Raw genomic sequence first — 113,663 nt, 5'->3', positions numbered from 1 at the left:
GCGAAATCCGCTTCGTCGTCGCCCACGCCCTTGGCGCGCACCTTGGCGGCGGCCTCCTCGATCTCCATGGCGATGATCGTCGTGGCCTTGGCCTCCTGCTGCGTGATCGGGCGAAGCAGCGCGCTGCGTCCGGGATAGAAGCGGTCCACCACGTCGCGCATCGCCTCGATCTTCTCGTCGGCATCCTCGACGAGGCGGGCCGTGCCGAAGCACATGGCGGAGCGGTAGTTGGCCGAATGGTTGAAGCCGGAGCGGGCGAGCACGAGGCCATCGAGATGGGCGACCGTCAGGCAGGCGGGCGTGCCGGCCTTCAGGTGGCGCAGCATGCGGCTTGCCGACGAGCCGTGCCAGTAGAGCGTATCCTCCCTGCGCCAGAACAGCGTGGGCGTGGCATAGGGCTGGCCGTCGATGACATAGGCGACGTGACAGAGCATCGCCGCATCGAGAACGGCATGCACGGCGGCGCGGTCATGGCTGGCGCGCTCATGCATGCGCTTGACGCGGCTGCGCGGGGTGACGGGATAGGCGGCGGTATCGACGGTCATGCGGGCTTGCCTTTCGAAAACGATGCCGCCATGGTGCGCCATGGCATTGGATCGAAAAAGCACCAATTCGGAGCGAAAAAAGAAGACCAATTCGCCCGACTGGTCGGCGCTCGTTCCCGTGCTGCCGGCCGCCGGCAAGCGCACGCCCGCGCTCTACCGCGAGCTGCGCCGGCTGATCGAGGCGGGCACCCTGCCCGCCGGCGGCAAGCTGCCGACCTCGCGCGATCTCGCCGCCCGGCTGGGCATTGCGCGCGGCAGCGTGGTCGCGGCCTTCGAGATGCTGATCGCCGAGGGCTATGCGGTTGCCCGCCCCGGCGCCGGCACCTTCGTCGCCGACCGGGTGCCGACGGTCCGGCAGGCCGCCGCGCCCGCGACGATGGAGGGTGCCGCGGTGCGGATGCCGCTGCCCGGCACGCTCGGCGTCGCCATGGCGGATGCGCGCACGCTCTCCCTCTTCCGCACCCTGCTCAACCGCCACCTCGCCCGCCCGGGGCCGGAGCATTTCCACTACGGCGATCCGCGCGGCGGCGAAACGTTGCGGCAGGCGCTTTCCGCCTATCTGCGGCAGGCGCGCGGCGTGCGCTGCACGGCGCAGTCCATCCTCATCACCTCGGGTACGCAGCAGGGCCTCGACCTCGTGGCGCGCGCACTGTTTTCACCGGGCGAACGGGTGATGATCGAGGACCCCTGTTATCCCAGCGCCCGGGCCGCCTTTGCCGGCAACGGGCTTGCCGTGTCGGGCCTGCCTGTGGATGGCGAGGGGGCGGATATCGCCCGGGCCGTGCCGGAGGCCCGCGCCGTCTATGTCACGCCGTCGCACCAGTTTCCGCTCGGCGTGACGATGTCCATGCGCCGGAGGCTCGCGCTCATCGACTGGGCGCGGGAAACCGGCGGCTGGATCATCGAGGACGATTACGACAGCGAGTTCCGCTATGCCGGCCCGCCGCTCGCCGCCATGCAGGGCATGGATGACAGCGGCCGCGTGATCTATCTCGGCACCTTCTCCAAGGTGCTGTTTCCCGGATTGCGCCTCGGCTATGCCGTCCTTCCCGAGCCGCTTCTCGACCGGATCGTCGCGCTCAGGACACGCAGCGATCGCAGTCCGCCGACGCTGGCCGAGGCGGCGCTGACCGACCTCATCCGCGAAGGCCATTTCGCCGCCCATCTGCGCCGCGCCCGGCGGCAGGCGCAGGCGGCGCGCGATGGTTTGCTGGACGGGCTCCGCACGGCACCCAGCCTTACGGTCGCTGTGCCGGACCAGGGCCTGCACCTCGTCGCGGGCCTGCCGGACAGCGTGCCCGATACGGTGGCGGTCGAGATGGCGCGTAAGGCGGGGCTCGGTGTGCGGGCGCTCTCGGCCATGGCGGTCACGCAGCCGCCGCGGCAGGGCCTGGTGATCGGCTTTTCCGGCTTCGCGCCGGAGGTGCTGCACGACGCGGCCTTGCGGTTCGCGGCAGCGCTTGGCCCCCTTTAGGCGACGCGGCGGCGGTCGGCGGCGCGCACCGTCGCCACCCAGGCACGCGCCAGCGCCAGGCCCGTTGCATCGGCGCTCGGCCCGCTTTCGGCGGCCAGTTCCGTGCGCCGCGCATACCAGTCCGGCGCCATGTCGGCGATGAGATCCGGGAAGGTGGCGACCCATTCGTCGACCACCGCGCGGCTCGCTTCGAAATGGAATTGCGTGCCGTAGACCGCCCTGCCGAGCCGGAAGGCCTGGTTCGCCACGGCGTCGCTTCCGGCAAGGCGCGCGGCACCCTTAGGCAGCGTGAAGGTGTCGCTGTGCCATTCGAAGATCGGGAAGGAGGAAGCGGCGGCGGACAGCACAGGGTCGGCCGTGCCTTCCGCGGTCAGCGACACCGTGCACCAGCCGAATTCCGGCGCCGTGCCGATCAGGTTGTCGCCGCCATAGGCGCGGGCCAGAAGCTGGCTGCCGAGGCACACGCCCAGGACCGATTTGTCGGCATCGCCGAAGCGGCGCATCAGGGCGGCAAGCACCGGCAGGTAGGCATGGCCCTCGTCGTCCAGCGCATTCTGCGGGCCGCCCATCACGACGATGGCGTCATGGGCGGTGTCGTCGGCGGGGATGGCGTCGCCGGCATGGGGGCGGCAGATGTCGATCTCGGCGCCCGCCTCTTCAAGCGCGACGCCGATCTGCCCGAGCAAAGTCACCTTGTCATTTTCCACCACCAGAACCCGCATGCGATACTCCCGTCTTTCGATAGGAGGCGACACAACCATGCTCCGCGGGTTCGTTCAAGACCGGCCGGCAGAAAGAGATCGGGGCCGGCGGGCCGGCTCAGGGATAGATGACGCCCTTGCGCAGGATGACATTCGCATAGAGCCGCGGCTCGCCGGTCTGCACCAGCGTATGGGCGGCACGCACGCGATTGTAGAAATCGGCGCCGACGAGCGGCACGACGGTGCGCTGCGGCTCGTGGCGGGCGCAGCATTCGATGATCTCGCTATGCACCGGCTCCAGCCGGTCGCGTTCCTGCCGGTAGGTCGAGCGGAAGATCGCCTCCTCGACGAAATCGTCGATCGGCATGACGGACAGGATGGCGTTGAGCACCGGCACCAGCGGCAGGCCGTCGAGGCGGATGAGCCGGCGGGCATGCTCGACGCCGGGATAGTTGCCGTCGACGATGGCGATCTCGTCGCCGTGGCCCATGGCGCGCAGCGTCGACAGCAGCTCCGGGCTCAGGATGGGGTCGATATTCTTCAGCATTCAGCCAAGCTCCTTGAAGAGAACGTTCTGGTCGGGAAGGTAACGGGAAAACAGCGGCAGGCTCGCCCCGCCGATCGAGCGGGCATGGCTGCCGACGGCGCCTTCCACGATCTCGGGCATGGTGACGCCCTGCAGGTCGAGCCGCGCGACGGCGGCCTTGGTGGCGTCGACGACGCGGGCGCGCACCCAGTCGGGAAAACCGCCGTCGATGATGACGGCGGCAAAGTCGATGACCGAGGCCGAGGCGATGACGGCCTGGGCGAGTGCCGCCGCCACATCGTCGATCCACAGCTGCAGGGGCGCGCCGAAATCCACCCAGCCGTCGGGCGAATACCAGAGCGGCATGGGGTCGATGCCGGCTTCGCGCAGCAGGTTTTCCAGCCGGTAGATGGAGGCGATCTTGAGCAGCTGCACGGTCTCGCCGTCGCGGCCCTGCACGGGCAGCGGGCCGACGGCGCCGGCCGTTCCCGTGCGGCCGGTAAACAGCGCGGAATTGAGCACGACGCCGCCGCCGATGAAGGAGCCGATGAAGAGATAGAGGAAATCGGGATAGTGCGGGCCGCGGCCGAAGACCAGCTCGGCGGCGCAGGCGCTGGTGGCGTCGTTCTGCAAGGTAACGGGATAGGGCACGCGCCTGGCGATCTCGGCCTCGAGATCAACGCCGCGCCATTGGTCCATCTCGGCCTGCGGGGCGCCCACCTCGCTTGCCCAGCTCCACAGCTCGAAGGGTGCGGCGACGCCGAAGCCGGCGATGCGGGCGCGCTCCTGCGGGCTCATCGACGCCTGAAGCTCGGCAAGCCCCTCCTCGACGAAGGACAGCAGCGGCCCGGGCATGGGATAGGGGAAGGTGCAACGCACCTGCCGGCGGATGCCGCCGACGAAATCCATCAGCACGATATCGGCGCTGCGCCGGCCGATCTTCATGCCGAGCGAATAGACCGCTTCCGGGTTGAGCCGCATCGGCACGGAGGGCTGGCCGACCTTGCCGCGCAGGGGCGCGCCGCGGATCAGCAGGCCTTCGGCCTCCAGCGCGCGCATGATGACCGTCACCGTCTGGGCGGACAGGCCGCTGCGCCGCGCGATCTCGGCCTTGGAAAGGCTGCCGTGCCGTCGCACCAGCGACATGACGAGGCGTTCGTTATAGGCGCGCACGCGCACCTGGTTCGCTCCCCCGCTGGGATCGAGGATATCGGCCGGCGCGGCCATCGCCGACGCGGCATCTTTGATCATCGTGTCCTCCCGTGCCGGCCCTGGCGCAAGACGCCCGTTCCGGTCCTCTTATCGGCTGGCGCTCCGCTCTTCCACCGGAAACGTTACAGCCGGGCCTTCGCCCACCATTGAGCGGAGCATGCCACATCGGATTAATAATTCAATTCGATTTATTTATTGACAGGCATTTCTTTTGGTGTTCTCTTGATCGTCGGAAGCCGGTCGGACAGCAGGAACCCTGTCCACCCGCGACCGGATGGCCCCGGGAGAGGGGCGCATCCCGTTTTGTCCTTGGGAGGATTACATGAAGACATCCATCATTTCCGCCGCTATCGGCGCGCTTGCGCTTGGCGTTGCCTTTTCCACGCCGGCCGCCGCCGCAGACACCACCGCCTGCCTGATCACCAAGACCGACACCAATCCCTTCTTCGTCAAGATGAAGGAAGGCGCGACCGCCAAGGCCGCCGAACTCGGCGTGACGCTGAAGTCCTATGCCGGCAAGATCGACGGCGATTCCGAAAGCCAGGTCGCCGCCATCGAGACCTGCATCGCCGATGGCGCCAAGGGCATCCTGATCGCCGCTTCCGACACCAAGGGCATCGTTCCCTCCGTGCAGAAGGCCCGCGACGCCGGCCTGCTCGTCATCGCGCTCGACACCCCGCTCGAGCCGCTCGACAGCGCCGACATGACGTTTGCCACCGACAACCTGCTGGCCGGCGAACTCATCGGCAAGTGGGCCGCCGCCACGCTCGGCGACGGCGCCAAGGATGCCAAGATCGCCTTCCTGAACCTCACCCCGTCGCAGCCGTCGGTCGACGTCCTGCGCAACCAGGGCTTCATGAAGGGCTTCGGCATCGACGTGAAGGACATCAACAAGATCGGCGACGAGGACGATCCGCGCATCGTCGGCAACGACGTGACGAACGGCAACGAGGAAGGCGGCCGCACCGCCATGGAAAACCTTCTCCAGAAGGATCCGACCATCAATGTCGTGCACACCATCAACGAACCGGCCGCTGCCGGCGCCTATGAAGCGCTGAAGGCCGTCGGCCGCGAGAAGGACGTGCTCATCGTTTCCGTCGACGGCGGTTGCCCGGGCGTGCAGAACGTCGCCGACGGCGTGATCGGCGCCACCTCGCAGCAATATCCGCTGATGATGGCGGCCCTTGGCGTCGAGGCCATCAAGAAGTTCGCCGATACCGGCGAGAAGCCGAAGGCCACCGAAGGCAAGGACTTCTTCGACACGGGCGTGACGCTCGTCACCGACAAGCCGGCCGCCGGCATCGATTCGATCGATACCAAGGCCGGCAAGGAAAAGTGCTGGGGCTGATGCCTCATGCCGGCCCGGTCTGACCGGGCCGGCCATCCGCCATGGCGGACAGGGTGAACGCACCCTTGTTTTGACAATCGCTAAAAGACGTGGGCACCATCGTCCCCTGCAAGCGGCCGCGCTTTATGATGCGGCTGGCGCAGGAGACCGCCCGAACAAGGCGGCCGGTGCACACGAGCATCTCGACCGATTGTTCACGCACCCAATCAAGCCGGCACTGCCGCGACGGTCGGCATCGGAAGGGGAGGAAAAGGATCATGAGTGAGACAACGACGGCGACGCAACCCGCTCAGGGGTCGCAGCCTTCGCAGGAATTCGAGAAGGTGCTGTCCGGCAGCGCAACGCAGGTCGCGTCCTTCGATACGAACGACAAGACGGCCGTGCAGAAATTCCAGCACTTCCTGCACGGCAATCCCTCTGCCGTGCCGCTGATCGTGCTCGTGCTTTCGGTTGCCGTCTTCGGCATCGTTCTCGGCGGCAAGTTCTTCTCCGCCTTCACGCTGACGCTCATCCTCCAGCAGGTGGCGATCGTCGGCATCGTCGGCGCCGCGCAGACGCTGGTGATCCTGACCGCGGGCATCGACCTATCGGTCGGCGCGATCATGGTGCTCTCCTCCGTCGTGATGGGGCAGTTCACCTTCCGCTACGGCCTGCCGCCCTCGGTGGCGGTGCTCTGCGGCCTCGCCTGCGGTGCGCTGTGCGGCTATATCAACGGCCTGCTCGTCGCACGCATGAAGCTGCCGCCCTTCATCGTGACGCTCGGCATGTGGCAGATCATCCTCGCCTCCAACTTCCTCTATTCCGCCAATGAGACGATCCGCTCGCAGGACCTCGCCGCGCAGGCGCCGCTGCTGCAGTTCTTCGGCAACAATATCCGGCTTGGCGGCGCGGTCTTCACCTACGGCGTCATCGCCATGGTGCTGCTCGTGGCGCTGCTGTGGTACGTGCTGAACCAGACGGCCTGGGGCCGCCATGTCTATGCCGTGGGCGACGACCCGGATGCGGCGGAACTGGCCGGCGTCAACGTCAAGCGCATGCTCGTCTCCGTCTATACACTCTCCGGCCTCATCTGCGCGCTCGCCGGCTGGGCCCTCATCGGGCGTATCGGCTCGGTCTCGCCGACCGCCGGCCAGTTCGCCAACATCGAATCGATCACCGCCGTGGTGATCGGCGGGCTCTCGCTCTTCGGCGGGCGCGGCTCCATCCTCGGCATGATCTTCGGCGCGCTGATCGTCGGCGTGTTCTCGCTCGGCCTTCGCCTGATCGGCACGGACCCGCAATGGACCTACCTCCTGATCGGCGTCCTCATCATCTCGGCAGTGGCAATCGACCAGTGGATCAGAAAGGTAGCAGGCTGATGGCTCTCGAACCCATTCTCACCGCACGCGGTCTCGTGAAGCGCTACGGCCGCGTCACCGCCCTCGACCATGCCGATTTCGACCTCTATCCCGGCGAGATCCTCGCCGTGATCGGCGACAACGGCGCGGGCAAGTCCTCGATGATCAAGGCGATCTCTGGCGCCATCTCCCCCGACGAGGGCGAGATCCGGCTGGAGGGCAAGCCGATCAACTTCCGTTCGCCGATCGAGGCCCAGAAGGCCGGGATCGAGACCGTGTACCAGAACCTCGCGCTTTCGCCGGCGCTGTCGATTGCCGACAACATGTTCCTTGGCCGCGAGATCCGCAAACCCGGCGTCATGGGCAGCGTGTTCCGCAAGCTCGACCGCGGCGCGATGGAGAAATTCGCCCGCGACAAGCTCTCGGAACTCGGCCTGATGACCATCCAGAACATCAACCAGGCGGTCGAGACGCTTTCGGGCGGCCAGCGCCAGGGCGTGGCTGTGGCGCGGGCCGCCGCCTTCGGCTCGAAGGTCATCATCCTCGACGAACCGACGGCCGCACTCGGCGTCAAGGAAAGCCGGCGCGTGCTGGAACTCATCCTCGACGTGCGCCGCCGCGGCATTCCCATCGTGCTCATCTCGCACAACATGCCGCATGTCTTCGAGGTCGCGGACCGCATCCACATCCACCGCCTCGGCCGGCGATTGACCGTCATCAATCCGAAGGATTACACCATGTCCGACGCCGTCGCCTTCATGACGGGCGCCAAGGTGCCGACGGAGGCCATTGCGGCATGATATCGCCTGCCACGATCGTGGATGCCATCCAGCGGCGCGCGGGGGACGCGCGCCGCTTTCTCGTCGGGCTGGCGGGTCCCCCGGCGGCCGGCAAGTCGACGCTCGCCGAGGCGCTGAGGGCGGGGCTCCTTGCGCGCGGCGAGAGCGCCGAAATCCTGCCGATGGACGGCTTCCACCTGGATAACGGCATCCTGGCCGAACGGGGCCTGCTGCCGCGCAAGGGCATTGCCGAGACCTTCGACGGCCGCGGTTTCATCGATATCGTGCACGCACTGAAGCGCGCCGAGGACGAGGTTCTCGTGCCGGTCTTCGACCGCTCGCGCGAGCTTGCCATCAATGCCGCGCGCGCCATTCCGAAAGAAACCCGTTTCATTCTGGCCGAGGGCAACTATCTGCTGTTCAAGGATGCGCCCTGGGACCGGCTCGACGGCGTCTTCGACTTCACGATCTTCGTCGGCCCGCCCTATGCCGTGCTGGAAGAACGCCTGCGCCGCCGCTGGATGAGCTATGACCTGCCCGAGGACCAGATCGGCTGGAAACTCTACGGCAACGACCTGCCGAACGGAAAGCGCATCCTCGAACACTCCCGCCCCGCCGACCTGCATATCGACCTGTTCTGAGGAATTGTCGTCCGACCCTTCGAGTGCTATCGCAACGCCAAAGACGGGAGAGACGCCGATGACCACTGAACTCACCATCCGCCGGCCGGACGACTGGCACCTGCATCTGCGCGACGGCGCCATGCTGGAGGGCGTGATCGGCGACACCAGCCGCCACTTCGCCCGCGCGATCATCATGCCGAACCTCGTGCCGCCCGTCGTCACCACCGCCGATGCGGCCGCCTATCGCGACCGCATCCTGGCAGCCCTTCCCGCGGGCGACCGGTTCGAGCCGCTGATGACGCTCTACCTCACCGAGCACACCGACCCCGACGACGTGGAAGAAGGCTTCAAGAGCGGCCTGATCCGTGCGGTCAAACTTTATCCGGCCGGCGCCACCACCAACTCGCATGGCGGCGTGCGCGACATGGACAAGGCGATGCCGGTGCTGGAGCGCATGGCGAAGATCGGGCTGACGCTCTGCGTGCACGGCGAAGTCACGACGCCCGAGGTCGATATCTTCGATCGCGAGGCCGTCTTCATCGAAACGGTGCTCGACCCGCTGCGCAACCGCCTGCCGGACCTGCGCGTGACGATGGAGCACGTCACCACGAAGAACGGCATCGACTACATCAAGGCTGCCAAGGCCAACCTCGCGGGCTCGATCACCACGCATCACCTGATCATCAACCGCAACGCCATTCTGGTCGGCGGGATCAAGCCGCATTATTACTGCCTGCCCGTCGCCAAGCGCGAGGAGCATCGCCTCGCATTGCGCGCCGCCGCGACCTCCGGCGACAGGCGTTTCTTCCTCGGCACCGATTCGGCGCCGCATGTCGATCCGCTGAAGGAATGCGCCTGCGGCTGCGCGGGCATCTACACCTCGATCAACACGATGAGCTGCCTCGCCCATGTCTTCGAAGAGGACGGCGCGCTGGACAAGCTGGAGGCCTTCGCCTCGCTGAACGGCCCGGCCTGGTACGGCCTGCCGGCAAACGCGGAGACGATCCGCCTCGTCAGGCGCCCGGAGCCGGTCGCCTTCCCGGCGAAGATCGAGACGGGCGCGGGACCGGTGACGGTGTTCGACCCGATGTTCCCGCTCTACTGGGACGTGGCGTGATCTTTCGCCTCAGATGAAGGGGCGCGGTCCGCGCTGCAACCCTTCCCAGCCGGCGAGCGCCTGAAGCCCGTCGGCATCGAGGATCTCGCAGCCCCGGTCATGCCAGCGCATCAGCTGGCGGTCGGAGAGCTTGCGCAACGTCTTGTTGGTATGGACGAGCGACAGGCCCAGCGTATCGGCGACATGCTGCTGCGTGATGGGAATGACCAGCCGCCCGCCGTTCAGCCCGGCGGTATGGGCGCGCTGCTGGATGAAGGAGAGCAGGTAGGCGGTGCGCTCCAGCGCCGTGCGCCGGCCGATCGACAGCAGATGCTCGTCGAGGATGCGTTCCTCCAGCGCGGCGATCCAGGTCAGGTCGTAGCCGAGCGAGGGATGACGCTCGAAGAGGCGTTCCAGCTTGGAGCGCTCGAAGACGCAGAGCGTAACCGGCGTCAGCGCCTCCACCGAATGGTCCATCTCGCCCATGAGGCTGCCCTGCAGGCCGACGAGATCGCCCGGCATGACATAGTTCATGATCTGGCGGCGGCCGTCCGGCAGGAGCTTGTAGCGAAAGGCCCAGCCCGACAGCACGGTGAAAAGGTGGGCGCTGTGCATGCCCTCGACGAGGATGGTCGAGCTGCGGTCGACCGACAATTCGCCAGTCTTGAACTGTGCGACGAAATCCAGTTCGCGGGGCGTGAAATCGCGGAAGGTCTCGAGCCCGCGGAGCGGACAGTGCTGGCACGGCGTCTGCCACCGGGTTTGCTGCCTGGCCGTGGTTCCGCTCGCCATATTGCCCCCTTTATCGACCGGACTGGCCTCGAAACGGGGCAGGCGCGAACTTGTTCCATCGCACCGGCACTATGTCTTTTTTAAATGACACATCGGTGCCGCCGCCCCACATTCCGCCTCCCAAACCGCCCCTCCCGGCGGATTCGCATGGACGAGGAGTATCGCGCCATGGACCAGTCGTTCCCCCATATCGTGATCGCCGAGCACGAGTTTCTCATCGCCCTGGACGCCGAATATCTCATCCGCTCGGCCATCGATTGTCGCACCACCCTCGTGCGGCCCGAGCAGCTCGGCCAGTGGAACACATCAGCACTTGCGGATGTGGATCTGTGCCTGATCGACGTTCCGCTCGACATGTCCGGCATCGCGCCGGCAATCCAGCGGCTTGTCGACGCCGGCGTTCCCTTGCTGCTGACGACGGTGAGCGAGGCGCACCAGAGAGGCGTCGCCGGCTTCGAGACGCTGCCCGTCGCCACCAAGCCCTTCGAGGCCGACACGCTGTTGGCCATGGTCAAGGCGCAGCTGCACCGCGGGGCGCAGCCGGCCGAGGATGTCGATCAGAACTGACGGCCGAGCTTGGCATCCACCGAGTGGCTGTTGGACCCGCGAACCGCGAAGAAGAGGAAGATCAGCGTCCAGAGGACGGACTTCTCCGCGCCCATCAGGCCCTCGGCCTTCACAAACCAGTGGAAGTAGACGGTCACGGCCAGTACGATCATGGAGGCGAAGGCCGCCGGGCGCGTGAAGAGGCCGATGGCAACCAGGATGCCGCCGAAGAATTCGGTGGCGGCCAGCAGCGGCGACCAGAAGACGCCCGGATAGAAGCCCAGGCTTTCCACCATGCCGACGGCGCCGAAGGGGTTCATGATCTTGCCGTAGCCGTGCGTGACGAGCAGCAGGCCGGCAGCGACGCGCAGGATCGTCTCGGCGCTTTCATGCAGTGCGGCATAAAGGCCGCCAAGCTTGGGGATGATGAGACGCGGGCGGGCAGGTGAAACGTCGGTCATGCGGGGCTCCGTTGGAAATGTTGCAGTGCACGTCCTCTCGACCATGAATTCGGCTGCGACAAGATGTCCGTCGACAAAACATGATGAATTCGGTTGACATTTCCGTGAGGGCCGCAAGCGCCATCGCCTTGACGCCGGCATGCCTGTTATAGCTTGCCGACTTACAAAGGAGGCAGCCATGTCCGACGCGAAGCCGCGTGTTTCCATTCTCTACTGCACCCAGTGCAACTGGCTGCTGCGCGCCGGCTGGATGGCGCAGGAGCTGCTGTCGACCTTTTCCGATTCGCTCGGCGAAGTGGCACTCATTCCCGGCACCGGCGGCAATTTCGAGATCCGCGTGAACGAGACCGTGGTCTGGGAGCGCAAGCGCGACGGCGGCTTTCCCGGGCCGAAGGAACTGAAGCAGCGGGTGCGCGATATCATCGAGCCCGAGCGCGATCTCGGCCATACCGACCGGGTGTCCGCTCCGGACGCCTGAAACGAAAACGGCGGGCCTGAAGCCCGCCGTCCTTCGTTCGCCTGGCCGCCTTAACGGTAGGGCGAATAGCAGACCCGGTAGATGCCGTTACCGGCATGGTAGCGGTTGGTGTAGGGGTCATAGGTGCGATAGCGGTTGAGGCACCAGCGCACATGCGCATTGCGTCCGCCGCCGTAATAACGCGGGCGCTCGTAGCGCGGGCGATAGTAGCGGCGCTCATAGCCGTAATACGGGCGATAATGGTGACGGCGATGCCAGCGCCGCTCGCAACCATAGCCGACGCAGAACTGCGCTTCGGTGACGTCGTTTGCGGTCTGGAGCTTGAGCGCGGGCACAGCAAGCGGAGCGGCCTGGGCCGTTCCAAGCGGAGCGATTGCCGAGGCGAGACCCATCGCGCAACCGAAAATGATATTTCGAATCTTCGACATGTTGATCCTCACTATCCTTGCGGGATATTTCCCTGTCACGTCCCTGCCTAGCATTACGGCCACGCATTTTGTTTTATTCGTGATCGCGCGGGCATGACGAGATGTATCGCGACGATCGCGATCCGCAAGTGGAGGGGTAAGCAATGAGCCTGAAATTCGGCACCAGCGGCCTGCGGGGCCTTTCCGTCGATCTGGAAGGTCCCGCGACGGCGCTTTATGCCACCGCCTTTGCCCGCCACCTCCTGGGATCCGGGATCGCCAAACCGGGCGACGCAGTCCTCGTCGGGCGGGATTTCCGGGCCTCCAGCCCCGCGGTCTCGGCCATCGCCATCGCAGCGCTGCGCAAGACGGGGCTTGCACCCTGCGACTGCGGCACGCTGCCGACGCCCGCACTCGCCCTCCTCGGCTTGGAGCGCCGCGCGGCGAGCCTCATGGTGACGGGCTCGCACATTCCCGCCGACCGCAACGGCATCAAGTTCTACCGGCCGGACGGCGAGATCGACAAGGCGGACGAAGCCGCGATCAACGCCGCCGCCGAGGCGCTGCGGAAGGAAGGCGCAATCGTCGATGCCGCCCAGGAGGCGGCGCCGGACGCGCATGACGCCGCCATGGCGCTCTACGGCGCGCGCAACCGCGCGCTCCTGCCCGAAGGCAGCCTTGCGGGCCTCAGGATCGGCGTCTACCAGCATTCGACCGTGGCGCGCGACCTCTTCGTTTCGGTGCTGGCGCATCATGGCGCCGATGTCGTGGCGCTCGGCCGCTCCGAGACCTTCATTCCCGTGGATACCGAAGCGGTGTCGGGGGAGACCATCGCCCTTTTGCAGGGCTGGGCGGCGCAGCACGGCCTCGACGCCATCGTCTCCGCCGACGGCGACGGCGACCGGCCGCTTATCACCGACGAGACGGGGACGCCGCTGCGCGGCGATCTCGTCGGCCTGATCGCCAGCCGCTTTCTCGGCGCTACGGTCGTGGCCACGCCGGTCACCTCCAATTCCGGCATCGAGGCCGCAATCGGCGGGCGCGTGCTGCGCACCCGCGTCGGTTCTCCCTTCGTCATTGCCGCGATGAACGAGGCGGTGGCGGCGGGCGCCGACGCCGTCGTCGGTTTCGAGGCCAATGGCGGCACGCTGACGGCGACGCCCTTCACCGTGAACGGCCGCATACTGACGCCGCTGCCCACCCGCGACAGCCTGATGCCGGTGCTTGCCGTGCTGGCGCTGGCACAGAGCCGCCGCCAGCCGCTCTCGGCCGTTGCGGCCGGCTTTTCGCTTCCCGCGGCGGCCAGCGACCGGCTGGAAAACTTTCCCGTGGAAACCAGCGCGGCGCTGATGACGACGCTGCGCAGCGGTGGCGAGGCGCTTGCCGCCTTCCTCGCCCCGATCGGGGTGCCCGCCGGTATCAGCGATATCGACGGGCTGCGGGTGACGCTTGCGGACGCAAGCATCATTCACCTGCGCCCGTCCGGCAATGCGCCGGAAATGCGCTGCTATGTGGAGGCCCGCGACGACGCGGCCGCCGCCCGGCTGCTGCAGGCGGGGCTGGCGCGCATCCGCGACTGGGCCGCGGCCCGCTAGAGGCAGGCACGGCGGCACATGGAAAACAGGCTTTTCGCCAAGCTGTTGCGAAAACTTCAAAAAGCCTGTTGACACCGGAGGGCGGTCCTTCTACATCGCTCTCCGTCGCCCAGATGGCGGAATTGGTAGACGCGCCAGCTTCAGGTGCTGGTACTCGAAAGGGTGTGGAGGTTCGAGTCCTCTTCTGGGCACCAATCCCCTGTTTCAGTTGCCTTGGCGGCAATGGAAACATCAAAAAGGCCCCTGCTTCGCGGGGGCCTTTTGCTTTTGCGGCACGCGCTGCCGGTAGGGCTTGCGGACACTTTGGCGCACCCGTTTCCAGCCATGCAAAATCTTGCGATTGCCCGCTTGCATCGCCGCGTCGTTAGGCACATAAGCCTATAAAATAATCATATGCCTTTTAAAGATCAGGATCATCGTGGAAAAACCCCATGACGATGCCCATAAGTCGGGCATTCTGTTTAAAATCCGGCTTTTCTCTCCGATCCTGGCCGGCGCCACGCTGAAGGAAAGGCTGATCGGCTGCCTCGGCGCGCTTCTGGGCATCTGCGTGACGGGTCTCGTCTGCGGTATGGTGATGGGTAACGGCCCTCATCTGCCTCTGATCGTCGCGCCCATCGGCGCATCCGCCGTGCTGCTTTTTGCCGTTCCCGCCAGCCCGCTGGCCCAGCCCTGGCCGATTATCGGCGGCAACACGATCTCCGCCTTCGCAGGCGTTGCCATCGCCTCGCTCGTTTCCGATCCCGCGCTCGCCATCGGGCTTGCGGTGGCCCTCGCCATTCTCGTGATGTCGCTGACGCGCTCGCTGCACCCGCCGGGTGGCGCCGCCGCGCTGACGGCCGTCATCGGCGGGGCTGCGGTCACCCGCGCCGGCTTCTGGTTTCCGCTCGTTCCGATCGCGCTCAATTCGCTGATCCTCGTCCTCATCGGCATGGCGTTTCACCGGCTGGCGGGGCGGCAATATCCGCACCGGCCGGCCGCGACGCCGATCAACACGCATGGAACGGCAGACCCGCCCGCGGCATTGCGGGCCGGCTTCACCGCCGGCGATATCGACGCGGCAATCGCCCGCCTCGACGAAACGCTCGATGTCAGCCGCGCGGATATCGACGCGCTGCTGCGCGAGGTGGAACGGCAGGCGCTGGCGCGGCGCCACGGCGCGTTGACCGTGGACGACATCATGTCGCGCGACGTGGTGACGGTGCACGCCGACGCCACGCCGGATGAGGCGCGGCGCAAGCTTCTCGACCACGATATCCGCACCCTGCCTGTGCTCGACGGCGAAAACCGGCTTGCCGGCACCGTCGGCCTTCGCGAACTGGCGACGGCTGCGCCCGGGGCGGCGCTTCCCGTGACCAAGGCTGCGACCGCGCGTTCCTCCGACCTAGCGGTTAGCCTTTTGCCGCGCCTGACGGACGGCACGATCCATGCGGTGGTCGTCATCGACGATGCAGAGCGTGTCATCGGCATCGTTTCCCAGACCGATCTTCTCGCCACCCTGGCGAGAAGCCTTTCCCACACCACACGCACCGGCCTGATGGCCGGCCACGGACAGGGTATCTGACCATGCCCGAGCGATGTCACCGGGGCCTGTCCTGACGGACCGGCCCCGCCAAGAACTGTGAATATGAAACGAAGGAGCGTCGCGATGCCGACCGTCGATGAAAAGCTTGAACCGATCCTCGCCCAGGTTCTACAGCGCAACCCGGCCGAACCGGAATTCCACCAGGCGGCGCGCGAAGTGCTGGAGAGCCTGGGGCTCGTCGTGACGAAGCATCCGGACTACCTGAAGGATGCGCTGATCGAGCGCATCTGCGAGCCGGAGCGCCAGATCATCTTTCGCGTGCCGTGGGTGGACGACAAGGGACAGGTGCACATCAACCGCGGCTTCCGCGTGCAGTTCAACTCGGCGCTCGGTCCCTACAAGGGCGGCCTGCGCTTCCACCCCTCCGTCAATCTCGGCATCATCAAGTTCCTCGGCTTCGAGCAGATCTTCAAGAACGCGCTGACGGGCCTGCCGATCGGCGGCGGCAAGGGCGGCTCGGACTTCGATCCCAAGGGCCGCTCTGAAGGCGAGATCATGCGCTTCTGCCAGTCCTTCATGACCGAACTGCACCGCCATCTCGGCGAGCACACGGACGTGCCGGCCGGCGACATCGGCGTGAGCGGCCGCGAGATCGGCTGGATGTTCGGCCAGTACAAGCGCCTCACCAACCGCTTCGAGGCCGGCGTGTTCACCGGCAAGGGCCTGAGCTACGGCGGCTCGCTGGTGCGCAAGGAGGCGACCGGCTACGGCGCGGTCTACTTCACCCGCGCCATGCTCGAAAGCCGCGGCACGGATTTCGAGGGCAAGAAGGTCACGGTCTCCGGCTCCGGCAATGTCGCCGTCTACGCCATGGAACAGGCGATCAAGTATGGCGCGACCGTCGTCGCCTGCTCCGACAGCAGCGGCTATGTGCATGACGCCGAGGGCATTGACCTCGACCTCGTCAAGGACATCAAGGAAGTGCGCCGCGAGCGCATGTCGGACTATGTGCGGGTGAAGAAGTCGGCGCATTTCATTCCGACCGGCAAGGGCTCGATCTGGGACGTCGCCTGCGACGTGGCGCTGCCCTGCGCCACACAGAACGAACTGACCGGCAAGGACGCCAAGACGCTGATCGCCAACGGCGTCATCGCGGTTGCGGAAGGCGCCAACATGCCGTCCACGCCCGAAGCCGTGCGCGCCTTCCAGGAATCGGGCGTGCTGTTCGGCCCGGGCAAGGCGGCCAATGCCGGCGGCGTCGCCACGTCGGCGCTCGAAATGCAGCAGAATGCCAGCCGCGACAGCTGGAGCTTCGAACAGGCCCGCGAGCGCCTCGGCCAGATCATGCAGGGCATTCACGACCGCTGCGCCGAGACGGCGGACGAATATGGCGCCAAGGGCAACTACGTGCTCGGCGCCAATATCGCGGGCTTCATCCGCGTGGCGGAAGCCATGCGCGCGCAGGGCGTGATCTGATCGCTTCGCCTTCAGGCAGCCGACGGCCCGGGACCTTCTCCCGGGCCGTTTTCGTTGGCCGACAGGAAACTGCGTTCTTCCAGCCCGCCAGCGATGAGGCGGAAGGCCGGCCTTTGCTCCGGTGCGGCGTCATCCATCGACGGCTGGAAATGCACGCGGTCCAGCACGAGCCAGTCGCGCCGGCCCTCCGGCCGGGCGAAGGCGATGCTTTCACCTTCGCGAAGCCCCAGCAGCGCAAGGCCGTAGAAGGTGGTGATGGGCAGGAAGGCGCCGCCGGGCACATAAGTGGCGGGAAGGCAGAGCGTGCGGGTATCGGCAAGCCCGCTTGCGCAACGGAAGGTCACGCGCGCATCGATCATCGCAAGCCCGGAGGGCACGGTGCCACATTCCGGCAGGCGGGCGCTGGCAAGCTTGCGGTCGAGCAGCGCCTGCCATTCCCGTGTCAGCGGCGGGCGGCCGCGCGCCATCTTTTCCAGCACATAGGCGTCGCGCGCCACAAGCATTCCCGGTTCGCGTTTCATCGTGTTCTCCATCCGCCCGGAAGGCGGGTTCCAGATATCCATGGTGGAGAGCCCCCTGGCCGCGCACGGCACAGGGGGTCACGATCCTGCGACGAGGCAGCCTCCGATGCGCCCGGATGCGGGAAAAGACAGGAATTTCATGGCCTTCTTCGCGATGCTAAGACGCGTGCGCATCCGGCACGCCGTCATGCACGGCGATGACCGAGAGGCGGCGCGGCTTGCCGTCGCGCGCGGCCCATTCGATGGCGTGGCCGGCCGACATGCCGATGAGCGCGGCACCGACCGATGTCAGCACCGAGATGCGCTTGCGGGCGATATCGGCATCCTTGGGGAAGACGAGCTCGGCCGTCTGCGGCGGCTCGTCGTCGATCTGGAATTCGACGACGGAGCCCATGCGCACGATGCCGGGCGCCATGCGCGCATCGTCGATGACCTTGGCGCGGTCGAGCTCGGTCGCCAGCTGCTCGGCCGAATGCGGATCGCGCTCGGCCAGCATGTCGGCGAGATTGGATAGGCGCGCGTGTTCGGAACGCGCGATGGTGATGGCGGGCAGGCGGGTGCCCTTGGTCTTTGCGGTCATGGAAACCTCACGACACGGTGCTTCGCGGCCCATCGGGCACACGGAAATCTGAAAAACAGGGGAATGATGTCGCGCTTTACCGGTGCGGTGTCTGGACATTCACAGAACCGCAATGCCCCGCGGCCGGGGCGCGACGCGACCGAGCCGAGGGGCTAGTGTCCTGCGAGAGGAAACAATCGTTTCAGGAACCGGGCAATGGAAGGCGTCGTCATCATGCCCATATGATGGGGTGAGCAGGGGCGCAAAGTCAAGTCGAAGGAGGAGGCAATGCCGATCGCAATCAAGCGCGTTTACGACCCGCCGGCCGCGGACGACGGGGAACGCATCCTTGTCGACCGACTCTGGCCGCGTGGCATATCAAAAGAGAAGGCCGCCTTTGCGCTATGGATGAAGGATGTGGCGCCGACGACGGAGCTGCGCCAATGGTTTGACCATCGGCCGGAACGGTGGGAAGGCTTCAAGGCGCGCTATCTGGCTGAACTTGCGGGCAATCCGGCCTTCGATGACCTGCGCGCCCGCGCAGCAGCCGGACCCGTGACGCTGCTATACGGCTCCCGCAACCGGGACTTCAATCACGCCGGCGTGCTTGCAGCATTTCTCGACGCGCAACCACCGGACTGAACTCGTTCGCCCAGCCGGCGAAAGCACGCGATCCTCGCCTGACGGCACTCTTGCAAGGGCCAACATCATGGATGACGACGACAAGCCCACTTCCCTCGCCTCGCCGGCCTGTTTCCTGCACGAGGTCGACCCCGACTATGCCGGCCTGCCCGACCCGGCCGCGCCGCGCGACTGGCCGCAGGTCAACCGCTGGCGCAAGGCCGAGCGGGACCGGCTGATCGCCGCGCGCCTTGCCGTGCCGGCCGAGACACGGGCCGCGTTCGCTGCCTCGATCGCCGAACAGGTGCTGGCGGAGATCGGTGCGGCCGCAGGGCTGGTGATCAGCGGTTACTGGCCGTTTCGCGGCGAACCGGACCTGCGCCCGCTCCTGCAAAGCCTTGCCGGTTCGGGCGCGCGAACCGCGCTGCCCGTGGTGATCGCCAAGGGTCGGCCGCTGGAATTTCGTGCCTGGCAGCAGGGCGATCCGCTCGAGCGGGGCGTGTGGAACATCCCGATCCCCGCCGCGCGTGGACCCGTCATTCCCGATATCGTGCTCGCGCCCGTCGTCGGTTATGACCCGGCCTGCTACCGGCTGGGCTATGGCGGCGGCTTCTTCGACAGGACGCTCGCCGCCCTGCCGCGCAGACCGCGCGTCATCGGCGTCGGCTACAGCGGCGCGCAATGCGCGACGATCCATCCGCAGTCGCACGATATTGCGATGGACGTGATCGTGACGGAAAACGGGGTCGTGCGGCCCTATGCCTCCACCACCCGCGCCTTGACGTAAAGGGCGCGCCCGGCAAACCAGCCATTGACGGCCGCGCCCAGGCCCAGCAGCACGAAGAGCACAGCGCTCCAGGCAAAGCTGCCCGTCCAGCCGCGAATGAGGCCGACGAGGAGCGGGCCGATGGCCGCGAGCAGATAGCCGACGCATTGCGCCATGCCGGACAGATGCGCGGCGACGATGGGTTCGGGCGAGCGCAGCACGATGACGGTGAGCGCCACCGCGATCAGCCCGCCCTGCCCGATGCCCTGCAGCGCCGCCCAGAACCAGACGGACCACAGCGGCGCGAAAAGCAGGCCGATCAGCGCGACGACGGCGACGGCACACAGCGCGACATTGATCAGCCGCTGGTCGCGGCCGCGCACCGCCAGATGCGGCGCCACGAGGCAGGCGACGGCCTGCACCATGACGGAGACCGAGACGACGGCACCGGCCGTCACGCCATCGAGGCCGCGTTCGCGCAGAATCGGCACCAGCCAGCCGAAGACGCAATAGGCGAGTGCGGATTGCAGGCCCATGAACAGCGTGACGTGCCAGGCGAGACGGTCGCGCCACAGGCCTTCGACACGCACGGCCGCGCGGCGGACCTGGCCGCCGCTCATCACCACCTGCGGCAGCCAGAGCAGGCTGACGACGAGGGCCGGCAGCGCCCAGACCGCCAGAGCGGCGGGAAGCGAGCCGCCGAGCGCATGTTCGATGGGCAGCGTCAGCCCGGCGGCGCCGGCCGCACCGGCGCACATGGTCATGGTGTAGAGGCCCGTCATCAGCGCGGCCTTGTCGGGAAAATCGCGCTTGACCAGGCCGGGCAGCAGCACATTGCCGACCGCGATGCAGGCGCCGGCAAGTGCGGTGCCGATAAAGAGCAGCGGAATGGAGGAGAGGCCGCGCATGGCCGTGCCGAGCGCCAGCAGCACGACCACGCCCAGCAGCGTGCGCTCCGTGCCGATGCGCTGCGCAAGACGCGGCGCGAGCGGCGAGAAGAGGCCGAGGCAGACGACGGGCAGCGTCGTCAGCAGGCTGGCCCCGGTGGCCGACAGGCCGAGCACCTCGCGGATTTCCGGCAGGAGCGCCGAAGCGCTGGAAAACAGCGGCCGCAGGTTGAAGGCGATGAGCATGAGGCTCAGGCCGAGCAGGAAGCGCGCCAGCCCGCTTTTCGGCCGGTGCGCGACCGGCGGCGGCACGCTTCCTTCCTCGGCTTCTATCAGTTCGATGGAACCGGGATCGGGGCGCGCGGTCATGACAGCAGCAGCCGGTCGAGGGCGGAAAGCACGGGCGCGGTCAGCGCGCGCACGGCAGCGTCCGCCGCATCAGGGCTGCCGGTCGCAATGGCATCGATGATCGCCATATGGGCTGCCGCATAAGGCTCCGGCAGGTCCGCGCCGAGCGTCGCCGCGATGGTTTCGGCAATCAGCGTGGCGAAGAAATCGTACATGCCGATCAGCACGCCATTGCGCGAGGCCGCGACGACGGCGCGATGGAAGGCGAGGTCGCGCGCGATGAAATCGGCGCCACCAGACGGGCCGCGGGCGGCCAGCAGCACCCGCAGGTTTGCGATATCGGCGGCATCGTGCCTGATCGCGGCCAGGCGAGCCGCCTCCGTATCGAGCGCAAGCCGCGTCTCGAACTGGTCGCGCAGGCCGGCGCGCCGCGCCATGACCAGCGGGCCGGCGGCATCGGCGACGGACAGGACATAGGTGCCCGAGCCCTGCCGCGTTTCGAGATAGCCCTGCGAGACCAGAACACGCACCGCCTCGCGCACCGTGCCGCGGCTGACGGACAGCATGGCGCACAACGTCGCCTCGTTGGGAAGCTTTTCGCCGACCGCCCAGCGACGGGAAAGGATTTCGGCGCGGATCGCCTGCACGGCGGTTTCCGCGAGGGACGTTTTGCTGATCGTCTGCATCATCAACTCATAAAATCATCAGACGACTTTTCGTAGATGGTTTCGATGGTCATGCCAAGTGGCTCTCTTACCGGACATGTTTATGCACGCGACATCCTCCAGCGGCAGCCTGTCGGGCGACATCGCATTGCACCGCCGCTACGAACTGGCGAACCGAATGCGGCTGCGCCGCACTATCCATATGCCTATGCCGAACCGCAATGACGACAGTGCGAGTGCCGTGCCGCGTCTGTCGCGGTCGGCGCTCTCATGGTCGCCGGGGGCAAAGAGGGCGCGATGCTGGCGATTGATGGCGTCGTCCAGGCGCTGTATTTGTCTTGTCGACAACAGGATATTCCCCGATGAGCGACACCCTTTCTGAACGCAAGCGCGGCTCCGGCGCCAGGATGGTCTATGATCTCCTGCGCGATGAAATTCTCGACCTGAAGCTCGCACCGGGCAGCCCGATCGACGAGGTGCAGCTTGCCGAGCGCTTCGGCATGTCGCGCACGCCGATCCGCGAGGCGCTGGTGCGGCTTTCCGGTGAGGGGCTGATCGAGACGCTGCCGAACCGCTCGACCATGGTATCGGCCATCGACTTCCTGAATCTCAGCCCGCTCTTCGACGCGCTGGTGCTGATGTACCGCGTGACGACGCGGCTTGCCGCGCAGAACCACCGCGCGGAGGATCTTCCGGCCCTTCACCGCCTGCATGCCGATTATGCCGCCACTGTCACCGCGCGCGACACGTCCGCGATGATCGCGACCAATGCGGCCTTCCACGCCGCCATCGCGGAGGCGGGCCGCAACCCCTATTTCACTGGCCTGTTCAGCCGCCTGCTCGATGAGTCCCGGCGCATGCTGCACCTCTATTACCGCTCCTACGAGGAGCAGTTCCCGCAACGCTTCGTCGATGAGCACGCCGCCATCATCGCCGCCATCGAGGCGCGTGACCTGGACGCGGCCGACGGGCTGGGCAAGAGCCACGCCGAGGCGATCGTCGCGCAGGTGCAGGCGCTGTTCAGCCGCAACGACAGGCTCGACATCGCGCTTTAGGCGCGCTCGAATCTTTTCTGTCGACAAATAGAATACAAACTGATATATCACGCCGCAGAACGATGATCGGTGGCGTGGACGCGGCCGACATTCCCAAAGCCCCAGAGGAGAACGACATGAAGGCGCAGATTTTTTCCGGCGTGATCCCCGCCCTGATGACGCCCTGCAAGGACGACCGCACGCCGGACTTCGACGCGCTGGTGTGCAAGGGCAAGGAGCTGATCGGCAAGGGTATGTCGGCCGTGGTCTATTGCGGCTCGATGGGTGACTGGCCGCTGCTCACCGACGCCCAGCGCATGGAAGGCGTGGAGCGCCTGGTGAAGGCCGGCATCCCCGTCATCGTCGGCACGGGCGCCGTCAACACCGCCTCGGCCGTGGCGCATGCCGCCCATGCGCAGAAGGTCGGCGCACAGGGCCTGATGGTCATCCCCCGCGTGCTGTCGCGCGGTTCCGTCATCGCCGCGCAGAAGAACCACTTCAAGGCCATCCTGAGTGCCGCGCCGGATCTGCCCGCTGTCATCTACAACAGCCCGTATTACGGCTTTGCCACCCGCGCCGACCTGTTTTTCGCCCTGCGCGAGGAACACAAGAACCTCGTGGGCTTCAAGGAATTCGGAGGCGCGGCCGACATGCGCTATGCGGCCGAGACGATCACCAGCCGTGATGACGACGTGTCGCTGATGATCGGCGTCGATACCTGCGTGTTCCACGGCTTCGTCAATTGCGGCGCCGTCGGCGCGATCACCGGCATCGGCTGCGTGCTGCCCAAGGAAGTGCTGCACCTGTGCAGCCTCGCCCAGGGCGCGGCCAAGGGCGACCCGGACGCGCGCCAGCGTGCGCTGGAGCTGGAATCGGCGCTTGCCGTCCTCTCCTCCTTCGACGAAGGCCCCGACCTCGTGCTCTATTTCAAGCACATGATGGTGCTGAAGGGCGACGCCGAGTACACGCTGCACTTCAACGAGACCGACGCGCTCTCGGAAAGCCAGCGCGGCTATGTCGAAAGCCAGCTGAAATTGTTCGACACCTGGTATGCCGCCTGGAGCCAGCTGCCGGGCGCCGTGCAGAGCTACAAGGTCTGAGACGCGGACCGCATGACCGAAAAGCCCTCCGCGTGGAGGGCTTTTCTTTGTCGGCAATCCCACCTTGGCGTTCCGTTATCCTTCGCCGGGTAACGAAATCGCGGTTTCATCACGCGACGGCGTCCAGTCCCTTGTCCAGCAGACGGTCGAGCTGGTCGATTTCGGCGGCGGTGAGCTTGATGCCATCCGTTTCGGAGGCCTTCCGGGCGGCGAAACGGCGTTGCGACGGCAGGCGGGCGCCACCACCGACAATTGCTTCGAAGAGCTGTTCGGCGCGGGCGAAGGGATCGCCGGGCCGGCCCTTGGCGAAGGCTTCCGGCGACATGGCGATGATGAGCTCGCCGTGAAAGGGCGCGAGCGTCGTCGTGCCGAGATAATCGAGCACTTCCGGGCTGGTGAGGTCCCCGATCATGATGGCGCCGAGAAGCTCGATCATCGTGCCGATGGCCGAACCCTTGTGGCCGCCGAAGGGCAGCATGGCGCCCGCGAGCGCGGCTTCGGGATCGGTCGTCGGATTGCCGTCGGCATCGATCGCCCAGCCTTCGGGCAGCTTTTTGCCGGCGCGCCGGTGCAGCTCGATCTCGCCGCGGGCGGCCACCGATGTCGCGAAGTCGAAGACATAGGGCGGCGCTTCCTTGCGCGGCCAGCCGAAGGCGAAGGGATTGGTGCCGAGCAGCGGCCTGGTGCCACCCGTCGGTGCGACCGTGGCATAGCTCGGGCACATGACGAGCGCGGCAAGCCCCTCCTTGGTCACGGCCTCGACCTCGGGCCAGAGTGCGGAGAAATGCGTGCAGTCGTTGATGACAAGTGCGGCGATGCCGAGCGCGCGGGTGCGCTCGGCAAGCACCGGCAGGCCCAGTTCGAAGGCGGTGTTGGCGAAGCCGCCATCGGCATTGACCTTCACGATGGCCGACCCCTCGTTGGCATCGAGGACCGGCACGGCATCCGGCTTGACCTTGCCGGCCTTGACGGTGCGCAGCGCGCCTTCGATGCGGTAGATGCCGTGCGACTTGCAGGCATCACGTTCGCCGGCCACGATGACACGGGAAAGTGCGCCCGCCTGCCGCTCGTTGAGGCCCGCGCGGCGGAAGATGGCTTCCACGCGGGCATGCAGGGCGGCGATCGTCAGGTGGGTGTCTTGTGTCATCATCATCTCTTCAAGGCTGGCTATTACGACGGGTAAGCGATTGAACATTTGTACCCACAGCGTATAGAACCCCCCGACAAGTTCAATTCGCCCCGCGCGGTTTTGCGACGGCTATCCCCTTCCCGTGAGAAAGGTACCCAAAATGGCTTTCACTCCCAACGGCAAACACCTCGTGGCCGGACAATGGCTCGACGGCAACGGCACCTTCGCCTCCACACCGGCGCATGGCCCCTCCTACGATTTCGCCGTGGGCACGGTCGAGCTGGTGAACCGCGCCGCCGAGGCCGCCGAAGAGGCCTTCCTCAGCTACGGCTATTCCTCGCGTGCCACGCGCGCCGCCTTCCTGCGCGCCATCGCCGACGAGATCGAGGCCCGCGCGGATGCCATCACCGAGATCGGCACGCAGGAAACCGGCCTGCCGGTGGCGCGCCTGCAGGGTGAACGTGGCCGCACGACCGGCCAGCTGCGGCTCTTTGCCGATCATATCGAGAAGGGCGATTATCTCGACCGCCGCTTCGACGCCGCCCTGCCCGATCGCCAGCCGGCGCCGCGCCCCGAGATTCGCCTGATCCAGCGGCCGATCGGCCCGGTGGCGGTGTTCGGCGCCTCGAACTTCCCGCTCGCCTTCTCCACCGCCGGCGGCGACACCGCGGCCGCGCTGGCCGCCGGTTGCCCCGTCGTGGTCAAGGGGCATTCGGCCCATCCCGGCACCGGCGAGATCGTCGCGGAAGCCGTGCTGGCCGCCATCGAGAAGACCGGCGTTCATCCGGGCGTCTTCTCGCTGATCCAGGGCGGCAACCGCCAGGTCGGCGAGGCCGTGGTACAGCACCCGCTCATCAAGGCCGTCGGCTTTACCGGCTCGCTTGCCGGCGGCCGTGCGCTGTTCAACCTGTGCGCCGCCCGCCCCGAGCCGATCCCGTTCTTCGGTGAGCTCGGCTCCGTCAACCCGATGTTCCTGCTGCCCGAGGCGCTCAAGGCGCGGGCGGAAGGGCTCGGCCAGGGCTGGGCGGGCTCGCTCACCATGGGTGCGGGCCAATTCTGCACCAATCCGGGCATCGCCGTCGTCGCCGACGGCGCCGATGCCGACCGCTTCACGGCGGCCGCCGTGGAGGCCCTCTCGAAGGTCGGCGCGCAGACCATGCTGACGGACGGCATCGCCAAAGCCTATCACGACGGCCAGGCGCGTTTCGAAAGCCGCAACACGGTGAAGCCGCTGCTGACCACCGAATCCACCGGCCGTGAGGCGCTGCCGAACCTGTTCGAAATCTCCGGCGAGCATTTCCTGGCCGACCATGCGCTTTCCGAAGAGGTGTTCGGCCCGCTCGGTCTCGTCGTGCGCGTCGGCTCGGTCGACGAGATGGAGACGCTGGCGCGCAAGTTCGAAGGCCAGCTGACGGCGACCATCCAGATGGATGCCGGCGATCTCGACGATGCCAGGCGCCTGCGCCCGATCCTCGAGCGCAAGGCCGGCCGCGTGCTGGTCAACGGCTTCCCGACCGGCGTCGAGGTGGTGGATTCCATGGTGCATGGCGGGCCATATCCGGCATCGACCAATTTCGGCGCGACCAGCGTCGGCACGATGTCGATCCGCCGCTTCCTGCGCCCGGTCTCCTACCAGAACATGCCCGAAGGCCTGCTGCCGGAAGACTTCGCCGGCTAATGGAATGACGACAGGACGCACGGGTCCTCGCGGCCCGTGCGTTACGGCCGGTCAATCGCGGCCGAAGACGTCGCGGGTGTAGACCTTGCCCGCGACATCGCCGAGATCGTCGGCGTGGCGGTTGGCGATGATGATATCGGCGCGCTGCTTGAAGGCCTCCAGGTCACGCACGATCTCGTGGCGAAAGACCGTTTCGCCTGGAAAATCCGGTTCATAGACGATCACGGGAATGCCGCGCGCCGCGAGGCGCTGCATGATGCCCTGGACCGAGGATTCGCGGAAATTGTCCGATCCCGTCTTCATCGCCAGCCGGTAGACGCCGACCACACCGGGGTCGCGGGCGGCGATGTCGTCGGCGAGGAAATCCTTGCGCGTCGCATTGGCATCCACGATGGCGCGGATCAGGTTCTGCGGCACATTGCTGAAGTTGGAAAGCAGCTGGCGCGTATCCTTGGGCAGGCAGTAACCGCCATAGCCGAAGGAGGGATTGTTGTAGTGCTGGCCGATGCGCGGATCGAGCCCGACGCCCTCGATGATCGCGCGCGTATCGATGCCATGCGTCATGGCGTAGGAATCGAGCTCGTTGAAATAGGCCACGCGCATGGCGAGGTAGGTGTTGGCGAAAAGCTTGATCGCCTCGGCCTCGCCCGGGCCGGTAAACAGCACCGGGACATCCTCCCGCACGGCGCCCTGCCGCAGCAGCCCGGCAAACCGGTGCGCCTCCGGCGTATCGGCGCCCACGACGATGCGCGAGGGATGCAGGTTGTCGTAGAGCGCCCTGCCCTCGCGCAGGAATTCCGGTGAAAACAGGATTTTCTCGTCGCCGCGGGCCGCGCGCAGCCACTGTGTATAGCCGACGGGAATGGTCGACTTGATGACGATGGTGGCCTGCGTGTTCACCTGTCGGATATCCTCGATGACGGCCTCGACACTCGTCGTATCGAAATAGTTATAGTCGGGGTCGTAATTGGTGGGCGTTGCGACGACGACGAAATCCGCCTCGGCAAACGCATTCGTCTTGTCCGTGGTGGCGCGCAGGTGGAGCGGTTTCGTCCGCAGGTAATTCTCGATTTCGGCGTCCGCCACCGGCGAGATACCGGCATTCACGCTGTCGACCCGCTCGCCGGTAATGTCATAGGCGACCACGCCATTGTGCTGCGCCAGCAGCACGGCGTTGGAAAGACCGACATAACCGATGCCGGCGACCGCAATATTGACCATGGGCTATCCCGTCGGCGCGACCGTTGAGCAGGCACGCCACCCGAAAAGCGGCGCGTCTGCCATAGCGGGATATAGACGGCGATGATTACAGCCAGATGGCAGATCGCCTCGACACGATGGATCAAAATCGCTTTTCGCGCATTTCCCTCCCATCACGATCCTAAAAGGGAGAGAAAAATGGACTGGAATCGCGTCGAAGGTAACTGGAAGCAGGTCAAGGGCAAGATCAAGGAACAGTGGGGCAAGCTCACCGACGACGATCTTGACGTCATCGATGGCAAGCGCGACCAGCTCGAAGGCAAGATCCAGGAGCGTTACGGCTACGCCAAGGATCAGACCAAGAAGGACATCGACGACTGGTACGGCCGCCAGACCTGGTAATCCCGCTCCGATCATGTTCAGCACATTTGACCGCTCACCCCAAGGGGTGAGCGGTTTTTTGCTGTCGGCGGAGCGGACATCGTTTTGTCCAACACCACCCGCCCGACCGGGCGGATGGCAGGTGCATACGCGTCTCAGTCGAGCAGTTCGGCGGGCACCTTGCCGCCGTTGTCGGCGAGCGCCTTCAACAGCGCCTTGTGGAGCCACATGTTCATTGCGGCCGAGTCGCCCTTGTCGCCGGTGTAGCCGAGTTCATCGGCGAGTTCCTTGCGCTCGGCAAGGCTCGCGTCCATGCCGAGCGCCTTCATCAGATCGACGATCGAGTGGCGCCAATCCAGCTTCTGGCCGTTCTTGGCGACCGCGTCATCGAGAATGGCGGCCACGTCGACATTGCCCGTCTGCACCGATTGCGGCGTCGCAGCAGGCGTGCCCCCAAGCGTGCCGGTGGCATCGTCCTTCAAAGAAGGCGTGGCCGAAACATCCGCGGTCGCCGGTGCCACGCCGGCGCCTCCGATCGTCGTCGTCGATGCGGTTTCGACTGCGGCCGGCTGTGCCGCCTTGCCGAAAAGCTTTTCCTTGATGGAGCTGAAAATTCCCATGGCGGTTCCTTCCGTCTTCGACCTCCTCACGAGGTGTCTGGAAGAAGTATAGCGGCTGTACGTGACGACAAGGCGTCACGTCGCAGGATTTCAGGAGTGGTTTGCGATCAGTCCGCTTTTGAGCGATCATCGGCAGTAAGCAGGCAATGCGTCTGTGCGGAGAACAAATGAACGTTTCATCGCCTTATGCTGCGATTCATCGTGCGCTCGGGACGCCCGCTCCTTGAAGCATCTTCAACGCCCGTCAGAGCGCCAGGTCGAGCAATCCCTCTATCGCTTCGATCGCAATCCCCCTGCCGCCGATCGCTGCCTCTCGCACCTCTATGCGGTTTTCTCCCGGTACCGTCCGAATTGGGGCTGGTGCCGCCAATGTTTTACGCCCGAGGAGGAGGCGCGAACGCGAAATGCGGGCGATCCGCGTCGCGCCACCCTCGAAAGCTTCGCGCAGATCTATTTCGAACATCCGAACTGCTCCGGTGGCCGCGACACGTTCCTGCATTGGCTGCCCCGCGGTCTGGAACTGACATTCCTGAACGCCGAGCAGGATTACCTTCCGATGGAAGGTGCCATGCGACTGGGGCTCTGGCGCTGGCCGAAGGAGGAACAGGATGGCCTGCGCGCCCTGTTCTGCAGCGTCGCGTCGAACTGGTTTGATGGCGGCGATCCCGTGCCATTCGAACCTGTGATGCGCAAGTCGGGCCGGGACATGGACAGCTTTGTGTCCGCACGCATCGTCGAAGCGCTCCTGATGCTCAGGGTCGACCCTTTCGATCTGTTTTCCTGGTTGGCACGAGCGAACTCGACCCGCGCGCGGGCCGTCCTGGTCGATCTCACGATCCACGGGCATCTCGTTGATGAGGCCGCCTACTACGTTCTGGAGGATGCCAACGACGAACCTTTGCTGCGCAACGGTATCCGCGCCTTGGACCGGCTCGCACTGGACGCTCTTGCGCGGGTCATGACCGAAGACCGGCTGATGCGCCTGTGGGCTTGGGCCGACCGGGAAGACCGGGCACTGGCCCGCAAGGTCGAGGATACGGAACCGTTGCGGATGCAACGTGCCTTTCGCTTGACGGCGACGGAACGCCGGAGGGATCGCGCCATCGTCCGGGCCGCTCTCGCCTGAACGAGCCACCCATCCCGCCGGACCTGGAGAGGCGCGCACGACGCAGCTCGCTTCGCACCCGGTCAGCGGGGGCGGCTACGATCGCAGTAAAGAGGGCTATGGACGGGAAATGGCGGACAGAGAGGGATTCGAACCCTCGATAGAGTTTCCCCTATACACGCGTTCCAGGCGTGCGCCTTCAACCACTCGGCCACCTGTCCGTCCGCTCGTCGCCGACGGTCAGTCCGGCGCGGGTCGCTTCGGCCTTTTCAAGCTCTGCGAGACGGCGCGATATATACCGAGGTTTGACGAGGGATCAACCGCTTTCTGACAGATTTTTGAAGGTTCTTCGCCAAAGCCCGAGGGATTGCGCAGGGCCCGTCGCCTTCTTATCTATGGAAGCCGGAGAAGCGGTGCGCAAACCGTGCGCGGAGAAGGTCGATGATACGGTTCATCCTGAAGGCGATCAGCCTGTTTGCCCTCGTGGTTGCCGTCATGGCGGGCACGATCGATGCGATCCAGTCCGTGTCGGCTTCCGAACCCGTGCTGACGCCGCTCGCCGTTGCCTGGAGCACCGCGAGCCCCGATACGATCGCCCTTGTCGCCGATGGCATCATGCGCCATCTCCATCCCTATGTCTGGGATCCGGCGGCGATGTGGGTGCTGTCGCAGCCGGCCTTTGCCGTGCTGCTGGCCGTATCGCTGTTCTTCTGGATCATCGCCTACAGGCGGCCGCCGATTGCCGGCCGCTTCACCGCCTGACACCAACCGCCGCGACGAAAGCGGCCCGGCCAGGAGGCCACCATGTTCAATATCAACATGTTCAGCAAGAAGACCGTCATGCCCGCGCCGGAGGCAGCCCTGCCCGGCCGCGAGAACGCCATTCCCACAGCCGCGACCCATTTCGTCAACGGACGGCCGCTCAAGGGGCCCTATCCCGCGGGCTACAAGACCGTGCTGCTCGGCATGGGCTGCTTCTGGGGCGCGGAGCGCCTGCTCTGGCAGATCCCCGGCGTGTGGGTGACCGCCGTCGGCTATGCCGGCGGTTTCACGCCCAACCCGACCTATCGCGAGACCACGACGGGCCTGACCGGGCACACGGAAGTGGTGCTCGTCGTCTATGATCCTGCCGAAGTCTCGCTCCAGACCCTGCTGAAGGCGTTCTTCGAGGCGCATGATCCCACCCAGGGCATGCGCCAGGGCAACGATGTCGGCACGACCTACCGCTCGGCGATCTATCTCGACGACGAGGCGGATCTCGCCATCGCGCGCCAGGCCCGCGACGCCTACCAGAAGGCGCTCGACGCCGCCGGGCGGCGGGACGGCATCACGACCGAGATCGCCAAGGCGGGCCCGCTCTACTTCGCGGAGGAGGAGCACCAGCAGTATCTCGCCAAGAATCCGGGCGGTTACTGCGGCCTGCGCGGCACCGGGGTGGCCTGCGCCATCGGCTGAGAGCCGCCAGGCAGGACCTCTACGCAGGCCCTCTGCACGCCGCCGCCAACGGGTCGAAACGCCTGTTGGCGGCGGACGATATTTTTACCAACTGAAAAATTTCTGGTGAATTTTTCCAAACGCCGTGCAAGGATGCCGCCAGCCTGACCCAAGGGAAAGGGTCGGTGACTTCGGTGCGCGCTGCGTGAGGCGCAGCCCGGAAGATCCCTATAAGATCAATAGCGAACAGGGCTGCACAATGAAAAAAACCCTTCTCACCCTTCTTGCCACGGCTGCCATGTCGGCGAGCGCGTTTGCCGCAGACATCAAGCCCGCGATCATCTACGATCTCGGCGGCAAGTTCGACAAATCCTTCAACGAAGCAGCCTATAACGGCGCGGAAAAGTTCAAAACCGAGACCGGCATCGAATACCGCGAATTCGAAATCGCCAACGACGCCCAGCGCGAGCAGGCGCTGCGCCGCTTCGCCGGCGACGGCAACAATCCGATCGTGATGGCCGGTTTCTCCTGGGCCGCGCAGCTTGAGAAGGTCGCAGCCGAGTACCCCGACACGAAGTTCGCCATCATCGACATGGTCGTCGACAAGCCGAACGTGCGCTCCGTCGTCTTCAAGGAAGAGGAAGGCTCGTGGCTCGCCGGCATCATGGCGGGCATGGCCTCCAAGTCGAAGACCGTCTCCTTCGTCGGCGGCATGGACATTCCGCTGATCCACAAGTTCGCCTGCGGCTATATCGGCGGCGCCAAGTCGCTCGGCGCCGACTACAACGTGCTCGAAGCCTATACCGGCACGACGCCGGACGCCTGGAACGACCCGGTCAAGGGCGGTGAAATCGCCAAGTCGCAGTTCGACCAGGGCTCCGACGTGGTCTACCACGCCGCCGGCGGCACGGGCGTGGGCGTCCTGCAGGCTGCAGCCGACGCCGGCAAGCTCGGCATCGGCGTGGATTCCAACCAGAACGGCCTGCATCCGGGCAAGGTGCTGACCTCGATGGTCAAGCGCGTGGATGTCGCCGTCTACGACGCCTTCATGTCGGCCAAGGACGACAAGTTCCAGCCCGGCATCAACGTGCTCGGCCTCAAGGAGAACGGCGTCGACGTGGCCCTGGACGACAACAACGCCTCGCTCGTCACCCCGGAAATGAAGGCCGCCATCGACAAGGCGCGCGCCGACATCATCGCCGGCACGGTGAAGGTCCACGACTACATGTCGGACGAGACCTGCCCCTACTAAGGGTAACGGACGGCCCGTTTGCGCCAAACAGACGGGCCGATTCCGTTTCCGGGCATGACCCTTCTCGCGAAAACCGCCTGCGGCGCTGACCGCTCAGTAATGGGGCGGGCGGGTGATGGCCGGGGCCTCGCGCGACCCTTCCTCCAGCATGAGAAATCGCTCCGTCAGGCGGTCGAGCTTCGTCCGGATCTGCTCGACCACACGCCATTGCTCGGCGAGCTGGTCGGAGAGTTCCTCGATCGTATGGGCCTGGTGGGCGACATGCTCTTCCAGGCGGGCGATGCGTGCATCGGCGGTGTCGTCGGAAAGACCGGTCATGGCTGTCCTCTCGGCTTCATGCGGCAGGCACGAGCTATAGCGGGCAGGCCACCGCGCCGCAATCGCACTGGACAAGCGCTGCGGAAGCAACAAGACTGCGACACGGCAGGCCGAACAACGGCCCGCCGGCCTGAAATCCCCGTCAGAGTGGATCGTCAATGAGCGAACTGGCAATCGAACTGAAGGGCATCGACAAGAGCTTCGGCCCCGTCCATGCCAACCGGAACATCAACCTGAAGGTCCGCAAAGGCACCATTCACGGGATCATCGGTGAAAACGGCGCCGGCAAATCCACCCTCATGTCGATCCTTTACGGCTTCTACCAGGCCGACCGCGGCGACATCGTCGTCGACGGCAAGACGATCAAGATCCGTGACCCCAATGCGGCGATCGCCGCCGGCATCGGCATGGTGCACCAGCATTTCATGCTGGTGGAGAACTTCACGGTGCTGGAAAACATCATGCTCGGCGCCGAGGAAAGCCAGATCCTCAATGCCGGCATCACCAAGGCGCGCGCCGAGCTGAAGCGGCTGGAAAAAGAATATGCGCTGGAGGTCGATCCCGACGCGGTGATCGAGGAACTGCCCGTCGGCATCCAGCAGCGCGTGGAGATCCTGAAGGCGCTCTACCGCAAGGCCGATATCCTCATCCTGGACGAGCCGACCGGCGTGCTGACGCCGGCCGAGGCCGATCATCTGTTCCGTATCCTCGGCCAGCTGAAGGACGAGGGAAAGACCGTCCTGCTCATCACCCACAAGCTGCGCGAGATCATGGCGATCACCGACGAGGTGTCCGTCATGCGCCGCGGCGAGATGGTGGCGACGCGCACGACGAAGGAGACCTCCGTGGAAGAATTGGCCGAGCTGATGGTCGGCCGCCGGGTTCTGCTGCGCGTCGAGAAGGGCGAGGCCAAGCCTGCCGACGTCAAGCTTTCGGTGAAGAACCTGACGGTGCGCGACAGCCGCGGCGTGACGATGGTGGACGACGTGTCCTTCGACATCCGCGCGGGCGAGATCGTCGGCATCGCGGGTGTGGCCGGCAACGGCCAGTCCGAACTGTTGGAGGCGATTTCCGGCATCCGCCGCGCGAAGTCGGGCACGGTGCTGCTGAACGGCAGGGAAATCGACGTGACGGGCAATGCCGACCCGGCGGACCTGCGCCGGCGCGGTCTGACCCATGTGCCGGAGGACCGCCATCATGTCGGGCTCGTGCTGAAATTCGAGGAAAGCGAGAACGCCATTCTCGGCTATCATGACGATGCGAAATACCGCAGGGGCATGCTGCTCGATGTCGACGCCATCCGCGCCGATGCCGAAGCGAAGATCGCCGCCTACGATATCCGCCCGCCGAACCCGCGGCTCAAGACCGCCAACTTCTCCGGCGGCAACCAGCAGAAGATCGTGCTGGCGCGCGAGATGGAGCGCAATCCCGATGTGTTGATCATCGGCCAGCCGACGCGCGGCGTGGATGTCGGCGCCATCGAATTCATTCACAAGCGCATCATCGAGATGCGCGACCAGGGCAAGGCCGTGCTGCTCGTCTCCGTCGAACTGGACGAGATCCGCGCGCTGTCGGACCGCATCCTCGTGATGTTTGCCGGCCGGGTGGTGGGCGAGCGCACGCCCGATGCGACCGAGGGTGAACTCGGCCTGCTGATGGCCGGTGTGGAAGGCCGCAAGGAGGCCGCGGAATGAGTGTTCCCTATGCGAAGCTGCCCGGTTGGGCCGAATATGGCCTGATCCCGCTGGTGAACCTCGCCGTCGCCTTCCTGATTTCCGGCCTCGTCGTGCTGATCGTCGGCGAAAGCCCGCTGGAGGCCGCCTATCACATGGTGAACGGCGCCTTCGGCCGCGGCGAATATATCGGTTTCACGCTCTACTACACGACGACCTTCATCTTCACCGGCCTTGCCGTCGCGGTCGCCTTCCACTGCGGGCTGTTCAATATCGGGGGCGAAGGCCAGGCCTATATCGGCGGCATCGGCGTGGTGCTGGCGTGCCTCGCCTTCGACCGCACGCTGCCCTGGTATCTCGTTTTCCCGATCGCCATTGTCGGCGCCGCCTTCTTCGGAGCTCTCTGGGCGATGATCCCGGGCTGGCTGCAGGCCAAGCGCGGCAGCCATATCGTCATCACCACCATCATGTTCAACTTCATCGCCGCGAGCCTGATGAACTACCTGCTCAACCGGGTGTTCAAGCCGATGGGCTCGATGTCGCTGGAGACCCGCACCTTCGATGCCGGCGGACAGCTGCCGAAGCTCGACTGGCTGATGTCGATCTTCGGGCTTTCGGTCGGCTCCGCGCCGTTCAACATCTCCTTCCTGCTTGCCCTTCTCGCCGCCTTCGGCGTGTGGGTGCTGATCTGGCGCACGCGGCTCGGCTACGAGATGCGCACGATGGGCCACAGCCCCGCCGCGGCCCGCTATGCCGGCATCAAGGAGGCGAAGATCATCGTCATCGCCATGATGATCTCGGGCGGCCTTGCCGGCATGATGGCGCTGAACCCGATCATGGGCGAGCAGTTCCGCATGCAGCTGGATTTCGTGCAGGGCGCGGGCTTCGTCGGCATCGCGGTGGCGCTGATGGGCCGCTCGCATCCGGCCGGCATCATTCCCGCAGCCCTGCTGTTCGGCATGCTCTATCAGGGCGGGGCGGAAATCTCCTTCGAGATGCCGTCGATCTCGCGCGACATGATCGTCATCATCCAGGGCCTGGTGATCCTGTTTGCCGGCGCGCTGGAGCATATGTTCCGCCCGGCTATCACCCGCGTCATCCTCGGCCTGTCGCCGAAGACGCGCGACGCCGCCGTGACGAAGGGAGCCTGATCATGGATGTCTTTCAGGTCTTCATCGAACTGGCGCAATCCACCGTGCGCCTCTCCACGCCGCTGATCCTCGCCGCACTCGCCGGCCTCTTCACCGAGCGTGCCGGCATCTTCGACATCGGGCTCGAGGGCAAGATGCTGGGTGCGGCCTTTGCCGCCGGCTGCGTCGCCTATATCAGCCAGTCGGTCTATATGGGCCTGCTTGCCGCCGTGCTCGTCTCGGTTCTGCTCTCGCTGGTGCACGGCTATGCCTCCATCACCCAGCGCGGCAGCCAGATCGTCTCCGGCGTCGCCATCAACTTCGTCGTGGCCGGCTCCACCGTCATCCTCGGTGAGGCATGGTTCAGGCAGGGCGGGCGCACGCCTGCCCTTTCGGCGGACGGCCGCTTCGGCACGGTCACCCTGCCCTTCGCCGATGCCGTGCGCGACGTGCCGATCCTGGGGCCGCTTTATTCCGGCCTGCTCTCCGGCCACTCGCCGCTCACCTATCTCGCCTTCCTGATGGTGCCGGCCAGCTGGTGGATCCTCTACCGCACGCGTTTCGGCCTGCGGCTGCGCGCCGTGGGCGAAAATCCGGGTGCCGTCGATACGGCCGGCATTTCGGTGATCTGGCTGCGCTACCGCGCCGTCATCTGCTGCGGCATCCTGTGCGGTATCGCCGGCGCCTATCTGTCGCTTGCCGCCGGTGCGGGCTTCACCAAGGGCATGACGGCCGGCAAGGGCTATATCGCGCTGGCCGCGCTGATCTTTGCCAAGTGGCGGCCGAAGAACATCCTTTTCGCCTGCCTGCTCTTCGGCTTCCTTGATGCCTTCGCGATCCGCTACCAGGGCTATGCCTTCCCGCTGATCGGCAAGGTGCCGGTACAGCTGATGCAGGCCCTGCCCTATATCCTCACCGTGATCCTGCTTGCAGGCTTCATCGGCAAGGCCATTCCGCCGAAGGCCGGCGGCGTGCCCTATGTGAAGGAGCGCTAGAATGTCCCATGACCTGTTCGAGGCAGCGCGCGCGGCGATGGCCTTCGCGCATGCCCCCTATTCCAAGTTTCCCGTCGGCGCGGCGATCCGCGCCGAGGACGGACGGATCTATGCCGGCGCCAATATCGAGAACCTGTCCTTCCCGCAGGGCTGGTGCGCCGAACCCACCGCCATCAGCCAGATGATCATGGGCGGCGCGAAGAAGATCGTGGAGATGGCTGTGATCGCCGAAAAGCTGCCGCTCTGCCCGCCCTGCGGCGGCTGCCGGCAGAAGATCGCGGAATTCGCCAGCGCGACGACGCCAATCTATCTGTGCGACGAGACCGGCGTGAAGAAGACCATGACCATGGAAGAACTCCTGCCGCACGGCTTCAACACGGACGTGATCGGATGAGCGGCGCGGCGACAGACCTTCTGCTTGCCCGCCTCGGCGGCGTCGCACCGCGCACCGGCATCGTTCTCGGCTCGGGCCTCGGTTCGCTGGTGGATGCCGTAGAGAACGCCATCCGCATTCCCTATGCGGACCTGCCGAGCTTCCCGGTCAGCGCCGTATCCGGCCATGCCGGCGAGATGGTCATCGGTTCTCTCGGCGCCGTGCCCGTCATCATGCTGTCCGGCCGCGTGCACTATTACGAGCGCGGCGATGCCAATGCCATGCGCGCGCCGATCGAGGTGCTGAAGGGGCTCGGCGTCACCGAGCTCATTCTCACCAACGCGGCCGGATCGCTGCGCGAGGACATGCCGCCCGGCTCCGTGATGCGGATTTCCGACCACATCAACTTCTCGGGCACCAACCCTCTCATCGGCCTCGACGGCGACGACAGCTTCGTCGGCATGACCAATGCCTATGACGCCGGCCTCGCCGCCCGCATGGAGGCGGCCGCGCAGACGCTCGATATCCCGCTTTCGAGCGGCGTCTATATGTGGTTCTCCGGCCCGAGCTTCGAGACGCCGGCCGAAATCCGCATGGCGCGCGTGCTGGGCGCGGATGCCGTGGGCATGTCGACCGTGCCGGAAGTGCTGATCGCCCGCCATCTCGGCCTGAAGGTCGCCGCCGCCTCCGTCATCACCAATTTCGGGGCCGGCATGACGGGCAACGAGCTCAGCCATCACGAGACCAAGGACATGGCCCCCGTCGGCGGCAAGCGGCTTGCCGCCATCCTCGCCGAAATGATCGCCGGCGGCGGCTGAGATGCTGCCGCAGGAGACGATCCGCCGCAAGCGCAACGGTGACGCGCTCTCTCAAGAGGAGATCGCCGCCTTCATCGCCGGCGTGACGGATGGCAGCGTCTCCGAGGGGCAGGTCGCGGCGCTCGCCATGGCGGTCTGGTTCAACGGCATGACGCGCGACGAGACGGTCGCGCTGACGCTCGCCATGCGCGATTCGGGCGATGTGCTCGACTGGCCCGGCATCGGCCGGCCGATCGCCGACAAGCATTCGACGGGCGGCGTCGGCGACAATGTCTCGCTGATGCTGGCGCCGATTGCCGCCGCCTGCGGGCTTGCCGTGCCGATGATCTCCGGGCGCGGGCTCGGCCATACCGGCGGCACGCTCGACAAGCTGGAATCGATCCCGGGCTATACGATCATGCCCTCGGCGGAGCGCTTTCGCCGCACGGTGGCGGATGTCGGTTGCGCGATCATCGGCCAGACCGGCGACCTCGCACCCGCCGATAAGCGCGTCTATGCCATCCGCGACGTGACGGCGACGGTCGATTCCGTACCGCTCATCACCGCCTCCATCCTGTCCAAGAAGCTGGCGGCGGGGCTCCAGTCCCTCGTGCTCGACGTGAAGGTCGGCAACGGGGCCTTCATGACTGTTACCGCCGAGGCGGAAAGCCTGGCGCGCTCGCTGGTCGAGGTGGCGAACGGCGCCGGCGTGCGCACCACCGCGCTCATCACCGACATGAACCAGCCGCTGGCGGACGCCGCCGGCAACGCGCTGGAAATCGCCAGCTGCATCGCCTTCCTGAAGGGCGAAAAGGCCGGCACACGGCTCGAGCGCATCGTGCTGGCCTTCGCAGCGGAGATGCTGGTTTCAGCGGGTCTGGAAACGGATGTCGATGCCGCGAGCGCCAAGGCGGCCGGCGTGCTGGCGAGCAGTGCGGCGGCCGAGACCTTCGCCCGCATGGTGCACGCGCTCGGCGGACCCGCCGATCTCCTGGACAGGGCGGACCGGTATCTCGGGGCGGCGCCCGTCACCCGGACGGTGACGGCGCCGCAGGCCGGCTATCTCGCCAGCTGCGACACGCGCGGCGTCGGCCTTGCCGTCATCGCGCTCGGCGGGGGGCGCAGCCGGCCGGATGACGCCATCGATCACCGCGTGGGCTTCGACGGCCTGCTGCCGCTTGGCACGAAAGTGGAGAAGGGCGACACGATCGGTCGCGTTCACGCGGTAAATGATGCGGATGCGGACCGGGCGGCCGAACGGCTGACGGCGCTATACGCGATCAGCCCGGAGGCGCCGGCCCCGGCAGCCGAGATCCTGTCGCGCATCAGCGGGTAAGGTGCAGCTTGCCGCCTTCGACCTTGTAGGACGAGAGGCCCTTGAGGAAGCTCATGCCGATCAGCGTGCCGGACAGTGCCTTGTCGTCGAGCACCATGGCGCCGACATTGTCCATGCGGACCGGGCCGATCTCGATCTTGTCGAGACGGATATAGGCGGCGCGCGCCTTGCCGTTGGCGGTATCCACGGCATAGCGGAAATCGAGATCGGCCCTGTCGATGCCGAGGCGCTGGGCGGTCGAGACATTGATGGCCACCATGCTGGCGCCGGTATCGATCATGCCCTGTTCCTTGCGGCCATTGATGGCGAAGAGGCCGGTGAAATGCCCGCCAGCGTCCGCATCGATCGTGGCGCTGCGGTTGCCGGTATAGCGCGCGGCATCCTGCCCCGGCTGCACGGACGCCGTCTCCACCCTGGCTTCAGCGGTCGGGCTCTGTTTTTCGCCGACATAACGGCTGGCAAGGTCTGGCACGAAGGCCGCGGCGGCAAGAACGCCGCCGACGAGAAGGACGAGGCTTCGAACGAACATGGCCGGTCTCCGGAACAATCTGTCCCGAACTAGCACAGCACCGGCTAACGGACGGCAAAAAGGGGCGCCGGATGGCGCCCCTCTCCACGATCTTCGCTCGACTTGGTAAAGCGGCGGTTAACGGCTACTTCGTGCCATACATGCGGTCGCCGGCATCGCCGAGGCCGGGCACGATGTAACCCTTCTCGTTGAGCTGGCGGTCGATGGACGCCGTATAGACCGGCACGTCGGGGTGATGCGCCCGGAAGCTTTTGATGCCCTCGGGCGCTGCCAGCAGGCAGAGGAAGCGGATATTCGTCGCGCCGCGGCTCTTCAGCGTATCGATGGCGGCGATTGCCGAATTGCCGGTCGCCAGCATCGGGTCGACGACGATGACGAGGCGTTCGTCGATGCTGTCGGGGGCCTTGAAGAAATATTCGACCGCCTCCAGCGTCTCGTGATCGCGGTAGACGCCGATATGGGAGACGCGGGCCGACGGCACCAGCTCCAGCATGCCTTCGAGCAGGCCGTTGCCGGCGCGCAGGATGGACGCGAAGACGAGCTTCTTGCCTTCCAGCACCGGCGCATCGATCTCTTCGAGCGGCGTCTTGATGCGGGCGGTCGTCAGCTCCAGGTCGCGCGTGACCTCATAGCAAAGCAGCGTGGAGATTTCGCGCAGCAGACGGCGGAAACTGCCCGTCGACGTCTCCTCCTTGCGCATGATGGTCAGCTTGTGCTGCACGAGCGGGTGATCGATGACTGTGACGCCGTCCATGGCCAACCTTCCGATAATATCTGAACGCTTCTTTTTCCACGGAACGGCGCGGGGCCGCAAGTGAAGAGAGCGGGCGGCCGGCACCATCCCCAGCCCGCTTGCTTCAAAGCGCCGCCAGAAGCCTCTGCCGCGTCGGCGCGTCGACAAAGGCCGCCTCGATCGCCGTGCGCGTCATGCCGCGGATGTCGGCGTCGCTGAAGCCCATCACGGCAGAGGCCACCTCGTATTCGCGCGCCAGCGACGTGTGGAAGAAGGGCGGATCGTCGGAGTTGAGCGTGACCCGCACGCCGGCCGCGTGCAGTACGCGCAGCGGATGGCTTTCGAAATCCGGGAAAACGCCGAGCGCCACATTGGAGCCCGGGCAGACTTCCAGCACCACGCCCTCGTCGGCCAGCCGGCGCACGAGACCGACATCCTCGATGGCGCGCACGCCGTGGCTGATGCGCGACGGGCGCACATGATCGAGCGCATCGCGCACGCTGAAGGCGCCGGAGAGTTCGCCGGCATGGATCGTGATGCCGAGGCCCGCATCACGGGCGATATCGAAGGCGCGAACAAAATCCGCCACGCGGTGCATGCGCTCCTCGCCGGCGAGGTTGAAGCCCGTTATCAACGGATGGGGACGGCGCGCGGCATATTCCGCAGCCTTCACCACGCGCTCCGGCCCGAAATGCCTGATGCCGACGATGATGAACCGCGTCTCGATGCCGGTTTTCGCTTTTGCCCGCTCGGCACCCTCGGCAAGTCCGGCGATATAGGCGTCCGCGCCGATCCCGACCGCGTCGCCCTGGTCGGGCGAGACGATCAGTTCACTGTAGATGGCGCCGGCCTGCGCGATCTCCGTCAGGTAGGTTTCGGCAAGCAGCGCATAATCCTGCTCCGTGCGGAAGAGGTTGGCGGTCGCGTCGTAGCTTTGCACGAAGCTCGTGAAATCCTGCCAGGCGTAGGCGCCGTCGCGGATGAAGGCGGACGTATCGATGCCGTAGCGCGCGGCCTGCGACAGCGCGAGCGCCGGCGGCGTGGCGCCTTCGATATGGCAGTGCAGTTCCGCCTTGGGCATGGATGTCGTCACAGGAAACTCCGTCCATGCTTGCCGGGCGCAATGCCGAGATGGCGGGCAACGCTTTCGCCGATATCGGCGAAAGTGGACCGGGTCTCGATCAGCCGGGAACGGATGCCGGGCCCGAAGCTCAGGATCGGCACGCGCTCGCGCGTGTGGTCGGTGCCGCGCCAGGTGGGGTCGCAGCCGTGATCGGCCGTCAGGATGACGAGATCGCCCGGCTTCAGCTTGCGATCCACCTCCGGCAGGCGGCGATCGAAGGCCTCCAGCGCCGCCGCATAGCCGGCGACGTCACGGCGATGGCCATAGAGCATGTCGAAATCGACGAAGTTGGTGAAGACGAGATCGCCGTCCTTCGCTTCGTCCATCACGCGCAGCGTCGCGTCGAGCAGCGCCATGTTGCCATCGGCCTTGGTCAGCGTGCCGATGCCCTTATGGGCGAAGATATCGCCGATCTTGCCGACGGCGTGCACCGTGCGGCCGGCCTCCGTCAGCCTGTCGAGCAGGGTCAGTTCCGGCGGCGGCACGGAATAATCGCGACGGTTTCCGGTGCGCCTGAACGTCTCCGGGCTTTCGCCGACGAAGGGACGCGCAATGACCCGACCGATACGTCCGCCCGGCCGCTCGTCGAGGATCGTCCGCACGGTTTCGCAGAAGGCGAGCAGGCGTTCCAACCCGAAGGTCCGCTCGTGCGCGGCGACCTGGAAGACGGAATCCGTGGAGGTGTAGCAGATGGGCTTGCCGGTGCGCATGTGCTCGAGCCCGTCGCGGGCGATGATATCCGTGCCCGATGCGTGGCAATTGCCGAGGATGCCGGGCACCTTCCCCGCCACGCGGATGGCCGCGACCAGGTCCGGTTCGAACGCCTCGCCTTCGGCGGGAAAATAGCCCCAGTCGAAGGTCACGGGCGTGCCGGCGATTTCCCAGTGGCCCGACGGCGTGTCCTTGCCGCTCGAGACCTCGCTGGCGGCGCCGTGATAACCGAAGACGCGTTGCGGCACCTCCATGCCGATCGGAAAACGACCCGTCGCCGCGCGCGCGGCATGCAGCAGACCGAGCGCCGACATGTTGGGAAGCTTCAGCGGACCCTGCCGCAGCCCCTGCCGGTCGGCGGCGCCGGCGGCGCAGAATTCCGCGATATGGCCCAGCGTATCGGCACCGAGATCACCGAACGCGGCCGCATCCGGGCCGCCGCCGATGCCGAAGGAATCGAGAACAAAGAGAAAGGCTCTTGCCATGGTCACCCGCCATCCGTCCGCATTCGGGTGACATGACACGGCGATGACAACAGGTTCAAGCGAAATCCGCGCGGTAAACGGATGTCGTCAGCAATCGGAGCAGGTGATGATCGTCTCGCCCGTACGCTTGCGGAAGTAGCTCGTCTTGCCGAGCGTGATGTTGTTGATATGCGAGCTCAGTCCGGGCGCCATCAGCAGGATCTTGTGCGGCACGGTATATTCCGTGCGAACGATGAAGGCATCCTTTACCGCCACATCCGGCGGCAAAATGACCGTGCTCCCCTTGGTATAGGGCGTTCCGCCATCCTGATCGCGCGACCACGCCACCTTGGCGCTGCCGGCGGCATCGATGGCGATACCCGTGATCATCAGGGTATAACCATCCTGCTTGAACGGCGTGATGACGTTGCTGGTAACATCCTTCATGCTGGCGAGCACCGCCGCCGTCGTGCTCTCGTTGCGGGTCAGGAGATCCGACACGGTGCTGGAGGCACGGCTGACCTTACGCGCCATGGAGATGGCGACGGAAATCTCGAAGGCACCGATATAGGTGATGATCAGCATCGGCGCGACGATCGCGAATTCGATGGCGCCGACGCCCCGGCGATCGGCAATGAAGCGGCGCAGGCGCAAAAGGAGGCCCTTCGCTGGCCGGACATCGTCCTTGCAGGCTCGTGACACATCCCCGGCCATTACGGATAATCCTCGTTCTGGACGACAGCCGTCGCGATCATGAGATAGTTCTGCGAGCCCTTCGCCGACTTGACGTTCGAGAGCAGCGGACGCACGAGATCGGTGATGACGTCCCACCGGTAATAAGCGCGCACGATGTTGATCGACTTCTTGCCGCCCGGCGCGAACGTGAAGGATTTCGTATCGAGGTCGGAATCGACAAGAGGAACAGCCTGCGGGATATCCGTGAATTTATCGAAACCGCGGACATCGATCAGCAGTTTGTCGGGCGTATCGATTTCCTTGGCCGAGCAGGGCATGAGGATGCTGATTTCTTCGCAGAAGAGCTTTCGAAAGTCCCTTACGGGGTAATCGGATTTGATCTCGCCGGTGCGAATCTTGCGCGCCATGTTTTCGGTCGCATTGGCAAGAAGCTGTTCGCCGGTGAACGCCACGAAGGTTTCGAGCGACGCGAAGATCATGACGAAGAACGGAATGGCGAGAATGGCGAACTCGATTGCCGTCGCGCCGTCACGGCGACGATAGAAGCGCTTCAACAGCCCCTTCACAGGCTGTCGGCGGCTGGACACATCCTGATCGAGCGACATTGCGATCCGTTCCCAAATCCCAGATCATGCCAGGATAGAAGGCCGACCGTTTATTTTTCGTGTGTGCGGCGGCGAAGACTTGAACGGTTTCCCGGTTTCGCACGCCGGCGCGACAACGATCGTCAGTTGCCGGAGGCCTTGTCGCGGGAAGCATGCTCCTCGCAGTTCGGCGTGCAGGAGAGGACGGAGCGCTCCGTCTGTCGGAAGACCCGCACCGTGTTGCCCTCATCGATGGACACGAGGATGCGCTCGTCGACGATGGCGTTGCCATCGGCATCCAGCAGAACGAGATTGGTGGTGCCGAAGCTGCGGCCCGTGATGACGATCGTCTTGGCGTCGGCCACGGTGGCGTCCGCCACTTCGGCATTGCCGATGATGACCTTGCTGACCGGCCGGTCGAGCCGGAGCACGCGGGCATGATCCATATAGACGCGCATCAACTGCTCCTGGGCCATGGCGGAGGCGCCGGCCGAAAGCAGGAGAGAAGCGGCCGTCACGAGCTTTGCAGCGTGAACGGCGAAGGTGCGGTGGCGTCCCATAAACAGTCATCCCGAAGACAAGGCAGGGATAGCATCGCCGCGAATGGTAAATGAAGATTTAAGCGCCAGGCACGCTACACGCCACGCAACTTTAGCGTTTCCGGCATTTCCGTGCTTTTTCCGGCCATCAGGAGGCGAAAAGCACAATGAATGGGGAATCAACCATTCTTTGACCATAATTCCAGCGGGGCGGCGTCAAGGAAATATTAACGCACTTCCTTAAGCCGATGGAAATGGCGGACCTGTAGGTTGCAGACATCCGAACAACGGAAACAGTTGGCGGACGTGCTGAACCAACATCGTGGAGCTAGGAGAATACCATGACCAAGATTTTCGCTCGCCTTATGAAGGACGAATCGGGCGCCACCGCCATCGAATACGGCCTGATCGCTGCCCTGATTTCCGTTGCTCTCATCACCGGCGCCACCGCGCTCGGCGGCTCTCTGAACAACCAGTTCCAGAACCTGTCGACCTACCTGGATGTAGACGCAAAGTAATCAATCAAGCGGCACCGGTTTGATAAGAATACTGAGACCGCCTCGTTCATGGGGCGGTTTCGCTTTTTTTACCAATAAATTGCTAGACTACTCTTCTTTAGAGGAAAATGTCGTGGCCCAAGCTATCATCTTCGTGGTTTTCCCGCTTTGCCTTGCGGTTGCGGCCTGTTCCGACTTTTTGACGATGCTCATTCCCAATCGAGTGTCTGCCATTCTTCTCGCGTCGTTCTTCATCGTGGCCCCGCTTGCCGGGTTGGGCCTGACGGACATCGCGACGCATCTTGCGGCTGGTGCCATCGTCTTTTCGGTATGCTTTGCGCTCTTCGCCTTCAATGTGATGGGCGGGGGTGACGCGAAGCTTCTGACAGCGAGCGCGGTGTGGTTCGGCCTGACCTTCTCGCTGTTCGAGTTCCTGGTCTATGTCTCGTTCCTCGGCGGCGTGCTGACGCTGGCGATCCTGTCGGTGCGTGCACACACCAATTCCATCCTGGCCAGCGGTCTTCCCGTGCCGGATTCGCTCGTCACGGCCAAGAAAGTGCCCTACGGCATCGCCATCGGCATTGCGGCCTTCATGGCCTACCCCTCCTCGCCGCTCATGCTCGCCGCCCTCGGCAACTAAAGGTCGCAACACCGTTAACCGGTTGTTAACTATAAGCGTAAGGCGACTATTAACCATAATTATACCTTTCCCGGGCAATGTCGGCGGATAGAAGTGTCCGCAGCTCAGGGAAACCACATGAAACCGGCGCGAATCATCATTCTGGCAGTGGCCGTCGTGTCGGCCGGCGTCGCAGGTTTTCTTGCGCTGCAGGTCGCGCGCAAGGGTGGTGTGTCGGTTGTCGAGACCCAGACGGTCCTGGAGCGCGAGCCGACCGTCAAGGTCCTGGTCGCGACCGAAAGCCTGCCCGTCGGCACGCGCCTCAATGCGAACTCCGTCGCCTGGGCCGACTGGCCGAAAGGTTCCGTCGTCGAGGGCTTCATCACCGAGCAGAGCCGGCCGGACGCGATCCAGACGCTGGATGGCGCCATCGCCCGCATGCCGATCTTCAACGGCGAGCCGGTTCGCCAGGAAAAAATCGTCGATTCCTCCAGCCGCATCATGTCTTCCCTGCTGCCCGCGGGCAAACGCGCGGTCGCAACCGAGATCACGGTGGCAACCGGCGCCGGCGGCTTCATCCTGCCGAACGACCGCGTCGACGTCATCATGGTGCGCAAGAGCACCACCGGCAACTTCCTGACGGAGAACGTGCTGTCCAACGTGCGCGTGCTGGCCATCGACCAGCAGATCCAGGAAAACCCGGACGGGTCCAAGACCGTGCTGGGCACCACCGCCACACTCGAACTCACGCCGGACCAGGCGAAGGTGATGAGCGTCGCCCAGCAGATGGCCGAGCGGCTGTCGCTTGCGCTGCGCAGCGTCGCCGATGCCCAGGAGCCCGATACGGGCGCGGCGGACTATCTGCTCAGCGGCGCCGATGGCGTGCCGCAGGTGCAGGTGATCAAGACCGGCAAGATCGTCGACGGCAATGCGTCCGAAGCGCAGTAAATGATCAGGAGCTGACCCGTGTTCGCACTCTCAAAGACTTTTCGGGCTTCTGTCGCCGGCGGACTGACATTCTGCCTGGCCTTTTCGGGCCTGCCTGCCGCCCTGCTGACGGGGCAGGTCATCGCCACGGCCGAGGCGGCCAGCGCGTCGATCATCCGCATCCAGAATGCCGGCCCGGGCGCGCGCAAGACGATCAGTCTCGGCCTCAACAAGGCGGTCGTCATCGACCTGCCTTCCGACGCGCATGACATTCTCGTCGCCGACCCGGTGAAGGCGGATGCCGTGACGCGCACGTCGCGCCGCATCTATCTCTTCGGCAAGGAAGTCGGCCAGACCAACATCTTCGTCTTCGGACCCGGCGGCGAGGAAATCGTCAGCATCGACCTCAATGTCGAGCGCGATGTCTCCAGCCTTCAGGCGAACCTTCGACGCTTCATCCCGGATTCCGACATCCAGGTCGAGATCATCTCGGACAATATCGTCCTGAGCGGCAGCGTGCGCACGCCGCAGGATGCCACGCAGGCCGTCAACCTCGCGCAGATCTTCCTCAAGGGCGGTGAGGCGACGACGCGAACGGTCGTGTCGCAGGGCAACAACGGCGATGCCGCGATCTTCGGCGAAGGCCGCCAGGCTTCGCAGGTCGTCAACATGCTCCAGGTCCAGGGCGAGGACCAGGTGACGCTGAAAGTCACCGTGGCGGAAATCCGCCGCGAGGTTCTCAAGCAGCTCGGCTTCGACAACACGTTCAGCCGGATCGCCGGCGCGTCCGGCTCCAATCTCGACGTTCTCTCCTTCAATACGGCGGCGAGCGGCTTGAGCGGAACGGTCGCCGGCAATGTCGGAAAGCTCGGCATCGAGTCCGTCGTGAACGCGCTGGAGCAGGCCAAGGCGATCCGCACGCTGGCCGAGCCGACGCTGACGGCCATCTCCGGACAGGCCGCAACATTCAATTCGGGTGGTGAGCGCCTTTACGCGGTCTCCGACGGCAACGGCGGATACACGACGACGACCTATCAGTATGGCATTTCGCTCGGCTTCACGCCGACGGTCCTGTCTTCGGGACGCATCAGCCTGCGCATCCAGACCAAGGTTTCCGAACCGGTTGCGGGCGCGAGCGGTGCCGAATACCGCCGCCGCGATGCCGAAACCGTCGTCGAATTGCCCTCGGGCGGTTCCATCGCGCTCGCCGGCCTGATCCGCGACGACGTGCAGCAGAGCATGAACGGCACGCCTGTGGCTTCCAAGGTTCCGATCTTCGGCGCGCTGTTCCGTCAGAAATCCATCGAGCGCAACGAGACCGAGCTGGTGATCATCGCGACGCCCTATCTCGTCAAGCCGGTGAACCGCAACGCGCTGGCGCGGCCGGATGACAACTTCAACCCGGCCAATGACGCGGCAAGCGTCTTCCTCGGCCAGGTCAACCAGATCTACGGCAGGAAGAGCAACCTGCCCGCCCAGCGCTACGAAGGCAGCGTTGGCTTCATCTACAAATGAACGGGTGCGACGTGAAAAAGGGACGGGCCCAGCCGATGGCAAACGAAATGCACTCCACGAACCGCACCGCGCGTCCCAACGCCGGACGCGCCGTCACCCTGTTTGCGATGGCGGCGCTGGTCGCGGTCGCCTCCGGCTGCGCCAACCGGGACGCCACGACGACCGGCTCGCTGCCGGACGACTACCGCACGCGCCACCCGATCGTCGTCGGCGAGCAGGAAAAGGTCATCGATATCCCGATCGCGACCGGCGCCAGCCAGTTGACGCGCGGCCAGGCCGAGGTGATCGCCGGTTTCGCCGATGGCTACAAGTCCAGCACGTCGGGCACGTTCCGCATCATCGTGCCGCACGGCGCGCGCAATGACGCGGCCACCGCCGTGACAAGCCGGCACATCCGCAAGGTCGTCGCGCGGCAGGGCATTCCGGCAAGCAAGGTGATCATCGAGAGCTATGCCGCCGCCGACCCGGCGGAGGCCGCGCCGATCCGGCTGAGCTACTTCGCCATCACGGCCTCGACGCCGGCCTGTGGCCAGTGGCCGGAGGATCTCTTGATTAACACCTACGGAAACAAGAACTATCACAACTTCGGTTGCGCCCAGCAGAACAACCTCGCGGCCCAGATCGCCGATCCGAACGACCTGCTCGGCCCGCGCCGCATGACGCCTGCGGATGCGACCCAGCGCGGCAACGCCATGCAGCGATATCGTGATTCCTACACCGAACTGCAAGATATGAACTGACGCCGCTTGCGTCTCCAAGCCAGGTAACGCCATGAGCACGGTCGACTACACTTTCAAGAACGATGCCGCGGAGGAGGCGGACGACGCGGTCCGTCCGGCGGAGCTGGAAGCCATGCGCCCGCTGCCGCGCATCTCCGTGCACGCCTTCTGCGAGAGCGAGGCGATGCTGCGCACCATGGAACGCTGCGCCCAGGACCGGCGCCTGGCCAAGGTGAGCCTGAAGATATCGAGCGCCAGCATCGCGGCGGCGGCCAACATGTTCGCCTCCGCGCCGACGCCGAACCTGCTGATCCTGGAGACCTCCGCGCAGCCCGGCGATATCATGGAGGAGCTGGCGCCGCTCGCCGAAGTCTGCGATCCCAGCACCAAGGTCGTCATCATCGGCCGCTACAACGATATCCCGCTTTACCGCGAGCTGATCCGCAACGGCATCTCCGAATACATGGTGGGGCCTGTCGGCATGACCGACGTGCTGGCCGCCATGTCGGCGATCTTCGTCGATCCCGATGCCGAGCCGCTCGGCCGCAGCCTCGCCTTCATCGGCGCCAAGGGCGGATGCGGCTCCTCGACGATCGCGCACAATTGCGCCTTCGACATTTCGAACCTCTTCCAGACCGAAGTCATCCTGGCGGATCTCGACCTGCCCTACGGCACCGCCAATATCGACTTCGACCAGGATCCGCCGCAGGGCATCTCCGAGGCGATCTATGCGCCCGACCGCCTCGACGAAGTCTTCCTGGATCGCCTGCTCGCCAAGTGCTCGCAGCATCTCTCCCTGCTGGCCGCGCCCTCCATGCTCGACCGCGGATACGATCTGGAGCGCGGTTCGTTCCAGCCGATCCTCGAAGTGCTCCAGCGCAGCGCGCCGATCACCGTGCTCGACGTGCCGCATGCCTGGTCGGAATGGACGCGCACGCTGCTTTCGGAAGTGGACGAGCTGGTGATTACCGCCGTTCCCGATCTCGCCAACCTTCGCAACGCCAAGAACATGCTCGACGCGCTGAAGAAGCTGAGGCCCAACGACAAGCCGCCGCACCTGATCCTCAACCAGGTCGGTCTGCCGAAACGGCCGGAAATCTCGCCGTCCGACTTCTGCGAGCCGCTTGGCGTGGAGCCCGTGGCCATCATCCCGTTCGATGCCCAGCTCTTCGGCGCGGCCTCCAACAGCGGACGCATGATTGCGGAAATGGATCGAAAGTCGCCGACGGCGGAAACCTTCTCGCAGATCGCCCACCTCGTGACCGGGCGCGCGACGGTGAAGAAACCCAAGAAGGCCGGGATCGGCAAGATGCTGGGTCTCCTCGGCCGCAAGTAAGCCCGGACGGGCGATGCAACAGACTGGATGAGTGGAATGTTCGGCAAACGCGGAAATGAAGGCTTCGGCAAGAGCGGCACGGCGGGCCAGACGGCCCATGCCGGCATCGCCTCCGGCGCGACCGTGACGGCGGAACGGCCGGCCGCCGCCGCTGTCGCGCAACCCGTCGCGGAGCCGGTGCCGCACGCCGCACCCAGCCCCGCGCCCGCCGCGGCGGTGCGCCGCCGCACGCCGCGCACCGAGGACTATTACGATACGAAAAGCCAGGTCTTCTCCGCGCTGATCGACACGATCGACCTGTCGCAGCTTGCCAAGCTCGACACCGAGAGCGCGCGCGAGGAAATCCGCGACATCGTCAACGACATCATCACGATCAAGAACTTCGCGATGTCGATTTCCGAGCAGGAAGAACTGCTCGACGACATCTGCAACGACGTTCTCGGCTACGGCCCGCTGGAGCCGCTTCTGGCGCGCGACGACATCGCCGACATCATGGTCAACGGCGCCGGCAAAACCTATATCGAAGTGGCCGGCAAGGTGCAGGAATCGGAAATCCGCTTCCGCGACAATGCCCAGCTCCTCTCCATCTGCCAGCGCATTGTCAGCCAGGTCGGCCGCCGCGTCGACGAATCGAGCCCGATCTGCGACGCGCGCCTTCCCGACGGCTCGCGCGTCAACGTGATTGCCCCGCCGCTCGCCATCGACGGCACCGCGCTCACCATCCGTAAATTCAAGAAGGACAAGCTGACGCTCGACCAGCTCGTCCGCTTCGGCTCGATCACGCCCGAGGGGGCGACGCTGCTCCAGATCATCGGTCGCGTGCGCTGCAACCTCGTCATTTCCGGCGGTACGGGCTCGGGCAAGACGACGCTGCTCAACTGCCTGACGAACTATATCGACCGCGACGAGCGCGTCATCACCTGCGAGGACTCGGCCGAACTCCAGCTGCAGCAGCCGCATGTCGTGCGTCTGGAAACCCGCCCGCCGAACATCGAGGGCGAGGGCGAGATCACCATGCGCGACCTCATCAAGAACTGCCTGCGCATGCGTCCCGAACGCATCATCGTCGGCGAAGTGCGCGGACCGGAGGTCTTCGACCTCCTGCAGGCGATGAACACCGGCCATGACGGCTCGATGGGCACGATCCACGCCAACACGCCGCGCGAATGCCTTTCGCGTATGGAATCGATGATCGCCATGGGCGGCTATACCCTGCCCGCCAAGACGGTGCGCGAAATCATCGCCGGCTCCATCGACGTCATCATCCAGGCCTCGCGCCTGCGCGACGGCTCGCGCCGCATCACCCACATCACCGAAGTGGTGGGCATGGAAGGTGACGTCATCGTGACCCAGGACCTGATGCGCTTCGAGATCCAGGGCGAGGACGCCAACGGGCGGCTCATCGGCAAGCACACCGGCACCGGCATCGGCAAGCCGCATTTCTGGGATCGGGCCCGCTACTTCAACGAGGACAAGCGCCTGGCGGCAACGCTGGATGCGATGGAGAAGCCGTAAGGGGCGGGTAGACGCGATGTTCGGAATGGATATCACCATCGTGGCGATCTTCGCGCTGGCGGCGCTCTCCACCGCCGGCCTCGCCTATGGCCTGCTTTTCTCGCGCATCGAAACGGAGAAGAAGACCGAAAGCCGCATGCGCCGCGTCCAGTCGGCCGAGACGGACCAGTCGCGGGCCAAGGCGGCGCGCGACCGCGTGCAGGAGCTCTCCAAACGCCGCCGCTCGGTGCAGGATTCGCTGAAGGACCTCGAAAAGAAGCAGCAGGAGCAGTCCAAGCGCGTCGCCGCGACGCTGAAGGCCAAGCTTTCCCAGGCGGGCCTTTCGATCACCGAGACCAGGTTCTACGTGTTCAGCGCGATCTTCGGCGTCTTCGCCTTCATCGTCGCGCTCATCGGCGGCATGGGGCCGCTGGTCGCGCTCGGCATCGCCTTCATCGCCGGGGCCGGCCTTCCGCGCTGGTTCGTCGGCTTTCTCGTCAAGCGCCGGCAGAACAAGTTCCTCGAGGAGTTTCCCAACGCGCTCGACGTGATGGTGCGCTCCATCAAGTCCGGCCTGCCGCTGACGGATGCGCTGCGGCTGATCGCAGCCGAGGGGCAAGAGCCGGTCCGGACCGAGTTCCGCAAGATCGTCGAAAGCCAGCAGGTCGGCCTCAGCGTCCCGGATGCCTGCGCGCGCATGTTCACGAGCATTCCGCTTCAGGAAGTCAATTTCTTCGCCATCGTCATCGCCATCCAGAGCCAGGCCGGCGGCAATCTCTCCGAAGCGCTGGGTAACCTGTCGCGCGTGCTGCGTGAGCGGCGCAAGATGCGCGCCAAGGTCGGCGCGCTGTCGATGGAAGCCAAGGCGTCGGCGGCGATCATCGGGGCGCTGCCCTTCATCGTGACGCTGCTCGTCTACCTGACATCGCCGGAATACATCATGGTGCTGTTCCAGGACCCGCGCGGCCATCTCATTCTCGGCATATCGGGCGTCTGGATGTCCATCGGCATTCTCGTGATGCGCAACATGATCAACTTCGACATCTAGGAACTGAGATCATGATCGCCATGCTCACCGATCCCGCGGTTCTGCTGCCCGCCTCCGTGGTGATCGCCGTGCTCGCCACGTTCTACACGCTGGCGATGCCCTATTTCGAACGGGGCGATCTCGACAAGCGCATGAAGAGCGTCGCGCTGGAACGCGAGCAGATGCGGGCGCGCGAGCGGGCGCGGCTCTCGGCCGAAACGGTGCAGAACAAGGCGTCGCTCAGGGCGCAGCACAACACATCCGTGCGCAACGTGGTGGAGCGGCTGAACCTGCGCGAGGCCCTTGTCGACGCCAACACGATGAACCGCTTGCGGCAGGCCGGCTATCGTTCGCAGAACGCGCTCAACATCTTCCTCTTCGCCCGCTTCACCCTGCCCTTCCTGTTCCTCGCGGTCGCGGCCTTCTACATCTTCTATCTCGGCTTTCTCGGCGACAAGCCGTTCTCGGTTCGCATCCTGGCGACGCTGGGCATCGCCTATCTCGGCTTCTACGCGCCCAACATCTTCATTTCCAACAAGGTCTCGAAGCGCCAGCAGTCGATCCGCCGCGCCTGGCCGGATGCGCTCGACCTGATGCTGATCTGCGTGGAATCGGGCATCTCGATCGAGGTCGCCTTCAAGCGCGTGGCCGACGAGATCGCCATGGCCTCGCCGGAACTGGCCGAGGAACTCGTGCTGACCACCGCGGAGCTTTCCTTTCTTCAGGAACGCCGCCAGGCCTATGAGAACCTTGGCACGCGCATCGGCCTCGACACCGTGAAATCCGTGACGCAGGCGCTCATCCAGGCCGAGCGCTACGGCACGCCGCTCGCCCAGGCGCTACGCGTCCTCGCGCAGGAATGCCGCGACCAGCGCATGAACGAGGCGGAAAAGAAGGCCGCCGCCCTGCCGCCGAAACTGACCGTGCCGATGATCCTGTTCTTCCTGCCGGTGCTGGTGGCCGTCATTCTCGGCCCGGCCGGCATCCAGGTCTCCGACCGCTTCTGACCGCTCGAAGACAAAAGAAAGAAGCCCCGGCGAGACGATCGGCCGGGGCTTCTTCGTTTGGTCCTGGGAGGGACGGTGGTTTAATTGGTGTTGCCGGCGTCGTTGGCGGCGAGCGTCTTCCAGGCGTTCTGCTGGGCCAGCATGGAGCGCAGATAGGCGACGTTGGCTTCCGCCTGCCCCGAGGTCAGCTCCTGCCTTGCGATGGTTTCCGCTTCCTGGAAGCGGCCCTGCAGGCCGACGGTGAGCGCGAGGTTCTGCCGCACGCTGCTGTCGGCGCCCGGCTGCCTGGCGGCAGCGCGCATATAGGTTTCCGCCGTTTTCAGGTCCTTCGCCAGAAGATAGGACATGCCGAGATTGGAGAGCACCGAGGGCTCGTCGGGCTGGATATCGAGGGCTTCGCGATAGCGCTGGCGTGCCTCGTTCGAGCGGCCGAGCTGATCGAGGATCGCGCCTTCGGCCGATTTCAGCCGCCAGTCCGGTCTGTCAGGCGTCTGGGCGCGCAGAATGGTGTTCAGCGCCTGCTCCAGCTGCCCGGCGGCGGCCTGCGCCTTGCCGTAGGCGGCGAGGACCTCGCGGTTGTTCGGATTGCTGATGGCGACCTGCTGCATGACGGCGAGCGCCTGCGCATTGCGGCCGTTCATGCGCAGCGCACTGGCATAGTTGATGCCGGTCGCCGCATCCCGCGGGTTCTTCTCGTAGGCCCGGCCGATGCTGTCGACGGCGCCGCGCAGGTCCGTCGTGTTCATCGTGCCGCTGGCGGAAGAGGACGGACGGACGGAGCCGGTGGTCAGGTTGCTCTTGCCGGCGCAGCCTGCCAGCCCGACGCCGATGACCAGGAGTGCCGCGCCCGTCAAAAGCGCCGGTCGAAGTGACGAAGGCAGGCGGCATACAGCCATGATCAGTCCCCGAAGCGGTTTCCCCATGTCGCGGCGGTTAAGGAATCACGCCGCAATCTCCGCTCCAGCAATAATCTGTTAACCCTAACAGAGTGTTAATTGCAGCGATTCTCAAGGCTCTTCCAAAGGTTCCGCCATGGCCCCCTTCCAGTTCATCGACCGGCCCTCCCCCTTCAACACGAAGAACGGAAAGACGCTGCCGATCTTCGCGATCACGCCCGCGCATATCGAGACGGGGACCATCGATCCGGTTGCGCTGGACTGGGCGAAGAAGGCCGGTTTCAAGGCGGAATCCGGCGGGCTGCTGATGGTGCCGACGGCGGACGGTCATCTCGGCGGCGCACTGTTCGGCCTGGGCAAGAACCCCTCCGACGCGCCCTATCTCACCGGCAAGCTCGCCCGCACGTTGCCCGCGGGCGACTGGCATATCGAGACCGCGCCGCTGACCGCCAACCGGCTTGCGCTCGGCTACGGGCTCGGCAGCTATCGCTTCGAGCGCTACAAGGCGTCCGCTGCCGACGCGCCGACGCTGCTCATTCCCGCCGATGCCGACGGTGCCGATATCAAGCGCCAGCTCGCCGGCGTCTTCCTGGCGCGCGACCTCATCAACACGCCGACCAACGACATGGGGCCGGATGCGCTGGAAGACGTGTTCCGGGCGCTCGGCGCGCATTACAAGGCCAAGGTCTCCGTCATCGCCGGCGACGACCTCCTGAAGGAGAACTTCCCGCTCGTCCACACGGTCGGCCGCGCTTCCGAACAGGCGCCGCGCCTGCTGGAACTGCGCTGGGGCAAGAAGGGCCACAAGCGTGTGACGCTGGTGGGCAAGGGCGTGTGCTTCGATACCGGCGGCCTCGACATCAAGCCCGCCTCCTCGATGCTGCTGATGAAGAAGGACATGGGCGGCGCGGCCAATGTGATGGGCCTTGCCCTGATGATCATGGACGCCAAGCTGAAGGTGGACCTGCGCGTTCTGGTGCCTGTCGTGGAAAACTCCATTTCCGGCAATGCCTTCCGCCCCGGCGATATCTACAGGAGCCGCAAGGGCCTGACCGTGCAGATCGACAATACCGACGCCGAAGGCCGGCTGATCCTCGCCGATGCGCTTGCCTATGCGGACGAGGAAGAGGCCGATCTCATCATCGACATGGCGACGCTGACGGGAGCGGCCCGCGTTGCGCTCGGGCCGGACCTGCCGCCCTTCTTCACCGACGACGACGATCTCGCCCACGACCTTGCCGAGGCGAGCCTTTCGGTCGACGATCCGATGTGGCGCATGCCGCTCTATATGGGCTACGACAAGGACGTGTCGGCGCGCATCGCCGACCTCACCAATGCGCCGGCCGGCGGCATGGCGGGCGCCATCACAGCCGCCCTGTTCCTCAAGCGCTTCGTGACGCGCAACCGCCACTGGGCGCATTTCGACATCTTCGCCTGGGCGCAGAGCGAGCGCCCGCATTCGCCCATCGGCGGCGAGGCGCAGGCGATCCGTGCGCTCTACCACCACATGCGCCGCCTCGCGGGCTGAGGCGGCGACCGGCAGGCGATTGTCACGGCGCGAACGATACGGTAGCGTAACGAAATTGCATTCGCCCCGGAGGCCCCTTGCCGGTAGATCTGACCCCATCGCAGGCGCTCGGCCTCTGGCATGCCGTGACGCTGCAGCAGGTACAGGAGGACGGGCGCGACCTGACGCTGCGCCAGCTCGCCATCCTGCTCGAAATCTACCTCGTCCCGCCGCCGCATACCGTGCGGGGGCTGGCAGCCAAGCTCGGCGTCACGAAGCCGGTCATCACCCGCGCACTCGATACGATGGGCGAGCTCGGCCTCGTCACGCGGGTCCGCGACGAGCGGGACCGGCGCAACGTCATCATCAAGCGCACCGTGGATGGTGCGCTCTATCTCGAGCGCCTGGGCGACCTCATCATCGCCAAGGGACGCACACAGCCGCTGTGAGACTGCCATGACCACCCTGCCCGACCGCCGCCTCAACGCCTATCGCCCCGACCTTGCGGAGGAGGCGCTGCGCGGCAATGTGCCCGCCGAACGCTATGTCACCGGCACGCCGGCGCGCATTTGCGCGCCCGTCGCGGCGCTACGACCGCGCCCGGACCTTGCCGCAGGGATCGATACCGAAGTGCTGTTCGGCGAGACGGTGCGCGTTTTCGACCGGGCGGACGGCTGGGCCTGGGTGAAATCGGATTTCGACGATTATGTCGGTTACGTCGCGGAGACGGCGCTGGATGCGGGCGGCGGGACGGCGACCCATCGCGTCGCCGTCCCGCGCACCTTCGCCTATACGGGCGCGGACCTGCGCACGCCCGCCGCATTCGCGCTCTCCATCGGAAGCGGGCTAACGGTTGTCGGCGAGAGCGAGACGCGCGGTACACGCTATCTCACGCTGGAGGGCGGGCAATCCGTCGTGGCGGGCCATTGCCTCGACATCGGCGCCACCGCCGGCAACGACTATGTCGGCGTCGCCGCGCGCTTTCTCGAAACGCCCTATCTGTGGGGCGGGCGCTCCGGCTTCGGGCTCGACTGCTCGGCCCTGGTGCAGCTTTCCATGATGATGGTGGGCCGCACGGCGCCGCGCGATTCCGACATGCAGGCCGCCGGCCTCGGCAGCCCCATCGACCGCGCAGACCTGCAACGCGGCGATCTCGTGTTCTGGAAGGGCCATGTCGCCATCATGGAGGACGACAAGACCATCCTGCATGCCAACGGCCACACGATGAGCGTGGCGCGCGAGGGGCTGGATGCGGCCATCGAGCGGATCGGCTGGCTCTACCAGCAGCCGACGGGCTACCGCCGGCCCTGACGGCATCTGCCGTTCAATAGCCCGCGCTGCGGTCGACCAGATGTTCCAGCGGCTTGCCGCTCTCGTAGCGTGCGATCTGGATGGCGACGTGGTCGAACAGCGCGCCGACATCCGAGGCTGCCGCCGCATGCGGCGTCAGGAACACCTTGTCCATCGCCCAGAACGGGCTTTCGAGCGGCAGCGGCTCCTGCTCGAAGACATCGAGCGAGGCGCCATGCAGCGTGCCGTCATTGATGGAAGCGACAATATCGGCCTCGACCTGGCTGCCGCCCCGCCCCGCATTGATGAAGACGGGCGCGCCGAACGGCCCCTTGCGGGAAAGCCGGGTAAACAGGCCGGTGTTGAAGATGCCCTTCGTATCCGGCGTCAGCGGCAGGAGGCCGACGAGGATGTCGGTTTTCGCCAGGAAAGCGTTGAGCCCGGCCTCGTCGAAGACCTCGAACCCCTTGACCGCACGGCCGCTCTTCGACCAACCGATGACGTTGAAGCCGAGCGTCTTCAGCTTGCGCGCCGCATCCTGCCCCAGCACACCGAAACCCATGATGCCGACGGTCATGTCGCTCGCCTCCGGCTGGTCGAGCTCGCGCCAGACGCGCTCGCGCCGCAGCGCCTCGTAGGCAGCATGCTGGCGCAGGTGCAGGAGGCATTGCATGACGACCCATTCGCTCATGCGCGTCGTCAGCGTCTCGTCGACGAAACGCACCAGCGGCACATCCGGCAGGCCGGGCAGGTTCAGCACATGGTCGACGCCGGCACCGCCGGAAAACACGACCTTGAGATCCTTCGCACGCTCGAAAAGATCGGCGCCCGGCCGCCAGACCACGGCGTACTCGACACCCGAAAGATCGCGCTTGCGGCTGGCCGGATGCAGGAGGTTGATGACCTCGCGGTCGGGAAAGGCCCCTTTGAGCGCGGCTGCGACCTGCTCCTGATCGAATTTCAGATCGATGATGACAGGGCTTTTCGTGTGCATGCTGTGTCCTGCTTTATGCCTGCTATTGGCTGATTGCCTCGCTGCGGATGGCCTCGAGGTTGAAGGCGGCGGCCATGAGGGCCTTGGTATAGGCTTCCGTCGGCCGCTCGATGATGTCCTTCGCCGGACCCTTCTCCACCACGCGGCCGCTGCGCATGACGATGATGTCGTTGGCGAGCGCCCGCACGACCTTGAGATCGTGGCTGATGAAGAGATAGGCGAGATTGTGCTTTGCCTGCAGGTCGCGCAGCAGTTCCACCACCTGCGCCTGCACGCTCATGTCGAGCGCGGAGGTCGGCTCGTCGAGCATGACGAATTCCGGCTTCAGCACCATGGCGCGGGCAATCGCGATGCGCTGCCGCTGGCCGCCAGAGAATTCGTGCGGATAACGCCAACGCGTGGCCGGATCGAGGCCGGTTTCCTCAAGGGCTGCCGCGACGCGCCGGTCGCGCTCGCCTTCCGACAGCGAGGGCTCGTGGATCTTCAGGCCCTCGGCGACGATATCGGCGACCGACATGCGCGGCGACAGCGAGCCGAAGGGATCCTGGAAGACGATCTGCATGCGCCGGCGCAGCGGCCGCATCTCGGCGAAGGAGTGGCCGGCAATGTCCTGCCCGACAAAGGCGATGCGGCCCTTCGAGGCGATGAGCCGCGTCAGCGCGAGGCCGAGCGTCGTCTTGCCGGAGCCGGATTCGCCGACGACGCCGAGCGTATGGCCGGCCCGCAAGGTCAGGTCGATGCCATCGACCGCCTTCACGTTGTCGACCACGCGGCGCAGGAAGCCCGCCTTGATCGGGAACCACACCTTGACGTCCTCGGCCTGCATGATGACGGGCTGGCTGTCGTCGGCCGGGCGCGGCGCGCCCTTCGGCTCGGAGGCGAGCAGATGGCGCGTATAGGGATGCTGCGGATTGGTGAAGATCTCCTCCACCGGGCCCGTCTCGACGATCCTGCCCTTTGTCATCACGCAGACCCGATCGGCGAACTTGCGCACGATGCCGAGGTCGTGGGTGATGAAGAGCATGGACATGCCGTGCTCTTCCTTGAGGTTCTTCAGAAGCTCGAGGATCTGCGCCTGCACGGTCACGTCGAGCGCCGTCGTGGGCTCGTCGGCGATCAGCAGTTCCGGCCGGTTGGCAAGCGCCATGGCGATCATCACGCGCTGGCGCTGGCCACCCGAAAGCTCGTGCGGATAGGCGGCAAGCCGCTTTTCCGGCTCGCGGATGCCGACCTGGTTCAGCAGTTCCAGGATTTTCGTGCGCGCGGCCGTGCCCTCGATATCCTGGTGCAACTTGAGGATCTCGCCGATCTGCCGCTCGATGGAGTGCAGCGGGTTGAGCGAGGTCATCGGCTCCTGGAAGATCATGGTGATGTCGTTGCCGCGCACATCGCGCAGCGCGGCATCCGATGCCTTCAGCAGGTCCTGGCCCTTGAACAGGATCTCGCCCGAAGGGTGGCTGGCGGCGGGATAGGGCAGCAGGCGCAGCACGGAATTGGCCGTCACCGACTTGCCGGAGCCGGATTCGCCGACCAGCGCCACGACCTCGCCGCGCCGGATGTCGAAGGAGACGCGATCGACGGCGAGCGTCGTGTTGCCGCCCTGGTGGAAGGCGACCGACAGATCGCGGACGGACAGGATGGTTTCGGGAGCGCTCACCGGAAGGTCTTCCTCGGATCGAAGGCATCACGCGTCGCTTCGCCGACGAAGATCAGCAGCGACAGCATGAGGGACATGACGACGAAGGCGGTGAGGCCGAGCCACGGCGCCTGGAGGTTCTCCTTGCCCTGCGCGATCAGTTCGCCCAGCGACGGCGACCCCGGCGGCATGCCGAAGCCGAGGAAATCGAGCGAGGTCAGCGTGGTGATCGAGCCGGACAGGATGAAGGGCAGGAAGGTGAGCGTGGCGACCATCGCATTGGGCAGGAGGTGCCGGTACATGATCGTGGCATTGCCCACACCCAGCGCGCGGGCCGCCCGCACATATTCGAAATTGCGCGCGCGCAGGAATTCCGCGCGCACCACGCCGACGAAACCGACCCAGGAGAACAGCAGCATGATGCCGAGCAGGATCCAGAAGCCGGGCGGCAGGATGGACGCGATGATGAGCAGGATGTAAAGCACCGGCATCGAGGACCATATCTCGATGAAGCGCTGCATCAGAAGATCCGTCCAGCCGCCGAAATAGCCCTGCACGGCACCGGCGGTAACGCCGACCACGGCCGAGCAGATCGTCAGGGCGAGACCGAACAGCACGGAAATGCGGAAACCGTAGATGACACGGGCGAGCACGTCGCGCGCCTGGTCGTCGGTGCCCAGCCAGTTGAGATTGCTGAGGTTGCAGTTCGGGTCCGCCGCGCCGCCGGGATAACCGGCGCAACGCTCCTCCTTCGACATCAGCCAGAACGGCGCGGTCGGCGCGGAATGCGGGATGTTCGAATTGGTGGTGCCGTAGGAATAGCGGATCGGCGGCCAGATCATCCAGCCATTGGCCTCGATCTCCTCGGCGATGAAATCGGAACGGTAATCGGTCGTCGCGAGAAAGCCGCCGAACTTTTCTTCCGGATAGTCGACCACGACCGGAAACAGGATCTCGCCCTTGTAGGAGGCGATGATCGGCCGGTCGTTGGCGATCAGCTCGGCGCACAGGCTCAAAACGAAGATGACGAGGAAGATCCAGAGCGACCAGTAGCCGCGGCGGTTCGCCTTGAAATTCTCCCAGCGGCGCAGGTTCGTGGGGCTCAGAAGGCCCTTGCGCGGCGGCGCGACGGGCGGCGTGTCGGCAACGGCGCTCATCACACGTCCCTCCGGTCGAAATCGATGCGCGGATCGACCCAGGTGTAGATGAGATCGGAGATGAGGCTGACGACGAGGCCCATGAGGGAGAAGATGAAGAGCGTAGCGAAGACGATGGGATAGTCGCGCCGCACGATAGAATCGTAGCCCAGCCGGCCGAGGCCATCGAGCGAGAAGATGTATTCGATGAGCAGCGAACCCGTGAAGAAGGCCGAGATGAAGGCGCCCGGGAAGCCGGCGATGATGATCAGCATGGCGTTGCGGAAGACGTGGCCGTACAGCACCTGCCGTTCGGTCAGGCCCTTGGCGCGCGCCGTGGTGACATACTGCTTCTTGATCTCGTCGATGAACGAATTCTTGGTGAGCAGCGTGGTCGTGGCGAAGGCCGAGAGCAGCAGCGTGATCAGCGGCAGCGTCATGTGCCACATGTAGTCGAGCGGCTTCTGCCACCAGGTCAGGCTGTCGAAATTGTCGGAGACGATGCCGCGCAGCGGGAACCAGTTGAAGAACGAATTGCCGGCGAAGACCACGATCAGCAGGATGCCGAACAGGAAGCTCGGCACCGCATAGCCGACGACGACGACGCCGGATGTCCAGACGTCGAAGGTCGACCCGTCCTTGACCGCCTTCTTGATGCCGAGCGGAATGGAGATGGCATAGGAAAAGATGAGGATCCAGACGCCGAGCGAGATCGAGACCGGCATCTTCTGCGCGATGAGGTCGATCACGGAGGTGTTGCGGAAGAAGCTCTCGCCGAAATCGAAGCGGATATAATCCCACATCATCGTGAAGAAGCGCTCGAGCGGCGGCTTATCGAAGCCGAACTGCTTTTCGAGCTTGGCGATGAATTCGGGATCGAGCCCGCGGGCGCCGCGATAGGCGCTGTCCTGGCCGACTTCCTGCACCATGCTGCCGCCGCCCGAAAGCCGGTCGCCGCCGCCCTGGCTGGTCAGGTCGGAAATGACCTGCTCGACCGGTCCGCCGGGGGCGAACTGCACGATCGCGAAGGAAATGGCCATGATGCCGAAGATCGTCGGAATCATCAGCAGGATGCGGCGCAGGATATAGGCGCCCATCAGCGATCACCCTCCGGAATGCACCGCGTCGATGTCAAGCCGCTCAAGCCCGATCCTTCCGTTCTTCCGCCGCCGTCAAGGCGGTGATTCGTCATCGCTATATGGAGCCCAGCCGGCGGGCCGGCGCAACCCCCGCCTCAGTTCGCCGCGTCTTTCGACCACCAGACGCCCGGGAAGCCGAGGCTGTAATAGGGCAGCTCCTGCGGTCGGGCGAGGCTGTTCCAGTAAGCGATGCGCTGTGCCTTGGAATAGAACAGCGGGATCACATAATCGTGCGCCAGCAGCACCCGGTCGAGCGCGTGCGTCGTCGCGATGAGTTCCTCGCGGTTCGGCGCGAAGACGATCTTGCGGATGAGCTCGTCGATGGCGGGATCGGCGATGCCGGCATAGTTCTTCGAGCCTTCCTTGTCGACGGAGGCCGAGCCCCAGTAGTCGCTCTGCTCGTTGCCGGGAACCAGCGACTGCGCCCAGATGCCGTAGATCATGTCATAGTCGAAGCTGCGCACGCGGTTGGTGTATTGCGAGGCATCGACCGTGCGCATGGTGGCGGCGATGCCGATCTTCTTCAGGCTGTTGACGAAGGGCGAGACCGTGCGCTCGAAGGAGGCGCTGGGCAGCAGGATCTCGAAGGCGAAGGGCTTGCCGGTCTTCGTATCGACGAGACTGTTGCCCTTGAGTTCGTAGCCCGCCTCCTTCAGGAGCGAGAGCGCCTTGAGCAGGTTTTCGCGGACCTTCTTCGGCTCGCCGTTGACGGGATTGGTATAGGGCGTGGTGAAGACGGACGCCGGCACCTTGTCCTTCAGCTCTTCCAGGATTTCCTTCTCGCGTCCCTCGGGCAGGCCGGAGGCGGCAAGCTCGGTGCCCCAGAAATAGCTGTCGACGCGCTGATAGGCGTTGTAGGCGAGGCTGCGGTTGAGATCCTCGAAGTCGAAGGCGTAGTTCAGCGCTTCGCGCACCCGCTGGTCCTTGAACTTGTCGCGGCGCATGTTCGGCACGAAGGCCTGCATGATGCCGGCCGCCCGCAGCGGGTTTTCGATCTCCTCGCGCACGACGCGGCCATCCTTCGCGGCCGGGAAGTCATAGGCGGTCGCCCAGTGACTGGCGCTGTTGTCCTGATAGAACGAGACATTGCCGGCGCGGAAGGCCTCGAATTCCACGTTCTTGTCGCCGAAGAACGTGTAGCTGATGACGCGGAAATTGTTCTGGCCGACATTCACGTTGAGGTCCTTGCCCCAATAGTCGTCGCGCAGTTCGAAGCGGATCGAGCCGCCGGCCTGGAACGACGCGATCTTGTAGGGACCCGAGCCCATGACCGGCTCCAGCGTGGTGCGGCCGATATCGCGCTTGTTGCCCTTGGCGTCCGTGCCTTCCCACCAGTGCTTCGGCACGACGGGGAACTGGCCGAGAATATTGGGCAGTTCGCGGTTGTTCTTCTCGTCGAAGCGGAAGGTCACGTCGCGCTCGCCGGTCTTTTCCGCCGAAACGACATGGCGGTAGTAGTTGGCGAGAAGCGGATTGTGCTCCTTCGACTTGTCGAAGGAGAAGATCACGTCCTCCGGCGTCACCGGCTGGCCGTCCGCCCACTTCGCTTCCGCGCGCAGCCGGAAGGTCGCGCTGGAGAAGTCGTCGGGATAGGAGACGCCCTCGGCGAGCAGGCCGTAGGAGGCCGTGATCTCGTCCTCGGCGGATTTCAGGAGCGTGTCGAAGACGAGCGACGTAACGCCGGTCGCCGCCTCGCCTTTTGAGAGGATCGGGTTGAACGTGTCGAAGGTCCCGGTTTCGGAGAGCTTCAGCTCGCCGCCCTTCGGCGCATCCGGATTGACATAGTCGAAGCGCTCGAACCCGTCGGGGTGCTTCAGGTCGCCGATCGTGGAGATGCCGGTGCGCCAGACGGGACTTGCCGCATCCTGTGCCGTGCCGGCCGAGGCCGCGAGCGCCAGAGCCAGCGCCGCCGTGACCAATGTTCTCCCGAAGGCTACCTTCATGCGTCTACCCTTTCATGATGTTTGCCGAAGCTTGCCGCAGAGAATAGGCAAAATCCGGGCAAATGACAGGCCTGCCATGAAAGCGGCGATTTTTGCCATCCCTATCCGGCGCGACGATTCACTTCTGCGAAAGGATGATCCTTTAGCCTTTCGCAACGATGACGCATCGAGACGGACCCGTGCCCATGCTTGCCCGACTGACCACCTGCCTGATCGCCGCCGGCATGACGCTGGCCGCGCTCGCCTCGCCGCTTTCCGCGGAGGAACGCCCCGCCAAGGAGCTGTTCGGCGCCAAGCGCCTGCCGGCCAAGATGGTGACGGCGCCCTACGGCTCCTACGCCAAGGGCTGCATTGCCGGCGCGGTGGCCATTCCCACGGATGGGCCGGGCTGGCAGGCGATGCGGCTTTCGCGCAACCGGCGCTGGGGCCATCCCAACATGATCGCGCTTCTGGAGCAGTTCTCGCAGGACGCCCAGCAGCTCGGCTGGCCGGGCCTCTTGCTCGGCGATATCTCGCAGCCGCGCGGCGGACCGATGCTGTCGGGCCACGCCTCGCACCAGGTCGGCCTCGATGCCGACATCTGGTTCACGCCGATGCCCGACCACCGGCTGTCGGCCGAGGAGCGCGAGAAGCTGCCCTTCACCTCCATGCTCGACAAGAGCAAGTTCCTGACGGTCGATTCGAAGCGCTGGACCTCGACGCATGCTCGCCTCGTCATGAAGGCGGCGAGCTATCCGCAGGTCGACCGCGTCTTCGTCAATCCGGCGATCAAGAAGAAGCTCTGCGAGACCTGGCAGGGCGACCGCGCGCTGCTCGGCAAGGTGCGGCCGATCTACGGCCACGACGAGCATTTCCACATCCGCATCAAGTGCCCGGAGGGCGCGCCGGGCTGCAAGCCGCAGGCCAAGGTGCCGCCCGGCGACGGCTGCGACGCGTCGCTTGCCTGGTGGTTCACCAAGGAACCGTGGGCCAAGGCGAAGCCGAACCCCGGCGCAAAGCCGGTCAAGCCGCGCTATGTCATGCTGTCGGACCTGCCGAAGGCCTGCAGCACCGTTCTCGCCGGCGCGTCGCCCGCTTCCGAGCAGGAAGTGACCTATCGCGGCGGCAGCGCGGCCACGGCGCTCGCCTTTTCGGGCGGCGACCAGAGCACGGGCGGGGCGGTGGAGGCCATCATCAACGCCGATACAACCCTGCCGGCCATCGTGCCGATCCCGATCCCGCGGCCGTTCCACTAAAGGACATCGAGGCAAGGGCCCAGCGCGGGGCTTTTCAACGTCCCGCCGCTTTTGTATAAGGCGATCAAATCGATTTAAATTTCCCCGCCGATCCCGGAGAAACGTCCATGTCTCGCCAGAAATGCATCGCGCTCATCGCGCATGACGAGAAAAAGGACGACATGGCGGCCTTTGCGGCGCGGCACGAAAAGATGCTGTCGCAGGCGCGGATCGTCGCCACCGGCACGACGGGCGGACGGGTGCTGGAGGCCTGCCCCGGGCTGGACGTGACGCGGCTCAAGAGCGGCCCGCTCGGCGGCGACCAGCAGATCGGCGCCCTCATTGCCACCGGCGAGGTCGACCTGCTCATCTTCTTCGTCGATCCGCTGACGCCCATGCCGCATGACGTGGACGTGAAGGCGCTGATGCGGCTCGCGATCGTCTACGACATCCCGATGGCGCTGAACCGCGCGACGGCCGAAGAGCTGCTTGCCGCCGCGACGACCGGTTGACGGCGTCCCTCTGCGACGATAGCGAAAAAGCGGACCCCACCAGCAGAACGGAACAGCTCGATGGCACGGCCGGCCGATTACGACGCGAATTTCCCCTTCCCCATCCTCGTCGGCGATATCGGCGGCACCAATGCGCGCTTCTCGCTTCTGCTCGACGCCTTTGCCGAGCCGAAGCAGTTCCCGATCGTCCAGACCGCCGATTTCGCCAATATCGACCAGGCCCTGCAGCAGTGCATCCTCGACAAGAGCTCGGTTCAACCGCGCGCGGCCATCCTGGCGCTGGCGGGCCCCATCGAAGGCGACGAGGTGCCGCTGACCAATTGCCCCTGGATTGTCAGGCCGCGCGACATGATCGCCAATCTCGGCTTCGAGGATGTGCTGCTGGTCAATGATTTCGAGGCGCAGGCGCTGGCCGTGGCCTCGCTCGACGAGGCCAACCGCGAGAAGATCGGCCCCGGCACAGAACGCCAGACGGCCTCGCGCGCCGTTCTCGGTCCCGGCACCGGCCTTGGCGTCGCCGGCCTGGTCTATGCCCGCCACAGCTGGATCCCGGTGCCGGGCGAAGGCGGCCATATCGATGTCGGCCCGCGCAGCGAGCGCGACTATCACATCTGGCCCTTCCTGGAGCCCATCGAGGGGCGCATCTCCGCCGAGCAGCTGCTGTGCGGCCGCGGCATCATGAATATCTACCGCGCCGTCTGCGCCGCCGACGGCGTGGATGCGCCGTTGCAGAAACCGTCCGACGTCTCGGCCCGGGCGCTCGCGCAGGACGACCGCGCCGCCATCGAGACCATCGCGCTGTTTTCCACCTATCTCGGCCGCGTGGCCGGCGACATGGCGATGATCTTCATGGCCAAGGGCGGTATCTTCCTCGCCGGCGGCATCTCGCAGAAGATCCTGCCGGCCCTGCGCGGACCGGAGTTCCGTGCCGGTTTCGAGGACAAGGCGCCGCACAGCGCGCTGCTCAGAACCATTCCGACCTATGTGGTCACCCATCCCGTCGCAGCACTCGCGGGGCTTGCCGCCTTCGCGCGCATGCCGGACCGTTTTGGTGTTGCAACCGAGGGACGCCGCTGGAAAAGGTGACGTCCCACGCCGCGCCGGACAGCCCGGCAGAGTAGCCAAAGGGGGATCGAGCCCCTATAGAGCGGCCAGCAGGGCGGTTTTTGCCGTCCGCCGTCGAGACCGTTCAGGAAGCAAGTCATTGGCCGATCAGAGTCGAACCGAGCGCAAATCCATCAGTTCCGACACCGTCGCCACCGTGCTCAAGCGTGTGATTGCCGAAAACGGCCGTGACCACGTGCGCGGCTACGCCATGGCGATCGGCTGCCTCGTGGTGGTGGCGCTCACCACGGCCTTCACCGCCTGGATCATGGAATCGGTCGTCAACGAGGCCTTCGCCAATAAGCGCGCCGACCTCGTCATGATCATCTGCGGCGCGATCTTCGTGGCCTTCGTGCTGCGCGGCTTCGCCACCTATTTCGAAGCCGTCATCCTTTCGAAGATCGGCAACAATATCGTCGCGCGCTACCAGCGCCGCCTCTATTCTCACCTGATGGCGCTCAGCGTCGGCTATTACAACGAATCCCGCTCGGCCTATCTGGCCGCGCAGATCAGCCAGAACGTCACCGGCATCCGCGATGTGCTGAACATGACGGTGACGTCGCTTGCCCGCGATGTGCTGACGCTTGTGGCGCTGATCGGCGTGATGATCTCCAAGGACTGGCTGCTGACGCTGCTCGTCTTCGTCGTCGCGCCGCCGCTGCTGCTTGGCCTGCGCTATGTGTCGAAGCGCCTGCGCAGCGCGACGCGCGACGCCGTGGAACTCAACAGCCACGTGCTGGGTGCCATGCAGGAGACGGTGCAGGGCATCACCATCGTCAAGGCCTTCACCATGGAGGCGCAGCTCAAGGACAAGGTGGAGGCCATCATCGGCCAGGCCGAAAGCCGCTCCAACCGCATCGCGCGGCTGACCGAGCGCACCGCGCCGATGACCGAGACCTTTGCGGGCTTCGCGATCTCCGGCGTTCTCGCCTATGCCGCCTATCGCTCGATCTATGACGGCGTCATGCCGGGCGCGTTCTTCTCCTTCGTCACGGCCCTGCTGATGGCCTATGATCCGGCGCGGCGCCTCGCCCGGCTCCAGGTCTCGCTCGAACGCGCCGCGGTCAACGCGCGCATGATCTACGAGATCCTCGACATCCAGCCGCGCCAGGCCGACCGCGCCGACGCCAAGCCGCTGGCGATCAGCGACGCGACGATCACCTTCCGCAATGTGCGCTTCGGCTATACGGACAGCGATACCATCCTGAAAGACGTGTCCTTCACGGCGGAGGGGGGCAGGACGACGGCGCTTGTCGGCCCTTCGGGCGCCGGCAAGTCCACCGTGATCAGCCTCATCCCGCGCTTCTACGATCCGGCGGCGGGCGAGATCCTGATCGACGGGCAGGACATCGCCCATGTCACGAAACAGTCGCTGCGCAACGCCATCGCCTATGTATCCCAGCAGCCCTACCTGTTCGAGGGCACGATCCGCGACAACATCCGCTACGGCCGGCCGGACGCCACCGATGCCGAGATCGAGGAAGCCGCGCGGCATGCCTATGCGCACGACTTCATCCTCGCCCAGCCGCTCGGCTACGACACGCCCGTCGGCGAAAACGGCGTGACGCTTTCCGGCGGCCAGCGCCAGCGGCTGTCGATTGCCCGCGCGCTCGTGCGCAACGCGCCGATCCTGCTGCTCGACGAGGCCACGTCCGCGCTCGACACGGAATCCGAACAGGCGGTGCAGAAGGCGCTGGACGAGGCGATGAGCGGGCGCACCGTCGTCGTCATCGCGCACCGGCTGTCGACCGTCGTGCGCGCCGACAAGATCATCGTCATGCAGGCCGGCCAGGTCGTCGAGGAAGGCACGCATGCGGCGCTTGCCGCGCGTGAAAACGGGCTCTACGCTCGCCTCAACAACCTTCAGGCGCCCTCGGCGAGCGCCGTGCAGACATCACAGGATACGGGAGCCGGGATATGAGCGGCAACGCAATGAAGCTGGTCGTCGTCGGCGCAGCCGGCCGCATGGGCCAGACGCTGATCCGCGCCATCCACGCCATCGAGGGCGCGGAACTCTTCGCCGCCGTCGAGCGCGAGGGCTCGCCCTTCGTCGGGCGTGACGCGGGCGAACTTGCCGGCCTTGGCCCGATCGGCGTTACCGTCACCGACAAGCCGCTCGAAGCCTTCGTCGCAGCCGAAGGCGTGCTGGACTTCACTGCGCCGGCCGCCACCGTCGAATTCGCCGGCCTAGCCGCGCAGGCCCGCATCGTGCATGTCGTCGGCACCACGGGCTGCTCGGCGGCCGACGACGAGAAGATCAAGGCCGCCGCGCGCCATGCCCGCATCGTCAAGTCGGGCAATATGAGCCTCGGCGTCAACCTGCTCGGCGTGCTGACCGAGACCGCCGCGCGCGCGCTCGGACCCGAGGACTGGGATATCGAGGTGCTGGAAATGCACCACAGGCACAAGGTGGACGCGCCCTCGGGCACCGCGCTGCTGCTCGGCCAGGCCGCTGCCAGGGGTCGTGGCATATCGCTTGCCGACCATTCGGTGCGCGTACGCGACGGCCATACCGGCCCGCGCCCTGCCGGCACGATCGGCTTTGCCACGCTGCGCGGCGGCTCCGTCATCGGCGAACATTCCGTCCTGCTTGCCGGCGAGGGCGAGATGGTCACGCTGTCGCACAGCGCCACGGACCGCTCGATCTTCGCACGCGGCGCGGTCCAGGCGGCGCTGTGGGCGCGCGACAGGAAGCCCGGCCTCTATTCGATGCTCGACGTGCTCGGGCTCGGCTGATCCATCGACAACACGCATTTCGCACCGTTTTCGGGACGGTGCCGCAACCTCGGGAGACAACCTTATGAGCGGAACCCTTGTCCTCGTTCGCCACGGCCAGAGCGAGTGGAACCTGAAGAACCTCTTCACCGGCTGGCGCGATCCTGACCTCACGGCGCTCGGCGTCGAGGAAGCCAAGACGGGCGGCAAGGCGTTGGCCGAAACCGGCATCAAATTCGACATCGCCTACACGTCGGACCTGTCGCGCGCCCAGAAGACACTGAAGATCATCCTCGACGAAATCGGCCAGCCGGGCCTCGAGACGATCCGCGACCAGGCGCTCAACGAGCGCGACTACGGCGATCTCTCGGGCCTCAACAAGGACGATGCCCGCGCCAAGTGGGGCGAAGAGCAGGTGCATATCTGGCGCCGCTCCTACGACGTTCCGCCGCCGGGCGGCGAGAGCCTGCGCGACACCGGCGCCCGCGTCTGGCCCTATTACCTCACGGAGATCCTGCCGCGCGTGCTGCGCGGCGAGAAGGTGCTGGTCGCCGCGCACGGCAACTCGCTGCGCTCGCTGGTGATGGTGCTGGACAAGCTGAGCAAGGAGGAAATCCTCAAGCTCAACCTCGCGACCGGCGTGCCGATGGTCTATGTGCTGAACGCCGATTCCACCGTGAAGTCGAAGGACGTGCTCGGCGACATGTCCGGCGCGCACTGAGCCGCGCTCACGACGGATCTCAAGACTGAACCCCGCCGCTTCCGGCGGGGTTTTGTTTTGCCTACTGGATGAGGATGGCGCGGAAGTCGTTGACATTCGTGCCGGTCGGGCCGGGCACGAAGAGATCGCCGAGCGCGTCGAAGGCCGTCCAGCTGTCGTTGCGCGCCAGGAATTCGGCGGCGTCCTTGCCCTTGTCGGCAAGCCGCGCGACGGTGGTGCCGTCGGCGAAGGCGCCGGCATTGTCTTCCGAACCGTCGATGCCGTCCGTATCGGCGGCAAGCGCGAAGAGGCCCTTCAGACCATCCGTGGCGCAGGCGAAGGAGAGCAGGAATTCGCCGTTGCGGCCGCCCTTGCCCTTACCCCTGATCGTGACCGTCGTCTCGCCGCCCGACAGGATGACGACGGGCTTGCGGAACGGCCGGTCGCGGCGCACGACCTCGGCGGCGATGGCGGCATGCACGCGGCCAACCTCGGCCGCCTCGCCCTCGATGGCATCGGACAGGATGACGGCCTCGACGCCGGCCTTGCGGGCGGCTTCGGCCGCAGCGTCCAGCGAGACGGCGGCCGATGCGACCAGCTTCACATCATTGCGGGCAAAGCAGGCATCGCCCGGCAGCGGCGGCTCGTCCCGGCCGGCCTCGATATGGCGCATCACGATGTCCGGCAGGTCGAGACGGTAGCGTGCGATGAGACGCAGCGCGTCGGCGCGGGTGGTCTCGTCGGCAATGGTCGGGCCCGAGGCCACGAGCGCGGGATTGTCGCCCGGTATATCCGACACGACGAGCGAGACGACGCGGGCGGGATGCGCCAGTTCGGCCAGCCGGCCGCCCTTGATGCGCGAGACCTGCTTGCGCACGGCGTTCATGGCGCTGATCGGCGCGCCCGACGCGAGCAGCGCCTTGTTGACGGCGATCTCGTCGGCCAGCGTCAGGTCCCCTGCCGGCGCCGGCAGCAGTGCCGAGCCGCCGCCGCAGATCAGCGCGACGACGAGATCGTCGGCGGTCAGATCGCGCACCGCGGCCATCAGCCGGCCCGAGGCGGTGAGCCCGCTCTCGTCCGGCACCGGATGGGCGGCCTCGAGGACCTCGATACGCTCGCAGGCGACGGCATAGCCGTAGCGCGTGACGACGACGCCGGAAAGCGGCGCGTCCCACAGACGCTCGAAGGCGCGCGCCATCTGCGCGGCGCCCTTGCCGGCGCCGATCACCACCGTGCGGCCCTTCGGCTTTTCCGGCAGATTGGCAGCCAGAACCTTCTCGGGATCGGCGGCGGCGACCGCGACGGAGAACAGATTTTCGAGAAAGGCACGCGGGTCTGCGATTACGGGCATCTGGCTCCTCCGGGTCTGCGCTGCACTTATAAAACATAAGCCCTCATCCGCAAGCCGGCGTCGCCTCCCGGATGGCAACGACGCGGCGGGACGAAGGCTATAGTTCGCTGGCGAAGGGCGATCGCATGCAGGTGGGGCGGTCGCGTTTGAAAATGAAGCAAGCCACCTCCCCCTTCTCCCCCGCGGGGAGAAGGTCGCGGCCGCGGGATGAGGGGGGTGGCGCAGACATCAACAGCGTGCCGGCCCCTCATCCGCCCTTCGGGCACCTTCTCCCCGTGGGGGAGAAGGGGGAAATGGCCGACAATGCCTCATGCTCATTCAATGGCGCTAAAGGGTGGAAAGGGGTGCCGGGCGGGGCTCCCCTCCCCGCCCGGCCAGGCCGTCGTCAGGCGACGGCGTGGTTCGCCATGCGCTCAAGCGCCGTGACGAGACCTGAGTGATCGAGACCGGCATCGCCGTGCGCGGCGCACTGGTTGAACAGCTCCTGCGTGGCCGCCGTGTTGGGCAGCGAGACGCCGAGCGCCCTGGCGCCCTGCAGCGCGAGATTGAGATCCTTCTGGTGCAGCGCGATGCGGAAGCCGGGATCGAAGGTGCGCTTGACCATGCGATCGCCATGCACTTCCAGAATGCGCGAGGAGGCGAAGCCGCCCATGAGTGCCGAGCGCACACGGGCGGGATCGGCACCGGCCTTGGACGCGAAGACCAGCGCCTCGGCGACGGCCTCGATGGTCAGCGCCACGATGATCTGGTTGGCGACCTTCGTCACCTGTCCGTCGCCGCAATCGCCGACCAGCGTGATGTTCTTGCCCATCAGCTGCAACAGCGGCAGCGCCCGGTCGAAACTGTCCTGCGACCCGCCCGCCATGATGGAGAGCGAGGCGTTGCGCGCGCCCACCTCGCCGCCGGAGACCGGAGCATCGATATATTCCGCCCCCGTCTCGCGGACCTTTTTTGCGAATTCCTTCGTCTCGATCGGCGAGATCGAGCTCATGTCGATGACCAGCTTGCCGGCGGACAGGCCGAACGCCACGCCGTTCTCGCCGAACAGCACATCCTTCACCTCCGGCGTGTCGGGCAGCATCAGGATGATCGTGTCGACGCTTTCGGCCAGCGCCTTCGGGCTGTCGACCACCTCAAGGCCGTTGTCGACCAGCTCCTGGCGCGGCGGCACGATATGCCGCGACGTGACGACCGTGTGTCCGGCATCCTGAAGATGACGCGCCATGGGCGTGCCCATGATGCCGAGGCCGATGAAACCGATATGTGCCATGATGAACTCCCGATCCTAAACTCTTTGCCGGCTCAGCGGCCGATATCCGTCAGCCAGCCGAGGCCTTCGGCTGTGGTGGTGCGCGGCTTGTATTCGCAGCCGATCCAGCCGTCGTAACCCAGCGCATCCAGCGTGCGGAACACGAAGGGCCAGGCGATCTCGCCGGTGCCCGGCTCGTTGCGGCCGGGATTGTCGGCCAGCTGGATATGGGCGATCTTCGCCTGATGCTTCTGGAACGTGCCGATCAGTTCGCCCCCGGTGCGCTGCTGGTGGTAGAGGTCGTACTGGATGAACAGGTTGTCCGAGCCGACCTCCGCGATGATGGAGGCGGCCTGATCCGGCGTGTTGAGGTAGAAGCCCGGAATATCGAACCGGTTGATCGGCTCGATCAGAAGCCGGATTCCGTGTTTTTCGAATTCATCCGCCGCAAGCTTCAGGTTCGAAACGAACGTGGTGCGCAGCACATCGTCGGACACGCCGACCGGCGCGATGCCGGACAGGCAGTTGACCTGCTTGCAGCCGAGCGCCGTGGCGTATTCGATGGCCGTCGCGACGCCGCGCCGGAACTCGTCGATCCGGTCGGGCAGCACGGCGATGCCGCGCTCGCCGCCGGCCCAGTTGCCGGCCGGCAGGTTGTGCAGCACCTGCGTCAGGCCGTGCAGATCGAGCGCCGCACGCAGCGCCTCGCGGTCGAAATCGTAGGGGAAGAGATATTCCACCCCCTCGAAGCCGGCCTTGGCGGCAAGCGCGAAGCGCTCCATGAAGGGCACTTCGTTGAACAGCATGGTCAGGTTGGCCGCAAATTTCAGCATGTCATCGTCTCCCGAATTCAGTCCGACCCACACTTAATCCAGCAGGGCCGCAAGTGTCGCCGTCGGCGCATCCTCGCCGCGTTCAGCGAGTTCCTCGAACTCCACCACGGCGTCGATGTCGGCGCCCATGGCGATGTTGGTGACGCGCTCGAGGATGAACTCGATGACGACGGGCACCTGATGCTCCTTCATCAACCGCTGCGCTGTGGCGAAGGCTTCCTGGAATTCGTTCGGGCTGCGCACCCGGAGCGCCTTGCAGCCGAGGCCTTCGGCGACCGCGACATGGTCGACCCCGTAGCCGGCTTCCGAATCGGCCGTGGCGTTGATGTTGTCGAAGGCGAGCGACACTTCGAAATCCATGTTGAAGCCGCGCTGGGCCTGACGGATCAGCCCGAGATAGGAATTGTTCACGACCACATGCAGATAGGGCAGCCTGTGCTGTGCGCCGACGGCCAGTTCCTCGATCAGGAACTGGAAATCATAGTCTCCCGACAGCGCGACGATGGGGCGGTCGGGATCGGCCGCACGCACGCCGAGTGCTGCCGGCAGCGTCCAGCCGAGCGGGCCGGCCTGGCCGCAGTTGATCCAGTTGCGCGGCTTGTAGACATGCAGGAACTGCGCGCCGGCGATCTGGGAAAGACCGATGGTCGAGACGTAGCAGGTGTCGCGGTCGAAAGCCTTGTTCATCTCCTCGTAGACGCGCTGCGGCTTGAGCGGGGTCTGGTTGAAATGGGTCTTGCGCAGCATGGTGCGCTTGCGCTCACGGCATTCCTCGCCCCAGGCGGACCAGTCGCGCAGCTTGCCCGCGACCTTCCATTCGGTGGCAACGTCGAGCAGGACCTTCAACGCCGCGCCCGCATCCGACACGATGCCGAAATCCGGCGTGAAGACGCGGCCGATCTGGGTCGGCTCGATATCGACATGCACGAATGTCCGGCCTTCCGTATAGGTGGCGATGTTGCCGGTGTGGCGGTTGGCCCAGCGGTTGCCGATGCCGAGCACGAAGTCCGAGGCGAGCAGCGTCGCATTGCCGTAGCGATGCGAGGTCTGGAGGCCGCACATGCCGGCCATCAGGCGGTGATCGTCCGGGATGACGCCCCAGCCCATCAGGGTCGGGATGACGGGAACGCCGACGATTTCGGCGAATTCCACCAGCAGGTCCGAGGCATCCGCATTGATGATGCCGCCGCCGGCCACGATCAGCGGCCGCTCGGCCGCGTTCAGCATGGCGAGCGCCTTTTCCGCCTGGGCGCGGGTCGCAGCCGGCTTGTAGGGCTCGAGCGGCGCATAGGCGTCGATGTCGAATTCGATTTCGGCAAGCTGCACGTCGATCGGCAGGTCGATCAGGACCGGGCCGGGACGGCCAGAGCGCATGGTGTGGAACGCCTTCTGGAAGACATAGGGAACAAGGCCCGGCTCCATGACCGTGACGGCCCATTTGGTGACGGGGGCCGCGATCTTGGCGATATCCACCGCCTGGAAATCCTCCTTGTCGAGGCGCGCGCGCGGCGCCTGCCCGGTGATGCAGAGGATCGGGATCGAATCGGCGGATGCCGAATAGAGGCCCGTGATCATGTCGGTGCCGGCCGGGCCGGACGTGCCGATGCACAGGCCGATATTGCCGGCGCGCGCCCTCGTATAGCCCTCCGCCATGTGGCTTGCGCCCTCGACGTGCCGCGCCAGGATATGCCGCACGGAGCCCCGCGCCTTCAGCGCCGCGTAGAAGGGATTGATCGCGGCACCCGGAACGCCGAAGGCGCAATCGACGCCTTCCTTTTCCAGAACCAGCACCGCTGCATCGACAGCACGCATTTTCGCCATGGGATTTCCTCCGTCTCTGATGACAAAGGTACCGCATCCGCCGATCCGCGCAATCATAAAATGGAAATCAATCTCACTATATGGAAATAAACATTTTCAACGAATCTGGAACAATCGATCCGGGGCAGCTATGTCATGACGGCGGTGACAGGAGAAAAGCGCATGGCAGAGCATCAGGAAAAAACGCGGGGACGCCCTGGTCGCAAGCCGGCGGCGGATTCGGCACCCTCCTCCGTGCAGGTGCTGGACAGGAGCCTGAAGCTGCTCGACCTCGTGGCGCAGGCGGACGGCGCCGGCCTCAGCGACCTTGCCGACCAGTCCGGCATGGCGCCATCGACCGTGCACCGGCTTTTGACCTCGCTTGCCCAGCACGGCATGGTCGCGCATGACGTGGAGACGGGCGCCTGGACGATCGGCGTGAAGGCCTTCGAGATCGGCACCGCCTATCTGCGCTTCCGCAAGCTCGGCACGATCAGCCGGCCCTTCCTGAAACAGCTGATGGAAGGTTTTGGCGAGACGGCCAACATCGCCATCGAGGACGACGGCGACGTGGTCTTCATCTCGCAGGTGGAAAGCCACGCGCCGATGCGCGCCTTCTTCCGCCCCGGCCGGCGCGGGCCGATCCATGCCTCGGGCATCGGCAAAGCGATCCTCTCGACCTGGCCAGATACCCGCATCGAGGCGCTGCTCTCCGGCCGCACGTTGCAGCATTTCACGGAAAAGACCCGCGACACGATCCCGACGCTCTTGGAGGACATCGCGGCGATCCGCGCGCGCGGCTGGTCGATCGACGACGAAGAGCACACGCTCGGCATGCGCTGCGTGGCCGCGCCGATCTTCGACGAATATGGCGAGGCCGTCGCCGGCATCTCCGTCTCCGGCCCGGCCGTGCGCCTGCCCGACAGCAAGATCGACGCCTTCGGCCCGGTCGTGCGGGCAGCCGCGGAGGGATTGACGAAGGCGATGGGCGGGCGGGTGACAAAACCGGAATAGCGACCGCGCCGTCACATCATGAATTGAAAGGTTACTCCAGCCTCCTTCTCCCCATGGGGAGAAGGACATTGTATCTATGCCTTGCTCAATATGCAGGGAAACCGGGGCGGCATCGTTCCTTCGCCCCGCCTGCGTGGAGAAGGTGGCCGGCACGCCGGATGAGGCGCGGCCGCGTCAAGCCGTTTCCAGCACCGTTTGCCTCACAGCCCCAGCCGTGCCCTTCATCGGGCGGCCCGCGACATAGACCTGCGCCACGCAGCGGTCGTCGCCCATGGTCTGGAGAATGAACAGTTCCTCGGCGAGCGATTTCGCCGTGCGCATGCGGTATTCCATCGCCGACTTGGCGTGGGAATCGAGCACGACGATATCGGCCTCGGTGCCGGCGTCGAGAGTGCCGATCTCCTTTTCCAGTCCGAGTGCACGGGCATTGCCCAGCGTCATGCGGTAGAAGGAGTTGAACGGCGTCAGCTTCTGGCCGTTGAGATGCAGCACCTTGTAGGCCTCGTCCATCGTTTCCAACATGGAGAAGCTGGTGCCGGCGCCTACATCGGTCGCCACCGACCAGCGGGCGCCCGCCTTGTCGAAGCGGTCGCGGTCGAACAGTCCCGAACCGAGGAAGAGGTTCGACGTGGGGCAGAACACCGCGACGCTGCGGGTTTCCGCGAGAACGCCGATCTCCCGGTCGCTGAGGTGAATGCAATGGCCAAGCAGCATGCGTTCGTTGAGCAGGCCGTAGCGCGCATAGATGTCCGTATAGTCCTTCGCATCCGGATAGAGCGAGGTGGCGAACGCGATCTCGTCGTGATTTTCCGAAAGATGGGTCTGGACGTAGCAGGTCGGGTTTTCGGCGACGAGCGCCTGGCTCATCAGCATCTGCTCCGGCGTCGAGGTGATGGCGAAGCGCGGGCTGATCGCATACCGCGCGCGGCCGCGGCCATGCCATTTCCCAATCAGCGCCGCGGTCTCGTCATAGCCCCGCTGCGGTGTGTCGCGCAGCGCATCCGGGGCGTTGCGGTCCATCATCACCTTGCCGCCGATCATGCGCATGCCCCGCGCCTCGGCGGCCGTGAAGTAGGCGTCGACGCTTTCGGGATGCACCGAGCAATAGGCAACAGCCGTCGTCGTGCCGTTCGACAAAAGCTCGTCCATGAAGCGATCCGCCACCGCGCCCGCATGGGCGGCCTCGGCGAATTTCTGCTCCTCGACGAAGATATAGGTGTTCAGCCATTCGAGAAGCTGCGCGCCATAGGACGCAATCGCCTGCGTCTGCGGGAAATGCAGATGCGTGTCGATCAGCCCCGGCAGGACCAGGTTCGGCCGGTGATCGCAAATCTCGACATCGGCGCCGGCGCGCAGGCGCACATCCGCATGGTCGCCCGTCTCGACGATCCGTCCATCGCGCACCAGAACGGCACCGTCCTCGAAATAGCGGTACGAGGCTGTATCGTCGATGCCCTGCGGTTCGGCCACGAAGCTCAGCACGCGGCCACGAATGAGACGTTCGGTCATTGGGTCTTCTCCCCGTTCACGGCGCTTTCATACCAGGCGACGAAGAGGCGGCGCTCCTCGTCGGAGACCTGGGTCACATTGGCGGGCGGCATGGCATGCGAGCGGCCGGCCTGCAGGTAGATCTCGCGGGCATGGGCGGCGATCTCGCCGTCGGTTTCCAGCACCACGCCCTTGGGCGGCGCGACCATGCCCTCCCAGCCCGGCTCCTTGGCATGGCACATGGCGCAGCGACCGAGCACGGTATCGCGCACTTTCGGGAAGGCTTCCGCCGTCACGAAGGGCTGCTGGGCGGCCGAAACCCTGGCGTCCCCGGCCGCGCCCGTCAGAACCTTCGGCACCGTGGAGAGCCACATGATGGCGACGAAGAGAAGCGCGGTGACCAGCCAGGTCCAGGTCGGGTTGCCGGTGTTGGCATGGCGGGTGTTGAAATAGTGGCGGATGGTGACGCCCATCAGGAAGACCAGCGAGGCGATGATCCAGTTGAATTCCGTGCCGAAGGCCAGCGGATAGTGGTTCGACAGCATCAGGAAGAGCACGGGCAGCGTCAGGTAGTTGTTGTGCGTGGAACGCTGCTTGGCGATCTTGCCGTATTTCGGATCGGGCGTGCGGCCGGCGATGAGGTCGGCGACGACGATCTTCTGGTTGGGGATGATGATGAAGAACACGTTGGCCGACATGATGGTGGCCGTGAAGGCACCGAGATGCAGCAGGGCGGCGCGGCCGGTGAAAAGCTGCGTGTAGCCCCAAGCCACGAAGACGAGGATGAAATAGAGCGCCACCATCAGCCGCGTGTTGTCGTTGCCGAAGGGCGACTTGCAGATGAGGTCGTAGAGGATCCAGCCGAGCGCCAGTGAACCGAGAGAAATGGCGATGGCCACGGGCTTGGAAACGTCGAGCACGTTCGGATCGATCAGATAGAGGTCCGCCCCGGCATAATAGACCAGACAGAGCATGCCGAAGCCCGAAAGCCAGGTGACGTAGCTCTCCCATTTGAACCAGACGAGGTGCTCGGGCATGTTGGCCGGTGCCACCAGGTATTTCTGGATGTGGTAGAAGCCGCCGCCATGCACCTGCCACTCCTCGCCATGCGCGCCCGGCGGCAGCGCGGGATGCTTCTTCAGGCCGAGATCGAGCGCGACGAAGTAGAACGACGAGCCGATCCAGGCGATGGCGGTGATGACATGCAGCCAGCGGACGGCGAACATCAGCCAGTCCCAGGCGATGGCGTATTCGTACATGGGGGGCCTCCTCCCGATCTTCACCGACTTGTGTGCCATCAAGTGATTTTCGCGGAAATCCCGGGAAGTCCCGAACACTTTCAAAAAAATCTATAAGATGGACGGCTCTTTGCTCTGCACGCCGATGTGGTAGAAAGACGCATGTCCTATCTCGATAATGTGCGCGTCTTCGTTCGCGTGGTCGAACTCGGTACGCTCTCGGCGGCAGGGCGCGACCAGCGCGTCACCCCGGCCGTCGCCAGCAATCGCATCAAGGAATTGGAGCGCCATCTCGGCGTGCGGCTGTTCAACCGCACGACGCGCAAGCTCTCGCCCACCGAGCACGGCCGCGTCTTCTACGACGGTGCGGTCAAGATCATCGAGGCGGTGAACGAGGCCGAAGGCGCCATCGCCGACCTGTCGCGCAACCCCAAGGGCTCGCTGAGGATCACCGCGCCGCTCGGCATCGGTCGGCGGCTCATCGCATCGGGCATTCCCGAATTCCACGACAAGTATCCCGATATCGAGGTGCGCCTGCGCCTGTCCGACCACAATGTCGATATCCTTGCCGAAGGCGTCGATATCGCCTTCAAGCTCGGCGTGCTCGAGGATTCCAACCTGCGCATGCGCGGCATCCTCAAATGCGAGCGGGTGCTGTGCGCCGCGCCCGAATACCTCGAGCGTCGCGGCACGCCCGCCAACGCGGATGCGCTGATTTCCGACAAGCACGACTGTCTTCTGCTACGCTATCCCGGCTCGAAGGAGTATTACTGGACGCTGGTGACGGCGGAGGGTCCGCGCAAGTTCGAGGTGGCCGGGCCCTATGACAGCGACGACGGCGACGTGCTGACGCAATGGGCGCTGGAGGGCCGCGGCATCATCAACAAGCCGCTGTTCGAGGTGAAGGCGCATCTTACGGAAGGCCGCCTGGTGGAGATCCTCAAGGACGCCCCGCCCGCCTCCGCCCAGCTCGCCGCCATCTATCCGCACAAGCGCTTCCAGGACCCCAAGGTCCGCCTGATGATCGACTTCATGGCCGAACGCTGTCAGCGCCTGATCGGCAAACTGCTCGGCGAGGAGCCGGCCGTTGAATCGGACATCGAAAAGTAGTATATTCCCGATAAATATACTAATGGAGAGATCGATGGATTTTGCCTCCATGACGAGCGCCGACTTCAACCAGAATCCGAGCAAGGCGAAGAAGGTGGCGAATGACGGGCCGCTCGTCATCACCGAGCATGGTGAAGCGCGTTATGTCCTGGTTCGCTACAGCGATTTCAGGGATCATTGGCGCAGGCCCAAAAGCCTGTACGACGCATTGAACCACGCGGATTCGAGTTTCGACGACGATTTCACGCCCGAACGGGTGACGTTCGAAGGTCGGGATGTCGCGTTCTGACGGCGTTCCTGCTCGATACGAATGTCCTATCTGCCTCCCGCAGGCCGCAGCGGCAGGCGGATGAGTTCCAGGCGTTTCTCCGCACCTTCGACGTCGACACGGCCTATATTTCGACCGTCACGATCATGGAGATCGAGTTCGGCATCCAGCGGGTGCGCCTTCAGAACCCGCCATTCGCCGACGACCTGTTGTCGTGGCTGACGACGATCGTCCTGCCGGAATTCTCCGGAAGGATCATCCCTTTTGACACGCGCGAAGCGTCACTTGCCGGCCGGCTGACGACGCCGCACAGACAACCGACCGCCGATGCGATGATCGCGGCAACGGCACTTGCCCATCGCCTGGTCCTCGTCACGCGTAATGTGGCGGACTTCCAGACCTTCGGCGTGTCGTGCCTCAATCCCTGGCAAACCCGCTTGGAAGATTGATCGGCCGTAACGCCGGCTGCGCCCGCCACGCCAGCGCCGCCGTCAGGATTTCCGCGGCGGCGAGGGTGGCGATGACCGTCGGGCGCTTGTCCTTGATCGTGGTGCCGCCGATGGGGCAGACGAGGTTTTCGCTCAGCGCAGGGTTTCCGCTTTCGCGCGACAGCCAGTTGCGGAAGGTGGCGCGCTTGGTTTTCGACCCGATCATGCCGACATAGGCGGCATCGTGCCGCTTCAGCGCCTCGGCGGCGATCAGGAAATCCAGTGCGTGATCGTGGGTGAGGATGACGAAGCTGCTGCCGCCGGGCGCATCGCGCACCACGGCCTCGGGCATGGGCGTCAGGCAGGTTTCGATGCGCGGAACGGTCGATGCCTCCAGTGCATCCTCGCGGCTATCCACCAGCACGACGCGCAGCGGCGCGAGCGACAGCGCCATCGCCAGCGCATCGCCGACATGGCCGGCACCAAAGACATAGACATGCGGGCGTGACGCCATCTCGCTGTCGCTTTTCGCGATCAGCCGCGCTGCGATATCAGGCGTGACGGCTGCAAAGGACAGGCCGACGCGCCCACCGCAGCACTGGCCGATGTCAGGCCCGAGCGGCACGGACATCGGCTCGGCGGCAAGGCCCGAGCGTAGCGCCCGGCGAGCCTGATCGATCGCCATATATTCGAGCTGGCCGCCGCCGATCGTGGCGAAGATCGCCCGTTCCGACACCAGCATCCAGGCATCGGTATCGCGCGGGGTCGAGCCCGCGGCTCCCGTCACCTCGACGAGCACGGCGGCGGGCACGCGGCGCAGGAAATCGCGGATGTCTTCGCGCGCGCCGGTCATCGCCCTAGCCTCGCTTTTCGGCCCTGAGCCGCTCGATGGCCATCAGCACGCGCTCGGGCGTAGCGGGCGCATCGAGGCGCGGGCAGATCGCGTGGTCGGCGACACTCGCCACGGCATCCGACAACGCATGCAGCACGGAAAGGCCGTGCGGCAGCGGCGGCTCGCCGACAGCCTTGGAACGGTGGATCGTCGGCTCATAGGCCTCCGACCAGTCGGTCAGCGCGACGTTGAAGATCTTCGGGCGGTCGGAGGCGAGCGGGATCTTGTAGGTGGAGGGCGCATGCGTGCGAAGCCGGCCCTTGCCGTCCCACCACAGTTCTTCCGTCGTCAGCCAGCCCATGCCCTGGATGAAGCCACCTTCGACCTGGCCGATATCGATGATCCGGTTCAGCGACCGGCCCGCATCGTGCAGGATATCGGTGCGCTCGACGACATATTCGCCGGTCAGCGTATCGACGGAGACCTCCGAGCAGGCCGCGCCATAGGCATAATAATAGAAGGCGTGGCCGCGCCCCTTGGAGCGATCCCAGTGGATTTTCGGCGTCTTGTAGAAGCCGGCGGCCGAGAGCTGGACGCGGGCCACATAGGCCTTCCTCACGAGATCGTTGAAGGCCATTTCCGCATTGCCGATTCGCACCCGGTTGGGCAGGAACACCACCTGGTCACGCGGGACCTGATGGCTTTCGGCGGCGAAATCGATCAACCGGTTCTTGATCTGGCGTGCCGCGTCCTGTGCGGCCATGCCGTTCAAGTCCGCGCCCGAGGAGGCCGCGGTCGGCGAGGTGTTGGGCACCTTGGCCGTGGTGGTCGCCGTGATCTTCACCCGGTCGAGATCGATCTGGAACTCCTCTGCCACCACCTGCGCCACCTTCAGGTGCAGGCCCTGGCCCATCTCCGTGCCGCCATGGTTCATGTGCACGGAGCCGTCCGTATAGACATGCACCAGCGCGCCGGCCTGGTTGGATTCCGTCTTGGTGAAGGATATGCCGAACTTGACCGGCGTCAGCGCGATGCCGCGCTTGACGATGCGGCTCGTCGCGTTGAAATCGGCAATCGCCTTGCGGCGGCCGGCATAATCGGCGCTTTCCTCCAGCTCGGCGACGATGCGCTGGATGATGCAGTCCTCGACCTTCTGGTGATAGGGCGTGAGGTTGCGCTCCCCCTCCACCCCCATCGCGTCGTAGAAATTCAGCTTGCGGATATCCAGCGGGTCCTTGCCCACGGCAAACGCGATCTCGTCGATGACGCGCTCCGCGCCCACCATGCCCTGCGGGCCGCCGAAGCCGCGAAACGCGGTGTTGGAGACGGTGTTGGTGCGCAACAGCGCGGTCTTGGCATGCACATGCGGGAAGAAATAGGCGTTGTCGCAGTGAAACAGCGCGCGGTCGCCGACCGGGCCAGAGAGATCGGCCGAAAAGCCGGCCCTGAGCGCGAACGTGTAGTCGACGGCATGGATGCGGCCTTCGTCGTCGAAACCGATATCGTAGTCGATGGCGAAGTCATGCCGCTTGCCGGTCGCTACCATGTCCTCGTCGCGGTCGAGCCGGAGCTTTACCGCGCGGTTCAGGCGCTTGGCCGCGATGGCGGCGAGTGCTGCGCACTGGTTGGCCTGGGTCTCCTTGCCGCCGAAGCCGCCGCCCATGCGGCGCACCTCGATGGTGACGGCATGGCTCGGCACGCCCAGCGCATGGGCGACCATGTGCTGCGTCTCGCTCGGGCCCTGGGTCGAGCAGTAGACGAGCACCTCGTCGTCCTCGCCGGGCACGGCGAGCGACACCTGTCCCTCGAGGTAGAAATGATCCTGCCCGCCGAGCCGCATGCGGCCCTTGATGCGGCGCGGGGCGCTTTCGAGTGCGCTGGCCGCCTCGCCGCGCTTCAGCGTCAGCGGCGGGAAGACCTGCGGATGGGTCGCGGCATCGAGATCCCAGATGTCGATATCGGCAGGCATTTCCTCATAGTCGATTTTCGCGAGGCGCGCGGCGCGGCGGGCCTGTTCGCGCGTCTCGGCGATCACGCAGAAGATCGGCTGGCCATGGAACTGCACCTTGCCGGCGGCGAGCACGGGATCGTCATGCATGCCCGACGGCGAGATGTCGTTTTCACCGGGAATGTCCGCATGGGTCAGCACGTCGACGACGCCGGGCGCGGCACGCACCGCCGAAAGATCGATCGACCGGATCGCGCCATGCGCGACGGTGGAAAGGCCAAGCCCGGCATGCAGCGTGCCGGCGGGCTCGGTGATGTCGTCGATATAGACGGCGCTGCCGGCGACGTGCTTGTGCGCGGAATCGTGGCGCACGCTGGCATGAACGCCGCCGTCGATCTTCTCGGCCTTGAGGTCGGGGGTGTGCTTGTTCATGGCCTCACGCAGCCTCGTATCTGGACACCTGGGCGGGCGTCGCGGCGGATGTCGTTTCCAGGAAGAACCGCATCAGCAGGTTCCTTGCGACCAGCGCGCGGTACTCGGCGGTGGCGCGCATGTCGGTGAGCGGCTGGTAGTCCTCGGCATATGTCGCCATGGCCGCCTCCACGGTGGCCTCGTTCCACGGCTGGCCGGTCAGCGCCGTCTCCACGGCGAAGGCGCGCTTCGGCGTGGCCGCCATGCCGCCATAGGCGATGCAGATATCCTCGACCGTGCCATCGGCGGCAAGCGAAAGCCTGAACGCCCCGAGCGTGGCCGTGATGTCCTCGTCGCGCCGCTTGGTCACCTTGTAGACGGCAAACCGCTCCGCCGCCTTCGGCACGAGCACATGCACGGCCTCGACGAATTCGCCGGGCTGGCGGTCCTGTTTGCCATAGGCGATGAAGTAATCTTCAAGGCGGATGGTGCGCCGCTCGGCACCCCTGCGCAAGGTCAGCGTCGCGCCGAGCGCGATCAGCGCGGGCGGCGTGTCGCCGATCGGCGAGCCGTTGGCGATGTTGCCGCCGATCGTGCCCATATTGCGCACCTGCTGGCCGCCGATGCGCGCAATCAGCGGGCCGAGCGCGGGGATCTGCGCGGACAATGTCTCGAAGGCCTCGGTGTAGGTGACGCCGGCGCCGATCGACACCGTGCCGTCCTGCACCGCGATCGACTTGAGCTCGTCGAGCCCGGCAATGAACACGACGGGCGTGATGTCGCGCATCTGCTTCGTCACCCACAGGCCGACATCGGTGGAGCCGGCGACCACCGTCGCGGTGGGTTCGGCCGCCAGCAGGGCGGCAAAATCGTCAAGGTTTGCCGGCACCACGAAGCGGTTGCGGCCGGCGCCCATTTCGACGCGCGCGCCGTCCTTCAACGCCTTGAGCCGTTCGATCATCGCGGCGCGCTCGGCCAGCAGCGGATCCCTGTCCGTGTCGCCATAGCCGGAGATGGCGCGGGCGGCGCGCAGGATCGGCTCGTAGCCGGTGCAGCGACAGAGATTGCCTTGCAGCGCCGTCTCGATCTGCTGGTCGCTCGGGTTCGGCGCCTCCATCCATAGCGCATAGAGCGACATGACGAAGCCCGGCGTGCAGAAGCCGCATTGCGAACCGTGGTAATCCACCATGGCCTGCTGCACGGGATGCAGCGTGCCGTCGCGGGCGGCGACATGCTCCACCGTCACGACGTGACAGCCATCGAGCGAGCCCATGAAACGGATGCAGGCGTTGACGCCCTCGTAGACGAGGCCGCCCGAGGGGGTGAGCCGGCCCACCAGCACCGTGCAGGCGCCGCAATCGCCTTCCGCGCAGCCTTCCTTGGTGCCCTTGAGCAGGCGCGAGACGCGCAGCCAGTCGAGCAGCGTCTGGTCCGGCGCGACATCGCGCAGCGTCACATCCTGCCCGTTGAGGACGAAGCGCAGTTCGGAGCGGATCGTTGCGGCTGTCATGGCTCTAGCTCCCGCGATAGGTGGAATAGCTGAAAGGCGAAACGAGAAGAGGGACATGGTAATGTGCGTCCTCGTCGGCAAGCCCGAAGCGGATCGGGATGATGTCGAGGAACAGCGGCCCGTCTGCGCTGCGGCCGAGATAATCGCCGGCATGGAAGCGCAGTTCGTAGGTGCCGGCCTTCATCGTCTCGCCCGAAAGCAGCGGTGCATCGCAGCGCCCGTCGTCGTTGGTTTTCGTCGTGCCGATCAGCTGCAACGCGTCGCCGTCCACCCGATAGAGATCGATGCGCAGGCCCTCTGCCGGCCTGCCGCGCGCCGTGTCCAGAACATGGGTCGTGAGCCGGCCGGCTCCTTGGCGATGAGACTGCATGTTACCCTCCCGAACACAATGCGCCTGCATTCACTATCTGTCAGCCCCAATCCGCTGAAAAGCAGCGAGATCGTTCGAGACTTTCAAAATTTCCGGGGAAATTACGCGCGCGGTTTTCGGCTAGACATGCGCCATACCAACCTTGGAGGAGCGTTCATGCGATATTGCCGCGACATGCATGGCCATGGCGAGACCCCGCCGGCAGCGCAATGGCCCGATGATGCCCGCATCGCCGTGCAATTCGTGCTGAACTACGAGGAAGGCGGCGAAAACTGCGTGCTGCATGGCGATGCGGCCTCGGAAGCCTTCCTGTCGGAGATCGTCGGCGCGGCGCAATGGCCCGGCCAGCGCCACTGGAACATGGAATCGATCTACGAATACGGCGCGCGCGCCGGCTTCTGGCGCCTGCACCGGCTTTTGATCGAAAAGGCCGTGCCCGTCACGGTCTACGGCGTGGCAACCGCCCTGCAACGGTCGCCGGCCCAGGTCGCGGCCATGCTCGAGGCCGGCTGGGAAATCGCCTCGCACGGCCTGAAATGGGTCGAGCACAAGAACATGCCGGCCGACGAGGAGCGCCAGGCCATCGCCGAGGCGATCCGCCTGCATACGCTGGTCACCGGCGAGCGGCCGCGCGGCTGGTACACCGGCCGCTGTTCGGTCAACACGGTCGATCTCGTCGCGGAGGCCGGCGGCTTCGACTATATCTCCGACACCTATGCCGACGACCTGCCCTACTGGTATGAGCACGCCGGCCGCCAGCAGCTCATCATTCCCTATACACTCGACGCCAACGACATGCGGTTTGCCACGCCGCAGGGGTTCAACAGCGGCGACCAGTTCTTCAGCTATCTCAAGGACAGTTTTGACGCGCTTTATGCCGAGGGCGCAGCCGGCAGCCCGAAGATGATGTCGATCGGCCTGCATTGCCGGCTGATCGGTCGCCCCGGTCGCGTCATGGCGCTTGCCCGCTTCATCGACTATGTGCAGAGCCACGACAAGGTCTGGATCGCGCGGCGCGTCGATATCGCCGAGCACTGGGCGAGGACCCATCCGCCGCAGCCCGCGGCCGAGCGTCCGTCGCGCATGGACGAGGCGGCCTTCGTGGTGCGCTTCGGCGATATTTTCGAACATTCGCCGTGGATCGCGCGCCGCGCCTTTGCTGGCGAGCTTTCGCCGGCCAACGACACGGCCATCGGCCTTGCCGCAGCCCTCACCTTCCAGTTCCGTGCCGCCAGCGAGGAGGAACGGCTCGGCGTGCTCGTCGCGCATCCCGATCTCGCCGGCAAGCTGGCGCAGGCCAAGCGGCTGACGGCAAGCTCGACCGAGGAACAGGCCTCCGCCGGCCTGGATGCCCTGACCGACGCCGAGCGCGCGCGCTTCACCGCTCTCAACAGCGCCTATGTCGAGAAGTTCGGCTTCCCCTTCATCATCGCCGTGCGCGACAACACCAAGGCGAGCATTCTCGCCGCCTTCGAAACGCGCATCGCCAACGACCGCGACACCGAATTCGCCACCGCCTGCAAGCAGGTCGAGCGGATCGCGCTGCTGCGGTTGCAAGCCCTGCTGCCAGGCTGACAAAGGTCTGGTATCCATAGGGCGACGGGGCACCTCCCCACCCCGTCGCCATTACATCCGGACGGCAATCGTGCCCGTCCGCATCTGGCCATTGCGCCGTGGGAGGAAACATGAAGACCATCGACATAAAGCCGCTGACCCGGGAGGCCTTCGCGCCCTTCGGCCAAGTCATCGAGCAACAGGGCGCGCACCGGTTCCCCATCAATGCGGGCAAGTGCACGCGCTACCATGACCTCGCCCATATCGAGACGACGGGCGAGAAGGCCCGCCCGATGATCAGCCTGCTGCGCGGCGAACCCTATCCGCTGCCGCTGGAGCTGGCGATGGTCGAGCGCCATCCGCTCGGCAGCCAGGCCTTCATCCCGCTTGGTGACGCATCCTTCCTCGTGGTGGTGGCGCACGAAACCGCCGATGGCCCGGCCGACCCCATCGCCTTTCGCACGGCGTCCGGACAGGGCGTCAATATCGGCCGCAATGTCTGGCACGGCATCCTAACGCCGCTCGACGCCGTCTCCGATTTCGCCGTCATCGACCGCGGCGGCGAGGGCGTGAACCTGGAAGAGCATTTCTACGCCGAGCCGTTCCTGATCCGCTGACACCAGGCACAACCGGAAACGAAAAAGGGCCGCGTCGATGACGCGGCCCTTTTTCGTTTTGTCTGTTCGCCTACTCCGCGAAGAAGGCGAAGCGGATGATGAAGAGCACGGCGACGATGGCCGTTGCCGGGTGGATCTGCCGCCACTTGCCGGTGAAGAGCTTCAGCACCGCATAGCTGATGAAGCCGAAGGCAAGGCCGTTGGCGATGGAATAGGTGAAGGGCATGACGAGCGCGGTGAGCGCGGCGGGTGCCGCTTCCGTCAGGTCTTCCCATTCCACCTCGGTCAGTTCGCGCATCATCAGGCCGGCCACGTAAAGCAGCGCCGGCGCCGTCGCGTAGGTCGGCACGGAGCCGGCGAGCGGCGAGATGAAGAGGGCGGCGAGGAACAGGATGGCGACGACGAAGGCGGTGAGGCCCGTGCGGCCGCCGGCCTGTACGCCCGAGGCGCTTTCGACATAGGCGGTGGTGCTGCTCGTGCCGATCATCGAGCCGGCGACGATCGCCGTGCTGTCGGCGAGAAGTGCGCGGCCAAGACGGTTCGGCTTGCCCTCCTGGATGAGGTTGGCGCGCTTGGCGACGCCGATCAGCGTGCCCGTGGCGTCGAACACTTCGACGAGGACGAAGACGAGGATGACGTGCAGCAGGCCGCCATGCAGCGCACCCATGATATCCAGCTGCAGGAAGGTCGGCATGATCGACGGCGGGGCGGAGACGACGCCGCGGAACTCGCTGACGCCGAAGATCCAGGACAGAACGGTCACCGCGAGGATACCGATCAGGATCGCGCCCTTGACGCGCAGCGCGTCCAGGACGGCGATGACGAAGAAGCCGAAGATCGCCAGCAGCGGGCCGGTCTGCTTGAGGTCGCCGAGGCCGACCAGCGTTGCGGGATTGTCGACCACGATGCCGGAGCTCTTCAGCGCGATGATGCCGAGGAAGAGGCCGATACCGGCGGCGATGGCGCTGCGCAGCGAATGGGGTATGCCGGCGATCAGCCAGCTGCGCACGCCCGTTACCGTCAGGATGACGAAGATGATGCCGGAGATGAAGACCGCGCCGAGCGCCTGCTGCCAGGTGAAGCCCAGGGCCGCGACCACGGTGAAGGCGAAGAAGGCGTTGAGGCCCATGCCGGGCGCCATGCCGATCGGCCAGTTGGCGACGAGCGCCATGACCATGGAGCCGAGTGCCGCCGCCAGACAGGTGGCGACGAAGACGGCATCCCGGTCCATGCCCGTGGTCGACAGGATGTCCGGGTTGACGAAGATGATATAGGACATGGTGAGGAAGGTCGTCAGACCCGCGATCACCTCTGTGCGCACGGTCGTCCCGTGCTCATTGAGTTTGAAGAACTTCTCAAACATGCTGTTTCCCCCTGACGCCTCCGGCGTCACTGTAAGAATATTTCCGGGTCCAAGCTCCTCCAGCACCCCGGCTCCAGCCCATGCCGCGCGACAGCGCAGCCCGGGCGCGCGACCATTCCGCGCCCGTGAACGGCGTCCGGCCGAAGGCGGGCACCAGGATCACGATTGTGTCATATTGCGATGTCCCGCGCCCTGATGCTAGCCGGCGATTTCCCCGGATTTGAGCGAAACTCTTTCACGGCCGGCCGGCAAGGCCGCGCCGTTTCACTCGCAGACGTCGACCCATTCGGCGTTGACGAGTGCGGCCATGCGCTCGGGCGCGATGCGCACTGCCGCATTGGTGGTGCCGGCGGCCGGCACGACCTCCGCGAAGGCGCTGAGCGACCTGTCGCAGTAAACGGGCAGGTCCGTCGGCAGGCCGAAGGGGCACACGCCGCCCACCGGATGGGACGTCGCCGCCACCACCTGCTCGGCATCCAGCATGCGCGGCTTGGCGGCGAAGCGCTCCTTGAACTTCCGGTTCGAAAGCCGCGCCGTTCCCGCCGCGACGATCAGCACGATGTCCTCGCCGACCCGCGCACAGATCGTCTTGGCGATCTGCGCCGGCTCGACGCCATGCGCCTCTGCGGCGAGCGCCACGGTCGCCGAACTCTGCTCGGTGACGATGACGGCGATATCGGGGGCTTTTTCGGCGAAGAAGGCGCGGACGGATTCGAGTGACATGGCCAATTCATAGCGAGCCCGGCGGCCTCAAGGCAAGAGGCCGCCGGGTTGCAGTGCAGGCTATGTTTCGCGGTCAGGCATAAATCCCGCCCGCGGGGTTCGTGCCGGCGGTCGATCCCGGCAGGAAGGTCGTCGCCTTGCCGAAGGTGTTGATCACCCCGTTGGTGTCGGCGATGTAGCGGCTGCCCGTGGCGCTGCCGGTAACGGTGGCGCTCGACAGCGCGATCGTGCCGCAATGGCTCGTGGCGGCGAACTGGGTGAAGGCGGGCGTGCCCGTCAGCGTGAAGGTGCGCCCGGCGCCCGAGAGAGAACCGCCGCCGCCGATATTCATGTGACGCCGCGCGCCGCCGGTGATCGTGTAATTGTCCTCCAGAAGGATCTTGCAGGGATTGTCGCAGAAGATGTGGTCGGCATTGGCGCCGACGGCGCCGAACTCCATCTTGCCGATGCGCAGCGTCACGCCATTGCCCACGGAAAGCGCATGGATGAGATCCGTGGCGATGGCGATCCTGAGGCCCGAGACCTTGGCATGGACGCCATTGGCGAAGGACAGGCCGCCTGTCAGCACGACGGAAGCGGGCGTCGTCTCGTTGCCCCGGATCGTCAGCCGGCCGCCGCCGAGAAGCGGCCGGGAGACGCTCGCGCCCGCATGGGTGCCGTCCGCCAGCTGGATCGTCACGTCATGGCGGGCGCAATCGAGCGCCAGCGCGGTGTCGATCGCCTTCTGCAGCGTGGCGAAGGGCGCGCTGGTCGACAGGCCGTCATTGCCGTCACTGCCGGCCGGCGCGACATGATAGGTGCGGTCGGCCGTCAGCTGCTCGCGCAGGCCCTGCGCGCCGGACGGGAAGGCGGGCCGCCCCGTCGCGGGATCGATGACGATCGCCTGGTGGAACGTGGCGCCGTCGGCGCTGACCTTGATGCTGAAGGCATCGTTGCCGGCCAGGCCCATCTCGGCGCGGCCGGACCAGGCGGTCTGATAGAGAAGCGAGGCCGTGTCGCCGACGGCCGCCTTGTTGATCTTGAGCTGGTGTCCTGCGCCGGTATTGGTGAAGAGGGAGGCGGGCGACGCGACGGCCAGCCGGTTGGTTGCGTCCGCAGACGTGTTGATGCCGACCTGGTCGGGAATGGCGACGGCAAAGGCGGCCTCCATCCAGCCGCCCGCCTTGAAGACCAGCATGCGGTTCTCGTCAAGGACATGGGCGAGCCAACCCTCGCGCGGCGCATAGAAGGCCCAGGCGCCGTCCTGCCAAGCCGCCACGCTTGTTTCCTTTCCGCTCCAGGCGCCCGTCGCGCCCGAAGGCACGATGTAACGGTCCCCGCCAGCGGGGCTTTCAGGCGGAGTCGTAACCGCACGGCTCAGCACCGCCAGATGCAACATGGCATCGATCGCCTTGATCGCTTCGTTATGGGTGACGTGTTTCTGTGCCTGAGAGGGCAGGATATAGGGGATGTTGAGGTTATCGGATTTGTCCATGTCGTCGTTTCCTGTTTCGGGGAGGACGATTATGGGGCCGGTGAGGGATGCGGGGACGATGTCGCGTCGTTTTACGTTACAGGAAAGAAACGGCAGCCTTGCCTGGTGACGGCATGCGTGGGGCTTTCGCGCCCCCCAACGCAAGAAAGCCCTCTCGTGACGAGAGGGCTTTTGGGTTTTAGGTATTTGGTTGCGGGGGCCTGAGTCCACAGAGGCTTGTAACCAACGATCAAGCGCGGCATTACTAAGAAAGACAGCATCTTGACCGGCTTTCACCACAGAAAAGATTAAAATCTTTATCGCCACTCCAGGGCGCTTTCGACCACAGCGCCTGCATAGTATTCCCCCCCCTTAAAAGGGACTTGTCTTCATATGCTACTCAAGGATCGATTCTCCGCGCTTCTCGTTCGGATTAATTGCGAGCCGAGTAAACAACAAATCGACATAGTCTAGCTCGTCGCTGAAGTCTCTGCTTGCATTTATCTCTTTAGCTAGAATAGCGGAAGCGCCACCGGTCGATGCTATCGGAAGGATTACAGCGTCGACTGCCATCTCACGAAACAGCTTGTACTCATCAAGTATTCCCCCCATCCCTCCGGCGAATACCGCGGCAGAAAACGCACTGTCCGAAAGCATTTGGCGTCGCATCAACTCAAGGCTTCGCTCACGATCACCCGGAACAGCATCCGTTAAAATCACGTTTTTAAACCGCGCATTTTCTTCGGGGAAGTCAGGTTCAAATAGCTTGCTCTGGTAGAGGGTGACCCATTTGCCATAGTCAACGTCAAGAGCTTCGGCATAGGCCCAAATCATGGGAGTTATGGATGGGTGCCCTCCCCAGACAATCCGACGTCGACCCAGGGCAACATACAGCAGCGCGCTGATTACTGCCGATATCGCTGCGGTATCTCCCTCACCCATGAAGTGTCTTGCAGCGGGGTCCGGGACGCCTGCAGACAAGAAAATTGAACGACTCTGTGTCATTGATCCCACTCCACTAGCTCCCACCCGGCATCAGACACCTTTAGCGTACGCACAGAAGCTATCTGAGCATCTAGCCAGCGCAAGTGTTCGATCCATGCAGGGCGAATGCCGATGTGATTATAAACTAGACAGGGAAACCTTCCATGGCCTGCCTTTCCGGCCTTGTCCTGAATATCGTTTAACATCTCCGCTGTCGGCACTCCCACCATTGGATACGCTTCAATCTTCCGCCCGCGAGGAAGCGTCACACTTGCTGACCGATGAGCTCCAATACCCTCAAACTGACCGCCAATACGGGTCACTTCGCTTTTCAAGCGCCCAACTAAGTCGAGATGTCTCGTAGCAATGCTACGGCTGCGAAGAGCCTCGGCCTTCTTAGCAATTAGTGGCAACAAGGCCGGGTGCAGCCTACCAGCGGCATCGATGTCAGACGCAGTCAAGGCGACAGTATCACTCAGAGACAGATACCTAGAGCCCTTATGGTCAGGCCAGACAACTCTTAAAATTTGGATTCCTAGCGCCTGCGACCGGCCAAGTTCCTGCGCAGTCCATTTGCTACCGAAGTAGTCCTTGGTATCCAACATGACTGTGACGTCACAATCTGACAGACGATGCCACAGCATCTCTTGAAACGCAGCAGCTGGACGAATGTCATGAGTATCTAGAAAAACGTCGAAGCCACGACTTGACAACTCGTCGTGAAGCTGGACAGCAGCCTCACGTGAGTCTGTACGCCTGTAGCTTATGAAGATGCGGCGCTGAGTGTGAAGAAGTCCCAAAACCTCGAGAGTAACCGAGGCTAACGCCTCCAACGTTTCATCATAAGAATCCAGCATACAGGCATTTGTGTGGGCAATGGCAACGGGTACAGCTGCACCAAACGATACCCCTTTTTCCACCACCGGAACTATTGGAACCTTCGCCAACTCGAGCCTATCAACAATATCTGAGTCTACTGTCGGATCGCCACCGAAATAAAGCGCGACGGTCGCCGCCTTTGGATTCCTATCTGCCCAATCGAGGGCGGTGCGGATGGCCAAATCACTGGGCATGGCCAACGAAAACAAGTCTGCGACATCCCGTAGCTGCTTAGAGAGTGCATCCGCTTGGCCGACCTTTGGTGATCCGATTAACAGAACCTCGTAGAGAGCCATTTTGAACCTTACCTGTGGAAGTTGAAAGGAACCTTATCTGCTACCATTGCTGCATTTCACGCCAGTTAATAGGCTTTGAAGCAAGTTCTGGCACAAGAGTCGTCGCTGCTCAGTAAAATTGCGACAGGCGGGCAAGAGACAAGCGTCTTAGTGTCGAGCGAGTTCTACGCTGAATTATTGCAGTAAGGCAATCGAGGTGACTATGGCGCGACGTGTGTTCTTTAGCTTTCACTACGAAAGAGATGTACGCCGAATTATGCAGGTACGCAACTCTTGGGTTGTACGTCCAGAGGGTAGCGCACAGCCGTTCTACGACGCTGCGGACTTCGAACAAGCCAAGCGCCGCGCCGGAGGTATCGAGAATTGGATTGAGGAGCAACTTGCCGGAACCTCGGTTACAGTTGTTCTTTTCGGCGCGGAAACCTACGGCCGGCCATGGGTTTTACATGAGATCAAGCGTAGCTACGAACTCCAAAAGGGCATTCTCGCGATCGATATTCACGGCATCAAAGACCCCCAAAACGGAACAGACAAACCGGGGAAAAATCCGCTGAGCCACTGGTCTATCAAGCGGAACGGAGTGGACGTCACCTTTGACAAAATCTACAGAACCTATGATTGGGTCAAAGATGCCGGCTATCAGAACATGCCGGTATGGATCGAGGCAGCCGCTAAGGCAGCTGGACGCTAGACCAGCGCGAGCTGAGCAATTGAGACCCGACTCAATCAGAGCTCCTCTCTAGGTCCACTAGATTAGCGGGATAAGGGGATAACAATGGGCACGTTTACAGACAGTCAGATTCGTCGACGCGCACAACGCAAGACCGGCGGCTACAGGCAGGCTACCACTGTACTTAAAGAAGAGGTCGCGTCATCGAAGGCTAGATCAAGCTTCGATGTGTTTCTAAGTCACTCTACTTCAGACGCTGAGATTGTCCTGGGCGTAAAAGGTATCCTAGAAGACTACGGGAGGACGGTGTACGTCGATTGGCTCGAGGACCCGCAACTGGACCGTAGCCATGTAACCGCAGCAACGGCTGAAGTCATTCGGGAACGAATGCGGCAGTGCAAATCACTTGTATACGTTCACACAAAGAATTCCGGAGCGTCCAAATGGATGCCTTGGGAGCTGGGTTATTTTGATGGTTTCAACGGAGCAGTCACCATCCTCCCTGTCACGGAGAAGGGGGAGGACTTCCAAGGACAGGAATACCTCGGTATCTATCCTTATATCGATGAAGCACCGGCGCACGGCTCTTCCATTAATGAAATTTGGATCAATAAAAACACCACGACATCGACTCGCTGGGCAGCGTGGGTCAGTGATCCTCGCGCCTTTCGAAAAACAGGCTAGACTGGTGCCCCAGTGACTGTTTACTGGCTGCGGTGGCAACCGCGTTGGTTGACAGCAACTGGCTTTATCACCGAGTGATTGGTACGCCTGCATGTGTTTTGATCTGCTGACAGATTTCTGCACTTAACGATGGCCCCAAGGTCGAAGCGATCTGTGAGGCGGCAAACATAAATAATTTCCGCATAACACGGCTTTTAACTTTCACTCCTCGACGAAAAAGTCCTCGTCTAGCCGCTTCACCCCCACGGTGCGAGCAATGCGAACGCCCACGCCATGCTCGATCATCAGGTCTGCGAGCTGATCACCGTCTATAAGAACAATTCGCTGCGGCAGATGGTGTACGAAGTCGATGGCCGGGGCGGAGAAGCTGGATGTGGTGACGAAGACGCCTTTGGCGGCACCGACGCCGACGAGGCTGCCGAGGAAGCCCTGCACTTCGGGCCGGCCGACGCTAATATGCGAGGCATAGCGCTTGGCCTGCACATAAATGCGGTCGAGGCCGAGGCGGTGTTCGTCGATCACGCCATCGATGCCGCCATCGCCGGATTTGCCCAGCCGGCGCGCGGCGTTTTCATGGCTGCCGCCATAGCCCATTCCGACGAGTAGATCGACGATGGCTCGCTCGAAGAAGGCGGGGCTTTGCGCGAGAATGCGTTGCAGTAGGTCTGCCTTTAGAGCCTGATGCAACACGGCTTGTGCTGCGTCGATCTGTTCTTCAGGCGTGGCCGATGTAGTTGCGTCGATGGCTTCACCGGCACCGGATGATGCGGCCTCTGTGCTGCCAGTACCCGAAGTGCTGGAAGCGTAGAACTCCGCAAAGGTAGGATATGTTTTCAACGTGTCGACATTGATGTTAGCGGGATCGGTGGACAGCAGCGCTCTGCCCAGCTGGCTCGCTACGAAGCGGCCGCGCGCTGGGCTGTCGATCAGGCCGGCTTTGGTCATGTAAAACTTTGCCCAATGGATGCGGTTGTGGAAAATGCGCTGACGTCCGCTCGGCAGCATCTCCTCCCGCTCCGCCACGGACAAGCCAAACTTGTCGGCCAGCTTTTTCGCTGCATCCGGCACACGGGTTTCCCCATCGGCGGCGAGCCGAAGGACGGGGAGCATGAGGGATTGGTAATCGGGAATTGCCATTGTGAGCAGGTACCCTGTTAAATTGCGTTTCGTGTCTGCCGGCAATCGGCGAACAATTTCTATTTCCCACCAAACCGGGATGCACCGGGAATCGAGGCGAATATACTCAGCGCCTTCATCCAGTCACCACGAAAGAATTCGCCACCGAGGCTGGTCAGCTCTTTTTGGCCACGGTCCTCGAAGGCCTGCTCGGCGGCTTCAGCGGCGGCTTTGGTGTCGTAAAGCTGGGAGGTCATTTCGATCTTCCAACGCCCTTTGGCTGCGGGCGGAAAGCCGCAGTTCAGCTCATCCTCGCGCCGGTTAACGTCATTAGATACGCCGATCTTGATCAAGTCGGACTTGTCGAACTGCGTTTTTTGAAGGCCCATCAGGGCAAAACCATCGCCGACAAAGCGGGCGAGGTAGAGATGCGTCGGACCATCTTCATAGGTCGATGTTCTCTCGCCAAAACTGCCCGGTAACGCCTTGGAGGGTTGATACACTTCGGCCAACGGTCTTTTCTTGACCGCCGTCTCCGCCACCGGTGGTTCCCCGAAGACGTTGACCTCTGTCACCTTCACTTTAAGCGCCAAGTCGATTTCGGATGGCGTCAGCTCCGGGTTCCAAACGGCAATCGCCTGGCCTGCCTCAGCGCGATAGGTCACTGGCGCGATGGTCTCGAGCAGCATCGGCTCATCGACACGCCAGGCGCGCACCACCGGCAGTGCGTGGCTCCATTTCTCCGCCCAGCCATTGTCGCGCTTACGCTTCAGGCCGAGGGGTGAGGCCTTGTCAACATCGCGAATGGGCCGCGCTTCGACCTGCAGAAAGCCCAGGACTCGGTGGCGTTCATTTTTTTTAGTCTCCGCGGAGGCCGCTCCATAGATCATGAACAGATCGCCATCCTCCACCAGCCCTAGCATCCGGTCACGAGAAGCCTCTTCGCTCCAACCGAGATAGCCGTCTTCTTCTGGACTGAAGCCGTAGAAGGAGCGCAGGCGGATGGAACGGGGCTTGTCCGGTAACGCGTTCATTCTACATTTCCTGCCGGTTTATTGGTTTTAACGTGACTTCTCTCATCGGCCAGCCTTGAACCGCCATAGAACGTTATCTTTCACGGTATTCAAACTTTCTGCTCCAGGTCTCACCCGCAGTCACACGGATGCCATCAGGTCGATAACCTTCAGCCGAAAACACCTCGCGCAGTAGATCTGCAGTACGTTTGGCATCCAGCCAGTCACCCCGTTCCAGTAAATGTCTGATCTTAGGATGAATATCTACTTCGACATCAGCCATCTCCCGCTCTACAGCGAGCGTTGAACCTCCTTCCGCTCTGACAAGGCTCAGAGCGGGTTCAAAATAGTAGCGCCATTCTGTGTCAGGCTCCGGTAGCTCAATCGGGTCCTGCGATTCAGGCTCTGGATCACGCCAGTAGAACTCAAGGACTTCATTCCGGAAAAACGAGAAAGAGCCGACATGCAACGAGCAACTGTTGTTGTCGACGCATATGAGGCGAAGCGCCTGCAACTTCGCCTTCATCTTGTCCATGTAAGTGGGGGCAGAAGAGCGTCCTTTGCTCTCAAAGGCGAGCCAATTTCCGCTGTAGTCCTGCCCGATCAAGTCCGGACGAGAGCGCCCAAGCACAAGTGGATTGAGGTCGTTTCGGAAGACATCCAGATGAAGGAGCCAGGGAGTTCTGAGTAGCTGCCCAGCAAAGACCTTACAGAGCATCATTCCCAGGAAATAGCTTACCATTCCTTTTTCTGTTGGGTCCAACGAGGCGAAGGCATCAGTCCGATAAAGCCGCCCGTGCCAGCCTTCTTGAAGCGCCATTCGCAGAAGCGCCAATCTGAAGATGGCTTCATGGGCCGACGCCGGTCCATGCCGAAACACATGGTACGTGCTGGGTCGGCCGATCGTTATCGCGGCCCAAAGCAATTCATCCCAGGTTGTTGTAAGCGTCCCGGATTGAATTGAATAGACACTGGGAAATGCTTCACTCTGGTGGTCAATCCGAAGCGTCACTCCGCGGCCTCCTGCATCACCTCAATCTCAACCGGTGCCAAGGCCTCGGCCAGCAGCGCGTCGAGCAGTTTTTTCCGTGCCTCGTCGGCGCTGATCAGGCTGGTTTCCAGCTCGTCGCAGAGCGCCATCAGTTCATCGACCTTGGCGACGATACGGTGTTGTTCGGCGAGTGGTGGGAGGGGAATGGGGATGGCTCGGAGCTTGTCCTGAGAAATATTCATTTGCATCACGGCCATGCCCGACTTGGCATCTTCCAAACGTTTGAAGGAGTGGCCAGCGTTCAACGTTAGTGCGAGGTATCGGGCGGAGAGTTTGCCGATAGGATGAAAACGTATCAATTTGTCTGAGATCATGAGTCTCTGACATGGAACATCGACAACGCAGGACACACCGACGCGATTTTTTGGCCCAGCCCGAGTGACCAGGATATCGCCAATTTGTGCCTCGAATTGAGGTCTCGGCACGAGCTTGCTGGGCAGAAGCTTGTTTTGGTCAGCATCGAACGACAGAGCCTGAACAGCGGTAGTTTTCAGGACTGCCCACTCCTCCTCACTTTTCCGCGGATGGTTTTCACACTGAGGACTCCAGCCCGCGTCCATGCTTCCAATCATTGCGCCGAGTGGAAGCCACGACCAGGTCTCTGGAAGTACAAGTGCGCAATCATCCATAGTCAGCGGCTTCAACAACTTACGTGCCTTCGCCAGGTCGCTGAACGCAGCAAGATATTTCACCGCCGGCTCATCCGTCGGGTCCTGCGGCACGAGCTTACCGCGGGCGGCGAGGTTGAGGATGGCTTGGCGAAGCTGCTTGATTTGGTCTGGCCGGGCGGTGAGCGCCGGCATGGCATCGAGCGCGAAGCGGGCGGCGTTGCGGAAGGTTTCCGGGTTGGGGGTGTTGAAGCGGGCAAGGCTTGCCGTCACCAGCCGGTCCCGTTTCGTCTCCCGCTCCTTTCGCGCCGCTTCCAACTCGTCGCACAGCGCCATCAGTTCATCAACTTTGGCAACAATGCGGTGTTGTTCGGCGAGCGGTGGGAGGGCCACCGCGATCTGGTCCATCCGATTCTTCGGAAGACCTCCTCGACCGGCTCCAGTTTGCTCATCAAAAATAAATGCCTGAAAATACGGTGATAGAACCAGCCCATGCATGAAGCCGGACATGTCTGTAAAAACGGGACGGATGATTGCGACATGCTGACTGATGTTCGCCTCTCCGAATGACTCGGGAACCAATGAGCACCGCCCCATGGACCCCCCCGTGATATTCAGAAGCAAGTCTAACGGCTTTACAGCCGTCCCAGCCATTCTTGCATGCACCTCGCGAGCGATGTAGGCGACGTCGCTCAGCCGAAGGCCTTCGTCGTATACGTTCTGCGAACGGAGGAAAGGGATGCCGCGATCAACGTAAACCTCTTTGCCGCCTCGCGGTGTACTGCCTGATCCGGTCTTCGAGCAAATCGATCCAATCGTCGACCAAGCCCAACCCTTCGGCAGATCAAATGGTCTGACTCCTCCACCGGTGTCAGACGCTTGCTTTATCCCAGCCTGGCGGCGACCGCTTTCGATCTTTTTCAGGAGCTCCGATGCTAACTCATCCGTAGGGTTTTGCGGCACGAGCTTACCGCGTACCGCCAGATCGAGTATAAACTGCCGCAGCCGGGCAATCGCATTCGGGGCATCGGCGATCTGTTCGTAATGCTGCAACAGGCGCTCAGTGTTCATCGGGCCAGCGCCTCGGCCAGAATGCTCTTCAGCTGGTCGCGCAGGTGGGCAGCACTGGCTTCGGCAGCCGTGAGCTCTTCCAGCAGGGTCTCCGGGTCACCATGTTCATCGGCCACCGTGTGCGGATTCTTGAAGTCCAGATTGTAGCCGCGCGCCTTTACGTCTTCCAAAGTCACACGCCAGGCCTGCGGCCCTTCCTCGCGGCCCTTGCGCTCCTTCCCACCCCACCAGTCGACGCAATCCTGCAAATGCTCCTGCCGGATCGGCTTGGTCATTGAATAGGCCTTCTGGCCCTCCGGCACGCGGTGTTCCCAATACCAGATGTCCTTGGTCGGCGTGCCCTTTTCGAAAAACAGCAGGTTGGTGCCGATCGAGGCATAGGGCTTGAAGACGGAGTTGGGCAGGCGGACAATGGTGTGGAGATTGCACTCCTCCAGCAGATGCTCCTTTAGCCGGGTCTTGATGCCTTCGCCGAACAGGGAGCCATCCGGCAGGACCACGGCGGCGCGGCCGCCATCCTTCAACAGGCGCACGATCAGCGCCAGAAACAGGTCTGCGGTTTCCTTGGTGCGGAAGGTCGGAAAATTGTTTTCGATACCGTCTTCCTCCCGACCACCGAAGGGCGGGTTGGTGAGCACGATATCGACGCGCTCATCCTTACCCCACGATATCAGCGGGCGGGCGAGCGTGTTGTCGTGGCGTACAAAGCTCGGGTCCTCAATGCCGTGCAGCAGCATGTTGGTGACGCAGAGCATATGCGGCAGCGGCTTCTTTTCCACGGCGCGAAGGCCGGCCTGCGTCTTCTCGCGGCTCTCCGGCGTCCGTACATGGTGTTTCTCCATGTGGCGGATGGCGCAAGTCAAAAAGCCGCCGGTGCCGCAGGCGGGGTCGAACAGGATTTCACCAGGTTTCGGATCAATGCGCTCCACCATGAAGGATGTCAGAGCCCGAGGTGTGTAGTATTCACCCGCATTGCCGGCCGATTGCAGGTCGTTCAAAATCTGTTCGTAGATTTCGCCGAAATGCTGGCGTTCCGTCAGGCTGTTGAAATCGACATCGCTGATCTTGTTGACCACCTGACGTATCAACTGGCCAGATTTCATGTAGTTATAGGCATCCTCGAAGAGATCGCGCACAACCCGGCGGCGGTCTCCGGCTTGAGCCGAGACCGGCAACCCTTTCAAGGTCGGGAAAAGCTCGTTGTTGACGAAGTTCAGAAGCGCCTCGCCGGTGATGCCTTCCGGGTCTGCCGCCCAATTGCGCCACTGGAATTTCTCCGGAATTGGCGAGACGTAATTGTCCTGCGTCAGCTCCAGTTCCTGGTCCTGATCGTCCATGATTTTCAGGAAAAACATCCAGCAAAGCTGGCTGATGCGTTGGGCATCGCCATCGACGCCGGCATCCTGACGCATGATATCCTGGATGGATTTGACGGTGTTACGGACTGACATAGGGCTGCTTCATTCTGTTGTTGGCGACAAAGGGCACTCGGGAGGGTTTAGCCTCACGAAGCATCCTCGTAAATCGCGTTCTGCATAGCGTGGACCGCTTGTTCAAAAGCGGCTTTGCCGCCAAAGGCGCGAACGAGCTCAATAGCGGTGCCGAGCGTGTTGGCTGGCGGTATTTTCAGCACGTTCGTGTCGTCGAGGTTCAAGACACCCTCGTCGGCATATTTGATCAGTAGCATATCCAGCACGGCTCGCGCCTTGCCTTCATAGCGGGCGAAGACGTCGCGCTTCTTCACGTTGTCGGCACGCTCCTGCCGCGTCAGCGGCTTCCGGTCGAAGGCGATATGGCAGACGAGATCGAAAGGGTCGAGGTCGATGCCGAGCTCTTTGGCGATCACATCCAGTGGCAGGCCCTCGGACGCCAGTTCCTTCACCAGCGCATCCTTGCGCTCCTCAGATTTCCAGCGCTTCAGGAAATCATCCAGGCTCGAGAAATGCCGAAGCAGCGCTGCCTTGGTGAAATCGCGCAGGCTTTCGGTGACAAGCTTGCCATGGGCATCCAGGTATTCGACACGCTCGGCGATAACCTTCGCGCTGATGCCATCGACATAGACCTTCTTCTGGCGTTCGCCGCCGCCGGGCGGAAAGGTCACCTCGTCGCCACCGGTGGTTGGCGGCTCTGCGGTATATTCGTCCTGCTCGTTGTCTTCGAAGGCGGGCGGCTCCGCATCTGGGGGCGTAATCGGATCGTCCTCACCCGCCACATAAATCTGCACCGGATCACCATCGAATTCAGGATCGGCGAAATGGTTCGTTGCGCCGCGGAAATCCATGAGGGTGAAATAGAATTTCTGCGTATCCTCATGCACGCGCGTGCCGCGGCCGACGATCTGCTTGAACTCGGTCATCGAGCCGACGGGGCGGTCCAGGACGATGAGGCGGCAGGTCTGCGCATCAACGCCGGTGGAGAGCAGCCGCGAAGTGGTGACGACCACCGGGTAGCGCGATTCGGGATCAATGAAGTTGCCGATCTGCGCCTGGCCGAGCGTATCGCTTCCGGTGATGCGCATGACATAGCGGGGGTTCTCATCGCAGAGGTCCTTGTTGTCGTTGATCAGCGCCTGGCGCATGCGGGCGGCATGCTCCTCATCGACGCAGAAGACGATGGTCTTCTGGTAACGGTCGCCGCTCTCCTTGAGGAACTCGGTGACCTTGGCGGAGACCAGCTTGGTGCGATCATCCAGAACCAGGGTACGATCGAAATCCTTGGCGTTATAGATGCGGTCCTCGACCTCCTCGCCGTGGCGATCCAACTGGCCTTTTTCAGGGCGATAGCCTTCGACATCACGGTCGATATGGACCTTGATCACCTTGTACGGAGCTAGAAAGCCGTCGCTGATGCCCTGTTTCAGGGAGTAGGTGAATACCGGTTCGCCGAAATAGGCGGTGTTGGAGACATATTCCGTTTCCTTCGGCGTCGCCGTCAAACCGATCTGACTGGCAGCGGAAAAATACTCGAGGATTTCCCGCCAGGCGGAGTCCTCGGCCGCGCTACCGCGATGACATTCGTCGATGACAATCAGGTCGAAGAAATCAGGAGAGAATTCACGGAACAGCTTCTGTCGTTCCTCGGGACCGGTGATGGCCTGATAGAGCCCGAGATAGATTTCGAACGAGGTGTCGATGCGGCGTTTGCGATCCAGCGCCAGCGTCACGGACTCTTCCGTTCCGTCGGGGCGCTCGATCGTTTTCGACTTGGTGGAGAGCTTGGCCATTGCACCTCCGAAAGGGCGGAAATCGTTGACCATGGTCTGGTCGATCAGGACGTTGCGATCAGCTAGGAACAGGATTCGCTTTTTGCGCTTGGCCTTCCACAGACGCCAGATGATCTGGAAGGCGGTGTAGGTCTTACCCGTACCGGTCGCCATGACGAGCAGAACGCGATCCTGCCCCTTGGCGATGGCCTCAATGGCCGCGTTGACGGCGTTAACCTGATAATAACGCGGAGCCTTTCCGCTGCCGTCATCATAATAGTCCTGGAGCACGAGCTCTTCGGCAGAGCTATCTAGGCCCTTCCATCGGCTGTAGAGCTTCCAAAGATCGTCCGGAGACGGAAACTGATCGAGGCGGAGGTTTTCTTCTTTCACGCCCCGCAAGCCGGTACGGTCGTGAAATACAAAACCGTCGCCGTTCGAGGCAAAGACGAAGGGGATAGCCAGCGTCTCTGCATAGTCCAGCCCCTGTTGCAGACCATCACAGACAGCATGAGTGTTGTCCTTCGCCTCAATGAGCGCGATAGGGATGTTGGGCTTGTAGTAGAGGACGACGTCCGCCTTCTTGGCATTGCCACGGGCGACGAGCTTTCCGCGCACGGTAATGCGGCCCTTGGTGAAGAAGACTTCTTCCCGGACCTGCAGCATCATGTCCCAACCGGCCCCCTTGACGGCAGGCAAGATGAACTTCGTGCATATATCGCGTTCTGTCAAAGAGCGCTTGTCCATCCAGATGTTGTTCCCCCACAATCCCTTTGAATACACACTATAAATAGTGTTCGCAGCGTCAATTCAACCCTCAGAACAGACAATGTTATACTGAGCGTTATACTGAGCTTTTTCGATTCTTGCGCAAACGCCGTGATCGGGAGTAATGGGGGGAAGACGTCCGAAAATAATGGTACGCCGTTTGCAAGGTGATACTGCAAGTCGTCAGAGGAAGCCTGAGCTACCACTGCTGCTCCCCCGCCCTCAACGGTGTGGTGGAAAGACGGTAGACCGAGGATTTAGATACCTTTTCGGCCGAAACGGAAACAACTCGTCTGAGTAGCGATCGGCCAGTTCCTCGAAGACGTCCTCGCTCTCACGGACATCGAAGCCTTGGCGTTCAAGGTCAACGACGATTGCTTCGGACAGCTTGTTCAAAGCAAGCCGGGCATCTCTCCGGCGTTGAGCCGCAGTGATCATCTGCCATAACAGCATCCTCGCCAGATCATCCCGAGACGGTCGGCGTCGGGCCTTAGCCTCGTCCCTGACTCTCTGCTGACGCACGACCTGATCAGCGTTGCGCTGCTTCTTCGATTTCCTTGCCATTACGTTGTCTCCTTGGTTTGGAGCCTCAGCGTCCATACCGGCTATGCAAGGAACAAGCTTAGCCGCCCACGCTGACATTCCGGATGGGGAAGGTTGAATCGCCAGTCCATCGACCGTCGCTGCGCAAACACGGTTTGCACCGGAATCGATGATCGAGACACTGGCAACGGCAAAACTGGGTTCTGAATCGCGCAAGGGTAATTTGAGATGATGTGTTTGAAATTGCCTGAAACGTAGAAGACGGCAAGCCTACCTTCATCTGGTGTGAGCCGACGTGCATGAACGTAAACCACTTGCCGCCAGATCGGGATGACGCATCGCGACGGCGGGTCATTCAACCCGCCATATGCTGTTGCGGGCTGCGCTGGAATCGCAATTTCCCCAATGGGAATCGATCTCTGCGATTTCGGAATCGGCATTCGGAAATTGGGAATCGGAGTGGCGCCGGCAGGAATCGTCGTTTCGGTGCCAATCCGACTATTATCATCAATTTTCGGGTCCGTTGTTTGTCCCCAGAAGCCTCCTGAACTCCTCGCCGTTCATCACCCCGACATCCTTCAGCCGCTCGGCGATGGCGATCAAAGCTGCGCGTTGGCGTTCCAGCAGGTCTCGGGCCATCGCTTCGGCGGCCACCAGTCGAGCGTTGACGCGGTCCGGAAGATGCCGGTCGAGACTTAACTTGTTAATGGCTACAGCCGCCGGCCGGTACAGCAACGGTTGTTCATCGGAGAAGCCGAGGCGGGTTTCGGCAGCTATGGCGTGGTCGGTTGCCATGGCGAGATCGCTATCGTCGTACCCCCTGTTGATTTGCACTGAGAGCTGACCCGGGATTTGCGCCGAGAAGTGACCCGCCTTAGGTATCGTCCGTCGTGGTTGGGGTGGTCAAGTTCCTGCGTTTCTCCTTCGTCGTTTTGGGCTCATGGGCCGAACTGTTTTTGAAGCGGAAGCTGTCGTTGCCGGTTTCGAGGATGTGGCAATGATGTGTGAGGCGGTCGAGCAGCGCGGTGGTCATCTTGGCATCGCCAAACACGCTGGCCCATTCGCTGAAGCTCAGGTTGGTGGTGATGATGACGCTGGTGTGCTCGTAGAGCTTGCTTAGTAGATGGAAGAGCATCGCACCGCCTGAAGCACTGAATGGCAGGTAGCCCAGCTCGTCGAGGATGACGAGATCGGAGTGTGCCAGGCGGTTGGCGATCTGGCCTGCACGACCTTGGGACTTCTCCTGCTCAAGCGCGTTGACCAGTTCCACGGTTGAGAAGAACCGAACCCGCTTGTGATGATGTTCGATGGCCTGGACGCCGATGGCCGTGGCAATATGCGTCTTGCCCGTGCCGGGACCGCCGACCAGGACGATGTTGTTGGCGTCGTCGAGGAAGTCGCAGCGATGAAGCTGACGGACCAGTGCCTCGTTGATCTCGCTGCTGGTGAAGTCGAAGCCGTTCAGATCACGATAGGCTGGAAAGCGTGCCGTCTTGAGCTGGTAGGCCGTCGATCGCACTTCACGTTCCGCGGTCTCAGCCTTGAGGAGCTGCGATAGGATCGGGATGGCAGCCTCGAACGCCGGCGATCCCTGCTCGGTGAGTTCGCCAACGGCCTGGGCCATGCCGTGCATCTTCAGTTGCCGCAGCATGATGACGACAGCGCCGCTTGCCGGATTATGACGCATGGCGAACCTCCGTCTTTCTCAGCGCATCGTAACGTTCGACATTCGCCTTGGGCTCATTGGTGAGCGTCAAGGCCTGAGGCGCGTCGATGGTGGGCGGTGTGAAGGATTTGCCGTCGACGAGGCGATGCAGCAGGTTCAGCACATGCGTCTTGGTCGGAACGCCGGACTTCAGCGCCATGTCCACGGCCGACAACACGGCCTGTTCGTCATGCTGGAGAACAAGGGCCAGGATATCGACCATCTCGCGGTCGCCACCCGGCTTCTTCAGGAGATATTGCTGCAAGGCCCGGAATGCCTCCGGTAGCTCAACGAATGGAGCGCCATTGCGAAGAGCACCGGGCTTGCGCTGCACCACCGCCAGATAGTGCCGCCAGTCGTAAATGGTCTGTCCTGGCCGATCGTGAGAACGGTCGATCACGCGGCGATGCTCGCACACGATCTGCCCCTCCGCTGCGACGACGACACGATCCGGGTAAACCCGCAGGCTCACCGGTCGATTGGCGAAGGATGCCGGGACGCTGTAGCGATTGCGCTCCAGATGGACGAGGCAGGTTGGCGTGACCCGCTTTGTATACTCGACGAAGCCGTCGAACAGGCGGGTAACAGGCATCAGCGCCAGAGCTTCCTCAGCCCAGATGTCAGCAATGGTGCCGCGCATCTGTCCGTGTGGGGTCTTTGCCCAGAACTCCTTGCATCGACGCTCCAGCCAGTCGTTCAGGGCATCCAATGATGGAAACCGTGGAACAGGTTGGAAGAAGCGATGACGCGCATCCTGAACATTCTTCTCGACCTGTCCTTTCTCCCAGCCGGACGCGGGATTGCAGAACTCGGGCTCGAACACATAGTGACTGGCCATTGCCAGGAAACGGACATTGACGTCGCGCTCCTTGCCACGGCCGACCTTGTCGATCGCCGTGCGCATGTTGTCGTAGATACCGCGGCCGGGAATGCCGCCAAACACGCGGAATGCATGATTGTGGGCATCGAACAGCATCTCATGCGTCTGAAGGAGATAGGCCCGAACAATGAAGGCACGGCTATAGCTTAGCTTCGTATGTGCGACCTGCAGCTTGGTGCGCTCGTTGCCGATAATGGCCCAGTCTTCCGACCAGTCGAACTGGAACGCTTCGCCTGGTTCGAAGGCCAGAGGCACGAACGTTCCGCGCCCTGTCGTCTGGAATTCCCTCTGCCGGTCTGACTTCCATTCCCGGGCAAAGGCTGCAACGCGGCAATAGGAGCCGTCGTAACCGAGGCTCACCAGGTCGGCATGAAGTTGCTTCAGGGTGCGCTTCTGCTTGCGGCCCTTCTTCGATTCCGTCTTCAGCCAGGCCGACAGCCGATCCGCGAAAGGATCAAGCTTGCTCGGTCGCTCCGGGACCTTGAACTTCGGCTCCACGCCGTCCAGGCGCAGGTATTTGCGGACGGTGTTCCGGGACAGGCCGCTCCTGCGGCAAATCTCCCGGATCGATAGATGCTCTCGAAAATGCCAGCGTCGTATTACGCTCAGTAACGCCATGTCGATCACTCCAGAGCCCCCGCTGAAACCTCGCGAGGGATGATTGAAACATGGGTCAAATCTCAGTGATAATTTCCCGCAATCCCGGGTCAGCTCTCAGTGCAAATCAACATGCAGATCAAGCAAAGTGCCGGCATTTTGGTGGATGCGGTCGGTATGCGCCGACACTACGGAACGCCAGAGCTTTTCGAGCGAGGCATCTATCGTAACGCAGCTGTTTGATCTGCCGACCACATCAAAGCCGGCCCGCCCGAAATTTCGCGCGCCGGCTTGGAACGGCAAATTTTCACGCTAGGTATTATCCACTTATGACCTTCGTAGAGCCATCATGACCAAGAACGTACTATTCTACGCCCGCTATTCAACTGATCGCCAGGATGAACAATCCATTGAAACGCAGGTGGCGCTGGGCCGGGAATTTGCTCTCGAACGCGGCTGGACGATTATCGAGACCTTGGAAGATCGGGCGGTCAGCGGAACGAAACTGAAGTCGCGGCCCGGCATCCAGAACGTTCTGCGCCGGATCAAGCGCGGCGACATCCACGTTCTTCTTTGCGTTTCCGTCGACCGCATCTCCCGAGACATGGAACACAGCTCCGGCATTCTCAAACAGCTTCGACACCATGGTGTTGAGCTCTGGACAGTCCAGAACAGCTCCGCAGTTAATGACATGGAAGTCGGTCTTCGCTCGATCATCAGTCACGACATGATCGAGCAAACCCGGTACCGTACTCGCGAGGGCATGAAGACATCCATCAAGAAAGGTCGGGCTGCTGGAGGGATCGCCTATGGCTATAGAGCTAAGCTCGTCTATGACGCCAAAGGCGATCGTATTCCCGGCGAACGGGAGATCGACGAGGAACAGGCCGAGATCGTCAGATGGCTTTTCGAACAATACGTACTTGGAAGGTCACCAAAAGAATTGGCTGTCGAACTCAATGGACGTGTGCCCACCGTGCCAGGCCCTCGCGGGCTTAAATGGCGTGACACTGCTATCCGCGGTCATCGGGATCGTGGTGCCGGCATCCTCAACAACGAGACCTATATTGGTCGCCTCGTATTCAACCGCCGCAATTTCCGAAAGAACCCGGAGACGGAGAACCGTGAAGCGCGGATGAATGATAAAAGTGAATGGGTAGTCGGCGAGGTACCTGAGCTTCGCATCGTATCCGACGAGCTGTGGACAAAGGTCAAGAAACGCCAGATCGAAGTCGAGGCGAGCTTCAGCCATACGACAACCAACCGGTTAAACCGTACCCATCGACCCTCCTACCTTCTCAGCGGATTGCTTGAGTGCAGCCATTGCAGCGGTCCCTACGCGATCATGGCAAAGGACCGGTACGGCTGCACCAATCGCCAAAAGAAGCTCCCTATCGAACATCTGGGTGGCGTCGTTTGCCCCAACCCCAAAACCATCAGCCGACACGAGTTGGAGAGGCGGGTTCTCCACGCTATTCCCGCCCGCCTGCTCTCGGTCGAGAGCACGGCTTCCATCCAGGATGAGATCAATAAGCAGCTGGCTGCTGCGGGAGCGAACCGAGAGCGCAAAGAAGGAAAGCTGCGTGCTAGCCTACGGGATATTGCGCACAGGCAGGACGTTGTCGCAGACCAGATCACTCAACGTATTATCAACGGACAGCCGCAGATCGAAGCATTCAATAAGATGCTCGATGACTTACAGAGGCAGCGTGATGAGATTGAGGCCAATCTCGCGATGACCGCCGGGAAGACGAAAGGTCCTCCGAAGACGTTCATCATCAATCCGGCAATGTACAACGCTGTCATCGGCGCGCTCACCACAGTTGTCCGCGCCGGTGCTAGCCAAGATGAAACAGTTCAGCGACATTTCAGCTTCCTGAGGCAGCTTGTTCAGAAGGTCGTCATCTCGCCCGGCTCTGACGGCAAGTCGACGGAGCTGACAATTTACGGTCAACTTGCTGCTATCCGCGCTTCCATGCAAGCATTCCAGGAATATTGTGCCGGTCTCACGCAGCAGCACAGAAACGAGTTCGCCCGCCGGGTTAGGGCGGGTGAGTTCAATAATCAGTCTGAGAAGCTGGCCTATCTTGAACGCTGTAGGGCCGTCATCGCCGAAGCGGAGGCTGAATGGAAGCTGTTACAAGTTTCAGTGGTTGCGGGGGCAGGATTTGAACCTGCGGCCTTCAGGTTATGAGCCTGACGAGCTACCGGGCTGCTCCACCCCGCGCCAAGCGTAAATCCCTATGGGATTTATCGCGATTACGCCATCGCGTTGCGATGGCGGACTGTGCCGGAGCAAATTGCCGAAGGCGATTTGTCTCCTGTCAGGGGCGCACCGGTTTCGATGCTTCGTTCCCTGAGATGCGGTTTCATTCTGCAAACAAAAAAGGACCGCTTGATGCGGCCCTTTGGTTTCGGCAGGGCCGAATGCGTGTCGAGAAGATTGTTTGCTTCGTTTGAAGCGCATTGCCTTTAGCAGACCTGGCAGCGACCTACTCTCCCGCGTCTTAAGACGAAGTACCATTGGCGCTGGGGCGTTTCACGGCCGTGTTCGGAATGGGAACGGGTGCGGCCACCCCGCCATAACCACCAGGTCGGCTAAGGGCAATGTAATGAGAAGCTGGATTTTGAGCGAATAGGGAGTGGCGAATAGCGAATAGCTATTTTTCATCCGGTTTCGCTGGTCATGAACACGTCTTTTCGATCTTCTCCTTCGCTGTCGGCCGCAAGCGCAAGGCGCGTCGCCAATCCCGGGTTTTCGCTTCAGCAAAACACCCTAGATGGCGCGCCGTCCGCAGGGCCTACAGCCCTTGAGGACAAAAGATCAGCATCATCAGTGCGCCTTGGCGCGCTGATGAGCATGAACAATGAGAACGATCAAGCCAATCGAGCTATTAGTACCGGTAAGCTTCACACATTGCTGCGCTTCCACACCCGGCCTATCAACGTGGTCGTCTTCCACGGCTCTCAAGGGAATACTCGTTTTCAGGTTGGTTTCCCGCTTAGATGCCTTCAGCGGTTATCCATTCCATATATAGCTACCCTGCTATGCCCTTGGCAGGACAACAGGTCCACCAGAGATATGTCCATCCCGGTCCTCTCGTACTAGGGACAGATCCTGTCAATATTCCTACACCCACGGCAGATAGGGACCGAACTGTCTCACGACGTTCTGAACCCAGCTCACGTACCGCTTTAATTGGCGAACAGCCAAACCCTTGGGACCTGCTCCAGCCCCAGGATGCGATGAGCCGACATCGAGGTGCCAAACAACCCCGTCGATATGGACTCTTGGGGGTCATCAGCCTGTTATCCCCGGCGTACCTTTTATCCGTTGAGCGATGGCCCTTCCACGCGGGACCACCGGATCACTATGACCGACTTTCGTCTCTGCTCGACTTGTCAGTCTCGCAGTCAGGCTGGCTTATGCCATTGCACTCGACGACCGATTTCCGACCGGTCTGAGCCAACCATCGCGCGCCTCCGTTACTCTTTCGGAGGCGACCGCCCCAGTCAAACTACCCACCATACACGGTCCTGGACCCGGATAACGGGCCGCAGTTAGACATCCATGACGATAAGGGTGGTATTTCAAGGATGGCTCCACAGAAACTGGCGTCCCTGCTTCAAAGCCTACCACCTATCCTACACATGCCGACACGAATGCCAGTGTAAAGCTATAGTAAAGGTGCACGGGGTCTTTCCGTCTAACCGCAGGAACCCCGCATCTTCACGGGGAATTCAATTTCACTGAGTCTCTGCTGGAGACAGCGGGGAAGTCGTTACGCCATTCGTGCAGGTCGGAACTTACCCGACAAGGAATTTCGCTACCTTAGGACCGTTATAGTTACGGCCGCCGTTTACTGGGGCTTCGATTCAAAGCTTGCACCTCTCCTCTTAACCTTCCAGCACCGGGCAGGCGTCAGACCCTATACGTCGTCTTGCGACTTCGCAGAGCCCTGTGTTTTTGATAAACAGTCGCTACCCCCTGGTCTGTGCCACCCCAAAACACTTGCGTGCCTTGGGGTCACGCTTCTTCCGAAGTTACGCGTGCAATTTGCCGAGTTCCTTCAGCAGAGTTCTCTCAAGCGCCTTGGTATACTCTACCTGACCACCTGTGTCGGTTTCGGGTACGGTCTATACGGTGGAGCTATTTCCTGGAACCGCTTCCCTGCACACCCAATCCAATAAGAATGTACAAGTTACGCAATCCGTCACTACCACCAGGCCCACGAATATTAACGTGGTTCCCATCGACTACGCGTGTCCGCCTCGTCTTAGGGGCCGGCTAACCCTGCTCAGATTAACTTTAAGCAGGAACCCTTGGTCTTTCGGCGAGAGGGTCTCTCACCCTCTTTATCGTTACTCATGTCAACATTCGCACTTCCGATACCTCCAGGAGCCCTCACGGGTCTCCCTTCACAGGCTTACGGAACGCTCCGCTACCACTTGCAGTAAACTGCAAATCCTCAGCTTCGGTGCATGGCTTTAGCCCCGTTACATTTTCGGCGCAAAGACCCTTATTTAGACCAGTGAGCTGTTACGCTTTCTTTAAATGATGGCTGCTTCTAAGCCAACATCCTGGTTGTTTTGGGATCCTCACATCCTTTCCCACTTAGCCATGACTTGGGGACCTTAGCTGGAGGTCAGGGTTGTTGCCCTTTTCACGACGGACGTTAGCACCCGCCGTGTGTCTGCCGACTAGTACTCCTCGGTATTCGGAGTTTGGTTAGGATCAGTAAGACGGTGAGTCCCCATAGCCCATCCAGTGCTCTACCCCCGAGGGTATTCGGTCGACGCTCTACCTAAATAGATTTCGCGGAGAACCAGCTATCTCCGAGTTTGATTGGCCTTTCACCCCTAGCCACAAGTCATCCCAATCTATTGCAACAGATGCGGGTTCGGTCCTCCAGTTGGTGTTACCCAACCTTCAACCTGCTCATGGCTAGATCACTCGGTTTCGGGTCTAATGCAACTAACTCAATCGCCCTGTTCAGACTCGCTTTCGCTGCGCCTACACCTATCGGCTTAAGCTTGCTAGTTACACTAAGTCGTTGACCCATTATACAAAAGGTACGCCGTCAGCCTTGCGGCCTCCGACTGCTTGTAGGCAACCGGTTTCAGGTTCTATTTCACTCCCCTTGTCGGGGTGCTTTTCACCTTTCCCTCACGGTACTTGTTCGCTATCGGTCATGCACGAGTACTTAGGCTTGGAGAGTGGTCTCCCCATGTTCAGACAGGATTTCACGTGTCCCGCCCTACTCAAGGACAATGCCTGTTCTACGTGTACGGGGCTATCACCCGCTAAGGCCGGACTTTCCATTCCGTTCCACTTTATTCAGCATTGCCACTGGCCTGGTCCGCGTTCGCTCGCCACTACTTGCGGAGTCTCGGTTGATGTCCTTTCCTGCAGGTACTTAGATGTTTCAGTTCCCTGCGTTCGCTTCTTACCCCTATGTATTCGAAGGTAAGATACCTTATTTCAATGCTTGGAAACCTGAACTGTTGTCCTCACGGCCGTCGCGATCTTTACAGATCGCTGCCTGCGGACGGCGCGCCGGATAACCGGCGACGGCCTCTGGCCTTGCGAAGTCTTCGACTTCGTTCGCCCAAAAGCCAACAGAACAGATTTTCCAAGCATTTAAGGTGGGTTTCCCCATTCGGAGATCCATGGATCAAAGCTCATTCGCAGCTCCCCACGGCTTATCGCAGCGTATCACGTCCTTCATCGCCTGTGCATGCCAAGGCATCCACCAATTGCCCTTACGACACTTAATCGTTCTCATTGTCTATGCTCATCACTAGCCTTCGCTAGAAGGCGATTGGACTACCTTTTACAATCCAATCAACTCATGATGCCATCGACGTGTTCGATGGACATGCTTTA

107 protein-coding genes, 3 tRNA genes and 2 rRNA genes (1 of these 112 only partly in view) are annotated in these 113,663 nt (G+C 63.7%); 55 read left to right on the top strand and 57 right to left on the bottom strand.

Going from position 1 to position 113,663, the window contains the following annotated elements; translation table 11 throughout:
- A protein-coding gene (locus K6301_RS15825; protein WP_247218316.1) for a pyridoxamine 5'-phosphate oxidase family protein crosses the window boundary here: on the bottom strand, positions 1–545 show its 5' portion. It extends 172 nt beyond the left edge of the window; only the first 545 of its 717 coding nucleotides appear in the window; its start codon is at positions 543–545; the stop codon falls past the left edge of the window.
- Between the two features lie 40 nt (positions 546–585).
- On the opposite strand from K6301_RS15825, the gene pdxR reads away from it, so the two are divergent.
- Positions 586–2,019: a MocR-like pyridoxine biosynthesis transcription factor PdxR gene (gene pdxR, locus K6301_RS15820; protein ID WP_247218314.1), complete on the top strand. Its 1,434-nt coding sequence runs from the start codon at positions 586–588 to the stop codon at positions 2,017–2,019.
- Here pdxR and K6301_RS15815 read toward each other — a convergent pair.
- The 3 genes from K6301_RS15815 to K6301_RS15805 form a co-directional block, all read right to left on the bottom strand.
- The gene (locus K6301_RS15815) at positions 2,016–2,741 is read right to left on the bottom strand and encodes a type 1 glutamine amidotransferase (protein ID WP_247218312.1); all 726 of its coding nucleotides are present in this window, start codon (positions 2,739–2,741) and stop codon (positions 2,016–2,018) included. The two genes, pdxR and K6301_RS15815, sit on opposite strands and share 4 nt — an antisense overlap.
- Positions 2,742–2,838: 97 nt before the next feature.
- On the bottom strand, positions 2,839–3,267 hold the full coding sequence (locus K6301_RS15810; protein ID WP_241599547.1) for an RbsD/FucU family protein: 429 nt from the start codon (positions 3,265–3,267) through the stop codon (positions 2,839–2,841).
- Entirely contained in the window at positions 3,268–4,497 is a 1,230-nt protein-coding gene (locus K6301_RS15805) for an ROK family transcriptional regulator (protein ID WP_247218309.1), read from the bottom strand.
- A 283-nt stretch (positions 4,498–4,780) separates the two neighbouring features.
- Between K6301_RS15805 and K6301_RS15800 the strand changes: the two genes are divergently transcribed.
- From K6301_RS15800 to pyrC, 5 genes are all read left to right on the top strand, one after another.
- A complete protein-coding gene (locus tag K6301_RS15800; RefSeq protein ID WP_247218307.1) occupies positions 4,781–5,806 on the top strand; it encodes a sugar ABC transporter substrate-binding protein in 1,026 nt (341 codons plus the stop codon).
- 257 nt (positions 5,807–6,063) lie between these two features.
- Positions 6,064–7,164: an ABC transporter permease gene (locus K6301_RS15795; RefSeq protein WP_134650423.1), complete on the top strand. Its 1,101-nt coding sequence runs from the start codon at positions 6,064–6,066 to the stop codon at positions 7,162–7,164.
- Positions 7,164–7,943 carry an ATP-binding cassette domain-containing protein gene (locus tag K6301_RS15790; RefSeq protein ID WP_241947547.1) on the top strand — a complete coding sequence of 260 codons (780 nt, stop codon included), beginning with the start codon at positions 7,164–7,166 and terminating at the stop codon, positions 7,941–7,943. Before K6301_RS15795 ends, K6301_RS15790 begins: the two co-directional genes overlap by 1 nt.
- Positions 7,940–8,563, top strand: coding sequence for a nucleoside triphosphate hydrolase (locus K6301_RS15785; RefSeq protein ID WP_134650425.1), 624 nt, complete (start codon positions 7,940–7,942; stop codon positions 8,561–8,563). Before K6301_RS15790 ends, K6301_RS15785 begins: the two co-directional genes overlap by 4 nt.
- A 58-nt stretch (positions 8,564–8,621) precedes the next feature.
- Positions 8,622–9,662: a dihydroorotase gene (pyrC, locus tag K6301_RS15780; protein ID WP_247218305.1), complete on the top strand. Its 1,041-nt coding sequence runs from the start codon at positions 8,622–8,624 to the stop codon at positions 9,660–9,662.
- A gap of 9 nt (positions 9,663–9,671) precedes the next feature.
- Here the strand turns inward: pyrC and K6301_RS15775 are convergent, their stop codons facing one another.
- Positions 9,672–10,433 carry a Crp/Fnr family transcriptional regulator gene (locus K6301_RS15775; RefSeq protein ID WP_247218302.1) on the bottom strand — a complete coding sequence of 254 codons (762 nt, stop codon included), beginning with the start codon at positions 10,431–10,433 and terminating at the stop codon, positions 9,672–9,674.
- Positions 10,434–10,580: 147 nt separating this feature from the next.
- Here K6301_RS15775 and K6301_RS15770 point away from each other — a divergent pair, with 147 nt between their 5' ends.
- Positions 10,581–11,000 carry a response regulator gene (locus K6301_RS15770; protein ID WP_247218300.1) on the top strand — a complete coding sequence of 140 codons (420 nt, stop codon included), beginning with the start codon at positions 10,581–10,583 and terminating at the stop codon, positions 10,998–11,000.
- On the opposite strand, the gene K6301_RS15765 is transcribed toward K6301_RS15770, so the two are convergent.
- Positions 10,991–11,440: a DoxX family protein gene (locus K6301_RS15765; RefSeq protein ID WP_247218298.1), complete on the bottom strand. Its 450-nt coding sequence runs from the start codon at positions 11,438–11,440 to the stop codon at positions 10,991–10,993. The genes K6301_RS15770 and K6301_RS15765 overlap by 10 nt on opposite strands.
- Before the next feature lie 178 nt (positions 11,441–11,618).
- Here K6301_RS15765 and K6301_RS15760 point away from each other — a divergent pair, with 178 nt between their 5' ends.
- The gene (locus K6301_RS15760) at positions 11,619–11,918 is read left to right on the top strand and encodes an Rdx family protein (protein ID WP_247218296.1); all 300 of its coding nucleotides are present in this window, start codon (positions 11,619–11,621) and stop codon (positions 11,916–11,918) included.
- A 50-nt stretch (positions 11,919–11,968) separates the two neighbouring features.
- On the opposite strand, the gene K6301_RS15755 is transcribed toward K6301_RS15760, so the two are convergent.
- Positions 11,969–12,346, bottom strand: a complete 378-nt coding sequence (locus K6301_RS15755) for a BA14K family protein (RefSeq protein WP_247218294.1) — start codon at positions 12,344–12,346, stop codon at positions 11,969–11,971.
- 143 nt (positions 12,347–12,489) lie between these two features.
- On the opposite strand from K6301_RS15755, the gene K6301_RS15750 reads away from it, so the two are divergent.
- The 4 genes from K6301_RS15750 (at position 12,490) to gdhA (ending at position 16,921) form a co-directional block, all read left to right on the top strand.
- Complete coding sequence (locus K6301_RS15750; RefSeq protein ID WP_247218292.1) at positions 12,490–13,920, top strand: phosphohexomutase domain-containing protein; 1,431 nt, start codon at positions 12,490–12,492, stop codon at positions 13,918–13,920.
- Between the two features lie 107 nt (positions 13,921–14,027).
- Positions 14,028–14,114: transfer RNA gene (locus tag K6301_RS15745), tRNA-Leu, on the top strand.
- Between the two features lie 218 nt (positions 14,115–14,332).
- On the top strand, positions 14,333–15,484 hold the full coding sequence (locus K6301_RS15740; protein ID WP_425475407.1) for an HPP family protein: 1,152 nt from the start codon (positions 14,333–14,335) through the stop codon (positions 15,482–15,484).
- Positions 15,485–15,568: 84 nt separating this feature from the next.
- A complete protein-coding gene (gdhA, locus tag K6301_RS15735; protein WP_247218287.1) occupies positions 15,569–16,921 on the top strand; it encodes an NADP-specific glutamate dehydrogenase in 1,353 nt (450 codons plus the stop codon).
- Between the two features lie 11 nt (positions 16,922–16,932).
- Here the strand turns inward: gdhA and K6301_RS15730 are convergent, their stop codons facing one another.
- Both K6301_RS15730 and rnk read right to left on the bottom strand, forming a co-directional pair.
- On the bottom strand, positions 16,933–17,442 hold the full coding sequence (locus K6301_RS15730; RefSeq protein WP_247218285.1) for a GreA/GreB family elongation factor: 510 nt from the start codon (positions 17,440–17,442) through the stop codon (positions 16,933–16,935).
- Between the two features lie 157 nt (positions 17,443–17,599).
- Complete coding sequence (gene rnk / locus K6301_RS15725) at positions 17,600–18,022, bottom strand: nucleoside diphosphate kinase regulator (RefSeq protein ID WP_247218283.1); 423 nt, start codon at positions 18,020–18,022, stop codon at positions 17,600–17,602.
- A gap of 267 nt (positions 18,023–18,289) precedes the next feature.
- Here rnk and K6301_RS15720 point away from each other — a divergent pair, with 267 nt between their 5' ends.
- Both K6301_RS15720 and K6301_RS15715 read left to right on the top strand, forming a co-directional pair.
- The gene (locus tag K6301_RS15720; RefSeq protein ID WP_247218281.1) at positions 18,290–18,643 is read left to right on the top strand and encodes a DUF488 domain-containing protein; all 354 of its coding nucleotides are present in this window, start codon (positions 18,290–18,292) and stop codon (positions 18,641–18,643) included.
- Positions 18,644–18,710: 67 nt separating this feature from the next.
- On the top strand, positions 18,711–19,409 hold the full coding sequence (locus tag K6301_RS15715; protein ID WP_247218279.1) for a 5-formyltetrahydrofolate cyclo-ligase: 699 nt from the start codon (positions 18,711–18,713) through the stop codon (positions 19,407–19,409).
- On the opposite strand, the gene K6301_RS15710 is transcribed toward K6301_RS15715, so the two are convergent.
- Both K6301_RS15710 and K6301_RS15705 read right to left on the bottom strand, forming a co-directional pair.
- On the bottom strand, positions 19,379–20,644 hold the full coding sequence (locus tag K6301_RS15710; protein WP_247218278.1) for a CynX/NimT family MFS transporter: 1,266 nt from the start codon (positions 20,642–20,644) through the stop codon (positions 19,379–19,381). The genes K6301_RS15715 and K6301_RS15710 overlap by 31 nt on opposite strands.
- Positions 20,641–21,309 carry a FadR/GntR family transcriptional regulator gene (locus tag K6301_RS15705; protein WP_247218276.1) on the bottom strand — a complete coding sequence of 223 codons (669 nt, stop codon included), beginning with the start codon at positions 21,307–21,309 and terminating at the stop codon, positions 20,641–20,643. Before K6301_RS15705 ends, K6301_RS15710 begins: the two co-directional genes overlap by 4 nt.
- 341 nt (positions 21,310–21,650) lie before the next feature.
- On the opposite strand from K6301_RS15705, the gene K6301_RS15700 reads away from it, so the two are divergent.
- A complete protein-coding gene (locus K6301_RS15700) occupies positions 21,651–22,343 on the top strand; it encodes a GntR family transcriptional regulator (protein ID WP_247218274.1) in 693 nt (230 codons plus the stop codon).
- 116 nt (positions 22,344–22,459) lie between these two features.
- Complete coding sequence (locus K6301_RS15695) at positions 22,460–23,422, top strand: dihydrodipicolinate synthase family protein (protein ID WP_247218272.1); 963 nt, start codon at positions 22,460–22,462, stop codon at positions 23,420–23,422.
- Between the two features lie 109 nt (positions 23,423–23,531).
- Here K6301_RS15695 and K6301_RS15690 read toward each other — a convergent pair whose 3' ends face one another.
- Positions 23,532–24,569, bottom strand: a complete 1,038-nt coding sequence (locus tag K6301_RS15690) for an Ldh family oxidoreductase (RefSeq protein ID WP_247218270.1) — start codon at positions 24,567–24,569, stop codon at positions 23,532–23,534.
- Between the two features lie 142 nt (positions 24,570–24,711).
- Between K6301_RS15690 and K6301_RS15685 the strand changes: the two genes are divergently transcribed.
- Positions 24,712–26,229, top strand: a complete 1,518-nt coding sequence (locus tag K6301_RS15685) for an aldehyde dehydrogenase (NADP(+)) (RefSeq protein WP_247218269.1) — start codon at positions 24,712–24,714, stop codon at positions 26,227–26,229.
- A 51-nt stretch (positions 26,230–26,280) separates the two neighbouring features.
- On the opposite strand, the gene K6301_RS15680 is transcribed toward K6301_RS15685, so the two are convergent.
- Positions 26,281–27,450, bottom strand: coding sequence for a nucleotide sugar dehydrogenase (locus K6301_RS15680; RefSeq protein WP_247218267.1), 1,170 nt, complete (start codon positions 27,448–27,450; stop codon positions 26,281–26,283).
- Between the two features lie 177 nt (positions 27,451–27,627).
- Between K6301_RS15680 and K6301_RS15675 the strand changes: the two genes are divergently transcribed.
- On the top strand, positions 27,628–27,831 hold the full coding sequence (locus tag K6301_RS15675; RefSeq protein WP_134650444.1) for a CsbD family protein: 204 nt from the start codon (positions 27,628–27,630) through the stop codon (positions 27,829–27,831).
- A gap of 134 nt (positions 27,832–27,965) precedes the next feature.
- Here the strand turns inward: K6301_RS15675 and K6301_RS15670 are convergent, their stop codons facing one another.
- Positions 27,966–28,430 (bottom strand): DUF3597 domain-containing protein, encoded by a 465-nt coding sequence (locus tag K6301_RS15670; protein WP_247218265.1) that lies wholly within the window; start codon positions 28,428–28,430, stop codon positions 27,966–27,968.
- A gap of 223 nt (positions 28,431–28,653) precedes the next feature.
- On the opposite strand from K6301_RS15670, the gene K6301_RS15665 reads away from it, so the two are divergent.
- Positions 28,654–29,556 (top strand): hypothetical protein, encoded by a 903-nt coding sequence (locus K6301_RS15665; RefSeq protein ID WP_247218263.1) that lies wholly within the window; start codon positions 28,654–28,656, stop codon positions 29,554–29,556.
- A gap of 110 nt (positions 29,557–29,666) precedes the next feature.
- On the opposite strand, the gene K6301_RS15660 is transcribed toward K6301_RS15665, so the two are convergent.
- A tRNA-Ser gene (locus K6301_RS15660) sits at positions 29,667–29,756 on the bottom strand.
- A 220-nt stretch (positions 29,757–29,976) separates the two neighbouring features.
- On the opposite strand from K6301_RS15660, the gene K6301_RS15655 reads away from it, so the two are divergent.
- The 3 genes from K6301_RS15655 to K6301_RS15645 all read left to right on the top strand — a co-directional run bounded on the left by K6301_RS15655 (position 29,977) and on the right by K6301_RS15645 (position 32,221).
- Complete coding sequence (locus K6301_RS15655) at positions 29,977–30,297, top strand: hypothetical protein (RefSeq protein WP_202402406.1); 321 nt, start codon at positions 29,977–29,979, stop codon at positions 30,295–30,297.
- Between the two features lie 42 nt (positions 30,298–30,339).
- Positions 30,340–30,990 carry a peptide-methionine (S)-S-oxide reductase MsrA gene (msrA, locus tag K6301_RS15650; RefSeq protein ID WP_247218260.1) on the top strand — a complete coding sequence of 217 codons (651 nt, stop codon included), beginning with the start codon at positions 30,340–30,342 and terminating at the stop codon, positions 30,988–30,990.
- A gap of 238 nt (positions 30,991–31,228) precedes the next feature.
- Complete coding sequence (locus K6301_RS15645; protein WP_247218258.1) at positions 31,229–32,221, top strand: BMP family lipoprotein; 993 nt, start codon at positions 31,229–31,231, stop codon at positions 32,219–32,221.
- A 93-nt stretch (positions 32,222–32,314) separates the two neighbouring features.
- Here the strand turns inward: K6301_RS15645 and K6301_RS15640 are convergent, their stop codons facing one another.
- Positions 32,315–32,539, bottom strand: coding sequence for a SlyX family protein (locus K6301_RS15640; RefSeq protein ID WP_247218256.1), 225 nt, complete (start codon positions 32,537–32,539; stop codon positions 32,315–32,317).
- Between the two features lie 158 nt (positions 32,540–32,697).
- Between K6301_RS15640 and K6301_RS15635 the strand changes: the two genes are divergently transcribed.
- The 6 genes from K6301_RS15635 to deoA are packed head-to-tail and all read left to right on the top strand — an operon-like array spanning position 32,698 to position 38,843.
- Complete coding sequence (locus K6301_RS15635; RefSeq protein ID WP_247218254.1) at positions 32,698–34,233, top strand: ABC transporter ATP-binding protein; 1,536 nt, start codon at positions 32,698–32,700, stop codon at positions 34,231–34,233.
- Complete coding sequence (locus K6301_RS15630) at positions 34,230–35,363, top strand: ABC transporter permease (RefSeq protein WP_134650451.1); 1,134 nt, start codon at positions 34,230–34,232, stop codon at positions 35,361–35,363. The genes K6301_RS15635 and K6301_RS15630 overlap by 4 nt, the downstream gene beginning before the upstream one ends.
- Before the next feature lie 2 nt (positions 35,364–35,365).
- Positions 35,366–36,337 carry an ABC transporter permease gene (locus K6301_RS15625; RefSeq protein WP_247218252.1) on the top strand — a complete coding sequence of 324 codons (972 nt, stop codon included), beginning with the start codon at positions 35,366–35,368 and terminating at the stop codon, positions 36,335–36,337.
- A 1-nt stretch (position 36,338) separates the two neighbouring features.
- Complete coding sequence (locus tag K6301_RS15620) at positions 36,339–36,731, top strand: cytidine deaminase (RefSeq protein ID WP_247218250.1); 393 nt, start codon at positions 36,339–36,341, stop codon at positions 36,729–36,731.
- Positions 36,728–37,528 (top strand): purine-nucleoside phosphorylase, encoded by an 801-nt coding sequence (locus K6301_RS15615; RefSeq protein WP_247218248.1) that lies wholly within the window; start codon positions 36,728–36,730, stop codon positions 37,526–37,528. Before K6301_RS15620 ends, K6301_RS15615 begins: the two co-directional genes overlap by 4 nt.
- Before the next feature lies 1 nt (position 37,529).
- Positions 37,530–38,843: a thymidine phosphorylase gene (deoA, locus tag K6301_RS15610; protein ID WP_247218246.1), complete on the top strand. Its 1,314-nt coding sequence runs from the start codon at positions 37,530–37,532 to the stop codon at positions 38,841–38,843.
- Here deoA and K6301_RS15605 read toward each other — a convergent pair.
- From K6301_RS15605 to K6301_RS15575, 7 genes are all read right to left on the bottom strand, one after another.
- Positions 38,833–39,372 carry a TIGR02281 family clan AA aspartic protease gene (locus K6301_RS15605; protein WP_247218244.1) on the bottom strand — a complete coding sequence of 180 codons (540 nt, stop codon included), beginning with the start codon at positions 39,370–39,372 and terminating at the stop codon, positions 38,833–38,835. The two genes, deoA and K6301_RS15605, sit on opposite strands and share 11 nt — an antisense overlap.
- A 124-nt stretch (positions 39,373–39,496) precedes the next feature.
- Positions 39,497–40,126, bottom strand: coding sequence for a uracil phosphoribosyltransferase (gene upp / locus K6301_RS15600; RefSeq protein WP_241599432.1), 630 nt, complete (start codon positions 40,124–40,126; stop codon positions 39,497–39,499).
- Positions 40,127–40,229: 103 nt separating this feature from the next.
- Complete coding sequence (locus K6301_RS15595; protein ID WP_425475406.1) at positions 40,230–41,186, bottom strand: adenosine deaminase; 957 nt, start codon at positions 41,184–41,186, stop codon at positions 40,230–40,232.
- Positions 41,187–41,194: 8 nt separating this feature from the next.
- A complete protein-coding gene (locus tag K6301_RS15590) occupies positions 41,195–42,424 on the bottom strand; it encodes a phosphopentomutase (RefSeq protein WP_247218240.1) in 1,230 nt (409 codons plus the stop codon).
- An 87-nt stretch (positions 42,425–42,511) separates the two neighbouring features.
- On the bottom strand, positions 42,512–43,117 hold the full coding sequence (locus K6301_RS15585; RefSeq protein ID WP_247218238.1) for a TadE/TadG family type IV pilus assembly protein: 606 nt from the start codon (positions 43,115–43,117) through the stop codon (positions 42,512–42,514).
- Positions 43,117–43,704 (bottom strand): TadE/TadG family type IV pilus assembly protein, encoded by a 588-nt coding sequence (locus K6301_RS15580; RefSeq protein ID WP_247218236.1) that lies wholly within the window; start codon positions 43,702–43,704, stop codon positions 43,117–43,119. Before K6301_RS15580 ends, K6301_RS15585 begins: the two co-directional genes overlap by 1 nt.
- A gap of 122 nt (positions 43,705–43,826) precedes the next feature.
- Positions 43,827–44,243 carry a pilus assembly protein N-terminal domain-containing protein gene (locus K6301_RS15575; RefSeq protein WP_247218234.1) on the bottom strand — a complete coding sequence of 139 codons (417 nt, stop codon included), beginning with the start codon at positions 44,241–44,243 and terminating at the stop codon, positions 43,827–43,829.
- Positions 44,244–44,563: 320 nt separating this feature from the next.
- On the opposite strand from K6301_RS15575, the gene K6301_RS15570 reads away from it, so the two are divergent.
- From K6301_RS15570 to K6301_RS15530, 9 genes are all read left to right on the top strand, one after another.
- Complete coding sequence (locus K6301_RS15570; protein WP_247218232.1) at positions 44,564–44,740, top strand: Flp family type IVb pilin; 177 nt, start codon at positions 44,564–44,566, stop codon at positions 44,738–44,740.
- A 112-nt stretch (positions 44,741–44,852) separates the two neighbouring features.
- Complete coding sequence (locus K6301_RS15565) at positions 44,853–45,359, top strand: A24 family peptidase (RefSeq protein ID WP_247218230.1); 507 nt, start codon at positions 44,853–44,855, stop codon at positions 45,357–45,359.
- Between the two features lie 117 nt (positions 45,360–45,476).
- Positions 45,477–46,286 (top strand): Flp pilus assembly protein CpaB, encoded by an 810-nt coding sequence (cpaB, locus tag K6301_RS15560; RefSeq protein ID WP_247218228.1) that lies wholly within the window; start codon positions 45,477–45,479, stop codon positions 46,284–46,286.
- A gap of 18 nt (positions 46,287–46,304) precedes the next feature.
- The gene (locus K6301_RS15555; protein ID WP_425475352.1) at positions 46,305–47,780 is read left to right on the top strand and encodes a type II and III secretion system protein family protein; all 1,476 of its coding nucleotides are present in this window, start codon (positions 46,305–46,307) and stop codon (positions 47,778–47,780) included.
- Positions 47,781–47,815: 35 nt separating this feature from the next.
- On the top strand, positions 47,816–48,520 hold the full coding sequence (locus K6301_RS15550; RefSeq protein WP_247218226.1) for a CpaD family pilus assembly protein: 705 nt from the start codon (positions 47,816–47,818) through the stop codon (positions 48,518–48,520).
- A gap of 31 nt (positions 48,521–48,551) precedes the next feature.
- A complete protein-coding gene (locus K6301_RS15545; RefSeq protein WP_247218224.1) occupies positions 48,552–49,835 on the top strand; it encodes a CpaE/TadZ family protein in 1,284 nt (427 codons plus the stop codon).
- Positions 49,836–49,871: 36 nt separating this feature from the next.
- Positions 49,872–51,350 (top strand): TadA family conjugal transfer-associated ATPase, encoded by a 1,479-nt coding sequence (locus K6301_RS15540; RefSeq protein ID WP_247218223.1) that lies wholly within the window; start codon positions 49,872–49,874, stop codon positions 51,348–51,350.
- Positions 51,351–51,366: 16 nt separating this feature from the next.
- The gene (locus K6301_RS15535; protein WP_247218221.1) at positions 51,367–52,377 is read left to right on the top strand and encodes a type II secretion system F family protein; all 1,011 of its coding nucleotides are present in this window, start codon (positions 51,367–51,369) and stop codon (positions 52,375–52,377) included.
- An 11-nt stretch (positions 52,378–52,388) separates the two neighbouring features.
- On the top strand, positions 52,389–53,363 hold the full coding sequence (locus K6301_RS15530) for a type II secretion system F family protein (protein WP_247218219.1): 975 nt from the start codon (positions 52,389–52,391) through the stop codon (positions 53,361–53,363).
- Between the two features lie 80 nt (positions 53,364–53,443).
- Here the strand turns inward: K6301_RS15530 and K6301_RS15525 are convergent, their stop codons facing one another.
- Positions 53,444–54,259 (bottom strand): tetratricopeptide repeat protein, encoded by an 816-nt coding sequence (locus tag K6301_RS15525; protein ID WP_247218217.1) that lies wholly within the window; start codon positions 54,257–54,259, stop codon positions 53,444–53,446.
- A 136-nt stretch (positions 54,260–54,395) separates the two neighbouring features.
- On the opposite strand from K6301_RS15525, the gene K6301_RS15520 reads away from it, so the two are divergent.
- The 3 genes from K6301_RS15520 (at position 54,396) to K6301_RS15510 (ending at position 57,077) form a co-directional block, all read left to right on the top strand.
- A complete protein-coding gene (locus K6301_RS15520; protein WP_247218215.1) occupies positions 54,396–55,787 on the top strand; it encodes a leucyl aminopeptidase family protein in 1,392 nt (463 codons plus the stop codon).
- A 77-nt stretch (positions 55,788–55,864) separates the two neighbouring features.
- Complete coding sequence (locus K6301_RS15515; protein ID WP_241599394.1) at positions 55,865–56,215, top strand: MarR family transcriptional regulator; 351 nt, start codon at positions 55,865–55,867, stop codon at positions 56,213–56,215.
- Positions 56,216–56,222: 7 nt separating this feature from the next.
- Positions 56,223–57,077 (top strand): C40 family peptidase, encoded by an 855-nt coding sequence (locus K6301_RS15510; protein ID WP_247218212.1) that lies wholly within the window; start codon positions 56,223–56,225, stop codon positions 57,075–57,077.
- Between the two features lie 13 nt (positions 57,078–57,090).
- Here K6301_RS15510 and K6301_RS15505 read toward each other — a convergent pair whose 3' ends face one another.
- From K6301_RS15505 to K6301_RS15485, 5 genes are all read right to left on the bottom strand, one after another.
- Positions 57,091–58,050, bottom strand: coding sequence for a 2-hydroxyacid dehydrogenase (locus K6301_RS15505; RefSeq protein WP_247218210.1), 960 nt, complete (start codon positions 58,048–58,050; stop codon positions 57,091–57,093).
- 22 nt (positions 58,051–58,072) lie between these two features.
- Positions 58,073–59,707: an ABC transporter ATP-binding protein gene (locus K6301_RS15500; protein WP_247218208.1), complete on the bottom strand. Its 1,635-nt coding sequence runs from the start codon at positions 59,705–59,707 to the stop codon at positions 58,073–58,075.
- Positions 59,704–60,843: an ABC transporter permease gene (locus K6301_RS15495; RefSeq protein WP_134650476.1), complete on the bottom strand. Its 1,140-nt coding sequence runs from the start codon at positions 60,841–60,843 to the stop codon at positions 59,704–59,706. Before K6301_RS15495 ends, K6301_RS15500 begins: the two co-directional genes overlap by 4 nt.
- Positions 60,843–61,919, bottom strand: a complete 1,077-nt coding sequence (locus K6301_RS15490) for a microcin C ABC transporter permease YejB (protein ID WP_160872732.1) — start codon at positions 61,917–61,919, stop codon at positions 60,843–60,845. Before K6301_RS15490 ends, K6301_RS15495 begins: the two co-directional genes overlap by 1 nt.
- 137 nt (positions 61,920–62,056) lie before the next feature.
- A complete protein-coding gene (locus tag K6301_RS15485) occupies positions 62,057–63,904 on the bottom strand; it encodes an extracellular solute-binding protein (protein ID WP_247218206.1) in 1,848 nt (615 codons plus the stop codon).
- A gap of 224 nt (positions 63,905–64,128) precedes the next feature.
- Here K6301_RS15485 and mepA point away from each other — a divergent pair, with 224 nt between their 5' ends.
- From mepA to K6301_RS15455, 6 genes are all read left to right on the top strand, one after another.
- Positions 64,129–65,139, top strand: a complete 1,011-nt coding sequence (mepA, locus tag K6301_RS15480; RefSeq protein ID WP_247220635.1) for a penicillin-insensitive murein endopeptidase — start codon at positions 64,129–64,131, stop codon at positions 65,137–65,139.
- A gap of 107 nt (positions 65,140–65,246) precedes the next feature.
- Positions 65,247–65,630 carry a methylglyoxal synthase gene (locus K6301_RS15475; RefSeq protein WP_134650480.1) on the top strand — a complete coding sequence of 128 codons (384 nt, stop codon included), beginning with the start codon at positions 65,247–65,249 and terminating at the stop codon, positions 65,628–65,630.
- 60 nt (positions 65,631–65,690) lie between these two features.
- On the top strand, positions 65,691–66,716 hold the full coding sequence (locus K6301_RS15470; protein WP_247218204.1) for a glucokinase: 1,026 nt from the start codon (positions 65,691–65,693) through the stop codon (positions 66,714–66,716).
- Positions 66,717–66,834: 118 nt separating this feature from the next.
- Positions 66,835–68,655, top strand: a complete 1,821-nt coding sequence (locus K6301_RS15465) for an ABC transporter ATP-binding protein (RefSeq protein ID WP_247218202.1) — start codon at positions 66,835–66,837, stop codon at positions 68,653–68,655.
- Positions 68,652–69,470, top strand: a complete 819-nt coding sequence (dapB, locus tag K6301_RS15460; protein ID WP_247218201.1) for a 4-hydroxy-tetrahydrodipicolinate reductase — start codon at positions 68,652–68,654, stop codon at positions 69,468–69,470. Before K6301_RS15465 ends, dapB begins: the two co-directional genes overlap by 4 nt.
- 64 nt (positions 69,471–69,534) lie before the next feature.
- Entirely contained in the window at positions 69,535–70,170 is a 636-nt protein-coding gene (locus K6301_RS15455) for a 2,3-bisphosphoglycerate-dependent phosphoglycerate mutase (RefSeq protein WP_134650484.1), read from the top strand.
- Between the two features lie 61 nt (positions 70,171–70,231).
- On the opposite strand, the gene K6301_RS15450 is transcribed toward K6301_RS15455, so the two are convergent.
- The 4 genes from K6301_RS15450 to gcl form a co-directional block, all read right to left on the bottom strand.
- Entirely contained in the window at positions 70,232–71,500 is a 1,269-nt protein-coding gene (locus tag K6301_RS15450; protein ID WP_247218199.1) for a glycerate kinase type-2 family protein, read from the bottom strand.
- Between the two features lie 385 nt (positions 71,501–71,885).
- On the bottom strand, positions 71,886–72,770 hold the full coding sequence (locus K6301_RS15445) for a 2-hydroxy-3-oxopropionate reductase (RefSeq protein ID WP_247218197.1): 885 nt from the start codon (positions 72,768–72,770) through the stop codon (positions 71,886–71,888).
- A 32-nt stretch (positions 72,771–72,802) separates the two neighbouring features.
- A complete protein-coding gene (gene hyi / locus K6301_RS15440; RefSeq protein ID WP_247218195.1) occupies positions 72,803–73,582 on the bottom strand; it encodes a hydroxypyruvate isomerase in 780 nt (259 codons plus the stop codon).
- A 33-nt stretch (positions 73,583–73,615) separates the two neighbouring features.
- Positions 73,616–75,403, bottom strand: coding sequence for a glyoxylate carboligase (gcl, locus tag K6301_RS15435; protein WP_247218193.1), 1,788 nt, complete (start codon positions 75,401–75,403; stop codon positions 73,616–73,618).
- Between the two features lie 162 nt (positions 75,404–75,565).
- Between gcl and bhcR the strand changes: the two genes are divergently transcribed.
- The gene (gene bhcR / locus K6301_RS15430) at positions 75,566–76,396 is read left to right on the top strand and encodes an HTH-type transcriptional regulator BhcR (RefSeq protein WP_247218191.1); all 831 of its coding nucleotides are present in this window, start codon (positions 75,566–75,568) and stop codon (positions 76,394–76,396) included.
- A 174-nt stretch (positions 76,397–76,570) separates the two neighbouring features.
- On the opposite strand, the gene guaD is transcribed toward bhcR, so the two are convergent.
- On the bottom strand, positions 76,571–77,905 hold the full coding sequence (guaD, locus tag K6301_RS15425) for a guanine deaminase (RefSeq protein ID WP_247218188.1): 1,335 nt from the start codon (positions 77,903–77,905) through the stop codon (positions 76,571–76,573).
- The gene (locus tag K6301_RS15420; RefSeq protein ID WP_247218186.1) at positions 77,902–79,143 is read right to left on the bottom strand and encodes a urate hydroxylase PuuD; all 1,242 of its coding nucleotides are present in this window, start codon (positions 79,141–79,143) and stop codon (positions 77,902–77,904) included. The genes guaD and K6301_RS15420 overlap by 4 nt, the downstream gene beginning before the upstream one ends.
- A gap of 141 nt (positions 79,144–79,284) precedes the next feature.
- Between K6301_RS15420 and K6301_RS15415 the strand changes: the two genes are divergently transcribed.
- Genes K6301_RS15415 through K6301_RS15405 form a run of 3 tightly spaced genes read left to right on the top strand, consistent with a single transcriptional unit; the run spans position 79,285 to position 80,949 of the window.
- Positions 79,285–80,232, top strand: a complete 948-nt coding sequence (locus K6301_RS15415) for a LysR family transcriptional regulator (protein ID WP_247218184.1) — start codon at positions 79,285–79,287, stop codon at positions 80,230–80,232.
- A gap of 49 nt (positions 80,233–80,281) precedes the next feature.
- The gene (locus K6301_RS15410) at positions 80,282–80,521 is read left to right on the top strand and encodes a type II toxin-antitoxin system Phd/YefM family antitoxin (protein ID WP_247218182.1); all 240 of its coding nucleotides are present in this window, start codon (positions 80,282–80,284) and stop codon (positions 80,519–80,521) included.
- Positions 80,410–80,949 (top strand): type II toxin-antitoxin system VapC family toxin, encoded by a 540-nt coding sequence (locus K6301_RS15405; RefSeq protein WP_247218180.1) that lies wholly within the window; start codon positions 80,410–80,412, stop codon positions 80,947–80,949. The genes K6301_RS15410 and K6301_RS15405 overlap by 112 nt, the downstream gene beginning before the upstream one ends.
- Here K6301_RS15405 and xdhC read toward each other — a convergent pair.
- From xdhC to uraH, 4 genes are read right to left on the bottom strand one after another with little or no spacing between them, the layout of a single operon-like run.
- On the bottom strand, positions 80,918–81,781 hold the full coding sequence (gene xdhC / locus K6301_RS15400; RefSeq protein WP_247218177.1) for a xanthine dehydrogenase accessory protein XdhC: 864 nt from the start codon (positions 81,779–81,781) through the stop codon (positions 80,918–80,920). The genes K6301_RS15405 and xdhC overlap by 32 nt on opposite strands.
- Before the next feature lie 4 nt (positions 81,782–81,785).
- Complete coding sequence (gene xdhB / locus K6301_RS15395) at positions 81,786–84,140, bottom strand: xanthine dehydrogenase molybdopterin binding subunit (protein WP_247218175.1); 2,355 nt, start codon at positions 84,138–84,140, stop codon at positions 81,786–81,788.
- A 4-nt stretch (positions 84,141–84,144) separates the two neighbouring features.
- The gene (xdhA, locus tag K6301_RS15390) at positions 84,145–85,629 is read right to left on the bottom strand and encodes a xanthine dehydrogenase small subunit (RefSeq protein WP_247218173.1); all 1,485 of its coding nucleotides are present in this window, start codon (positions 85,627–85,629) and stop codon (positions 84,145–84,147) included.
- A gap of 4 nt (positions 85,630–85,633) precedes the next feature.
- The gene (gene uraH / locus K6301_RS15385; protein ID WP_134650496.1) at positions 85,634–85,999 is read right to left on the bottom strand and encodes a hydroxyisourate hydrolase; all 366 of its coding nucleotides are present in this window, start codon (positions 85,997–85,999) and stop codon (positions 85,634–85,636) included.
- A gap of 156 nt (positions 86,000–86,155) precedes the next feature.
- On the opposite strand from uraH, the gene puuE reads away from it, so the two are divergent.
- The gene (gene puuE / locus K6301_RS15380) at positions 86,156–87,574 is read left to right on the top strand and encodes an allantoinase PuuE (RefSeq protein ID WP_247218170.1); all 1,419 of its coding nucleotides are present in this window, start codon (positions 86,156–86,158) and stop codon (positions 87,572–87,574) included.
- 110 nt (positions 87,575–87,684) lie between these two features.
- Entirely contained in the window at positions 87,685–88,170 is a 486-nt protein-coding gene (locus tag K6301_RS15375) for an ureidoglycolate lyase (protein WP_247218167.1), read from the top strand.
- Between the two features lie 70 nt (positions 88,171–88,240).
- Here K6301_RS15375 and K6301_RS15370 read toward each other — a convergent pair whose 3' ends face one another.
- The 5 genes from K6301_RS15370 to K6301_RS15350 form a co-directional block, all read right to left on the bottom strand.
- Positions 88,241–89,533, bottom strand: coding sequence for an NCS2 family permease (locus K6301_RS15370; RefSeq protein WP_241947599.1), 1,293 nt, complete (start codon positions 89,531–89,533; stop codon positions 88,241–88,243).
- Between the two features lie 264 nt (positions 89,534–89,797).
- Entirely contained in the window at positions 89,798–90,256 is a 459-nt protein-coding gene (locus K6301_RS15365) for a YbaK/EbsC family protein (RefSeq protein ID WP_247218165.1), read from the bottom strand.
- Positions 90,257–90,329: 73 nt separating this feature from the next.
- Entirely contained in the window at positions 90,330–91,730 is a 1,401-nt protein-coding gene (locus K6301_RS15360; RefSeq protein WP_247218163.1) for a DUF2793 domain-containing protein, read from the bottom strand.
- A gap of 375 nt (positions 91,731–92,105) precedes the next feature.
- Entirely contained in the window at positions 92,106–92,714 is a 609-nt protein-coding gene (locus K6301_RS15355; protein ID WP_247218161.1) for a Thoeris type III anti-phage system protein ThcA, read from the bottom strand.
- Positions 92,711–93,868, bottom strand: coding sequence for a Thoeris type III anti-phage system protein ThcB4 (locus K6301_RS15350; protein ID WP_247218159.1), 1,158 nt, complete (start codon positions 93,866–93,868; stop codon positions 92,711–92,713). Before K6301_RS15350 ends, K6301_RS15355 begins: the two co-directional genes overlap by 4 nt.
- Positions 93,869–94,070: 202 nt before the next feature.
- Between K6301_RS15350 and K6301_RS15345 the strand changes: the two genes are divergently transcribed.
- Entirely contained in the window at positions 94,071–94,559 is a 489-nt protein-coding gene (locus tag K6301_RS15345; RefSeq protein ID WP_247218157.1) for a TIR domain-containing protein, read from the top strand.
- A gap of 84 nt (positions 94,560–94,643) precedes the next feature.
- Positions 94,644–95,222: a toll/interleukin-1 receptor domain-containing protein gene (locus tag K6301_RS15340; RefSeq protein WP_247218154.1), complete on the top strand. Its 579-nt coding sequence runs from the start codon at positions 94,644–94,646 to the stop codon at positions 95,220–95,222.
- 201 nt (positions 95,223–95,423) lie between these two features.
- Here K6301_RS15340 and K6301_RS15335 read toward each other — a convergent pair whose 3' ends face one another.
- From K6301_RS15335 to istA, 10 genes are all read right to left on the bottom strand, one after another.
- Positions 95,424–96,359 carry a restriction endonuclease gene (locus K6301_RS15335; protein WP_247218152.1) on the bottom strand — a complete coding sequence of 312 codons (936 nt, stop codon included), beginning with the start codon at positions 96,357–96,359 and terminating at the stop codon, positions 95,424–95,426.
- Positions 96,360–96,418: 59 nt separating this feature from the next.
- A complete protein-coding gene (locus tag K6301_RS15330) occupies positions 96,419–97,372 on the bottom strand; it encodes a hypothetical protein (RefSeq protein ID WP_247218150.1) in 954 nt (317 codons plus the stop codon).
- A gap of 73 nt (positions 97,373–97,445) precedes the next feature.
- Complete coding sequence (locus tag K6301_RS15325; RefSeq protein ID WP_247218148.1) at positions 97,446–98,363, bottom strand: hypothetical protein; 918 nt, start codon at positions 98,361–98,363, stop codon at positions 97,446–97,448.
- On the bottom strand, positions 98,360–100,081 hold the full coding sequence (locus K6301_RS15320; RefSeq protein WP_247218146.1) for a restriction endonuclease subunit S: 1,722 nt from the start codon (positions 100,079–100,081) through the stop codon (positions 98,360–98,362). Before K6301_RS15320 ends, K6301_RS15325 begins: the two co-directional genes overlap by 4 nt.
- Positions 100,078–101,532: a type I restriction-modification system subunit M gene (locus K6301_RS15315; RefSeq protein WP_247218144.1), complete on the bottom strand. Its 1,455-nt coding sequence runs from the start codon at positions 101,530–101,532 to the stop codon at positions 100,078–100,080. Before K6301_RS15315 ends, K6301_RS15320 begins: the two co-directional genes overlap by 4 nt.
- A 53-nt stretch (positions 101,533–101,585) precedes the next feature.
- Complete coding sequence (hsdR, locus tag K6301_RS15310) at positions 101,586–104,030, bottom strand: EcoAI/FtnUII family type I restriction enzme subunit R (RefSeq protein ID WP_343298935.1); 2,445 nt, start codon at positions 104,028–104,030, stop codon at positions 101,586–101,588.
- Positions 104,031–104,273: 243 nt separating this feature from the next.
- Entirely contained in the window at positions 104,274–104,615 is a 342-nt protein-coding gene (locus K6301_RS15305; RefSeq protein ID WP_247218139.1) for a hypothetical protein, read from the bottom strand.
- A 486-nt stretch (positions 104,616–105,101) separates the two neighbouring features.
- Positions 105,102–105,389 carry a hypothetical protein gene (locus tag K6301_RS15300; protein WP_247218137.1) on the bottom strand — a complete coding sequence of 96 codons (288 nt, stop codon included), beginning with the start codon at positions 105,387–105,389 and terminating at the stop codon, positions 105,102–105,104.
- 79 nt (positions 105,390–105,468) lie between these two features.
- Positions 105,469–106,281, bottom strand: a complete 813-nt coding sequence (istB, locus tag K6301_RS15295; RefSeq protein ID WP_220360291.1) for an IS21-like element helper ATPase IstB — start codon at positions 106,279–106,281, stop codon at positions 105,469–105,471.
- A complete protein-coding gene (istA, locus tag K6301_RS15290; protein ID WP_220360292.1) occupies positions 106,271–107,797 on the bottom strand; it encodes an IS21 family transposase in 1,527 nt (508 codons plus the stop codon). Before istA ends, istB begins: the two co-directional genes overlap by 11 nt.
- 328 nt (positions 107,798–108,125) lie before the next feature.
- On the opposite strand from istA, the gene K6301_RS15285 reads away from it, so the two are divergent.
- Positions 108,126–109,970 carry a recombinase family protein gene (locus tag K6301_RS15285; RefSeq protein ID WP_247220634.1) on the top strand — a complete coding sequence of 615 codons (1,845 nt, stop codon included), beginning with the start codon at positions 108,126–108,128 and terminating at the stop codon, positions 109,968–109,970.
- Here the strand turns inward: K6301_RS15285 and K6301_RS15280 are convergent.
- The 3 genes from K6301_RS15280 to K6301_RS15270 all read right to left on the bottom strand — a co-directional run bounded on the left by K6301_RS15280 (position 109,927) and on the right by K6301_RS15270 (position 113,554).
- A tRNA-Met gene (locus K6301_RS15280) sits at positions 109,927–110,003 on the bottom strand. The genes K6301_RS15285 and K6301_RS15280 overlap by 44 nt on opposite strands.
- Before the next feature lie 252 nt (positions 110,004–110,255).
- Positions 110,256–110,370 (bottom strand): 5S ribosomal RNA (gene rrf / locus K6301_RS15275).
- A gap of 279 nt (positions 110,371–110,649) precedes the next feature.
- Positions 110,650–113,554, bottom strand: a 23S ribosomal RNA gene (locus tag K6301_RS15270).
- Between the last annotated feature and the right edge of the window lie 109 nt (positions 113,555–113,663).

Origin of the sequence: Shinella oryzae, assembly GCF_023038235.1 — a bacterium.
In the GTDB taxonomy this organism is placed as follows: domain Bacteria; phylum Pseudomonadota; class Alphaproteobacteria; order Rhizobiales; family Rhizobiaceae; genus Shinella; species Shinella sumterensis.
The sequence above is the reverse complement of the archived record's forward strand: the minus strand, read 5'-3'. Positions and strand labels throughout refer to the sequence as shown.

Coding starts and splice junctions, on each gene's coding strand:
- pdxR (WP_247218314.1), top strand. CDS start 586: ATGGCATTGGATCGAAAAAGCACCAATTCGGAGCGAAAAAAGAAGACC.
- K6301_RS15815 (WP_247218312.1), bottom strand. CDS start 2,741: ATGCGGGTTCTGGTGGTGGAAAATGACAAGGTGACTTTGCTCGGGCAG.
- K6301_RS15810 (WP_241599547.1), bottom strand. CDS start 3,267: ATGCTGAAGAATATCGACCCCATCCTGAGCCCGGAGCTGCTGTCGACG.
- K6301_RS15805 (WP_247218309.1), bottom strand. CDS start 4,497: ATGATCAAAGATGCCGCGTCGGCGATGGCCGCGCCGGCCGATATCCTC.
- K6301_RS15800 (WP_247218307.1), top strand. CDS start 4,781: ATGAAGACATCCATCATTTCCGCCGCTATCGGCGCGCTTGCGCTTGGC.
- K6301_RS15795 (WP_134650423.1), top strand. CDS start 6,064: ATGAGTGAGACAACGACGGCGACGCAACCCGCTCAGGGGTCGCAGCCT.
- K6301_RS15790 (WP_241947547.1), top strand. CDS start 7,164: ATGGCTCTCGAACCCATTCTCACCGCACGCGGTCTCGTGAAGCGCTAC.
- K6301_RS15785 (WP_134650425.1), top strand. CDS start 7,940: ATGATATCGCCTGCCACGATCGTGGATGCCATCCAGCGGCGCGCGGGG.
- pyrC (WP_247218305.1), top strand. CDS start 8,622: ATGACCACTGAACTCACCATCCGCCGGCCGGACGACTGGCACCTGCAT.
- K6301_RS15775 (WP_247218302.1), bottom strand. CDS start 10,433: ATGGCGAGCGGAACCACGGCCAGGCAGCAAACCCGGTGGCAGACGCCG.
- K6301_RS15770 (WP_247218300.1), top strand. CDS start 10,581: ATGGACGAGGAGTATCGCGCCATGGACCAGTCGTTCCCCCATATCGTG.
- K6301_RS15765 (WP_247218298.1), bottom strand. CDS start 11,440: ATGACCGACGTTTCACCTGCCCGCCCGCGTCTCATCATCCCCAAGCTT.
- K6301_RS15760 (WP_247218296.1), top strand. CDS start 11,619: ATGTCCGACGCGAAGCCGCGTGTTTCCATTCTCTACTGCACCCAGTGC.
- K6301_RS15755 (WP_247218294.1), bottom strand. CDS start 12,346: ATGTCGAAGATTCGAAATATCATTTTCGGTTGCGCGATGGGTCTCGCC.
- K6301_RS15750 (WP_247218292.1), top strand. CDS start 12,490: ATGAGCCTGAAATTCGGCACCAGCGGCCTGCGGGGCCTTTCCGTCGAT.
- gdhA (WP_247218287.1), top strand. CDS start 15,569: ATGCCGACCGTCGATGAAAAGCTTGAACCGATCCTCGCCCAGGTTCTA.
- K6301_RS15730 (WP_247218285.1), bottom strand. CDS start 17,442: ATGAAACGCGAACCGGGAATGCTTGTGGCGCGCGACGCCTATGTGCTG.
- rnk (WP_247218283.1), bottom strand. CDS start 18,022: ATGACCGCAAAGACCAAGGGCACCCGCCTGCCCGCCATCACCATCGCG.
- K6301_RS15720 (WP_247218281.1), top strand. CDS start 18,290: ATGCCGATCGCAATCAAGCGCGTTTACGACCCGCCGGCCGCGGACGAC.
- K6301_RS15715 (WP_247218279.1), top strand. CDS start 18,711: ATGGATGACGACGACAAGCCCACTTCCCTCGCCTCGCCGGCCTGTTTC.
- K6301_RS15710 (WP_247218278.1), bottom strand. CDS start 20,644: ATGACCGCGCGCCCCGATCCCGGTTCCATCGAACTGATAGAAGCCGAG.
- K6301_RS15705 (WP_247218276.1), bottom strand. CDS start 21,309: ATGCAGACGATCAGCAAAACGTCCCTCGCGGAAACCGCCGTGCAGGCG.
- K6301_RS15700 (WP_247218274.1), top strand. CDS start 21,651: ATGAGCGACACCCTTTCTGAACGCAAGCGCGGCTCCGGCGCCAGGATG.
- K6301_RS15695 (WP_247218272.1), top strand. CDS start 22,460: ATGAAGGCGCAGATTTTTTCCGGCGTGATCCCCGCCCTGATGACGCCC.
- K6301_RS15690 (WP_247218270.1), bottom strand. CDS start 24,569: ATGACACAAGACACCCACCTGACGATCGCCGCCCTGCATGCCCGCGTG.
- K6301_RS15685 (WP_247218269.1), top strand. CDS start 24,712: ATGGCTTTCACTCCCAACGGCAAACACCTCGTGGCCGGACAATGGCTC.
- K6301_RS15680 (WP_247218267.1), bottom strand. CDS start 27,450: ATGGTCAATATTGCGGTCGCCGGCATCGGTTATGTCGGTCTTTCCAAC.
- K6301_RS15675 (WP_134650444.1), top strand. CDS start 27,628: ATGGACTGGAATCGCGTCGAAGGTAACTGGAAGCAGGTCAAGGGCAAG.
- K6301_RS15670 (WP_247218265.1), bottom strand. CDS start 28,430: ATGGGAATTTTCAGCTCCATCAAGGAAAAGCTTTTCGGCAAGGCGGCA.
- K6301_RS15655 (WP_202402406.1), top strand. CDS start 29,977: ATGATACGGTTCATCCTGAAGGCGATCAGCCTGTTTGCCCTCGTGGTT.
- msrA (WP_247218260.1), top strand. CDS start 30,340: ATGTTCAATATCAACATGTTCAGCAAGAAGACCGTCATGCCCGCGCCG.
- K6301_RS15645 (WP_247218258.1), top strand. CDS start 31,229: ATGAAAAAAACCCTTCTCACCCTTCTTGCCACGGCTGCCATGTCGGCG.
- K6301_RS15640 (WP_247218256.1), bottom strand. CDS start 32,539: ATGACCGGTCTTTCCGACGACACCGCCGATGCACGCATCGCCCGCCTG.
- K6301_RS15635 (WP_247218254.1), top strand. CDS start 32,698: ATGAGCGAACTGGCAATCGAACTGAAGGGCATCGACAAGAGCTTCGGC.
- K6301_RS15630 (WP_134650451.1), top strand. CDS start 34,230: ATGAGTGTTCCCTATGCGAAGCTGCCCGGTTGGGCCGAATATGGCCTG.
- K6301_RS15625 (WP_247218252.1), top strand. CDS start 35,366: ATGGATGTCTTTCAGGTCTTCATCGAACTGGCGCAATCCACCGTGCGC.
- K6301_RS15620 (WP_247218250.1), top strand. CDS start 36,339: ATGTCCCATGACCTGTTCGAGGCAGCGCGCGCGGCGATGGCCTTCGCG.
- K6301_RS15615 (WP_247218248.1), top strand. CDS start 36,728: ATGAGCGGCGCGGCGACAGACCTTCTGCTTGCCCGCCTCGGCGGCGTC.
- deoA (WP_247218246.1), top strand. CDS start 37,530: ATGCTGCCGCAGGAGACGATCCGCCGCAAGCGCAACGGTGACGCGCTC.
- K6301_RS15605 (WP_247218244.1), bottom strand. CDS start 39,372: ATGTTCGTTCGAAGCCTCGTCCTTCTCGTCGGCGGCGTTCTTGCCGCC.
- upp (WP_241599432.1), bottom strand. CDS start 40,126: ATGGACGGCGTCACAGTCATCGATCACCCGCTCGTGCAGCACAAGCTG.
- K6301_RS15595 (WP_425475406.1), bottom strand. CDS start 41,186: ATGCCCAAGGCGGAACTGCACTGCCATATCGAAGGCGCCACGCCGCCG.
- K6301_RS15590 (WP_247218240.1), bottom strand. CDS start 42,424: ATGGCAAGAGCCTTTCTCTTTGTTCTCGATTCCTTCGGCATCGGCGGC.
- K6301_RS15585 (WP_247218238.1), bottom strand. CDS start 43,117: ATGGCCGGGGATGTGTCACGAGCCTGCAAGGACGATGTCCGGCCAGCG.
- K6301_RS15580 (WP_247218236.1), bottom strand. CDS start 43,704: ATGTCGCTCGATCAGGATGTGTCCAGCCGCCGACAGCCTGTGAAGGGG.
- K6301_RS15575 (WP_247218234.1), bottom strand. CDS start 44,243: ATGGGACGCCACCGCACCTTCGCCGTTCACGCTGCAAAGCTCGTGACG.
- K6301_RS15570 (WP_247218232.1), top strand. CDS start 44,564: ATGACCAAGATTTTCGCTCGCCTTATGAAGGACGAATCGGGCGCCACC.
- cpaB (WP_247218228.1), top strand. CDS start 45,477: ATGAAACCGGCGCGAATCATCATTCTGGCAGTGGCCGTCGTGTCGGCC.
- K6301_RS15550 (WP_247218226.1), top strand. CDS start 47,816: ATGGCAAACGAAATGCACTCCACGAACCGCACCGCGCGTCCCAACGCC.
- K6301_RS15545 (WP_247218224.1), top strand. CDS start 48,552: ATGAGCACGGTCGACTACACTTTCAAGAACGATGCCGCGGAGGAGGCG.
- K6301_RS15540 (WP_247218223.1), top strand. CDS start 49,872: ATGTTCGGCAAACGCGGAAATGAAGGCTTCGGCAAGAGCGGCACGGCG.
- K6301_RS15535 (WP_247218221.1), top strand. CDS start 51,367: ATGTTCGGAATGGATATCACCATCGTGGCGATCTTCGCGCTGGCGGCG.
- K6301_RS15530 (WP_247218219.1), top strand. CDS start 52,389: ATGATCGCCATGCTCACCGATCCCGCGGTTCTGCTGCCCGCCTCCGTG.
- K6301_RS15525 (WP_247218217.1), bottom strand. CDS start 54,259: ATGGCTGTATGCCGCCTGCCTTCGTCACTTCGACCGGCGCTTTTGACG.
- K6301_RS15520 (WP_247218215.1), top strand. CDS start 54,396: ATGGCCCCCTTCCAGTTCATCGACCGGCCCTCCCCCTTCAACACGAAG.
- K6301_RS15510 (WP_247218212.1), top strand. CDS start 56,223: ATGACCACCCTGCCCGACCGCCGCCTCAACGCCTATCGCCCCGACCTT.
- K6301_RS15505 (WP_247218210.1), bottom strand. CDS start 58,050: ATGCACACGAAAAGCCCTGTCATCATCGATCTGAAATTCGATCAGGAG.
- K6301_RS15495 (WP_134650476.1), bottom strand. CDS start 60,843: ATGAGCGCCGTTGCCGACACGCCGCCCGTCGCGCCGCCGCGCAAGGGC.
- K6301_RS15490 (WP_160872732.1), bottom strand. CDS start 61,919: ATGGGCGCCTATATCCTGCGCCGCATCCTGCTGATGATTCCGACGATC.
- K6301_RS15485 (WP_247218206.1), bottom strand. CDS start 63,904: ATGAAGGTAGCCTTCGGGAGAACATTGGTCACGGCGGCGCTGGCTCTG.
- mepA (WP_247220635.1), top strand. CDS start 64,129: ATGACGCTGGCCGCGCTCGCCTCGCCGCTTTCCGCGGAGGAACGCCCC.
- K6301_RS15475 (WP_134650480.1), top strand. CDS start 65,247: ATGTCTCGCCAGAAATGCATCGCGCTCATCGCGCATGACGAGAAAAAG.
- K6301_RS15470 (WP_247218204.1), top strand. CDS start 65,691: ATGGCACGGCCGGCCGATTACGACGCGAATTTCCCCTTCCCCATCCTC.
- dapB (WP_247218201.1), top strand. CDS start 68,652: ATGAGCGGCAACGCAATGAAGCTGGTCGTCGTCGGCGCAGCCGGCCGC.
- K6301_RS15455 (WP_134650484.1), top strand. CDS start 69,535: ATGAGCGGAACCCTTGTCCTCGTTCGCCACGGCCAGAGCGAGTGGAAC.
- K6301_RS15450 (WP_247218199.1), bottom strand. CDS start 71,500: ATGCCCGTAATCGCAGACCCGCGTGCCTTTCTCGAAAATCTGTTCTCC.
- K6301_RS15445 (WP_247218197.1), bottom strand. CDS start 72,770: ATGGCACATATCGGTTTCATCGGCCTCGGCATCATGGGCACGCCCATG.
- hyi (WP_247218195.1), bottom strand. CDS start 73,582: ATGCTGAAATTTGCGGCCAACCTGACCATGCTGTTCAACGAAGTGCCC.
- gcl (WP_247218193.1), bottom strand. CDS start 75,403: ATGGCGAAAATGCGTGCTGTCGATGCAGCGGTGCTGGTTCTGGAAAAG.
- bhcR (WP_247218191.1), top strand. CDS start 75,566: ATGGCAGAGCATCAGGAAAAAACGCGGGGACGCCCTGGTCGCAAGCCG.
- guaD (WP_247218188.1), bottom strand. CDS start 77,905: ATGACCGAACGTCTCATTCGTGGCCGCGTGCTGAGCTTCGTGGCCGAA.
- K6301_RS15420 (WP_247218186.1), bottom strand. CDS start 79,143: ATGTACGAATACGCCATCGCCTGGGACTGGCTGATGTTCGCCGTCCGC.
- K6301_RS15415 (WP_247218184.1), top strand. CDS start 79,285: ATGTCCTATCTCGATAATGTGCGCGTCTTCGTTCGCGTGGTCGAACTC.
- K6301_RS15410 (WP_247218182.1), top strand. CDS start 80,282: ATGACGAGCGCCGACTTCAACCAGAATCCGAGCAAGGCGAAGAAGGTG.
- xdhC (WP_247218177.1), bottom strand. CDS start 81,781: ATGACCGGCGCGCGCGAAGACATCCGCGATTTCCTGCGCCGCGTGCCC.
- xdhB (WP_247218175.1), bottom strand. CDS start 84,140: ATGAACAAGCACACCCCCGACCTCAAGGCCGAGAAGATCGACGGCGGC.
- xdhA (WP_247218173.1), bottom strand. CDS start 85,629: ATGACAGCCGCAACGATCCGCTCCGAACTGCGCTTCGTCCTCAACGGG.
- uraH (WP_134650496.1), bottom strand. CDS start 85,999: ATGCAGTCTCATCGCCAAGGAGCCGGCCGGCTCACGACCCATGTTCTG.
- puuE (WP_247218170.1), top strand. CDS start 86,156: ATGCGATATTGCCGCGACATGCATGGCCATGGCGAGACCCCGCCGGCA.
- K6301_RS15375 (WP_247218167.1), top strand. CDS start 87,685: ATGAAGACCATCGACATAAAGCCGCTGACCCGGGAGGCCTTCGCGCCC.
- K6301_RS15370 (WP_241947599.1), bottom strand. CDS start 89,533: ATGTTTGAGAAGTTCTTCAAACTCAATGAGCACGGGACGACCGTGCGC.
- K6301_RS15365 (WP_247218165.1), bottom strand. CDS start 90,256: ATGTCACTCGAATCCGTCCGCGCCTTCTTCGCCGAAAAAGCCCCCGAT.
- K6301_RS15360 (WP_247218163.1), bottom strand. CDS start 91,730: ATGGACAAATCCGATAACCTCAACATCCCCTATATCCTGCCCTCTCAG.
- K6301_RS15355 (WP_247218161.1), bottom strand. CDS start 92,714: ATGACACAGAGTCGTTCAATTTTCTTGTCTGCAGGCGTCCCGGACCCC.
- K6301_RS15350 (WP_247218159.1), bottom strand. CDS start 93,868: ATGGCTCTCTACGAGGTTCTGTTAATCGGATCACCAAAGGTCGGCCAA.
- K6301_RS15345 (WP_247218157.1), top strand. CDS start 94,071: ATGGCGCGACGTGTGTTCTTTAGCTTTCACTACGAAAGAGATGTACGC.
- K6301_RS15340 (WP_247218154.1), top strand. CDS start 94,644: ATGGGCACGTTTACAGACAGTCAGATTCGTCGACGCGCACAACGCAAG.
- K6301_RS15335 (WP_247218152.1), bottom strand. CDS start 96,359: ATGGCAATTCCCGATTACCAATCCCTCATGCTCCCCGTCCTTCGGCTC.
- K6301_RS15330 (WP_247218150.1), bottom strand. CDS start 97,372: ATGAACGCGTTACCGGACAAGCCCCGTTCCATCCGCCTGCGCTCCTTC.
- K6301_RS15320 (WP_247218146.1), bottom strand. CDS start 100,081: ATGAACACTGAGCGCCTGTTGCAGCATTACGAACAGATCGCCGATGCC.
- K6301_RS15315 (WP_247218144.1), bottom strand. CDS start 101,532: ATGTCAGTCCGTAACACCGTCAAATCCATCCAGGATATCATGCGTCAG.
- hsdR (WP_343298935.1), bottom strand. CDS start 104,030: ATGGACAAGCGCTCTTTGACAGAACGCGATATATGCACGAAGTTCATC.
- K6301_RS15305 (WP_247218139.1), bottom strand. CDS start 104,615: ATGGCAAGGAAATCGAAGAAGCAGCGCAACGCTGATCAGGTCGTGCGT.
- K6301_RS15300 (WP_247218137.1), bottom strand. CDS start 105,389: ATGGCAACCGACCACGCCATAGCTGCCGAAACCCGCCTCGGCTTCTCC.
- istB (WP_220360291.1), bottom strand. CDS start 106,281: ATGCGTCATAATCCGGCAAGCGGCGCTGTCGTCATCATGCTGCGGCAA.
- istA (WP_220360292.1), bottom strand. CDS start 107,797: ATGGCGTTACTGAGCGTAATACGACGCTGGCATTTTCGAGAGCATCTA.
- K6301_RS15285 (WP_247220634.1), top strand. CDS start 108,126: ATGACCAAGAACGTACTATTCTACGCCCGCTATTCAACTGATCGCCAG.